The organism is Acinetobacter sp. B-6, from assembly GCF_056930735.1.
In genome coordinates this window covers 1-113,809 of sequence record NZ_JBXPBY010000008.1, presented here as the reverse complement: position 1 = coordinate 113,809, position 113,809 = coordinate 1, and the positions used below count along the sequence as shown (strand labels likewise).

The 113,809-nt window shown below is 39.1% G+C and carries 125 protein-coding genes, 4 tRNA genes and 2 pseudogenes (1 of these 131 cut by a window edge); 43 read left to right on the top strand and 88 right to left on the bottom strand.

Annotated features, from left to right (window positions below):
• Positions 1 to 719 carry the 5' portion of an energy transducer TonB gene (locus AC1Z3T_RS11540; RefSeq protein ID WP_483396667.1) on the bottom strand. The gene continues 163 nt to the left of window position 1, outside the view, so 719 of the gene's 882 nt are visible here — the first part of the coding sequence; its start codon is at positions 717 to 719; its stop codon lies off the left edge, out of view.
• 229 nt (positions 720 to 948) lie between these two features.
• Between AC1Z3T_RS11540 and AC1Z3T_RS11535 the strand changes: the two genes are divergently transcribed.
• The 5 genes from AC1Z3T_RS11535 to AC1Z3T_RS11515 all read left to right on the top strand — a co-directional run bounded on the left by AC1Z3T_RS11535 (position 949) and on the right by AC1Z3T_RS11515 (position 4,786).
• Positions 949 to 1,635 (top strand): hypothetical protein, encoded by a 687-nt coding sequence (locus AC1Z3T_RS11535; protein WP_005033958.1) that lies wholly within the window; start codon positions 949 to 951, stop codon positions 1,633 to 1,635.
• 151 nt (positions 1,636 to 1,786) lie between these two features.
• Complete coding sequence (locus AC1Z3T_RS11530) at positions 1,787 to 2,494, top strand: DUF3108 domain-containing protein (RefSeq protein ID WP_009586948.1); 708 nt, start codon at positions 1,787 to 1,789, stop codon at positions 2,492 to 2,494.
• Between the two features lie 103 nt (positions 2,495 to 2,597).
• The gene (locus AC1Z3T_RS11525; protein WP_004825120.1) at positions 2,598 to 3,173 is read left to right on the top strand and encodes a xanthine phosphoribosyltransferase; all 576 of its coding nucleotides are present in this window, start codon (positions 2,598 to 2,600) and stop codon (positions 3,171 to 3,173) included.
• A gap of 151 nt (positions 3,174 to 3,324) precedes the next feature.
• Positions 3,325 to 4,188, top strand: coding sequence for an acyl-CoA thioesterase (locus AC1Z3T_RS11520; protein ID WP_483396666.1), 864 nt, complete (start codon positions 3,325 to 3,327; stop codon positions 4,186 to 4,188).
• 232 nt (positions 4,189 to 4,420) lie between these two features.
• Positions 4,421 to 4,786 (top strand): hypothetical protein, encoded by a 366-nt coding sequence (locus AC1Z3T_RS11515; RefSeq protein WP_004825124.1) that lies wholly within the window; start codon positions 4,421 to 4,423, stop codon positions 4,784 to 4,786.
• 179 nt (positions 4,787 to 4,965) lie between these two features.
• Here AC1Z3T_RS11515 and wrbA read toward each other — a convergent pair whose 3' ends face one another.
• A complete protein-coding gene (wrbA, locus tag AC1Z3T_RS11510) occupies positions 4,966 to 5,559 on the bottom strand; it encodes an NAD(P)H:quinone oxidoreductase (protein WP_419344079.1) in 594 nt (197 codons plus the stop codon).
• Between the two features lie 118 nt (positions 5,560 to 5,677).
• On the opposite strand from wrbA, the gene AC1Z3T_RS11505 reads away from it, so the two are divergent.
• Positions 5,678 to 6,922 carry a YihY family inner membrane protein gene (locus AC1Z3T_RS11505; RefSeq protein WP_004825126.1) on the top strand — a complete coding sequence of 415 codons (1,245 nt, stop codon included), beginning with the start codon at positions 5,678 to 5,680 and terminating at the stop codon, positions 6,920 to 6,922.
• Between the two features lie 103 nt (positions 6,923 to 7,025).
• On the opposite strand, the gene AC1Z3T_RS11500 is transcribed toward AC1Z3T_RS11505, so the two are convergent.
• Positions 7,026 to 7,955 carry a DMT family transporter gene (locus AC1Z3T_RS11500; RefSeq protein WP_270958230.1) on the bottom strand — a complete coding sequence of 310 codons (930 nt, stop codon included), beginning with the start codon at positions 7,953 to 7,955 and terminating at the stop codon, positions 7,026 to 7,028.
• 146 nt (positions 7,956 to 8,101) lie between these two features.
• Here AC1Z3T_RS11500 and AC1Z3T_RS11495 point away from each other — a divergent pair, with 146 nt between their 5' ends.
• Positions 8,102 to 8,875: an AraC family transcriptional regulator gene (locus AC1Z3T_RS11495; RefSeq protein ID WP_262541393.1), complete on the top strand. Its 774-nt coding sequence runs from the start codon at positions 8,102 to 8,104 to the stop codon at positions 8,873 to 8,875.
• Between the two features lie 203 nt (positions 8,876 to 9,078).
• Here the strand turns inward: AC1Z3T_RS11495 and AC1Z3T_RS11490 are convergent, their stop codons facing one another.
• Both AC1Z3T_RS11490 and AC1Z3T_RS11485 read right to left on the bottom strand, forming a co-directional pair.
• Positions 9,079 to 9,717 (bottom strand): fumarylacetoacetate hydrolase family protein, encoded by a 639-nt coding sequence (locus AC1Z3T_RS11490; protein ID WP_262541388.1) that lies wholly within the window; start codon positions 9,715 to 9,717, stop codon positions 9,079 to 9,081.
• Positions 9,718 to 9,767: 50 nt separating this feature from the next.
• Positions 9,768 to 10,268 carry a YcxB family protein gene (locus AC1Z3T_RS11485; RefSeq protein WP_004825133.1) on the bottom strand — a complete coding sequence of 167 codons (501 nt, stop codon included), beginning with the start codon at positions 10,266 to 10,268 and terminating at the stop codon, positions 9,768 to 9,770.
• A 189-nt stretch (positions 10,269 to 10,457) separates the two neighbouring features.
• On the opposite strand from AC1Z3T_RS11485, the gene AC1Z3T_RS11480 reads away from it, so the two are divergent.
• A complete protein-coding gene (locus AC1Z3T_RS11480; protein WP_100884454.1) occupies positions 10,458 to 11,750 on the top strand; it encodes a hypothetical protein in 1,293 nt (430 codons plus the stop codon).
• A gap of 44 nt (positions 11,751 to 11,794) precedes the next feature.
• On the opposite strand, the gene AC1Z3T_RS11475 is transcribed toward AC1Z3T_RS11480, so the two are convergent.
• The 4 genes from AC1Z3T_RS11475 to AC1Z3T_RS11460 all read right to left on the bottom strand — a co-directional run bounded on the left by AC1Z3T_RS11475 (position 11,795) and on the right by AC1Z3T_RS11460 (position 14,672).
• Positions 11,795 to 12,187, bottom strand: coding sequence for a YidX family protein (locus AC1Z3T_RS11475; RefSeq protein WP_483396665.1), 393 nt, complete (start codon positions 12,185 to 12,187; stop codon positions 11,795 to 11,797).
• Positions 12,188 to 12,387: 200 nt separating this feature from the next.
• The gene (locus AC1Z3T_RS11470; protein WP_483396664.1) at positions 12,388 to 12,567 is read right to left on the bottom strand and encodes a hypothetical protein; all 180 of its coding nucleotides are present in this window, start codon (positions 12,565 to 12,567) and stop codon (positions 12,388 to 12,390) included.
• 637 nt (positions 12,568 to 13,204) lie between these two features.
• Positions 13,205 to 13,281 (bottom strand) — tRNA-Arg (locus AC1Z3T_RS11465).
• Positions 13,282 to 13,403: 122 nt separating this feature from the next.
• A complete protein-coding gene (locus AC1Z3T_RS11460) occupies positions 13,404 to 14,672 on the bottom strand; it encodes an MFS transporter (RefSeq protein ID WP_483396663.1) in 1,269 nt (422 codons plus the stop codon).
• A gap of 104 nt (positions 14,673 to 14,776) precedes the next feature.
• On the opposite strand from AC1Z3T_RS11460, the gene AC1Z3T_RS11455 reads away from it, so the two are divergent.
• Positions 14,777 to 15,214 carry a winged helix-turn-helix transcriptional regulator gene (locus tag AC1Z3T_RS11455; protein ID WP_483396662.1) on the top strand — a complete coding sequence of 146 codons (438 nt, stop codon included), beginning with the start codon at positions 14,777 to 14,779 and terminating at the stop codon, positions 15,212 to 15,214.
• Between the two features lie 65 nt (positions 15,215 to 15,279).
• Here the strand turns inward: AC1Z3T_RS11455 and AC1Z3T_RS11450 are convergent, their stop codons facing one another.
• From AC1Z3T_RS11450 to AC1Z3T_RS11425, 6 genes are all read right to left on the bottom strand, one after another.
• The gene (locus AC1Z3T_RS11450; RefSeq protein WP_100884451.1) at positions 15,280 to 16,146 is read right to left on the bottom strand and encodes a cysteine ABC transporter substrate-binding protein; all 867 of its coding nucleotides are present in this window, start codon (positions 16,144 to 16,146) and stop codon (positions 15,280 to 15,282) included.
• A 60-nt stretch (positions 16,147 to 16,206) separates the two neighbouring features.
• Complete coding sequence (locus AC1Z3T_RS11445) at positions 16,207 to 17,112, bottom strand: cysteine ABC transporter substrate-binding protein (protein ID WP_483396661.1); 906 nt, start codon at positions 17,110 to 17,112, stop codon at positions 16,207 to 16,209.
• Between the two features lie 31 nt (positions 17,113 to 17,143).
• Entirely contained in the window at positions 17,144 to 17,875 is a 732-nt protein-coding gene (locus tag AC1Z3T_RS11440; protein ID WP_151806279.1) for an amino acid ABC transporter ATP-binding protein, read from the bottom strand.
• Positions 17,872 to 18,543, bottom strand: a complete 672-nt coding sequence (locus tag AC1Z3T_RS11435; RefSeq protein ID WP_483396660.1) for an amino acid ABC transporter permease — start codon at positions 18,541 to 18,543, stop codon at positions 17,872 to 17,874. Before AC1Z3T_RS11435 ends, AC1Z3T_RS11440 begins: the two co-directional genes overlap by 4 nt.
• On the bottom strand, positions 18,533 to 19,192 hold the full coding sequence (locus tag AC1Z3T_RS11430; RefSeq protein WP_009586062.1) for an amino acid ABC transporter permease: 660 nt from the start codon (positions 19,190 to 19,192) through the stop codon (positions 18,533 to 18,535). The genes AC1Z3T_RS11435 and AC1Z3T_RS11430 overlap by 11 nt, the downstream gene beginning before the upstream one ends.
• A gap of 199 nt (positions 19,193 to 19,391) precedes the next feature.
• Complete coding sequence (locus tag AC1Z3T_RS11425) at positions 19,392 to 19,589, bottom strand: hypothetical protein (RefSeq protein ID WP_004825146.1); 198 nt, start codon at positions 19,587 to 19,589, stop codon at positions 19,392 to 19,394.
• A gap of 178 nt (positions 19,590 to 19,767) precedes the next feature.
• Here AC1Z3T_RS11425 and AC1Z3T_RS11420 point away from each other — a divergent pair, with 178 nt between their 5' ends.
• Positions 19,768 to 20,709: a hypothetical protein gene (locus tag AC1Z3T_RS11420; RefSeq protein ID WP_483396658.1), complete on the top strand. Its 942-nt coding sequence runs from the start codon at positions 19,768 to 19,770 to the stop codon at positions 20,707 to 20,709.
• A 69-nt stretch (positions 20,710 to 20,778) separates the two neighbouring features.
• Complete coding sequence (locus AC1Z3T_RS11415; RefSeq protein ID WP_100884446.1) at positions 20,779 to 21,447, top strand: hypothetical protein; 669 nt, start codon at positions 20,779 to 20,781, stop codon at positions 21,445 to 21,447.
• Between the two features lie 60 nt (positions 21,448 to 21,507).
• Here AC1Z3T_RS11415 and AC1Z3T_RS11410 read toward each other — a convergent pair.
• From AC1Z3T_RS11410 to AC1Z3T_RS11400, 3 genes are all read right to left on the bottom strand, one after another.
• Positions 21,508 to 21,584, bottom strand: a tRNA-Arg gene (locus tag AC1Z3T_RS11410).
• 47 nt (positions 21,585 to 21,631) lie between these two features.
• Positions 21,632 to 21,708, bottom strand: a tRNA-Arg gene (locus AC1Z3T_RS11405).
• Positions 21,709 to 21,723: 15 nt separating this feature from the next.
• A tRNA-Ser gene (locus tag AC1Z3T_RS11400) sits at positions 21,724 to 21,813 on the bottom strand.
• Positions 21,814 to 22,077: 264 nt separating this feature from the next.
• Here AC1Z3T_RS11400 and rnr point away from each other — a divergent pair.
• From rnr to AC1Z3T_RS11370, 6 genes are all read left to right on the top strand, one after another.
• Positions 22,078 to 24,522: a ribonuclease R gene (gene rnr, locus AC1Z3T_RS11395; RefSeq protein WP_213065034.1), complete on the top strand. Its 2,445-nt coding sequence runs from the start codon at positions 22,078 to 22,080 to the stop codon at positions 24,520 to 24,522.
• A 65-nt stretch (positions 24,523 to 24,587) separates the two neighbouring features.
• Complete coding sequence (locus AC1Z3T_RS11390) at positions 24,588 to 25,151, top strand: hypothetical protein (protein WP_005034104.1); 564 nt, start codon at positions 24,588 to 24,590, stop codon at positions 25,149 to 25,151.
• A gap of 79 nt (positions 25,152 to 25,230) precedes the next feature.
• The gene (locus AC1Z3T_RS11385; RefSeq protein WP_419319973.1) at positions 25,231 to 25,857 is read left to right on the top strand and encodes a hypothetical protein; all 627 of its coding nucleotides are present in this window, start codon (positions 25,231 to 25,233) and stop codon (positions 25,855 to 25,857) included.
• A 92-nt stretch (positions 25,858 to 25,949) separates the two neighbouring features.
• Entirely contained in the window at positions 25,950 to 27,977 is a 2,028-nt protein-coding gene (locus AC1Z3T_RS11380; RefSeq protein ID WP_419319975.1) for a M3 family metallopeptidase, read from the top strand.
• Positions 27,978 to 28,031: 54 nt separating this feature from the next.
• Positions 28,032 to 28,241 (top strand): YheV family putative zinc ribbon protein, encoded by a 210-nt coding sequence (locus AC1Z3T_RS11375; RefSeq protein ID WP_171064900.1) that lies wholly within the window; start codon positions 28,032 to 28,034, stop codon positions 28,239 to 28,241.
• Positions 28,242 to 28,256: 15 nt separating this feature from the next.
• Positions 28,257 to 28,691 carry a hypothetical protein gene (locus AC1Z3T_RS11370; RefSeq protein ID WP_005034111.1) on the top strand — a complete coding sequence of 145 codons (435 nt, stop codon included), beginning with the start codon at positions 28,257 to 28,259 and terminating at the stop codon, positions 28,689 to 28,691.
• A gap of 67 nt (positions 28,692 to 28,758) precedes the next feature.
• Here AC1Z3T_RS11370 and AC1Z3T_RS11365 read toward each other — a convergent pair whose 3' ends face one another.
• A complete protein-coding gene (locus tag AC1Z3T_RS11365; protein ID WP_005034113.1) occupies positions 28,759 to 29,679 on the bottom strand; it encodes a DMT family transporter in 921 nt (306 codons plus the stop codon).
• 162 nt (positions 29,680 to 29,841) lie between these two features.
• On the opposite strand from AC1Z3T_RS11365, the gene AC1Z3T_RS11360 reads away from it, so the two are divergent.
• Positions 29,842 to 30,621, top strand: a complete 780-nt coding sequence (locus tag AC1Z3T_RS11360) for an AraC family transcriptional regulator (protein WP_005034115.1) — start codon at positions 29,842 to 29,844, stop codon at positions 30,619 to 30,621.
• Positions 30,622 to 30,789: 168 nt separating this feature from the next.
• Here the strand turns inward: AC1Z3T_RS11360 and AC1Z3T_RS11355 are convergent, their stop codons facing one another.
• The 5 genes from AC1Z3T_RS11355 to AC1Z3T_RS11335 form a co-directional block, all read right to left on the bottom strand.
• Positions 30,790 to 32,988: a TRAP transporter large permease subunit gene (locus AC1Z3T_RS11355; RefSeq protein ID WP_004825161.1), complete on the bottom strand. Its 2,199-nt coding sequence runs from the start codon at positions 32,986 to 32,988 to the stop codon at positions 30,790 to 30,792.
• Positions 32,989 to 33,315: 327 nt separating this feature from the next.
• Positions 33,316 to 33,894 (bottom strand): rhombosortase, encoded by a 579-nt coding sequence (rrtA, locus tag AC1Z3T_RS11350; RefSeq protein ID WP_100884441.1) that lies wholly within the window; start codon positions 33,892 to 33,894, stop codon positions 33,316 to 33,318.
• Positions 33,895 to 33,969: 75 nt separating this feature from the next.
• Positions 33,970 to 35,058, bottom strand: a complete 1,089-nt coding sequence (locus AC1Z3T_RS11345) for a hypothetical protein (RefSeq protein WP_004825166.1) — start codon at positions 35,056 to 35,058, stop codon at positions 33,970 to 33,972.
• A gap of 574 nt (positions 35,059 to 35,632) precedes the next feature.
• Entirely contained in the window at positions 35,633 to 36,031 is a 399-nt protein-coding gene (locus AC1Z3T_RS11340) for a hypothetical protein (protein ID WP_009586036.1), read from the bottom strand.
• Positions 36,024 to 36,281: an FAD assembly factor SdhE gene (locus tag AC1Z3T_RS11335; RefSeq protein WP_004825172.1), complete on the bottom strand. Its 258-nt coding sequence runs from the start codon at positions 36,279 to 36,281 to the stop codon at positions 36,024 to 36,026. Before AC1Z3T_RS11335 ends, AC1Z3T_RS11340 begins: the two co-directional genes overlap by 8 nt.
• A 180-nt stretch (positions 36,282 to 36,461) precedes the next feature.
• On the opposite strand from AC1Z3T_RS11335, the gene AC1Z3T_RS11330 reads away from it, so the two are divergent.
• Entirely contained in the window at positions 36,462 to 37,634 is a 1,173-nt protein-coding gene (locus AC1Z3T_RS11330; RefSeq protein ID WP_005034122.1) for an acyl-CoA dehydrogenase family protein, read from the top strand.
• A gap of 116 nt (positions 37,635 to 37,750) precedes the next feature.
• On the opposite strand, the gene AC1Z3T_RS11325 is transcribed toward AC1Z3T_RS11330, so the two are convergent.
• The 30 genes and pseudogenes from AC1Z3T_RS11325 to AC1Z3T_RS11180 form a co-directional block, all read right to left on the bottom strand.
• Positions 37,751 to 39,244, bottom strand: coding sequence for a flavin-containing monooxygenase (locus AC1Z3T_RS11325; protein WP_100884440.1), 1,494 nt, complete (start codon positions 39,242 to 39,244; stop codon positions 37,751 to 37,753).
• 201 nt (positions 39,245 to 39,445) lie between these two features.
• Positions 39,446 to 39,811, bottom strand: coding sequence for a 50S ribosomal protein L17 (gene rplQ / locus AC1Z3T_RS11320; RefSeq protein ID WP_004281488.1), 366 nt, complete (start codon positions 39,809 to 39,811; stop codon positions 39,446 to 39,448).
• 18 nt (positions 39,812 to 39,829) lie between these two features.
• Entirely contained in the window at positions 39,830 to 40,837 is a 1,008-nt protein-coding gene (locus tag AC1Z3T_RS11315) for a DNA-directed RNA polymerase subunit alpha (protein WP_004650465.1), read from the bottom strand.
• Positions 40,838 to 40,854: 17 nt separating this feature from the next.
• Positions 40,855 to 41,478 carry a 30S ribosomal protein S4 gene (gene rpsD, locus AC1Z3T_RS11310; RefSeq protein WP_004825175.1) on the bottom strand — a complete coding sequence of 208 codons (624 nt, stop codon included), beginning with the start codon at positions 41,476 to 41,478 and terminating at the stop codon, positions 40,855 to 40,857.
• A 12-nt stretch (positions 41,479 to 41,490) separates the two neighbouring features.
• Entirely contained in the window at positions 41,491 to 41,877 is a 387-nt protein-coding gene (gene rpsK, locus AC1Z3T_RS11305) for a 30S ribosomal protein S11 (RefSeq protein WP_001040166.1), read from the bottom strand.
• A 19-nt stretch (positions 41,878 to 41,896) separates the two neighbouring features.
• A complete protein-coding gene (rpsM, locus tag AC1Z3T_RS11300) occupies positions 41,897 to 42,253 on the bottom strand; it encodes a 30S ribosomal protein S13 (protein WP_004825176.1) in 357 nt (118 codons plus the stop codon).
• 107 nt (positions 42,254 to 42,360) lie between these two features.
• Positions 42,361 to 42,477: a 50S ribosomal protein L36 gene (rpmJ, locus tag AC1Z3T_RS11295; RefSeq protein ID WP_000867907.1), complete on the bottom strand. Its 117-nt coding sequence runs from the start codon at positions 42,475 to 42,477 to the stop codon at positions 42,361 to 42,363.
• 21 nt (positions 42,478 to 42,498) lie between these two features.
• Complete coding sequence (gene secY / locus AC1Z3T_RS11290; RefSeq protein WP_171064902.1) at positions 42,499 to 43,818, bottom strand: preprotein translocase subunit SecY; 1,320 nt, start codon at positions 43,816 to 43,818, stop codon at positions 42,499 to 42,501.
• A 45-nt stretch (positions 43,819 to 43,863) separates the two neighbouring features.
• Positions 43,864 to 44,304 carry a 50S ribosomal protein L15 gene (gene rplO, locus AC1Z3T_RS11285; protein WP_004825179.1) on the bottom strand — a complete coding sequence of 147 codons (441 nt, stop codon included), beginning with the start codon at positions 44,302 to 44,304 and terminating at the stop codon, positions 43,864 to 43,866.
• A gap of 3 nt (positions 44,305 to 44,307) precedes the next feature.
• Positions 44,308 to 44,484, bottom strand: coding sequence for a 50S ribosomal protein L30 (rpmD, locus tag AC1Z3T_RS11280; protein WP_004825182.1), 177 nt, complete (start codon positions 44,482 to 44,484; stop codon positions 44,308 to 44,310).
• A gap of 6 nt (positions 44,485 to 44,490) precedes the next feature.
• A complete protein-coding gene (gene rpsE / locus AC1Z3T_RS11275) occupies positions 44,491 to 44,988 on the bottom strand; it encodes a 30S ribosomal protein S5 (RefSeq protein ID WP_004825184.1) in 498 nt (165 codons plus the stop codon).
• A gap of 2 nt (positions 44,989 to 44,990) precedes the next feature.
• Positions 44,991 to 45,341, bottom strand: a complete 351-nt coding sequence (rplR, locus tag AC1Z3T_RS11270; RefSeq protein WP_004725713.1) for a 50S ribosomal protein L18 — start codon at positions 45,339 to 45,341, stop codon at positions 44,991 to 44,993.
• A 14-nt stretch (positions 45,342 to 45,355) separates the two neighbouring features.
• Positions 45,356 to 45,889 (bottom strand): 50S ribosomal protein L6, encoded by a 534-nt coding sequence (rplF, locus tag AC1Z3T_RS11265; protein ID WP_004725711.1) that lies wholly within the window; start codon positions 45,887 to 45,889, stop codon positions 45,356 to 45,358.
• Positions 45,890 to 45,902: 13 nt separating this feature from the next.
• The gene (rpsH, locus tag AC1Z3T_RS11260; RefSeq protein WP_004725709.1) at positions 45,903 to 46,298 is read right to left on the bottom strand and encodes a 30S ribosomal protein S8; all 396 of its coding nucleotides are present in this window, start codon (positions 46,296 to 46,298) and stop codon (positions 45,903 to 45,905) included.
• A gap of 13 nt (positions 46,299 to 46,311) precedes the next feature.
• Positions 46,312 to 46,617, bottom strand: a complete 306-nt coding sequence (gene rpsN, locus AC1Z3T_RS11255) for a 30S ribosomal protein S14 (RefSeq protein WP_004825185.1) — start codon at positions 46,615 to 46,617, stop codon at positions 46,312 to 46,314.
• 9 nt (positions 46,618 to 46,626) lie between these two features.
• Positions 46,627 to 47,163, bottom strand: coding sequence for a 50S ribosomal protein L5 (gene rplE / locus AC1Z3T_RS11250; RefSeq protein ID WP_004825186.1), 537 nt, complete (start codon positions 47,161 to 47,163; stop codon positions 46,627 to 46,629).
• A gap of 16 nt (positions 47,164 to 47,179) precedes the next feature.
• Positions 47,180 to 47,497, bottom strand: a complete 318-nt coding sequence (gene rplX / locus AC1Z3T_RS11245; RefSeq protein WP_004825187.1) for a 50S ribosomal protein L24 — start codon at positions 47,495 to 47,497, stop codon at positions 47,180 to 47,182.
• A gap of 11 nt (positions 47,498 to 47,508) precedes the next feature.
• Positions 47,509 to 47,877, bottom strand: coding sequence for a 50S ribosomal protein L14 (gene rplN / locus AC1Z3T_RS11240; protein ID WP_004725701.1), 369 nt, complete (start codon positions 47,875 to 47,877; stop codon positions 47,509 to 47,511).
• A gap of 92 nt (positions 47,878 to 47,969) precedes the next feature.
• Positions 47,970 to 48,227 (bottom strand): 30S ribosomal protein S17, encoded by a 258-nt coding sequence (gene rpsQ, locus AC1Z3T_RS11235; protein WP_004725698.1) that lies wholly within the window; start codon positions 48,225 to 48,227, stop codon positions 47,970 to 47,972.
• A complete protein-coding gene (gene rpmC, locus AC1Z3T_RS11230) occupies positions 48,224 to 48,421 on the bottom strand; it encodes a 50S ribosomal protein L29 (protein ID WP_004825188.1) in 198 nt (65 codons plus the stop codon). The genes rpsQ and rpmC overlap by 4 nt, the downstream gene beginning before the upstream one ends.
• Complete coding sequence (rplP, locus tag AC1Z3T_RS11225) at positions 48,421 to 48,834, bottom strand: 50S ribosomal protein L16 (protein ID WP_004825189.1); 414 nt, start codon at positions 48,832 to 48,834, stop codon at positions 48,421 to 48,423. Before rplP ends, rpmC begins: the two co-directional genes overlap by 1 nt.
• Positions 48,774 to 49,590, bottom strand: a pseudogene (rpsC, locus tag AC1Z3T_RS11220) (30S ribosomal protein S3). Before rpsC ends, rplP begins: the two are co-directional and overlap by 61 nt.
• Position 49,591: 1 nt before the next feature.
• Positions 49,592 to 49,921 carry a 50S ribosomal protein L22 gene (gene rplV, locus AC1Z3T_RS11215; RefSeq protein WP_001982638.1) on the bottom strand — a complete coding sequence of 110 codons (330 nt, stop codon included), beginning with the start codon at positions 49,919 to 49,921 and terminating at the stop codon, positions 49,592 to 49,594.
• A gap of 11 nt (positions 49,922 to 49,932) precedes the next feature.
• The gene (gene rpsS, locus AC1Z3T_RS11210) at positions 49,933 to 50,208 is read right to left on the bottom strand and encodes a 30S ribosomal protein S19 (protein ID WP_004281508.1); all 276 of its coding nucleotides are present in this window, start codon (positions 50,206 to 50,208) and stop codon (positions 49,933 to 49,935) included.
• A 19-nt stretch (positions 50,209 to 50,227) separates the two neighbouring features.
• Positions 50,228 to 51,052 (bottom strand): 50S ribosomal protein L2, encoded by an 825-nt coding sequence (gene rplB / locus AC1Z3T_RS11205; protein ID WP_004825191.1) that lies wholly within the window; start codon positions 51,050 to 51,052, stop codon positions 50,228 to 50,230.
• A gap of 11 nt (positions 51,053 to 51,063) precedes the next feature.
• Positions 51,064 to 51,384 carry a 50S ribosomal protein L23 gene (gene rplW, locus AC1Z3T_RS11200; protein ID WP_004825192.1) on the bottom strand — a complete coding sequence of 107 codons (321 nt, stop codon included), beginning with the start codon at positions 51,382 to 51,384 and terminating at the stop codon, positions 51,064 to 51,066.
• A complete protein-coding gene (gene rplD / locus AC1Z3T_RS11195) occupies positions 51,381 to 51,983 on the bottom strand; it encodes a 50S ribosomal protein L4 (protein ID WP_004816870.1) in 603 nt (200 codons plus the stop codon). The genes rplW and rplD overlap by 4 nt, the downstream gene beginning before the upstream one ends.
• Before the next feature lie 11 nt (positions 51,984 to 51,994).
• Positions 51,995 to 52,633: a 50S ribosomal protein L3 gene (rplC, locus tag AC1Z3T_RS11190; protein WP_005034134.1), complete on the bottom strand. Its 639-nt coding sequence runs from the start codon at positions 52,631 to 52,633 to the stop codon at positions 51,995 to 51,997.
• Positions 52,634 to 52,692: 59 nt separating this feature from the next.
• Positions 52,693 to 53,004, bottom strand: a complete 312-nt coding sequence (rpsJ, locus tag AC1Z3T_RS11185; protein WP_004725677.1) for a 30S ribosomal protein S10 — start codon at positions 53,002 to 53,004, stop codon at positions 52,693 to 52,695.
• Positions 53,005 to 53,278: 274 nt separating this feature from the next.
• The gene (locus AC1Z3T_RS11180) at positions 53,279 to 54,004 is read right to left on the bottom strand and encodes a type 1 glutamine amidotransferase (protein WP_004825194.1); all 726 of its coding nucleotides are present in this window, start codon (positions 54,002 to 54,004) and stop codon (positions 53,279 to 53,281) included.
• A gap of 180 nt (positions 54,005 to 54,184) precedes the next feature.
• On the opposite strand from AC1Z3T_RS11180, the gene AC1Z3T_RS11175 reads away from it, so the two are divergent.
• The 7 genes from AC1Z3T_RS11175 (at position 54,185) to AC1Z3T_RS11145 (ending at position 61,302) form a co-directional block, all read left to right on the top strand.
• Positions 54,185 to 55,375 (top strand): PLP-dependent transferase, encoded by a 1,191-nt coding sequence (locus tag AC1Z3T_RS11175; RefSeq protein ID WP_042086969.1) that lies wholly within the window; start codon positions 54,185 to 54,187, stop codon positions 55,373 to 55,375.
• Positions 55,376 to 55,566: 191 nt separating this feature from the next.
• Positions 55,567 to 57,126, top strand: coding sequence for a helicase HerA-like domain-containing protein (locus AC1Z3T_RS11170; protein WP_483396656.1), 1,560 nt, complete (start codon positions 55,567 to 55,569; stop codon positions 57,124 to 57,126).
• A gap of 290 nt (positions 57,127 to 57,416) precedes the next feature.
• On the top strand, positions 57,417 to 58,178 hold the full coding sequence (locus AC1Z3T_RS11165; RefSeq protein ID WP_100884438.1) for a globin domain-containing protein: 762 nt from the start codon (positions 57,417 to 57,419) through the stop codon (positions 58,176 to 58,178).
• A 163-nt stretch (positions 58,179 to 58,341) separates the two neighbouring features.
• Entirely contained in the window at positions 58,342 to 58,689 is a 348-nt protein-coding gene (locus AC1Z3T_RS11160) for a hypothetical protein (RefSeq protein ID WP_009586041.1), read from the top strand.
• Positions 58,690 to 58,762: 73 nt separating this feature from the next.
• Entirely contained in the window at positions 58,763 to 59,203 is a 441-nt protein-coding gene (locus tag AC1Z3T_RS11155) for an RrF2 family transcriptional regulator (protein ID WP_004825199.1), read from the top strand.
• Between the two features lie 155 nt (positions 59,204 to 59,358).
• Positions 59,359 to 60,213, top strand: coding sequence for a ribosome biogenesis GTP-binding protein YihA/YsxC (yihA, locus tag AC1Z3T_RS11150; protein WP_004825201.1), 855 nt, complete (start codon positions 59,359 to 59,361; stop codon positions 60,211 to 60,213).
• Positions 60,214 to 60,354: 141 nt separating this feature from the next.
• The gene (locus AC1Z3T_RS11145) at positions 60,355 to 61,302 is read left to right on the top strand and encodes a metal-dependent hydrolase (RefSeq protein ID WP_004825204.1); all 948 of its coding nucleotides are present in this window, start codon (positions 60,355 to 60,357) and stop codon (positions 61,300 to 61,302) included.
• A 112-nt stretch (positions 61,303 to 61,414) separates the two neighbouring features.
• On the opposite strand, the gene AC1Z3T_RS11140 is transcribed toward AC1Z3T_RS11145, so the two are convergent.
• On the bottom strand, positions 61,415 to 62,653 hold the full coding sequence (locus AC1Z3T_RS11140; RefSeq protein ID WP_010590770.1) for a dicarboxylate/amino acid:cation symporter: 1,239 nt from the start codon (positions 62,651 to 62,653) through the stop codon (positions 61,415 to 61,417).
• 156 nt (positions 62,654 to 62,809) lie between these two features.
• The gene (locus tag AC1Z3T_RS11135) at positions 62,810 to 63,685 is read right to left on the bottom strand and encodes an acyl-CoA thioesterase (protein ID WP_005034152.1); all 876 of its coding nucleotides are present in this window, start codon (positions 63,683 to 63,685) and stop codon (positions 62,810 to 62,812) included.
• A gap of 290 nt (positions 63,686 to 63,975) precedes the next feature.
• Between AC1Z3T_RS11135 and plsB the strand changes: the two genes are divergently transcribed.
• The gene (gene plsB, locus AC1Z3T_RS11130) at positions 63,976 to 66,561 is read left to right on the top strand and encodes a glycerol-3-phosphate 1-O-acyltransferase PlsB (protein ID WP_100884437.1); all 2,586 of its coding nucleotides are present in this window, start codon (positions 63,976 to 63,978) and stop codon (positions 66,559 to 66,561) included.
• 505 nt (positions 66,562 to 67,066) lie between these two features.
• Here the strand turns inward: plsB and AC1Z3T_RS11125 are convergent.
• On the bottom strand, positions 67,067 to 67,843 hold the full coding sequence (locus AC1Z3T_RS11125) for an NAD(P)H-binding protein (protein ID WP_100884436.1): 777 nt from the start codon (positions 67,841 to 67,843) through the stop codon (positions 67,067 to 67,069).
• Positions 67,844 to 67,889: 46 nt separating this feature from the next.
• Between AC1Z3T_RS11125 and recG the strand changes: the two genes are divergently transcribed.
• Positions 67,890 to 69,935, top strand: a complete 2,046-nt coding sequence (gene recG, locus AC1Z3T_RS11120; protein ID WP_100884435.1) for an ATP-dependent DNA helicase RecG — start codon at positions 67,890 to 67,892, stop codon at positions 69,933 to 69,935.
• Positions 69,936 to 70,110: 175 nt separating this feature from the next.
• On the top strand, positions 70,111 to 70,752 hold the full coding sequence (locus AC1Z3T_RS11115) for a ComF family protein (RefSeq protein WP_100884434.1): 642 nt from the start codon (positions 70,111 to 70,113) through the stop codon (positions 70,750 to 70,752).
• A 50-nt stretch (positions 70,753 to 70,802) separates the two neighbouring features.
• On the opposite strand, the gene AC1Z3T_RS11110 is transcribed toward AC1Z3T_RS11115, so the two are convergent.
• Both AC1Z3T_RS11110 and AC1Z3T_RS11105 read right to left on the bottom strand, forming a co-directional pair.
• A complete protein-coding gene (locus AC1Z3T_RS11110; RefSeq protein ID WP_171266146.1) occupies positions 70,803 to 71,192 on the bottom strand; it encodes an NUDIX hydrolase in 390 nt (129 codons plus the stop codon).
• A 120-nt stretch (positions 71,193 to 71,312) separates the two neighbouring features.
• Positions 71,313 to 71,909 carry an LOG family protein gene (locus AC1Z3T_RS11105; protein WP_100884432.1) on the bottom strand — a complete coding sequence of 199 codons (597 nt, stop codon included), beginning with the start codon at positions 71,907 to 71,909 and terminating at the stop codon, positions 71,313 to 71,315.
• 158 nt (positions 71,910 to 72,067) lie between these two features.
• Here AC1Z3T_RS11105 and AC1Z3T_RS11100 point away from each other — a divergent pair, with 158 nt between their 5' ends.
• On the top strand, positions 72,068 to 73,081 hold the full coding sequence (locus tag AC1Z3T_RS11100; protein WP_004825220.1) for a magnesium and cobalt transport protein CorA: 1,014 nt from the start codon (positions 72,068 to 72,070) through the stop codon (positions 73,079 to 73,081).
• Positions 73,082 to 73,200: 119 nt separating this feature from the next.
• Here AC1Z3T_RS11100 and AC1Z3T_RS11095 read toward each other — a convergent pair whose 3' ends face one another.
• From AC1Z3T_RS11095 to dxs, 8 genes are all read right to left on the bottom strand, one after another.
• Positions 73,201 to 73,488, bottom strand: a complete 288-nt coding sequence (locus tag AC1Z3T_RS11095) for a hypothetical protein (protein ID WP_004825222.1) — start codon at positions 73,486 to 73,488, stop codon at positions 73,201 to 73,203.
• Positions 73,489 to 73,522: 34 nt separating this feature from the next.
• Entirely contained in the window at positions 73,523 to 74,146 is a 624-nt protein-coding gene (locus AC1Z3T_RS11090; protein WP_004825224.1) for an MlaC/ttg2D family ABC transporter substrate-binding protein, read from the bottom strand.
• Between the two features lie 20 nt (positions 74,147 to 74,166).
• Positions 74,167 to 74,844, bottom strand: coding sequence for an outer membrane lipid asymmetry maintenance protein MlaD (gene mlaD / locus AC1Z3T_RS11085; RefSeq protein WP_004825227.1), 678 nt, complete (start codon positions 74,842 to 74,844; stop codon positions 74,167 to 74,169).
• Entirely contained in the window at positions 74,844 to 75,623 is a 780-nt protein-coding gene (mlaE, locus tag AC1Z3T_RS11080) for a lipid asymmetry maintenance ABC transporter permease subunit MlaE (protein WP_004725633.1), read from the bottom strand. Before mlaE ends, mlaD begins: the two co-directional genes overlap by 1 nt.
• Entirely contained in the window at positions 75,620 to 76,438 is an 819-nt protein-coding gene (locus AC1Z3T_RS11075) for an ABC transporter ATP-binding protein (protein WP_100884431.1), read from the bottom strand. Before AC1Z3T_RS11075 ends, mlaE begins: the two co-directional genes overlap by 4 nt.
• 428 nt (positions 76,439 to 76,866) lie before the next feature.
• Complete coding sequence (locus tag AC1Z3T_RS11070) at positions 76,867 to 78,735, bottom strand: DEAD/DEAH box helicase (protein ID WP_009586057.1); 1,869 nt, start codon at positions 78,733 to 78,735, stop codon at positions 76,867 to 76,869.
• 479 nt (positions 78,736 to 79,214) lie between these two features.
• Complete coding sequence (locus tag AC1Z3T_RS11065) at positions 79,215 to 80,045, bottom strand: inositol monophosphatase family protein (protein WP_004825232.1); 831 nt, start codon at positions 80,043 to 80,045, stop codon at positions 79,215 to 79,217.
• A gap of 130 nt (positions 80,046 to 80,175) precedes the next feature.
• Positions 80,176 to 82,080, bottom strand: coding sequence for a 1-deoxy-D-xylulose-5-phosphate synthase (gene dxs / locus AC1Z3T_RS11060; RefSeq protein WP_100884430.1), 1,905 nt, complete (start codon positions 82,078 to 82,080; stop codon positions 80,176 to 80,178).
• A gap of 317 nt (positions 82,081 to 82,397) precedes the next feature.
• Here dxs and ribA point away from each other — a divergent pair, with 317 nt between their 5' ends.
• Positions 82,398 to 83,000, top strand: a complete 603-nt coding sequence (gene ribA / locus AC1Z3T_RS11055) for a GTP cyclohydrolase II (protein WP_100884429.1) — start codon at positions 82,398 to 82,400, stop codon at positions 82,998 to 83,000.
• A gap of 194 nt (positions 83,001 to 83,194) precedes the next feature.
• On the opposite strand, the gene hemN is transcribed toward ribA, so the two are convergent.
• The gene (gene hemN, locus AC1Z3T_RS11050) at positions 83,195 to 84,559 is read right to left on the bottom strand and encodes an oxygen-independent coproporphyrinogen III oxidase (RefSeq protein ID WP_100884428.1); all 1,365 of its coding nucleotides are present in this window, start codon (positions 84,557 to 84,559) and stop codon (positions 83,195 to 83,197) included.
• A 276-nt stretch (positions 84,560 to 84,835) separates the two neighbouring features.
• Here hemN and hemF point away from each other — a divergent pair, with 276 nt between their 5' ends.
• From hemF to aroE, 3 genes are all read left to right on the top strand, one after another.
• Positions 84,836 to 85,777: an oxygen-dependent coproporphyrinogen oxidase gene (hemF, locus tag AC1Z3T_RS11045; protein WP_100884427.1), complete on the top strand. Its 942-nt coding sequence runs from the start codon at positions 84,836 to 84,838 to the stop codon at positions 85,775 to 85,777.
• Between the two features lie 237 nt (positions 85,778 to 86,014).
• A complete protein-coding gene (locus tag AC1Z3T_RS11040) occupies positions 86,015 to 86,221 on the top strand; it encodes a hypothetical protein (protein ID WP_004825243.1) in 207 nt (68 codons plus the stop codon).
• Between the two features lie 155 nt (positions 86,222 to 86,376).
• Positions 86,377 to 87,165, top strand: coding sequence for a shikimate dehydrogenase (aroE, locus tag AC1Z3T_RS11035; RefSeq protein WP_100884426.1), 789 nt, complete (start codon positions 86,377 to 86,379; stop codon positions 87,163 to 87,165).
• A gap of 105 nt (positions 87,166 to 87,270) precedes the next feature.
• Here the strand turns inward: aroE and AC1Z3T_RS11030 are convergent, their stop codons facing one another.
• Positions 87,271 to 89,655, bottom strand: a complete 2,385-nt coding sequence (locus AC1Z3T_RS11030; RefSeq protein ID WP_100884425.1) for a hypothetical protein — start codon at positions 89,653 to 89,655, stop codon at positions 87,271 to 87,273.
• 232 nt (positions 89,656 to 89,887) lie between these two features.
• Between AC1Z3T_RS11030 and AC1Z3T_RS11025 the strand changes: the two genes are divergently transcribed.
• A complete protein-coding gene (locus AC1Z3T_RS11025) occupies positions 89,888 to 91,711 on the top strand; it encodes an acyl-CoA dehydrogenase C-terminal domain-containing protein (RefSeq protein WP_004825249.1) in 1,824 nt (607 codons plus the stop codon).
• A 751-nt stretch (positions 91,712 to 92,462) separates the two neighbouring features.
• On the opposite strand, the gene AC1Z3T_RS11020 is transcribed toward AC1Z3T_RS11025, so the two are convergent.
• Positions 92,463 to 92,951 (bottom strand): hypothetical protein, encoded by a 489-nt coding sequence (locus AC1Z3T_RS11020; RefSeq protein ID WP_336932738.1) that lies wholly within the window; start codon positions 92,949 to 92,951, stop codon positions 92,463 to 92,465.
• Between the two features lie 88 nt (positions 92,952 to 93,039).
• The gene (hemW, locus tag AC1Z3T_RS11015; protein WP_005034189.1) at positions 93,040 to 94,236 is read right to left on the bottom strand and encodes a radical SAM family heme chaperone HemW; all 1,197 of its coding nucleotides are present in this window, start codon (positions 94,234 to 94,236) and stop codon (positions 93,040 to 93,042) included.
• A gap of 78 nt (positions 94,237 to 94,314) precedes the next feature.
• On the opposite strand from hemW, the gene AC1Z3T_RS11010 reads away from it, so the two are divergent.
• Together AC1Z3T_RS11010 and AC1Z3T_RS11005 are read left to right on the top strand one after the other, a co-directional pair.
• Entirely contained in the window at positions 94,315 to 94,776 is a 462-nt protein-coding gene (locus AC1Z3T_RS11010) for a DMT family transporter (protein ID WP_046760855.1), read from the top strand.
• A gap of 43 nt (positions 94,777 to 94,819) precedes the next feature.
• The gene (locus AC1Z3T_RS11005; protein ID WP_004825259.1) at positions 94,820 to 96,175 is read left to right on the top strand and encodes an MATE family efflux transporter; all 1,356 of its coding nucleotides are present in this window, start codon (positions 94,820 to 94,822) and stop codon (positions 96,173 to 96,175) included.
• A gap of 163 nt (positions 96,176 to 96,338) precedes the next feature.
• Here the strand turns inward: AC1Z3T_RS11005 and AC1Z3T_RS11000 are convergent, their stop codons facing one another.
• On the bottom strand, positions 96,339 to 96,554 hold the full coding sequence (locus tag AC1Z3T_RS11000; protein ID WP_151806300.1) for a DUF1737 domain-containing protein: 216 nt from the start codon (positions 96,552 to 96,554) through the stop codon (positions 96,339 to 96,341).
• Positions 96,555 to 96,753: 199 nt separating this feature from the next.
• On the opposite strand from AC1Z3T_RS11000, the gene AC1Z3T_RS10995 reads away from it, so the two are divergent.
• Entirely contained in the window at positions 96,754 to 98,052 is a 1,299-nt protein-coding gene (locus AC1Z3T_RS10995; RefSeq protein WP_009584941.1) for an ABC1 kinase family protein, read from the top strand.
• Between the two features lie 300 nt (positions 98,053 to 98,352).
• Positions 98,353 to 98,601, top strand: coding sequence for a type B 50S ribosomal protein L31 (locus tag AC1Z3T_RS10990; RefSeq protein WP_151797185.1), 249 nt, complete (start codon positions 98,353 to 98,355; stop codon positions 98,599 to 98,601).
• 94 nt (positions 98,602 to 98,695) lie between these two features.
• On the opposite strand, the gene crcB is transcribed toward AC1Z3T_RS10990, so the two are convergent.
• Complete coding sequence (gene crcB, locus AC1Z3T_RS10985) at positions 98,696 to 99,076, bottom strand: fluoride efflux transporter CrcB (RefSeq protein ID WP_005034204.1); 381 nt, start codon at positions 99,074 to 99,076, stop codon at positions 98,696 to 98,698.
• Positions 99,077 to 99,194: 118 nt separating this feature from the next.
• Positions 99,195 to 100,034, bottom strand: a complete 840-nt coding sequence (locus AC1Z3T_RS10980; RefSeq protein ID WP_288497893.1) for a DUF2071 domain-containing protein — start codon at positions 100,032 to 100,034, stop codon at positions 99,195 to 99,197.
• A gap of 146 nt (positions 100,035 to 100,180) precedes the next feature.
• On the opposite strand from AC1Z3T_RS10980, the gene AC1Z3T_RS10975 reads away from it, so the two are divergent.
• On the top strand, positions 100,181 to 100,513 hold the full coding sequence (locus AC1Z3T_RS10975) for a HopJ type III effector protein (RefSeq protein ID WP_009584948.1): 333 nt from the start codon (positions 100,181 to 100,183) through the stop codon (positions 100,511 to 100,513).
• Between the two features lie 94 nt (positions 100,514 to 100,607).
• Here the strand turns inward: AC1Z3T_RS10975 and AC1Z3T_RS10970 are convergent, their stop codons facing one another.
• The 3 genes from AC1Z3T_RS10970 to AC1Z3T_RS10960 all read right to left on the bottom strand — a co-directional run bounded on the left by AC1Z3T_RS10970 (position 100,608) and on the right by AC1Z3T_RS10960 (position 102,967).
• Positions 100,608 to 101,018: a GFA family protein gene (locus AC1Z3T_RS10970; RefSeq protein ID WP_009584951.1), complete on the bottom strand. Its 411-nt coding sequence runs from the start codon at positions 101,016 to 101,018 to the stop codon at positions 100,608 to 100,610.
• 88 nt (positions 101,019 to 101,106) lie between these two features.
• A complete protein-coding gene (locus AC1Z3T_RS10965) occupies positions 101,107 to 102,315 on the bottom strand; it encodes a TIGR03862 family flavoprotein (RefSeq protein WP_046760851.1) in 1,209 nt (402 codons plus the stop codon).
• On the bottom strand, positions 102,305 to 102,967 hold the full coding sequence (locus AC1Z3T_RS10960) for a class I SAM-dependent methyltransferase (protein WP_171266145.1): 663 nt from the start codon (positions 102,965 to 102,967) through the stop codon (positions 102,305 to 102,307). The genes AC1Z3T_RS10965 and AC1Z3T_RS10960 overlap by 11 nt, the downstream gene beginning before the upstream one ends.
• Positions 102,968 to 103,040: 73 nt before the next feature.
• Between AC1Z3T_RS10960 and AC1Z3T_RS10955 the strand changes: the two genes are divergently transcribed.
• Positions 103,041 to 103,232 carry a DNA gyrase inhibitor YacG gene (locus tag AC1Z3T_RS10955; RefSeq protein ID WP_042089482.1) on the top strand — a complete coding sequence of 64 codons (192 nt, stop codon included), beginning with the start codon at positions 103,041 to 103,043 and terminating at the stop codon, positions 103,230 to 103,232.
• A 4-nt stretch (positions 103,233 to 103,236) separates the two neighbouring features.
• Here the strand turns inward: AC1Z3T_RS10955 and AC1Z3T_RS10950 are convergent, their stop codons facing one another.
• The 6 genes and pseudogenes from AC1Z3T_RS10950 to pqqA form a co-directional block, all read right to left on the bottom strand.
• Entirely contained in the window at positions 103,237 to 104,292 is a 1,056-nt protein-coding gene (locus AC1Z3T_RS10950) for a dipeptidase (RefSeq protein WP_100886246.1), read from the bottom strand.
• Between the two features lie 19 nt (positions 104,293 to 104,311).
• Positions 104,312 to 105,460: a pyrroloquinoline quinone biosynthesis protein PqqE gene (gene pqqE / locus AC1Z3T_RS10945; RefSeq protein ID WP_100884421.1), complete on the bottom strand. Its 1,149-nt coding sequence runs from the start codon at positions 105,458 to 105,460 to the stop codon at positions 104,312 to 104,314.
• Positions 105,457 to 105,741, bottom strand: a complete 285-nt coding sequence (pqqD, locus tag AC1Z3T_RS10940; RefSeq protein ID WP_005034218.1) for a pyrroloquinoline quinone biosynthesis peptide chaperone PqqD — start codon at positions 105,739 to 105,741, stop codon at positions 105,457 to 105,459. The genes pqqE and pqqD overlap by 4 nt, the downstream gene beginning before the upstream one ends.
• Positions 105,738 to 106,495 (bottom strand): annotated as a pseudogene (gene pqqC, locus AC1Z3T_RS10935) (pyrroloquinoline-quinone synthase PqqC). The gene pqqD and the pseudogene pqqC overlap by 4 nt, the downstream one beginning before the upstream one ends.
• Positions 106,496 to 106,506: 11 nt before the next feature.
• Positions 106,507 to 107,418, bottom strand: coding sequence for a pyrroloquinoline quinone biosynthesis protein PqqB (gene pqqB / locus AC1Z3T_RS10930; RefSeq protein WP_009584942.1), 912 nt, complete (start codon positions 107,416 to 107,418; stop codon positions 106,507 to 106,509).
• 79 nt (positions 107,419 to 107,497) lie between these two features.
• Positions 107,498 to 107,572, bottom strand: a complete 75-nt coding sequence (pqqA, locus tag AC1Z3T_RS10925; RefSeq protein ID WP_009584944.1) for a pyrroloquinoline quinone precursor peptide PqqA — start codon at positions 107,570 to 107,572, stop codon at positions 107,498 to 107,500.
• A gap of 414 nt (positions 107,573 to 107,986) precedes the next feature.
• Between pqqA and AC1Z3T_RS10920 the strand changes: the two genes are divergently transcribed.
• Positions 107,987 to 108,169, top strand: coding sequence for a hypothetical protein (locus AC1Z3T_RS10920; RefSeq protein ID WP_005034225.1), 183 nt, complete (start codon positions 107,987 to 107,989; stop codon positions 108,167 to 108,169).
• Positions 108,170 to 108,275: 106 nt separating this feature from the next.
• Here the strand turns inward: AC1Z3T_RS10920 and AC1Z3T_RS10915 are convergent, their stop codons facing one another.
• The 5 genes from AC1Z3T_RS10915 to AC1Z3T_RS10895 form a co-directional block, all read right to left on the bottom strand.
• Complete coding sequence (locus AC1Z3T_RS10915) at positions 108,276 to 108,920, bottom strand: MBL fold metallo-hydrolase (RefSeq protein WP_004825281.1); 645 nt, start codon at positions 108,918 to 108,920, stop codon at positions 108,276 to 108,278.
• A 46-nt stretch (positions 108,921 to 108,966) separates the two neighbouring features.
• On the bottom strand, positions 108,967 to 109,977 hold the full coding sequence (gene hemH / locus AC1Z3T_RS10910) for a ferrochelatase (RefSeq protein WP_100884419.1): 1,011 nt from the start codon (positions 109,975 to 109,977) through the stop codon (positions 108,967 to 108,969).
• Positions 109,978 to 110,075: 98 nt separating this feature from the next.
• A complete protein-coding gene (locus AC1Z3T_RS10905) occupies positions 110,076 to 111,092 on the bottom strand; it encodes a DUF4062 domain-containing protein (protein ID WP_004825284.1) in 1,017 nt (338 codons plus the stop codon).
• A gap of 106 nt (positions 111,093 to 111,198) precedes the next feature.
• Complete coding sequence (gene murI / locus AC1Z3T_RS10900) at positions 111,199 to 112,077, bottom strand: glutamate racemase (protein WP_005034228.1); 879 nt, start codon at positions 112,075 to 112,077, stop codon at positions 111,199 to 111,201.
• A gap of 47 nt (positions 112,078 to 112,124) precedes the next feature.
• Positions 112,125 to 112,736 (bottom strand): DUF1285 domain-containing protein, encoded by a 612-nt coding sequence (locus AC1Z3T_RS10895; RefSeq protein WP_005034231.1) that lies wholly within the window; start codon positions 112,734 to 112,736, stop codon positions 112,125 to 112,127.
• A 203-nt stretch (positions 112,737 to 112,939) separates the two neighbouring features.
• On the opposite strand from AC1Z3T_RS10895, the gene AC1Z3T_RS10890 reads away from it, so the two are divergent.
• Positions 112,940 to 113,809 (top strand): NAD(P)/FAD-dependent oxidoreductase (locus tag AC1Z3T_RS10890; protein ID WP_483396652.1); only part of this gene is annotated, 870 nt, incomplete at its 3' end.

Here is a 113,809-nt window from a genome sequence, read left to right as displayed (position 1 = left end):
ATCAAACGAATTGCCCGTATTCCCCCTTCATTATTCAGAATCACCATTAAACGAACTTCACCTGAAAGGCGCTGTTGCTTAGCAAGATCAGGATAATAGCGGTTGCCATACATTTCGACTTTTTCACGGAATTTATCCAAATAACCAGCCGATGCATCTTGTTTCGCTTGAATGCCATCTAAGGTTTTAATTTTTTGTTGTTTACTAAAATTTTGCTGCTTCTTTAAATATTGTGCTTCTAAGCTCGCCACCATCGCAGCTTTGGCTTGCATTTGGCTTTGTAATTCTTCCATTGCCTTTTTTCGATCGTTTTGTTCAGCTTGCTTTTGCCAACTTAAAACGGTCATCAGCACTTTTTCTTCAAATTTTAATTCACGTTTTTGCTGTATTTGCTCTAAAGCTTCAAGCTGTTGATCCCCTGCACTTTTATCTTCAGCTTGTGCTGGCATATCAGAGGACATCCGATGTTCTTTACGAAAGGTTCCTGAACCTTGTTGATCTGCTTGCGCAAGGAAATCAGCATCTTTGACTTTATCTTCACTTGGGCGAATACTGACAGCAATTTCTTTTGTCGCAGTATTATTTTCTTGCGGCATACCAAATTGCACAGATAAAAATAACCCGTGGACAATTACAGCAATCGAAACTGCCCCGACAAATAATGCATCTTGCCACCAGTACCCAGTATGTTGCGTATTGGCAAATAATTTTTTTATCATGACATTAATCCGACAAAATTCCCCAATTGCCAAATTTAAAATTTATTAAAATAAGTTTAGTCTTACATTATTCACAAACTTTGTGACTGACTTAATGAAAGTAAAAACGTAATTTTAAAACACTCAAAATGGTGCAATGTTTTTTGCTAAACTGCAATCTTTAGACTTGAATTTTTTAATCATCGACAAGTTTATCGCCTAAAAGTGATGATGATTTGGGACCATACTTATGCCGACGCTACTTTCTAACATTGTTAAACGTATTCGACAAGTATACCAAAAAGCCGAAGGTTTTATAGAAGAAGAGCGCGAATTTCCACTCTCTCAAGTATTTTTAAATGCAACGTTTAAACGTTATGTGACTGACAATGTCAAAATTCTTGAAGATTTACATGCCGACTTGCATGATGATTGGTTAAGACTTTATGCAACACTGAATGTTAAAGGCATGCATTTGGTATTGTCTGTCGATCTTAAATTAGTTCAAATGGAAATGAACAAAGATATGCAACTGATTGTTTTTGAACAAATCAGCAACACCCAAGTCATCGAAGCAAAGTATCCTAATATTTGGTACAAAATGGGCGTAAATTGTGCATTGTTCTTCTATCAAAAGGTACTAAAAAAAGATCCTTTGGGCATGATCTTAGAAAAATTTGATGTCATTCGCGTGAAGGATGAATTATTACATTTAGACCTTAACCGTTGGTTAGGTAAAAACCGCTCTATTATGGACACTTTAAATAAAGTTCATGTTAATCATGCCGAACTTCGTGAAACAGAGTTAGTGGTGATTGGGAATGTCAATCTCACAGCCATATTCAGTAATTTTAGAGAAGATGATGACCGCATGGTTGACTTAGAAGAAGAGGATTATATCGACGATAAGGTCACACCCATCGAGCAAAAAAGCTAAATCGTTCATTTTGGGTCAAATTTCAAGTCAAACCGAGCAAAACCAATACATAAATTCACAGGATTTGAAATAAAGTGAATATTTTCTCCCCAATTACATTGCATAATAGATGCTATAACTCACAGATACTTTTAAATGCATAGGACATTTAATGATGGCAAAAACGTTATTTAAAACATTCAGCACAGCAGCCGGTATTTCTACTGCAATGTTATTGGTTGGATTTTCAAGCAATGCTCTTGCCATGAGTCCATTCCAAGCCAGCTATCAATTTGCTTATAATGGCAAAAATCTAGGCTCTGCTACCCGTACTTTAAGTCAAAATGGCAACAATTGGACCTATGTCTTTGCTGCCAAAGCGGCTGCAATTGCATCAGCAAGCGAAACCAGTCGTTTTACTTTTAGCAATGGTCAAATTAATTCCAATAGTTTTAGTCGTACCAGTAAAGTGTTGGTACATAACGACACGATGACCATTAACTTCAATCCAAGTAATAAGACCATCAATACCAAGAAAAAAGATCAAGCACGATCTTTCCCTTGGAAAGCAGGTGCTTTGGATGAACTCAATGCTGAATTACAAGTACGTGAAGACTTAAAAGGTTCTGGTTTAAAATCGAGCTATCTGATCGCTGATGCTAAGGGGCTTGACGCTCGTCGTTTTGTAAAACAAGGTACTGAGTCAATTAAAACCCCAGCGGGAACGTACAATACCATCAAAGTAGTACTCACTCATGATAATGGGGAAAAAAGCTCAATCTTCTGGTTAGCACCACAATTGGACTATTTACCTGTAAAAATGTCGCATGTAGATGGTAAGACCTCTTATAACTTAACCCTGACCAGTTACAAAAAGTAAGAGATTTTTCACCTTTTGGTCAATTTGAGCTTGCATTTTTTTTGGTGCTTTTTAAAATACGCCTTTGCTTTAAAAAGCACCTTGCCTCTAGAGGATTCTCCCTGTGCACGCACTAGAACAGAAAATCTTAGCTGAAGGTATCGTTCTATCTGATCAAGTTCTGAAAGTCGATTCTTTCTTAAACCACCAAATTGACCCTGCCATGATGCAACTGATTGGTCAGGAATTTGCTCGCCTCTTTAAAGATGCGGGTATTACCAAAATCATTACAATTGAAGCGTCAGGTATTGCTCCTGCTGTAATGGCTGGTTTGGAGCTTGGTGTACCTGTTATTTTTGCACGCAAATATCAATCTTTAACCCTTAAAGATGATTTATATCGTTCAAAAGTATTCTCTTTTACAAAACAAATTGAAAGTACCATTGCGATTTCTAAAAAGCATATTACTAAAGGCGATAAAGCTTTAGTTATTGATGATTTCTTAGCCAATGGTCAAGCTGCTTTAGGTCTTGCTGACTTAATTCATCAGGCTGAAGCAGAGGTAGTTGGCATCGGGATCGTGATTGAGAAATCATTCCAACCCGGTCGTCAACTGTTGCTAGATAAAGGTTACCGTGTTGAATCTTTGGCACGTGTTGAATCTTTGGCAAATGGTACTGTTACTTTTGTAAAAGACTAAGACTGTTAGCTTAAGCTTTTATCTTAAAATTGAGCGCTCTATGCGCTCTTTTTTATCGCTTATAAAAAAGTGTTCAGGTCTTTTTAACCATTCTTTTCCTTGTTTTTTTATTCTATATTCTTCAAATAATGATACGCTCAGGCAATTATAGATGAGATCACTCACCCAAGAATTCATTGATCTATTGAATGTAAAACAACTGGATAGCTACTTATTTCAAGGACAAAATACACAACTCTTTGGTTCACATTTGATGGGAGGACAATTGGTTGCACAGGCTTTGATTGCTGCATCAAAAACCACTGATCGTCCTGCACACTCCTTACATGCATATTTTATTCGTAGTGGTCGTACAGATTTACCCATTTTATTTAAAGTGGAAAATTTACGAGACGGCAAAAGCTTTGCCACTCGACAAGTGAATGCATGGCAAGCTGGTCATATTATATTTTCAGCGATGATTTCATTTGCACTGATTGAAACTGGTTTAAATAATCACATTGAAGCACCAAATTATCCTCTACCCGATCATCTTTTATCAGAACAACAGCATAAGCAGTTGATCTATAAGGATGTGCCTAAAGCTGCTCAGGATATGTTTATGCGTCAGTTTTTCGTTAAAGTACATCCAGTACAACCCTTTAATCCATTTAAACCCGTCAAATCAGAAACCCGCTATGCCGAATATATGCAAACTTTTCACAGAATCCCTGCAGAGTTCGATCTTCCCATGATTCATCAAGCAATTGTTGCTTATTATTCCGACTATAATCTGTTGACCACATCACTCAGACCGCATGGTGTAAGTTATGCCAATGGCGGAGTTCGCAGTACAAGTCTAGATCACAGCATTTATTTTCATTCAGCGTTTAGGGTTGATGAATGGTTATTGTATGACATGGATGCGACTGTTTCCAGTCAATCTAGAGGGCTGAATTTTGGGCGAATCTGGCAAGCTGGAAAATTAGTAGGCAGCGTCACCCAAGAGAGTTTAATGCGTGTTAAATCACGATAAAACATCACATAGCATCATGTAAGCTTTTGATTTAATCGCTTAAACTTATATTCATATTTAAACTTTTCTCCCCAACGTCTTCACATAAAATATAAAGAATCTACATTATATTCAGATACAATCGAATCAAGTCTCATGATCAGCATTGCAAAACAGCTGTCGTGAAAATGAGTGAAATATTAACTATAACTTAGCGAAGACAAATGGACTTTGTTGAGTGAGTAAACAATCAATGACTGATGAACAAACAGTAACTTGCCCAAAATGTGGCTCGACAGACTTAACACGACGTGATCATGAACAGCTTTTAGGTAAAGCAGGAAGTGTCTTGCTGACCTCTGCAGGTGCAGCAGCAGGCACGGTAGGCGGTGCAGCGTCAGGGGCTTCTATTGGTGCTGCAATCGGTACGGTCGCTGGACCTTTGGGTGTAATTGTTGGCGGAACTGTAGGTACATTTGTGGGGGCAATCAGTGTAGGTATTACTGGTGGATTTTTAGGAAATCGCTTTGGTAAAAAAGCTGGTGTAATTGTCGATCAAAATATTTTCTTTGATTATCAATGCCAAAAATGCAAATACCGCTTTAATATCAAACAATAAAATCACAGGACTCGTCACATGATGCTTTTATCATAAAGCATCACGAACTTACAAAATGTCGAAGGTCCCAAAGTGAATCCAGATCATCTTGCATCGCGACTTTATTTTATAATCGTGGCTTTAATACGCATGGCTTTATTTTATAAAAGAATCAAAGCAGTATTAAAGCCAGTGTCTGCTTAACGATTTAACTTTTGAACGATTTCACCTAAACGCTTACCCTGCTCAGTACACAATAATTTTTCATCTGTACTCAAACTTTGGTCATGACGTGGTCCACTGACATGACTCACCCCATAAGGTGTACCACCAGATTTGGTATTTGATAATGCGGGATGAGCATTGGTCAATCCCATAATCATCATTCCGTGATGAAATAACGGCGGTAACATGGTCAGTAATGTACTTTCCTGTCCACCGTGCATTGAACCTGATGAGGTAAAGACACAAGCAGGTTTATTGTGCAAAGCACCGTTTAACCAGAGACTGGTGGTTTGGTCCCAAAAATATTTCATTTCAGAAGCCATATTTCCAAAGCGTGTTGGAGAGCCAAGCGCCAAGCCCGCACAGTTTTGTAAATCTTCCAAACTACAATAAATATCGCCTTCTTCTGGAATACTCGGTTGTGCTTGTTGAACCACCGTTGAAAGATGAGGAACTGTGCGAATTTTTACCGCCGTTCCGGTTGCTTCGATACCATTGGCAATCAAGTGTGCCATTTCTTTGGTAGATCCATATTTGCTATAGTAAAGTACGAGAACATAGGCTTGCATAAGTATGGGTTGATAATAGCTAAGACAATAAAACTATACGGTATTTTTCGGCTTTTTTGGGTAAGCTTAATAAATGAAACTGAAAGATATGCCGAAAAATAATTGAGATCAGAGATATATGTTTGAATTAATTAAAAAATTACCCTTCTATCAAAAAACTTGGTTTCAATTCATTCTTTTTGTAATACGTCGTTTTGAAGCAGATCGTTGCCGTGATCAAGCAGGATCACTGACCTATACCACTTTATTTGCGGTTGTCCCCATGTTGACAGTGTTCTTGGTCATCATTTCGTCGATTAAGGCGCTAGAACCTGCCAGACAACAACTCCAGCAGATGATTTACAGTAATTTTCTACCTAAAACCAGTATTGCTTTTGATAAAGCCTTTAATGTGTTTACAGAGAATTCAAGCAATTTAACCGTGATCGGGGTATTGTTTTTATTCATCACAACCGTGCTGATGCTGACCAGTATTGAAAGTGTGTTCAACCGTATTTGGCGCGTCAAAGAAACACGTAATGGCATCATAGGCTTTATGCGCTATTGGACGATTATTTCCTTAGGACCAATTTTGTTGGGCAGTGCCTTTGTGATTTCGTCTACATTGGCGTCAATGAATGTACTCAGTAATAACTTTGCGGGCTATGAAGTAGATGGTACAGCCTTATTTGCAGTGATCTCTTTTGCACTCACCACTTTAGGATTTTTTATTTTATATTGGACGATTCCCAATCGTAGCGTTCCAATCAAGGCAGCTGCTATCGCTGGAGTATTTGGCGCTGTTGCTTTTGAATTACTAAAAAATCTGTTTGGTTTTGTGATGACCAATTTCACCAGCTATACCTTAGTCTACGGGGCATTTGCTGCTGTACCAATTTTCCTGTTATGGATATTTTTATCTTGGAATATCGTCTTATTGGGTGTGGAAATTAGTTATGCCTTAACTGCTTTTCATACAGGCAAGATTCAGACGCGCCACCCTGTACTGATGATGTTGGACATCTTGGAATTATTCTATAAAAAGCAAAAAACAGGACAAGTGGTCACGGATACTGAAGCTCTCGATATTTTAGGTCGTGGTGAAATTGGACGCTGGCCTCTTTACGTGCAGCTTTTAGAAAAGCAGAATTTGGTTAAACGCACAGATAACAACGAGTATGTATTGGTCAGAAATTTAGATGAAATCGATTTTTGGTCTTTCTATACTTCACTGCCTTATACATTGCCACGTCGTAAAGATGTCGAACATGTTCATGATGATGATGTGTGGATGAAACATATTGGTCCAACACTGATTGAGTCTGATGAATATTTGGCAGCCAAATTATCAATTCCACTTTCAACGATTTTAGATGATAAATAATTGAAATAAGTCACTGGCGCTAAGCATTTTCCATCCCACTGATCAGTCGGTGGCAATAAAAAATGCTTAGCCTTTTGCGATTGAAATACTGTTATTCAGACCACTAATTGGTCTTTACTTGAGAATAGAATTTCTTTTCAATCCAATGATGTAAGCTGACAATCATTACGCCCAACATGACCATTGCTGCACCAAAAAGAAAATTTAATTCAATCTGTTCATTCAGAAAAAGTACACCAAATAACATTCCAAAAATCGGAGTAAGAAAAGAAAATACCCCCAAGCGATTAGCCAAGTAATTTCGAAGTAGCCAAAACCACAGCATAAAACTGATAAACGACACCACAATGGTATGGAAAATCAGACTCCCAATAGCTAAACCTGTCCAATGAATTTCAGCTTGCCCCATCAGAAAAGCCAAAGGCAATAGCAATACACAGCCACCAACCAATTGATAGAATAAAGTTTGTGTCGGATGCGCATCCGATAACTGAGTTAAACGCAAAGAAATCGTGGTCAGAGCCCAAAGTAAGCCCGCAAGCAAAGCGAGAAAATCACCAAACAAAGTATTAGAAATCATCGCTTGTGTAGCAGTGCTGTGTACTTCTTCCCGACCTAAAAAGGTCACCACGATACCTAAAAATGCAATAAAAATTCCCACCCATTGCAACATGGAGAGTCGCTCTGCAGGAAGTTTCCAATGTAAACCCAGTGCTACAAAGATAGGTGCGGTATAGAGTAAAACTACGGTATGAGATGCAGAAGTATACCTAAGTGCTTCTGCTACGAGGAAAAACTCCGCTGAAAATAAAAATGCAACCCACATGCCTGGAAATAAATATTGTTTAGACCATAGCGTTGTCCCTTTTTGTCGCTGTATTAAGGGATAGACTAAAATTGCAGAAAGTCCTGAGCGAATGGCAATTTGCATCATGGGTGAAATATCTGCTGCTGCCAATTTAAGTACGACTTGTTGTAAGCCCCAAATCATACATAATCCAACCATCAAAGCAGATGCTTTGCGATCCAGCATTTTACGCGTATCCACGATATTGCACTCGAACTCAAGAGAATAGTTACACTATATTCCTGTCTGTTTTATAGAATATAATTCAAAGTAGACAAAGCATCATCTAATTCAGGCAATTTATCGTGGTCATAAGAAAAACAGTCCATGCAATGCATTTTACTCAACTCACGACCAATGATGAGATTATTGCCCCGCTTTGGCTTATTTTTCGACATGATCCTGCACAATCTATTTATCCTCAACACGGGCATGCTTGGGGAGAATTTATTTATGCATTCAATGGTGTTATGGAAGTGAATATTCATCAGATGAATTATATTACTCCACCACCTTATGGGGTTTGGTTACCTCCAAATACCCAACATAGTGGATTAAACCGGACCCCTGTTTCACATGCCACCTTATATATACATGAGTCACTTTGTCATGCCTTACCACAACAAGCTGGGATTCTTTTAACCTCTCCGCTTGTTTCCGCCATTTTACAGCATCTCAAACAGCATTCACTTCAAGAGACAGAACCTGAATATTTAAGATTATTACAAGTCTTATTGGATCAACTTCAACATACAGAACTCATTGGCAGCTATTTACCACACACAGACCATCATGCGCTCAAGCAAATTTTAGATTTCTTACATGACCATCCCGCTGATCAAAGCACCTTGGAAAGCTTGGCTAAACGAATCAATATGACTGAGCGTACTTTAGCGCGACTCAGTCAAAAGGAACTTGCAATGTCTTTAAATGAATGGCGACAACGCCTCAAAGTCATGAAAGCCATGTCTTTGCTGAATGAAGGTCGAACTGTAGAAAGTATTGCTTTAGATCTAGGTTATGCCAATGCCTCTGCATTTATTAATATGTTTAAACGTTGGATGATGCTCACACCAGATCAGTTTAGAAAATTATTTGATCATTAGACCGTTTTAATAATAAATTGAAATGGTCAATCTACTGAATATTAAATCAAAGAAATAGGGATTTTGTAGTTTCCAATAAACCAAAAAATAAATTTATCTTAGAAATTCAAGTGTTTAAAAGAGACAAATAAGAATCACATTCAACAAAAAACCCATTGTTTGATCAGGTATAAACAATGGGTTTAATGTTGGTGATTGCTTTTTTATTTTACAAAGGTTTTCCAAATGAAATCTTGACTTTGACCATGTAACGTCATCGAAAGTTGATCCCCAGAAGCCAAGGCAGCGACCCCTGCTGGTGTTCCTGTCATGATGACATCACCTGGTTCTAAAGAGAACACTTGATTAATATCTGCAAGTAAATAAGCAATATCAAAAATCAACAGTGAGGTATCCCCTTTTTGACGAACTTGATCGTTTACTGCAAATTCAAACTTTACTGTCGACCAGTCTTTAACTTCATCTACACTGACCCAATCCGCCAACACACATGAACCATCAAATGCTTTAGCGCGCTCCCAAGGTTGACCTTTTTTCTTTAAATCATCCTGTAAATCACGCAACGTCAGATCCAAACCTAAAGTCACAGCACCTATTGCATCTAAAACTTTGTCTAGATTGGTCTCAGCTTTGAGGGGTTGATCTATACGTAAAGCCAGTTCACACTCATGATGGCAATTGCCCCATGCTTCATTCCAAGAAATACCCTCTTGTAATGAAATCAGACTACTGGGTGGTTTGATAAATAAGACTGGACGGTCTGGAATTGCATTTCCTAATTCTGCTGCATGTGCTGCATAACTACGACCTACACACACAATTTTAGATGGACGTGTACTCATATTGTTCCCTTCTTATTGATTTGATCACCGTTAAAAACTGTTCAGTCTAATTACTTCTTGAATGTATTGATAAAAATGCTTTGATCTGTGGGTGTTGCAAAAGCACGTTTTGGTACAATCACCACAGTACGATTTTTTAATTCAATCATATAAGTGAGTTTGCCTTCTGCAAATTTCTGTACATCTGAATAATGATGCACTTGTTTCGGTCGTCCACTACTGAATAATTCCATATAATCTTGGAACAGCTCAATGCCTTGCTCACTCTTACCAAATTGGTACTTTACAAACTGGCGTTTAAACATCATCGGTAAAAACCAATAGCGCATCAACATCTGTAAAATTAAGAAAAAAGCACCCAAGCAAACGTAATATTTTCCCACACCATCCAAACCAAGATAAATACCCCATACAATGATCCCAATACTGACCAAAGGAGTAAGCAATTGGCTGATTTGTTTTTTTCCAAATGTCGCCAGTTTAAAACCATCTTGAGATTCTTCTAGATTAAGATAATAACGTGCAGATAATGCAGGCTGAGTGTCTGACATAGTTGCTTCAATATAAATATTTTAGGATGCCAAGATATTACACCAGATTAGAGCCTGATAGACCGATTTTCATCACGTTTTACACAACTGTTCTACTTTTTTCAGTCAAACCCTTTTTAATAACCATAAGACAAAGATCGTCTAAATTGAATGAAGATCACCAAAAATAAAGTTTGCAAAGGAACCGCAATGAAACATGTTTATGTGAATATCAGTTTGATTATTTTGCTTGGAATAAACCAAAATAGTGTTGCAAAATTAGTAGCATGGACAGAAAACATTCCAAGTGCATTAAAACCTTTTGACCAAAATGCACAACAAATTGCTGCAATTGCACAAGATAATATTTTAATTTATCCCCATCCTGCCATTAAAACAGCGTTACCAACCTTGACCAAAAATTCACAACCGATTGCTCATTTTTCTACAGCGGCAATCGTTGTCCCTGTAAGCAGTCAAGAAGTTGCAAAAACGTTAAGCAATTACAGCCAATATGTCGGATTATTTCCCACTTTAAAATCAGCAAAAGTAATAGAATCCGTAGGTCAAGTCAGTCAACTGAAATATCGTATTTCGATCCCTACACCGATCCCTGTTTTAAATTTTAACGAAGATGTTATCTTGCAACATCAAATTGGAGCAAACAGTGTTTCAACACTGGTGATTGATGGTCCTATTCCTTATGCAGCAGGAAAATTTGAATGGTTTAGTTTAGGTGAGAATAAAACCTTAATTACCCTAACGCAGTGGGGAGATTTAAATCAGCCGCAAGGATTTTTATTTAAGAAGATTTTAAATGCATTTCCTGAAGTCAAACTTGCCATTCCGAATGGTTCAAGTGCATTTGTATTGGAAGCATTAAAAAATAAGTTTTCAACGAAAAAGATAACCGCATTAAACGCAGGTCAACTGCCTAGTCCTCAATTGAGCACAGCTCAAATCAATAAAATTGTTCAAGTGAGTGCCAATGCTCAACAACCTGTGAGCCTGATATTAAATCCTGTCACAGTTCCTTATACGCATGGTCGTGAAGTTCTTCGCTTTAGCACCACTTACCAATATATCAATGCAACACCACAACAGTTACAGCGTTGGACTCAACCGATGTCTTATAAAGAAATTTTTCCAAGACAAATCAAAAATATTAAAACAACACCTAGTACTCAACAGGGTCAAGATGCGGAATTTAAAGTCAGTGTAGGTTTAGGTGTGATCAGTATTCCTTTTGATTTTAAGATGCATTTTAGCTACCCCAAAGCGACTGAAAATAACTTCTACGCCAATGGAGGAGATTTGCGCTATCTCAAAGGTCAAATTCAGTTCTTACCTCAAGGCAATGACACTTTATTAAAGATGACCACAACCATCAAAATCGATGAAAAAGCACCATTTTTACTCAAAGCAGCACGTAGCTTACCCTATCATGAAATGTTACCTGCACTGGGGGCAAATGCTATTTTTGCTCAGAAAGTGAAGTTATAGTGACTGAATTGTTATAAGCTCAATTAATCGAGCAAACCATTGATCTAATTTCCGATATTAAATAAAAAATATAATGGAACAACGATAAGATCACCAGCTAACGTAAATGGTGTTAATGCGGCTTTTGTTAAAAAAACTTTGGGATGAACTGCATATTTGATTTTGCGATCTGCATAGACACTAATTGCATAATTTTGACTAAAATTTTGAAATTTCATATTTTTAATTTCAGTATTTAAACCCATAATACTCCCCGCCAATGTAATTTTTTTTCGATAAAATGCAGAGTATTCTTGACCATATCCGTACTGTGCTAACCTAAGTAGAACTAATTTATATCTTTCATTTTCAGTTAAATCTTCTTTAGCATAATACAATTCAATACTGCCACTAAAAGTAGCTCCTTTTGCTTTTTTTTGAAATTTATTTGCCCCCAATAAAAACAACTTAAAATGATTTTCACTCGAAGAAGCAGGTCTAACCCGCCAATATTTGGGATCTAAATCAGATTGAATGGCTTCAAGAATACTCTTACTTTCAATAGAACCAATCTTATAAGCATATTTTTGTCCAACGACGATTATAGAAGTATCTGTATTTTTTAAATCATGGCTGTTTTTTGAAACAGCTTCTTCTTTTAAATATGCAAAACCAACAATTTGATCTTGGTCAATAATTTCCGTCTCTGTAAGCGTTGAAAATACTTTCCCGTTTTGAGTTCGTAAAGACCACCACTATTGTTATTCCATAAAATAGCTGTGCATCCCATCATTTGAGTAATTACAATCATGCTAAAGAAAGCTAAGTATTTGTTCATACTAATGATTAACCTTATTTTTTATTCTCTTAATCAGTATGCCATTTTTAAGTAAAAAAGCCTTAAAAAACCAAACTATTTAAATTTACTAAACAATATTTCCTAGAGAAACCATTCCCTAAGTGAAAGAATAAGCATGTTTTATTTAGCTGAATATAGTCAAACCACCTGATTATTCATACCCGTGATTTGATTTAAATAATTCATATCCAATGAACTTTATGGTTTCTATACAAACTGTTAGAAGCTTTTATGATTCATTTATTTTGTAAGTTTGAATCATCGCTGGCTTTTCTATTGCGAAGCGACATGGATGTCACCATGTTGAGCATGGATAAGAGCAAAACAAAGCACTGCTTTATTTGCAGCGCAAGAATGTGGTTAAACAAAAAATGAGTAAGCAAAGTAAGATATCGTCTACGCAAATTATTTAAACTTTAGTTGTAAAGCGTAGCAATGAAAGCTTTAGATCATTCAATAATAGATTCATCACATTGATTTTATTGAGCAAGAGGAATTATATTTTACTGTATGAGTTTTTAAGCAATATACAAGATATAGCATTTTAAATTGAGCGTGACATTTTTTAGGCACAAAAAAACCGCAAAGAAGCGGTTTTTTCAATATTTTATCAAGTTGGTGCGCTCAGAGAGATTCGAACTCCCGACCCCTTAGTTCGTAGCCAAGTGCTCTATCCAGCTGAGCTATGAGCGCGACGTCTTGATGGGACGCATTATACGCCTTTTCAGTTTTTTGTTAAGTCCTATTTATCCCGTTATGATCTAAGTGTCTAGTATTTGGGCTATTGCTTTCTAAGTAGCTAAAAAGCAGTCGCTTTAAGCTTTAGCAATCGACCGAAGCATACTTTTTTGCCATTCAATAACGATCCTTCGGGTCAAATACCAAAATAAATATCCGATTAGACTCAATATTCCTCCAGCCAAACACACAGCTGACCATCCCCAAGAACTATATAAAGTTGTTGCTAAGATTGAACCGATAGAACTGCCCAATGCATAAAACAACATATATGCCCCCACCAAGCGCCCATGTAACTGAATATCTGCTTGAAAGATTAAACTTTGGTTAACCACATGTACTACTTGAATGGCAACATCCAACAAGACAATACCCAAAATAAATATCCAAATTGAAAAATACAAACTGCTCAACACCCACCACGAAATGATCATGAGTAAAAATGCAAATTGGGTGACCTGTTGTGCGTAACCGCGGTCTGCCAATACGCCTACACGAATCGCCATTGCTGCACCGATCGCACCAATCACACCCAACCAGCCGATTAAACGATGTGAATATTCAAACGGCGGGATAGATAAAGGAAACACTAAAGCATTCCAAAAAAGATTTAAATTGATAAAAATAATCAAAGCCAATAGACCACGAATTTGTAAAACAAGATGACGATATAGTTGTTCAAATACTGAAAATATAATCTGTAAGTAACTGGGCTTTTTAGATGATGCAATACCTTGAAAAGTCATCGGTAGAAATTTCCATAACAGCATACAGGTCATGCTCATACAGATGAGTGAAAATACATAGGTTCCTTGCCACCCGAACCAGTCGGCTAAAGTTCCAGCCACAACTCTAGATAACAGTATGCCCAACAACACGCCAGCTTGAACCGTACCCACTACTTTTCCACGTGCTTCAGCAGGTGCTAATACTGAGGCATATACAATTAACCCTTGAGTCATTGCTGTTCCCAGCATTCCCACAAACAAAATACTCGCAAATAGAGCAACAATATGCTTTGAAACAATCAATAAAATCAGTGACACACACAAGCTCAGTATTTGCAACAATATCAATCGCTTTGGTTGTAGTAAATCACCTAAAGGCACAATAAAAATCAGTGCAATGATTGAGCCTATTTGAGTCAATGAAACAATGAGACCTGCCCATGAATAAGACAATTTAAAATCTTGAGCAAACAAATCCAGTAAAGGCTGGGCATAATAAACATTTGCCACACTCAATCCAGCAGCACATGCCAATAAAATCACCAAAGCCTGTGACAGTGTTGAGAAATTTTCTTGATGGGCTTTTATTTGTTGCGCTTGGATCGTCTTATTTTTCATTTCATATTAACCTAGTTTTAATTTGCAACCAGATTAAAAATACTTAAACTTGTTTTAAATTGCAACTGGTTTTATAGTCTTAGTTTTGATGACGTGTAAATAAAATGAATCAAGAAAAATACCAAGCCTGCCCTGTGGCTCGTTCAGTACAGTTGATTGGAGATCGTTGGGTCTTACTGATTATTAGAGATGCTTTTGATGGTCTTAAGCGTTTTAGCGATTTTCAAAAAAATTTAAATGTTGCCAAAAACATTTTGTCCGATCGTTTGGCAAAATTAGTTGATGCGCAAATTCTTAAAACTCAACCTGCTTCAGATGGCTCTGCTTATTTAGAATATGCATTAACAGAACAAGGCATTGCCTTATTTCCAATTGTGGTTGCATTCAGACAATGGGGCGAACAATTTTTATTTGATCACAATCAACCCCACTCTATTTTGATAGATCAACATACTGGAGACGAGTTAGCACTTATGCAACCCATGACAAAACAAGGAAAGCAGATTCTTGCACAAGATACTTTGGTCAAAAAAATCTCTTAGTTGCAAAATGCTTCCCTTGTACTCAATGTGCTAAGCTTTTTCAGTCGTAGAACCTGATGATGGCATTACTCCACCAGCAAATCTTTTGGATTGATGCTATCGCCATAGACAGGTTTGAGTGTTTTCTCATAGGCTTGTTGGATTACACCTGCTTTAGATAATTTTTCGAGGTCTTGATTTAACCAATCTAAAAGTGCTTTGTCGCCCTTTTTCACTGCAGGTGCAATTAAATCATGCTGACCTAAGCTGGTAATACCTACTGTATAATTTGGGTTCTCTTTTGCCCAAGCCAAAACCAATAAATTATCATGAGCCAGTGCAACGCCTCGACCATCTTTCAACGCGTCAAAAGTTTCTGTATTTTGTTCATATTTCTGTAATTTAATTTCAGGATGGGATTTAGAGAAAAATGAATCTGCTGTAGTACCTTTATTGACCAACAAGGTTTGCCCTTTTAATTGAACCAGATCTGTAATCGGCTTGGCTTTAGGTGAGACCACTCCCAAAGAAACCTTTAAATAAGGTTTAGCAAAATCGACCACTTCCTGACGCTCAGGTGTCACAGTGAAATTGGCAAAAATAATATCCACTTTATTGGCTTTTAAATATTCAACACGATTGGCTGCCTCTGTTAAAACAAACTGAACTTTATTTTCATCACCCAATAAGTCTTTGGCAACATGCTTGGCAATTTCCACATCGAAGCCTTGATTTTTACCTTGTGCATCGAGATAACCAAAAGGTGGTTTATCACTAAATACACCTATACGAACCACCCCATTTTTCTTAATCTGTTCAATACTGTTTGTCGCTGTTTGCTCAAGTTCAGCCGTTTTTTCAGTGCTTGCGGTATTTTTATTACACGCCACCAAACCCAAGCTCAATACTGATGCCGCCAGTAAATGAGTGAACTGTTTAAGTGATATATTCATTTCATTATCCTCTGTTCTATTTTGATATTTAAGCGATCGTTATTGTGATGTTTCGTTCAACTATAATTTCGGTGTGACATCCAAAAAGACTTTGGAATCTACGGTTGTGCCATAAACGGGTTGTAGGGTTTGATCGTAAATTTTCTGAATTTCGCCCGTTTTTTGTAAGCTTAAAATTTCATGATTCAACCAAGCTAAAAGTTGCGTATCGCCTTTTTTTACGGCTGGCGCAATAAAGTCTTGGTTTCCAATTTGTTGAATCCCCGCAGTAAATGTTGGGTTTTCCGCTGCCCATGCCAAGGCATAAGTGCTGTCTTGCGAAATAGCATCACCACGACCATCTTTAAGGGCATTAAATGCATCAGTATTTTGTTCAAACTTCAATAATTTAATTTTTGGATAATTCTTGCTGAAATAAATATCAGAGGTTGAACCTTTATTGACGATCAAGGTTTTACCTTCAAGCTGCTGAATATCTGTAATCAGCTTAGCTTTAGGCGATACGATACCCAAAGCTGCTTTTAAATAAGGCTGAGCAAAATCGACCACTTGTTTACGCTCAGGTGTGACTGAAAAACTCGCAAATACGGCATCCACTTTACCTGATTTTAAAAATTCCACACGGTTTGCAGCCTCAGTCACCACAAGTTCAATTTTATTTTCATCCCCAAGCAGATCTTTGGTCACTCTTTTTGCTAAAGCGATATCAAAACCTTGTGGTTTACCCGCACTGTCCACATAACCAAATGGTGGATTATCTGCAAAAACGGCAACTCGAAAAATTCCTTTCTGCTTGATCTTTTCTAAAGATTGATCCTTTTGTTGATCCTGCGTGATCGATTGCTGTGATTCTGATGAGGGACTACAAGCAGTCATTACTCCCATACATAGTGCGATACCCAATGTTCGAACAGCCGTAGAAATTTTTAAAGATTTCGGAGATCGTGTTAAATAAAATAAAGCCATACTTCCTCGTTATTATTTCTAAATCGATTTGCTAATAATTCAACATATTTAAAAATGCTTTCGCACGTTCAGTTTGTGGCTGCTGAAAAAACTGTTCAGGTGTGGCTTGTTCTATAATTTTACCTTTGTCCATGAAGATAATACGATCTGCGACTTTTCGAGCAAACGACATTTCATGTGTCACGATCAACATGGTCATTCCCTCATGGGCAAGTTTCAGCACCACATCTAAAACCTCTCGCACCATTTCTGGATCTAAAGCCGCTGTAATCTCATCCAGTAAAATCACTTGGGGTTGCATGACTAAAGAGCGCACTATTGCTATACGTTGTTTTTGACCACCCGAAAGTTGTCGTGGATAATCTTGCTTGCGATCATATAATCCGACCCGCTTTAATAATTCATCCGCAACCTTTTCTGCTTCTATGCGAAGACGTTTCTGAACTTTTAAGGGTCCTAACAGAATGTTATCAATCACATTCATATGTCCAAAAAGTTCGTAGTTTTGAAACACCATACCAATTTTTTGACGTACATCAACCCATGGTAAATCCAGCCCTAACACCCCCGAACCCTCTAAATAGATCTGACCGCCTTGGATCTTTTCCAAGCCATTAATACAGCGCAACAAAGTGCTTTTTCCGCATCCAGAGGGACCCAGAACCACCACAACTTCACCTTGTTTTACGTCCAAATCTATGCCTTGTAAAATATGACTTTCTGCAAATGATTTCTGTAATTGTTGTATAGATAACAAAGTCATCGTGACTCCCAAACTTTTTCTAAATGTGTTGCCAAACGAGATAAGGGATAGCAAATCAGGAAATATAAAAAGAAGATCAAACCATAGATCCACAGCGAGGCATTGGGTACAACCAACAGCGAGTTTTCAATAATTTGTTGTCCAACTTTGATCACTTCCACCACCCCGATCAGGACAGCCAAGGAGCTGGTTTTGATCATACGGGTAAACAAATTGATTGCACCAGGCGTAACACGTTTAAGGCTCAATGGAAAAATCACAAAACTCAAAGTTTGTATTGGGCTCAAACCCAGTGCATAGGCAGCATCCTTTTGATGCTGATCAATAGAGGTGATTGCCGCTCGGACCAAATCACCCATTTCCGCAGTTCCCCACAAAACAAAAACAACAATGCAAACCAACACTGCTGACCATTGCCAGTTAAACCATGTTGCAAAACCAAAGTAGAAAACAAACAGTAAAACCAGAATCGGGATGATGCGTATCGCCTCTAAGTACAGACGACAAATTGCTTTAATCAGAATATTTTTTGAGGTCATGATCACCCCCAAAACAGTGCCAAAAATTGCCGAGAAAAATACAGAAATGAAGGCGATTTTGGCAGTAACCCATAGCCCTTCAAACAACCGAACAAGGTGGCTTGTTTGAAAGAGATAATCAAACTCCATGGCTTGCCCTCCGACTACGGTATTCCAGATAACTGGTAAGAATAGAGACAGGCAATAAAATAATCAGATAGGACAGGATCAGCAGAAACAATGCTTCTGTGGTCTTATAGTCCATACCAATCAAGTCTTTGGTGACAAATAGTAATTCAACCACGGCGATTGCACTGACGACTGAACTTTCTTTAATCAGAAATAAACAGTTTGCCCCAATTGCAGGAATCGAAACGGATAGGGCTTGGGGGAAAACAACATATTGAAAGACTTGCACTCGATTCAGACCAATACTTTCACCTGAATCAATTTGCCCTTGGGCAACTGATTGCAATCCTGCCCGAAACGCTTCCGCCATATAGCTTCCACCTAAGAAGGTCAAACCGATCACACCACAGGTAAATCCATCGATTTTGATTCCTAATTTGGGTAAACCGTAATAAAGGAAAAAAAGCTGAATTAATAAGGGGGTATTGCGAGATAGCTCAATATAGACTTTGGCTATTTTGTCGAATACACGTACTCGATAAGTCATCAAAATACTGCATATTAAACCCACCAAGATGGCAAGAATAATGCTGATGATTGAGATTTTAAGTGTCGTCAGCGTTGCCGAAACAAACTGAGGCATCACACTGTAGATATATTGCCAATTCAAAGAAATCGTCCAGAATAATTATTTTATGCAATGTGCTAAAGCAGAAAAAATGATTTTGAACCATCTTACAGCGATATTTTTTTCTAAATAAATATGATTATCAGATAAGCTTTTCGATAAATATAATGGTCCGTCGTTGATTTTTTATAGAGAATATCGGGGGGACAATCAGAACAATAAAGCACAAGATTCGAAGTGATTAATCCACGTTCACCAACTCCAATTGCTCCATACATGCTGTACAAAAAATCACAGACTCATTGTCCAAGCTTTGAATTTGCAGTTCATAGACAAAGCCTGTCAAGGTTCGATTACAGCCATCACATTGCTGTAAATTAAAATGGCAAATGAAATCCACATGCTCATAGATATAGTATCCGTCTGTATATGCTGTCATGTGATCCCTTCAAAGCCAATATTCTGGTTGTCATTTTAAAGTTTTTAGCTCGAAAATTGGGCTTAGACAACTTGCTTCGCGACAAGAATAGACGCGTATAAATTCATAAATTATTTTGGATTAGCACACAATTTTCTGAGTATAATCATAAATTAATACTTAAATAAAAATGTAAAAAATGGGACATTATTCAACACTTTGGATTTCATCCGATCTCGATAGAATCACGGGTGAAATGGATGAAAATGAAACCTATCAAGAAGTTAAATACTCGATTCCATTATTTTGGTTAGCTTTATTTAAAGCTGAAGACATTCAACCTCTTCAAGATGAAGAAGGCTTAACCTACTATGTCTTTCGTGCAACAATCTTAAAAAGTTGTGAAACATTTAAATCTAGACTCAATATATGGTCAGCACTCTATAATGACGAAAAAGTCGAAATTTTAGCTCAAGCATTTTTACGATATTTACAACGCACTCCAACATTCTCAGTCGAACTTAACGTGACTGATATTATGGGAATGATGATTGATCCGTTTAGCATAGAGCCTAAAAATGAAATGCTGGATATGATCAATTTCATCGAAGAAAAACATCGTGATCCCACAAGCCCATCACCATCGAAATATTGGCTTCCAAAATCTTTTAAGCTAAAAACACCACAACATCGATATTCAGATATAGACGGTTTTGGTGAGTCTTTACTGCCTTGTGTTGAAGTGGATATATGGTTAAATAGAAACGTAAAATTAAATAATTCTATTGAAAATAAATTAAACAAATCTTTTGATGAAGCACATTTTTATCAAATACTCTTATCCAAAGAGGAAATATCATCAGACATCCCATTGAATTATAAACATCGGTTCTTATTTCTCACTCGAATCAAAAATAGGCAATTACGCAAATGGCTCTTTCAAGTATTCTTGGTGAATGAAATCCTATTTTTCTTTTTTTTGTGGCTTAGTCTATGTTTAAGTAGCATTTTTATGCTTTTTAACATTAAAACTTTTTCCTATTTTGAGATAACTGGCATTGTTATTGGGTTTATTGCATTTAGCTATTTTATTTTCCGAAAAATAGTGAAGAGAATTAAGATATTCAAAGACTCAAATTAACATCAATTTTGCCTGAGCAATTTACTATAGAACTCACTCTTATCAATTTAAACTGATCAAATAACGACTATGCTTAAAGATAATCAAAATTTTTTGGGAAAGATTGGAACTACGCTTGCCTTCTCTGTATTTTTATTCACTATAATTACTAACAACCATCAATTTTTTTATCAAAATCTTAGGAATATTATTGCATTACAAAATTTAAAATGGAAGGTCATCCATATCGATGTTGGAAATGACCTAAACTATAATATCGTTAACTATCGTAATAATACCGCTTCTTTAGTAATTACTCTAAATTCAAACACCATTATTGAGGAACCATGCGCAGATTACATCTCAACATTTTGTACAAAAGTAAAAGAAGACGTATACACCCCAAACAGTTTTAACTTTTATGTCAGTTATGACCCAAAAGATCAGCCTATTTTCTTCTACCATTACATATTAAAAGACATTCACTTTACAAATGATAAAAATGAGCAACAAACTTTACCTTACTTAGAAGAAATGCCAAACAGTCAAGCTAACATTCTAAAAGCTAAAAAGCATTTACTAAGTTCAATAATTTATACAGGTATTGGTTACTTTCTTTTAATTTTTATTTTATGGGCTGTTTTCAAACACATTGCCCTCAGATATAAAAAGATAACTCTGTTTTTGACCATAGTATTAACCGCCACTTTAATCATTCACTTTGTACATTTTATTATTCAATTTATGATTATTATCTAAACTCCAGACACAAAAAAACCGCAATGAAGCGGTTGATTTACCATCCGAAGATGTTCAAGTTGGTGCGCTCAGAGAGATTCGAACTCCCGACCCCTTAGTTCGTAGCCAAGTGCTCTATCCAGCTGAGCTATGAGCGCAATACTTGTGTTGCCTAAAGGCATTCGTTACTTGTTGATTAACTTATTGGTGCGCTCAGAGAGATTCGAACTCCCGACCCCTTAGTTCGTAGCCAAGTGCTCTATCCAGCTGAGCTATGAGCGCGTCATAAGTAATCGTTGGCGGTGAGAGAGGGATTCGAACCCTCGATACAGTTACCCGTATGCATCCTTAGCAGGGATGTGGTTTCAGCCACTCACCCATCTCACCGTAACGAGCCGCCATAATACAAAGTTAAACCCGATTCGGCAAGTGATGATATTAAAAAAAATAGAGAAATTTACTCAATTAAATACTTTTTAAGCGTTTTTCATCATTTTGTTGTTTTTTTATGCTGCAAAATATTCATCATCTTAAAAAACATGCCCAATTTCTAAAAAAACCAAATTAAAAACACAATATTGCAATCAATTACGTGCAGTATTGCACGGTATGTCTTATGCTAATCCTATCTTCTGACTAGAAACCAAATACATCATGAAAAATTGGGTCGATCCTGAAGCCAAAGCTGAAGCTGAGCGTTACGACAATCCCATTCCAAGTCGTACACTGATCTTAGAAATCATTGAGCAAAAACAAGAAGCATTGTCACATGCCGATCTTGTAGAACTGTTTGAAATTGTCGATCAGAAAAGTATAGATGCTTTAAGCCATCGTTTAAGTGCAATGGTACGTGATGGTCAGTTGATGAAAGATGGTTTTAAGTATCAACTCATGGCAGATCAACCGACCCTTGATGCCACAGTTTATGTCAATGCAAAAGGCTTAGGGGTTGCCAGTCTGGATGGTAAAAAAGATGAATACTTGCTACCTGAGCGTGAATTACGCCAAGTCTTTCATGGCGATCGTGTAAAAGTTCAGCAAACCTCTGTCGACCGTAAAGGGAAAGCGTGGGGATATATCACCGAAGTGACTCAACGCCGAGTGAAGCAATTGATTGGTAAAGTTGCAGAATTTGATGGTGAGTACTTTATACAACCTGCCAATCCTAATGCACATCAACCTATTACCTTAGAAAAAGAACTCATTGAGCATGCCAAAGCCAAAGTGGGTGATGCTTTACGTGTAGAAATTGATGACTATCCTACTCGGGACGAATTTGCGACAGGTCATGTGATTCAGTCCATGGCGGATAAAGCAGATACTGAAATTATCATCCCTCAAACCATTTTAGAATATGGTTTACCTTATGAATTCCCAGAAGAAGTCATCAAAGAGGCTGAGGCTTATAAAGAACCTTCAGCAAAAGATCGACAAGGACGTATAGATTTACGTGATTTACCTTTAGTCACCATTGATGGTGAAGATGCTCGCGATTTTGATGATGCTGTTTATGCTGAAAAGCGTGCAGGTGGTGGTTATCGTGTAGTTGTGGCTATTGCCGATGTCAGCCATTATGTGCGAATCGGTCAACCTTTAGATGATGAAGCACAAGAGCGCGGTACATCCGTGTATTTCCCTCACTATGTATTGCCCATGTTGCCTGAAGCGTTATCAAATGGATTATGTTCTTTAAATCCACATGTTGACCGTTTATGTATGGTCTGTGATTTAAATCTCAGCCGTGCAGGTCGGGTAACTAAATTTGAATTCTACCCATCGGTGATGCATTCAAAAGCAAGATTGACATACACTCAAGTTGCACAATACTTAGATGGCGACAGCAATGCGATTCCTGAAGATCGTGATGTGCGTAAATCTGTCAATACACTTTACCAATTATATGAAACATTAAAAGGTTTACGTGCACAGCGTCATGCAATGGAATTTGAAACCGTTGAAACGTATATGACCTTTGATGAATTAGGTGGAATTAAAGAGATTTTACCGCGCACTCGAAATGTTGCACATAAATTGATTGAAGAATGTATGTTGCTCGCCAACGTTGCAGCAGCAGAATATTGTTTAAAAAATGAAGTCCCTATGCTGTACCGTGTGCATGAAGCACCAGAGTTTTCACGCATTCAAAAAGTCAAAGACTTTGTCAAATTACTTGGTCTTAAATTCCCTGATCAGCCGACACAGGCGGACTATCAAGCTGTTATTGAAGCGACCAAAGATCGTATTGATGCGCCAAGTATCCATGCAGTGTTGTTACGTTCAATGATGCAAGCTTATTATGGACCAAAAAATGTAGGTCACTATGGTTTGGCTTATGAAGCATATACTCATTTTACCTCACCAATTCGTCGCTACCCTGACCTGCTCTTACATCGTGCGATTAAAGCCAGTTTAACCAACAAAAAGTATCCACTTTCAGGTGCGGCGTTAGAAGATGCAGGTGAACATTTCTCTGCAACTGAACGTCGTGCAGATGAAGCTTCTCGTTCTGTCACCTCATGGTTGAAATGCCACTATATGCAACAACATTTAGGTGAAGAGTTTGTCGGTGTAATCAGTGCAACGGCTGAGTTTGGATTATTCATCACCTTAAAAGACTTGTATGTCGATGGTATGGTGCATGTGAGTCAGTTAGGCGATGATTATTTTGTTTACGATCAAATGAGCCAAACTTTAATTGGACAAAATCGTGGACAAGTTTTTGGTCTAGGTGATGAAGTGAAGATTAAGGTTGCTGGCGTCAATCTGGATGAGCGCAAGATTGATTTTGAGTTGTTGCAACAACTGTCTCATGCAGGTCGTGCGATTCGCAGTCGTGCTCCACGTGTTGCCAAACCAACAGCAAAAGAAGAAGTTTTCTCTGAGCGTCCTAACAAGGCTAAATCTGAATCTGATCGTTCAAATGTCAGTGAAGATGGAGAACGCCCCATTCGAAAGAAAAAAGCCAAAGGAAAACCCAGCTCTTACAGTAAAAAATCTGGAAAAAGTACTTCAACAAAGTCTGAAGCAAAGACTAAAGATAAAGTGAAGAAAAAGGTAAAAAAGAAAAAGTCGAATGCGAAAGCAAAAGATGAATAATTTTTTAGGAAGCCTTACTTTGTAAGGCTTCTTTTGATTAATTGAGTCACTTTATCATTCAAAACATGCAAAATAAAAATATAAAATCTATTGTTTGTTTGATCTATATTTATATGCTCGTCAGTGCGATCTGGGTTAAATCAAATGCAAGCTTTTTACTTAACCCTAAGTTAGATATTGCATTATTGGTGCTTTGTGCAGTACTCACGATAATTGCTACAATTTTAATTTATGTTTTTAGAAAAAATATCAAACAAATTGATCCTTTAAATATAATTTATGATCCAGAAAAAGCTTTTAATTTATTATGGTTACCCCTACTTATTTTCTTTTTTATTGATTGCCAAGTTTCTGGAATTGTTCCTATAGCATATACCTCACTTTTGGGAGAACAGAAACTGATAAATGTTCAAACACATACCATTTATAAATCAAATCGCCGTAATTTTTTCACGTGTAATTATCAATTGGGTATCAATGATCATTCTAATGAATTTCTAAATCTCTGCATTTCAGAAGATTTCTATAACAAATTTAAGGATCAGCAAGAAATTCCGACTCAACTTATTGTCGTTGAGTCACCATTAGGCTCTTTAATTACTCACATTAAAGTATTTAGTCACGGATGATTCCATTCGTTAAAATTGAAATGTCCAATATGCGTTTACTCTATAATTATTAAATAAGAATAGCCCAAGAAGCAAAGTTATGAAAATTAAAACCACCATGTCACTTGCAACACTGTTACTCAGCTGTGTAGCTTCTGCTGATAAAATCACTTTTAAAACTCAAACTATTCCTCAAAAATATACAAACTTTTCAGGAGACATCCCTTTTATCCAAGGCAATGGCTTTGAAAAAATCAATCAAAAGATCCAGCAAGAACTTTTAGCAGATGAAACGTCTCGAATTGATTTTAGTTCAGAGCAGGTTTATCAAAATCACGATTATTTAAGTATTCATATCCATTTAGAAATTGAAGGTGGTCGAAGTTATTATCGTGAAAAATACTATGTGATCGATTTAAAAAAGAAACAATTCGTGACTTTGCCACAAATACTCAAAAAACATCAATTGTCCGCAAGCCAAATTTCAAGCGAAATTGCCAAACAACTTGATCCATGTATTGAGCAACAAAAATCAGCAATCGCTGAGAATTGTGACAGCGCAGATCTGCAATATCTATATCGAGACTATGCAGAAGATCGAAAGATCATTGATCTAAAAAAAGCAGATGGTTTTTATCTGAACAAGGATATCTTAGGCATTAGTTTCGATGCTGGACCGTTTTCTATACCTTTTGAATACAATATCAAAACCAAACAGTTAGACTAAGCACTGTGTTAATTTTATTGTTATACCTTGATTTTGCCACTTAAAAGCCCTACATCTATCTATAACTTTAGAATTGATATGGCATAAAGCATATGACATTAAAAAAGGCAACTTTGCCTGTCCCCCAATTTGATCAAATCACCCTAGATCAACTTCAACACAATATTGAACAAGCCATTCAAAATGGTCAAAACTTTTTAAATGAATTGACTAAAGTTCCTGAAACGATTCAGCAACAACTTACCGTGATTGAAACGGTAGATACACTTGAAAACAATATGAGTGAATCTTGGGGAATTTTGTCACACCTCAATGCGGTCATGAACAATGCCGAAACACGCGAAGTGTATCAAGCCTTATTACCAAGCCTCAGCGAATACTACACTCAGCTTGGTCAACATGTTGCTTTGTTCCAGACTTATCAAAATGTCTATGACAACTCAATTTTTGCTGACTTATCAGCAGCTCAACAGAGTGCAATTAAACTCGCGCTTCGAGACTTTAAGCTTTCAGGTGTCGCTTTAGAAGGTCAAGCCAAAAAACGCTATGCTGAAATTTCAGCACGTCTATCACAACTCTCGTCAGACTTTTCAAATCATGTTTTAGACTCGACCCAAGCATATAGTAAAGTTTTAACGACAGAACAGTTAAAAGGTTTACCGCAAAGTAGCATCGAATTGCTCAAACAATATGGACAGCAACGTGAGTTAGACCAACCTGTTGCTACTTTAGATATTCCATCCTATTTGGCGATCATGACCTATGCTGATGATCGGGCTTTACGTGAAGAGCTTTACCATGCCTACGTAACACGTGCATCTGATCAAGCAATTGACACACAGTTTGACAATGCGCCGGTCATGGTTGAAATCCTGAGCTTACGTCAGGAAATGGCAAAGCTTTTAGGTTTTGACAATTATGCTGAATATTCACTTGCATCAAAAATGGCACCCGATGTTGCCACTGTAGATCAATTTCTTGTGGATTTAGCAGAACATGCGCGCACTCCAGCATTAAAAGAAGTTGATGAACTCAAAGCCATCGCCCAACAAGATGGTATCGATGAACTGAAAGCCTGGGACAGTACCTATTATTCTGAGAAACTTAAAGTTCAACAGTTCAATCTTTCTCAAGAAGATTTAAAACCTTACTTTCCTGCACCTAAAGTCATTCAAGGCTTATTCAATATTGTAAAACGCTTGTATGGTATCCAAGTGATTGAGCGTGAAGCTCCACTTTGGCATAAAGATGCACACTACTATGAGCTAGAAGATCAAGGGACTGTAATAGGTGGATTCTATTTTGACCTTTATGCCCGCAATGGTAAACGTGGTGGTGCATGGATGAGTGGCTTCCGGTCACGTATGCAAACCGAAACAGGTTTACAAAAACCAATTTGCTATATGGTTGGAAATTTCACCCCTCCTGTAGGTAATCAACCTGCGTTATTAACACATGATGAAGTGAATACCTTATTCCATGAGTTTGGTCATGGCTTACATCACATGTTAACCGAAGTGGATAATATCGCAGTTGCAGGAACACACGGTGTGGCTTGGGATGCAGTTGAATTACCAAGTCAATTTATGGAGTTTTGGACTTGGGACCGTGAAAGTTTAGCTTTAATCAGTGAACATATCGAATCTAAAGATACACTGCCCGATCACCTGCTTAAAGCATTGTTGGATGCACGTTTCTTCCAATCAGGTATGCAAACGTTACGTCAAATCGAATTTGCTTTATTTGACTTAACCATTCACAAGCTCACTCCTGCACTGAATGCAGAACAGATCCAAGCGACTTTAGATGATATTCGACATAAATATGCAGTGTTAGCGACTGCACCTTATAACCGTTTCCAAAATGGGTTCAGTCATATTTTTGCAGGAGGTTATGCTGCAGGCTATTATTCCTACAAATGGGCTGAAGTTTTAGCCAGTGATGCTTTTGACCGTTTTGAAAATGAAGGTGTTTTTAACACCCAGACTGGTCAAGAATTTCGTAAGGCAATTCTTGCAGTTGGCGGAAAAGATACAGCACTTGACGCATTTATCAATTTCCGTGGTCGTGAGCCAAAAATAGATGCATTATTGCGTCATCAAGGTTGGACGAATAGCTAAAAAAACGCTTAAACTAACGGTCAAAATTGTTTAAAGTGTGGTGGGTGTATGAATATTAAACGTCGTTTCATTGCTGGTGCAAAATGTCCGAAATGTGAAGCGATGGATCGTATTGTAATGCTCACCCAAGGCGATGCTGAATGGATTGAATGCATCGAGTGTGGTTACTCTGAAAATCGCCCTACTCATGTAGATGCGCCTGAAGAGCCAGCCATACCTGATGAAATTGGGGTGATTCAATTCAAGCCTCGCTCTTCAAAATAAATTGGATCTTATAAAATGTATGTAGAAGAAAGAAATAATTCAAAATTAATGTGGATCATTGCAGGTGGCTTAATAGCGGTTATTTTATTAATTGCAGGTTTTTTCTGGTTGAATCATTCATCTGAAACGGCACAAAATAATGAGCAAATTCATCAAACTGCACCTACCAAAAAAGTACCAGAAACTGCTCCAGTTACCGCACAGCCCGCTGAGCAAAGCGCTTCTGCAGCCAATGTGGAATTAGTCAATGAAACGATTTTAAAAGATAAAGTCCCAGAGAATGCCAGTTTGGCAAAAGAGGAAGTTGCCAAGTTAGAAGACATTCAAAAACAATTGGATGATCAACAGCAGAACCTCACCTCTCAACATGCGGATGCAGATCAATTGATTAAGTTGAAAGAAGAGCAAATTAAAATATTAGAACAACAACTTGCTACTCAAAAGCAATAAAGCGGTGGATTCATAAAAACCTAAACAAACACACTGTTTAGGCTTTTTTATGGTCAATAAAATACATTTAAAGTGAGTCGAGTGACTGTTTATTTCGTTTGCCCCATTGAATCGGTTTTTGCATCATTTGTGCCAATAAAATTCCACACAATGTCAGACCACCACCAACCAAATGGAAAACTTGCAGCTGTTCTCCGAGCAACGCCACTGCAATTAAAGCAGTAAAAATCGGCAATAAATTCATAAAAATACTATTCTTATTCGGTCCTAAATGCCTTACCCCCTCAATCCATAAATAAGACAACAAAATAGACGAGAAAATGCTGGCATATAAAATTAAAGGAATGGTGTGTTGATTCAACTGCATTTGAGAAGCAGGTAAAAAAATGGAAAAAGGTAAAACATATAGGATTGCAAAAGTAGACATCACAAAATTTGCTTGCCAAGCAGGGATCGGCATTTTCCAACGCTTTAACAGAACACCATATAGCGCATAACCGATTGATGCAATAAGCATCAAGGCATCACCAAGATGCATACGTTGAGTAAACACCTGAGCAATATGTCCATGACTCAATAAGTACAAAATACCATAAAAAGATAATAAGCCCCCGATCACCAAACCATAACTCATCTGATCTTTTAAAATCCAAGTACTTAAAATAATTGTCAATAAGGGAATCAGCGCTGTGACAATCGACATATTGGTTGCAGTCGTGGTAGCAGCAGCCTGATAAGATAAAAACTGAAATAATGAGACTGATAGAAAGCCACCTAAAGCCAAGTGCTTCCAGTATTGAGCAATGACTTTACGATTTTTCCATGTCGGAATCAGAACAAAAGTACTCATCACAGCCAATGCAAAGACCAATCGATAAAATGTAATCGCTATCGGTGAAATCGCATGACTCGCCATTTTGGACACAATGACATTTCCAGCCCAAAACAAAATGGCAAACAAGGGATAGAAATATGCTTTTTGGAACATAAGCTTCTGCCTATACAGAAAGAAGCAATCATGTTAAAAAATATTGATTTCGGGCTTGTACGACAAAATGACAAAAATTATCGAGAAAAGGACATTTTATTTATGATAGGCACAGGGTCATGTTGAAAATAAAACCAAACATTCAAATATGGGGGTAGGTCGTTGGGCAATAATTACGATCATGGATTTTTAGATTATCCTGTATATGCATTTACAGAAAACTATAGTCACGGTCATGTAGAAGATTGGCACAGCCATGATCGAGTTCAGCTCATTCATACGCTTACGGGTGTAATTCGAGTACAAACCACAGAGGGAACTTGGGTTACACCTCCTGGACGTGGTGTATGGATTCCTGCCTATCAGCTTCATGCCTTACACATCAGTGGTGATGTACAAGCCTATGGCGTATTTATCGAGCCTGATGCACGTGATCAATTGGTGAATCATTGTCGTGTCGTGAGTATTTCTCCCCTGCTCAAAGAGTTGATTCGTCATGCCATGCAGATTCAAAGCCCAATTCAGCCACACAGTCGAGAGCAGCGATTACTTGAGTTGATTTTAGATGAAGTGGCTCTACTAAATGTACTGCCTTTTAATTTGCCCGAACCGCAAAATATTAAACTACAAAAACTCTGCGTTGCTATTAAAAATGATCTGGCTCAGGATTGGAGCTTAGCACATGCCGCAGCACTTTTGCATATCAGCCCCAAAACCCTTACACGACATTTTCAAAAAGAAACCCAAATGCATTTTAGTCATTGGGTTCGCCAAGCCCGCTTGATGCAAGCAATGATTGATCTCGCAATGAATAAGTCAATTTTCAATGTTGCTTTAGATTTAGGTTATGACAGTGCAAGTGCTTTTAGTGCCATGTTTAAACGAGAGACCAGTTTAACGCCCAGTGAATATATTCAACAATTTCAGTCTGACTCACTCTAAACACGGTCATCAAGTTTTAGCACAATCATCGACATATCGACTACAGCTATTTATAAATGTTCGCTTTAACTTTTTTGCTCAAATATATCAGCACTTAAAAGCTGTAATTTCTCCACATAATACATACCATCAAAAAAAGCGCCCTAAGGCGCTTTTTAATTGTGGTCATTACTTCGCACTATACCAATCAAATAGATTAAATAAGTAAGGTGCATAGGTCACGATCATTAAGGCAGAGAACAAGACCACGATTGGTAAGATCCAACGCTCATAACGATAATAGAAGCTGGTATATTTTGCTTTCGCTTCAGCGTCAGCGGCGGCGACTTCAGCATCGCCCACAGAGAGCCTCGTCAGCAAATGATTCAGTGCAACTGGTGGCGTCACATAACCGAACTCGAATGCAACCAATACAATCATCCAGAAGTGGATTGGATGGATACCATTATCAAATGCAACTGGCGCAATCGTTGCAGCAACAAGAATCACCGCACCGAATGGATCTGTTGTCATCCCGATCATTGCAAGCAATAACGCCATAAAGCCAAGCGTTACCAAGATACTGCCCAGATGCGTTGGAACCATGGTCACGATTTCGCTACGCTCAATCAAACCACCCACACTTGCAGACAATGCCATCAGGATAATCAGTGCACCAATATGTCCTACACTCTCAGAGGTCGCAAAACGAATCGCACTGCGGAAACCACGCTTAGTTTCTGCGGTATCTCCATGCTCACGTAAGTACTCTGAATTCTTTTCATGTTCCAGTGCAAGTGCTTTATTTGGATTTTCCGGAATTGGTAATTTATTGCCAAATAATTTATCAAACAAAATAAATGCCAACAGCATGATTGGAAGAATAACAGGTGCAGTAAACTCATCCATTTGCGTGTCTAAACCGAACTTATAGAAGCCGATCACAACTGCAACAATCAAAATATATGGGATCACAGGTAAAAATGCGCGCAACATACCTGGAACTGCAACTTTTGGTGAGTTAATGCGGAATTTATTCTCTGCAAGGAACAATGACACCCCGAGGAAAATAAATGCAGTTAACCAGAATACATAGATACCGTGATCAAATAATTCATCAGAAGTGACATGGCGGCTATCAAGCATCGAAATTAAAATCACCAACAGACATGGACGTAATACCACACCCAATGAACCTGACATTGCTGAAACAGCCAATGCATATTGACGGCGTGCACCAGAATTCCATACTTCTTTATAGATGATCGCACCCGCGGCAACAACGAAGATACCCGATGCGCCAGTATAGGCTGTAGGAATTGCAGCACCAATCAAAATGATCCAAGTCAATGTTTCTGGCGCCAAGTTCCAAGGGCGTAAAATCGCCAAGAACAAGTCCATGACTCGGGTTTGAGTCAGTAACATCCCCGCCCAAATGAACAGCGCTAAGTTCAGGAAGATATTAGAGAACTCAGTCAATAAGCCAAGGTAAATCCCTTGTCCCATTGGATAGTCCATAAAGAATGTAAAGGCAATACCCGTTACAATCGCCATGAAGGCATATAAAGGAATGCTGAGCAGTGCTAGTCCAAAATTCCCACCTTCTTCGGCTGTTTCAGGTGTGCGGAATAATTTATACAGGCTAATCACGGTGAGGACGGTAAATAGAATCATCCACAACCAGTAGACACCGATGGTTTCCAGTGTAGATTCTACACCTGAGTTTTGTACGGAACGATACTGGCTAATTACCGAGAAACTGAGCAATGCATTACCAAGCACCATTGCAACGTTATAAACTTTAAAATCAAGTTTGGTTCGTGCAGGGCGTAAACCAATATGATGCATTTTTAATGATGCTGTGATTGCAGCAATCACCACCATCAAAATTAAAATCAGGACGCGATGTTCAGAGCCCCATTTCAATATCCAGAAAAAGCCCGTTTCCATTGAACGATAAGTACGAATGGATGGATGATCTTCCATATGCTTCATTGACTTATCATAGAACGCATATTTTTGTTCACAATCAGTCTGGGCTGAAACAAATGACGCTCGGACATCTGCCTCAGGTGTTAACCCGAAAAACGCAGCATCAGGATCACTGGCTTCCTGTTGCATTTTTTCTTTTACCAGCTTATCGATGTCTAGATTGCGATCACATGAAGGTTGTTTTGGTTCGGCACGTAAAAAGGAATATTGCATTCCTATTTTTTCGTCTCCATACAGGCGTTCGCCTAAACGGAGCATTTGCCCATGGATCATATCCCCTGTCCCAATAATCAAGGTCAGCAGGAGTAGAATAAGGATGGAAAAGGTTGAGAACCACTCATTCCAGAGATAACTGAGTAGACCTAATCCCGATCTATTATTTACAGGTTCTTGCATTGTTATTCCAGTTTTAAAACCACTATGCAATTGCTTGCATAACTTATCTTTATTATTAGGTCAGAGGTAAAATCCTTTACCAATACCCATTCCTATCGGTACATCTTAAATTTGCCGTAATTTTCCTAGAAAAAACATGACAAAGATTAATTTTTTTGGCGACCTTTTTGTCAACTCACCTCTAAATTTATAATTTAATATGAGAAAAAATCAGTGTTTATCTATTATTCTTACTAAAATACGCTGAATGCCTGAAGAATCAAGAACAAAAGCAGATCAAAATTAATCAATTGTAAGAAGTTAATATTTTTGTCTCCCCTTATAATATTACTTATTCTTTAAAACATTAAAATGAAAAACCAAAGTTAAAATTGAACAAATACTGCCAAAAATGACACCTAGTAAATGAGCCTGCGTCAATACAGGATGACCAATCAATTGTTCTGTTTGTAGAGCGCCAAAGCGATATTCCCAAGCTATTTTTCCAAGGATGAGTAAGAGTAGCAATACAGCAAATTTACGTTCATGCGGTTGTTGCAAACTTACAATTGCACCAAAAATAAATAAACCATGCAAAACACCTGACAAGCCTGCATAAGCGAAAATCTGAGGATAAAACAGGTAAAAACAAAGACTGAGTAAAGGTGATAAAACCAGCAATAATAAGATTAAGACTTTTTGTTGAATGTTGGGAAATAGCAAAGGGAGACATGCCAAAGCCAACACATTTAAGCCATAATGAATCCATCCCACATGTACCCAATGCCCTGTCCACCAACGCCAAGGTTGAGTCAGAAATAAGTCTGATTGATAAATCAAGGCATTTTGAAAAAGCTGAAGAACTGCAAAAAAAGTGATGCTTAAACCAATAAACCAAAAATTCTCATTATGCTTCTGTTGGACCATGCGACACCATAAAAAAGAAGAGCTATTGCTCTTCTTTGATTCTAACCAATCTATTCATTAGAAAGAAAATGAATATTATGGATTATTTGCGGGTTCTTCTGTAGATGGAGCAGGATCTTCTGTTGGCGCAGGTAAGTCATTGAATAACTCGTCATCACCAGAAGAAGCTTGTTCATCCCAGAAAGTAGACATACCATCATCTGGCGCACGTACACCTGTATTTTCAGTCCAGTAACGATCTGCGATACCTTGGATCATCTGACCTGCCATACCATCTAACAATCTAAATTCAGGGTTAACAGGCTTATCATCAGCACGAGATGCAGCATAAGCTTTTAACGCAGATCGCAATTTTGCGTCATCACCGCTGGCTTGAGCAGCCACAGCATTCATTGCAAATGCCAAACGAACGCCTTTTTGTTCTGCAATTTGCATAGATTGTTGTAAGGTTTGTGTCGGATCTGGCTTACCATCTCCTGCACCTGGTAACAATATCCAAATTACAGCACGGGTCGCCATTGGCGCACCCCAGAATTTGTTATTGTCTAAACAAGTCATACCACGTTCAACAATTGCAGCAATATCTTTAGGCACATTCACTGCACCGCCAGAGTTAATATCATTGGTCATAGCCTGCAAGCCACTCAATAAACCAATGAGATAGATTGTTTGATCTAAGTCCTTACGCATGGTTGGACAAGAGTCACCCAAGGTATATTTATATTTGGCTTGCCAACGTTCTGCAAATAACTGATAACCCGTGTATTGGCGTTCTGCTGCCAATGCTGCCCAGCGCTTTTGTTCTACACGCGCATCTTGCGCTTCTGTGACTTTACCGTCTTTGGAAGCACGTAAATATCTGAGTTCAGCATCCAAGGCGCGATTTTCTGCACACATTCCCGCAGCGGAATAGAGTAATACTGCCATACGGGTTGGATCTGCCCCCATATCTTTAGTTGCCATGATTGCTGGAGTTAATGCATTGCCAGAATTACAAGCCATATCAGTATCATTTCCCGCCAAAATTGGTGGAACGATATGCTTTTCACTAAATCCAAGTGCAACATTGGCACCTGATTTAACGACATATGAGCATCCTGATAATACAGACGAAGCAATCACAGCGGTCAGCATCAATTGACCAAATTTACGGGCCTTAGACATACTCCTGTCCTCTATATAATTGTGTTTATATCCTTTTTAAATAACAATATCAGATGCATTCTCTGAATAAAAGAGTAATTGCTCTAATTCTATCTGAACAATTTGACAGACTTCGTTGTGTATTCAATTGACCTGATCTTTTTTTTATAGAAATTTTAGGCAAAAAAAAGTAGCATTGCGACGGTTCAGCACATGCTACTTATTAAAAGGTAAACTCTATTGAGAGAGCTTATTGGTTTTAAACTTACTCGCGTTAACTTTGTTATCGTGAGCCTTTTCAATCTGTTCCCTCAGCATAGTTCCTAGTCTTCCAAATATAATTGCAAGCATGATTGCAACCACTAAGAACCAAAACGTATGAATTTCACCCATTTGGAAATTCCTCCTCGCTGTTGGTTTTTTTAATTTACAGGTAGAAGTATGTTTTTGAAGAGATAATTGTCAGACAATTGCTGAATTGCACAATTTTTTATCCTTTTGGTCTAACAATGTGAACTAGATTGCCATTTTTTTAATTAAGAAATTGTTTTATCAGGATTAAATTTAACTTTAAAAATTTATATTTGTTAGACAATTATTGAAGTTTGACCCTAGATTTCAAAGATTTCCACGCCAAAATACTCATTTGATCCTGCCAAATAATCAAATTCGCATGTTTTTTTTCATTAAAATACACCACAACATAAAAACTATGATCAATCATGTGTTTGATCTGCACATGCTGTGCTTGTTGTAAATCCGTATATTGAATCACCCATTCAGCTAAATCCAATTGTGCCAAACTTTTTACCTGCCGATGTTTTCTCAACCATTTTAAACTGAGTAATCCCAACAACAGTAACAACAAACACAACCAAATATTCAAAATTTTCAGCCACAGAATAAACATCAATGCTAGGCATAAAAGCTGAAAACCCAGTGCAATCCGACTGGGTCTTAATTCATATCGCTGATGTTGACTTGATTCAGCCATGAACATAATGTTTTAACTTATTGATCAATACTCTTAACTCTGGACGTGGTGGTTCAGAAACCTCCATAAACCAATCAAGTAGGTCTGGATCTTCTTGATCAACCAATTCTTTAAATAAGGCTTTTTCTTGTGCATCCGCTTGTAAGTAATATTGTTTTACATAAGGGTCAAAATAAACATCAATCTCTTTTAGACCACGACGTGCGCGATAAATCACCTTACGCTCTTCTAAACTCATTTCTTCTGACATTTTTTACCCCAATGATTCAGTTCTGGCTTAGTTTACCTTATTCAACATTATTTTCGCGCTAAATTCTTTGAAATGACCAAATTCATCATTTAAAAATAAGTTTTGAGCATTCATCTCATTGCGGCAATTCGACATTTCACCTAATTTCAACTCACTAAAACTCATATGGATATTATAAAAATGCAATCAGGTGCAATTCGACCTCTAAGCAATATGTTGCCACGCCAATTATTTAATTCAGATCACGAGGCTTTTCGTGAAACTGTACGAAAATTTTATGAAAAAGAAGTTGTACCGAATATTGCAAAGTATGAGCAACAACAACATGTCGACCGTGACTTGTGGAATAAGGCTGGTGAGCTGGGTTTACTTTGTGCAACCATGCCTGAAGAATATGGTGGTTATGGAGTAGATCGCCTATACAGCATGATCTTAATTGAAGAACAAGCCTATGCGATGGATTCTTCAACTGGCTTTTCTCTACATTCAGATATCGTTGCCAACTATATCAATAATTTTGGTAATGAAGCACAAAAGAAACATTGGTTGCCTAAAATGGCATCTGGTGAAACCGTCACTGCAATTGCAATGACTGAACCGGGTACTGGATCTGACTTGCAAGGTGTTCGCACTACAGCCGTTCTGGATGGTGATGAATATGTCATCAATGGTTCTAAGATATTTATTACCAATGGCTATCTTTGTGATATGGCAATTGTGGTCTGTAAAACAGGCAATTCTGATAAAGGTTCAGCAAACCTATCCTTAATTATCGTTGAAGCAGACCGTGCTGGATTTACCAAAGGCAAACCCCTCAATAAAATTGGGATGAAAGGTCAAGACACTTGTGAATTGTTCTTTGAAGATGTACGAGTCCCGAAAGAAAACCTTTTGGGTATGGAAGGTATGGGCTTCATCATGCTAATGAAAGAGTTGGCTTGGGAACGTATGTTGGTGGCAATTATTTGTCAGGCGGGTGCAGAAGCCGCACTGGCGCATACCGTTCAATATACCAAAGATCGTAAAGCCTTTGGTAAACCGATTGGTGCATTTCAGAATACCCGTTTCAAACTTGCAGAAATGCGCACAGAAATTGATTTCTGCCGTGCTTATCTTGATCGTTGTATGGAATTACAACTTCAAGGAAGCTTAGGGGTCGATGCTGCAGCAGCGGCAAAATATAAAATTTCTGAACTATTTTCAAATGTTGTCGATGAATGTCTACAATTGCATGGTGGCTATGGCTATATGATGGAATATCCAATTGCTCGTGCATATATTGATAATCGTGCAAATCGGATTTATGCAGGCACCAATGAAATTATGAAAGAACTCATTTCACGCTCCTTATAATTGAAATGTTCTGATCAAGGAGCTTCGGCTCCTTTTTCTATAGCCAAGCTTTTTATAATTAAATTTTATCATCACATAAAAAAGGAGCTTACGCTCCTTTTTATTTCCAAATTAAATTAGGAAACCAGTTTAGGCTTTTTTGCTGCTTGCGCTTCACGTTTGTGAAACTTTAAGACCCCATCATCAAACTTAGCATTTTTAAGCTCTTTACGATCTGCAAGATAATTATTGGTCACTTTCCAAGGCGCATGCTTACCTTGTTTTGGCATAACATCCGCAGCACGTGCGATATAGCCCGAGCTTAAGCTACCCATCACAGTATCTTCCATCAACTCTGTTGCATCACCTTGAGGAATCACTTCATCATAGCCTTTCTTGTCCATATAATTGACCAGACGACAGATATATTCTGCTGCAATATCAACTTTCAATGTCCATGATGCGTTGATATAACCAATAATCATCGCCATATTTGGCACATCGCTGACCATTACACCCTGATACAACATGTGCTGAGAAGTATTCATTGGCTTATTATCAATAGTAGCTTTGATACCACCTAAAATTTGAATTTCTAAACCTGTTGCCGAAACAATGATGTCTGCATCTAAATGCTTACCAGACTTGAGCTGAATACCTGTTTCAGTGATTCTTTCTATATGATCGGTTTCCACACTAGCTTTACCTGAACGTAAGGTTTTAAATAAATCACTGTCTGGAACAACACATAGACGTTGATCCCAAGGATTATAACTAGGCGTAAAGTGCTTAATATCTGTTGTTGAGCCTTTTAACTGACGTTCAATTCGATTCAGTAAAAAACTTCTAACAATTTTTGGTTGGCTCTGTGCCAAAGCATATAAACCACGTTGAATGCCAATGTTACGTGCGCGAGTCAATTTATAGGCAATATCTTCTGGTAAAACTTTACGCATCTTGTCATAAACAAAATCAACAGATGGAATAGAGGCAATATAAGTCGGTGATCGTTGTAACATGGTCACATGACCTGCTCCACCTTTAGCCATTGCAGGAACTAAAGTGATGGCAGTTGCACCACTACCAATAATCACTACTTTTTTACCTGTATAATCTAAGTTTTCTGGCCAAAATTGTGGATTAACGAATTCACCTTTAAAATCATTTTTACCTGGATAGTCGGGTTGATACCCTTGATCGTAATTATAATAACCCGTACAGCCAACTACGAAGTTTGCGACCCAAGTTTGTAATTTTTGATTTTCATCTTCGATTTCTACAATCCATTTTTTGATTGAAGAATCATAATTTGCAGTACGCACACGATGATTATAATGAATTTTATCTTTTAACTTAAACTCTTCAACAACTTCTGCAACATAGCCTTTGATTGATGCGCCATCAGCTAATACATTGGCTTTTTGCCATGGTTTAAAATTAAAACCAAATGTAGACATATCTGAGTCAGAGCGAATACCAGGATATTTAAATAAATCCCACGTACCACCGAAGCTTGCACGACGTTCAATAATTTCAAATGAACGTTGTGGCGAGTTTTTAGAAAGATGTGCAGCAACACCGATACCAGAGATACCTGCGCCAACGATAAGAATATCAACTTGCTTTTCCATGTTCTTTTTATAACCTTTTTAAGAGTACATTTTTATTAAAGCATAAATTTGACAATACGCAATGTCAAGTTTGAATTTTTCTGACGAAATTCATGTCAATTGAGGACAAATTTAAAAAATTGTCTAACAATACAGGCACAAAAAAAGGTCGGTGAAATACCGACCTTTTTCGAACAACCGATTGTTCTATGACGTAAGTAATTAGTTTACTTCACGATCCACAAGCTCTACATAAGCCATCGGCGCAGCATCACCTGCACGGAAACCAGCTTTAAGAACACGTAGATAACCGCCGTTACGTTCTTTGTAACGAGGGCCAAGAACGGTAAATAATTTACCAACTGTTGCTGCTGAACGAGTACGAGCAAACGCTAAACGACGGTTTGCTACAGTATCGTTTTTAGCTAAAGTGATTAAAGGCTCAGCTACACGACGTAACTCTTTTGCTTTAGGCACAGTTGTTTTGATTAACTCGTGCTCAAACAAAGAATTCGCCATGTTTTGGAACATCGCTTTACGATGGCTGCTGGTACGGCCTAATTTCACACCACTATTACGATGACGCATGGTGATAGTCCTACTTAATTAACGGCTACGATAGGCGAAACGATCGTCCATACGGAGACTAGCTGGTGGCCAGTTCTCTAAACGCATGCCGAGCTGTAAGCCCTTAGAAGCCAGAACATCTTTGATCTCAGTAAGCGATTTTTTACCAAGGTTAGGAGTTTTAAGCAACTCAACCTCAGTACGCTGTACTAGATCACCAATGTAGTAAATATTTTCTGCTTTCAAACAGTTAGCAGAACGAACAGTAAGCTCTAGATCATCAACTGGACGAAGCAAGATTGGATCAACTTCTTCACGTGGCTCTTGAGCAACTGGAGCTTGATCTTTCTGAAGATCAACAAAAATTGCAATTTGTTGTTGCAAGATTGTTGCCGCTTTGCGGATCGCTTCTTCAGGATCTACTGTTCCATTTGTTTCAAGATCAATGATCAGCTTATCAAGGTCAGTACGTTGTTCTACACGAGCGTTTTCAACTGTGTAAGACACACGTTTGATTGGGCTATAAGAAGCATCTAACTGTAGACGACCTACAGGACGCGTTTCACCTTCAGGGAAACGTGAGTCAGAAGTTTCATAACCACGACCTTGAGAAACTTTCAAGCGCATTTTTAATGAGCCTGAAGCACTTAAAGTACCGATCAAATGTTCAGGGTTAACCACTTCAACATTATGCGGTAAGCGAAGATCAGCAGCAGTTACATCGCCAGGACCTTGCTTTTCCAATGTTAAATATGCTTCGTTTTGATCGAACAGCTTAATAGACAATCCTTTTAGGTTCAGCAAGAGCTCGACGATGTCCTGCTGCAAGCCTTCTAAAGTACTGTACTCGTGCTCGACACCCTCTATTTCAACTTCTACCACAGCAGCGCCAGGTAAAGAAGACAATAGGATGCGACGTAAAGCATTACCAAGAGTATGACCGAAGCCACGCTCTAATGGTTCAAGAATCACTTTTGCCGAGGTCCCGCTTGCCGCTTCGACCTTGATCGCTTGCGGAGTTAGAAACTCGTTTGCAGTACGCGTCATTATTGCTACCTCAAGGATTATTTAGAATACAATTCTACAATCAAGCTTTCGTTGATTTCAGCAGGTAAATCAGAACGATCAGGTGCAGCTTTAAATGTACCTTCAAGTTTTGAATGATCTACGTCAATCCAAGCAGCTGTGCCACGTTGAGCAGCTAATTCAATTGCGTTTTTGATACGTAATTGTTGTTTAGCGCTTTCGTGAACTGCAATCACGTCACCCGCTTTAACTTGGATAGACGCGATGTTAACACGACGACCATTTAAAGTGATTGAACGGTGAGATACCAGCTGACGAGCTTCTGCACGTGTAGAACCAAAACCCATGCGATAAACAACGTTATCGAGGCGGCTTTCAAGCAATTTCAACAAGTTTTCACCAGTTGCGCCTTTAACACGAGCAGCTTCTTTGTAGTAATTACTAAATTGACGCTCTAAAACACCGTACATACGACGTACTTTTTGTTTTTCACGTAATTGTAGTGAATACTCAGATTGTTTAGCACGGCTTTGGCCATGTTGACCAGGAGCTTTAGCAGATTTTTTTGTTTTGACGTCAAAAGGTTTAACGCCAGATTTTAATTGCAGGTCTGTCCCTTCGCGGCGAGAGAGTTTGCATTTTGGACCAATATAACGAGCCATGAATGTTTCTCCTTACACGCGACGTTTTTTAGGTGGACGGCAACCGTTGTGCGGAATCGGAGTCACATCGGTAATGCTGTTAATTTTATAACCCACTGCACCTAATGCACGAACCGCAGATTCACGACCTGGACCAGGACCTTTAACAAGGACGTCCAAGTTTTTCAAACCGTAATCTAAAGCAGCTTTACCAGCAACTTCAGCAGCTACCTGAGCAGCAAACGGAGTTGATTTACGTGATCCACGGAAGCCTTGTCCACCTGAAGTAGCCCAAGCCAATGCATTACCTTGACGATCAGTAATCGTAACAATGGTGTTATTAAAAGAAGCGTGAATGTGTGCAACACCTTCAGAGACGGTACGAGTGACCTTCTTGCGTGTGCGAGTATCTTTAGCCATCTTTTAGCTTCCAGAAATCTTATTTCTTAATAGGTTTGCGCGGACCTTTACGGGTACGTGCGTTAGTTTTGGTGCGTTGTCCACGAACAGGCAAGCTGCGACGATGACGAAGACCGCGGTAGCAGCCTAAATCCATTAAACGTTTAATGTTCATGGAAATTTCGCGACGTAAGTCACCTTCGGTAGGAACCTTAGCAACTTCAGCACGAATCGCATCAAGCTGAGCGTCATCTAATTCACGGATTTTAGTCGTAGTTGCAATACCAGCAGCAGCTAAGATGCTCTTAGCAGTGTGGCGACCAATACCAAAAATATACGTGAGAGAGATAACAGCATGCTTGTTATCCGGAATGTTTACACCGGCAATACGAGCCATTCAAATTTCTCCAAAAAGGCAGTAGAGATAATCAACCGCCCCACAAAAATCTTGAGGGGCGGATAATAACCTAATTAGCCTACTGAAATCAACAGGTCTTAATTAAATTAACCTTGACGCTGCTTATGACGAGGTTCTGCGCTGCAAATTACGCGAATAACCCCATTACGACGGATAACTTTACAGCTACCACAAATTTTCTTTACAGAAGCTTGTACTTTCATGATGAAACCTTCTAAGTGCGCTTATCCCTTAGGATGAGCAGTCGTTTTTCTCATTAACGATTGATTGTCATATTGATGCGAAGTGAGATGGGCTTGAAGCTGAGCCATAAAGTCCATCACAACCACAACCACGATAAGCAATGAGGTACCACCCAAATGGAATGGAATACCGAAAGAGCTTTGTAAAATCATCGGCATTAAACAGATGACCGTGATATAGATTGCACCAATAAACGTCAAACGATTAAGAATATGATCTAAGTAACGAGCAGTTTGCTCACCTGGGCGAATACCAGGTACGTAAGCTCCACTGCGTTTCAAGTTCTCTGATACTTCTTTCGGGCTAAATACAAGCGCCGTATAGAAATAACAGAAAAAGATAATTAACGCACCGAAGAGCACTAAATACAACGGTTGTCCAGGCGATAATACCAATGCCAAATCTTGTAGGCTACGTTTTACAATTCCTGCATTTGGATCAGCACTGCCTAACCATTGTCCTAAACTTGCAGGGAACAACAATAACGAACTTGCGAAAATTGCTGGAATTACCCCTGCCATGTTGATTTTCAATGGCAAATGCGTTTGCTGTGCAGTAAATACACGACGACCTTGCTGTTTTTGTGCATAGTTTACAGGTATGCGACGTTGAGCTTTCTCAATAAACACAATTGCGGCTAAAACAGCAACTGATAGCAATCCAAATACAGCCAAACCAATAAGACTGGATTGACCATTATCTACCGAAGTAAATGCTTGAATCACTAAGTTCGGTAAACCAGCAACAATACCTGCAAAGATAATCATTGAGATACCATTACCGACACCACGTTCAGTAATCTGCTCACCTAACCACATCAGGAACATAGTACCTGCAACCAACGATGTTAGTGCTGGAACGTAAAAAGCCAGTCCTGAAGTCAAAGTAATCCCTTGACTAATCAGACCAGCACACATCCCGATACCTTGAACCAATGCAAGCAATAGAGTGCCGTAACGCGTATATTGATTGATCTTACGCTTACCTTGCTCGCCTTCTTTCTTCAATGCTTCTAACGAAGGAACCACTGTAGACATTAACTGCACAATAATGGATGCAGAAATGTATGGCATGATCCCCAACGCAAGAATGGACATTCGTTCTAATGCTCCACCCGAGAACATATTAAACAAACCTAAGAAAGTACCTTCATTAGCTTTGAAAAAACGTTCTAGAGCAACATTATCAATACCTGGCAGCGGAATATGCGCTCCTAGTCGAAAGACCACCAATGCGCCAATCAAGAACATTAATCGGCGAATAATTTCACGGTATTTCACGTGAAATGGCTGACCTTTCATCATGTTAACATGACCTGTAGAACTAGGAGACATAGTCACTCGCGATTACTCCTCGACTTTACCGCCAGCAGCTTCAACAGCAGCTTTAGCGCCTTTAGTCAATGCAACACCTTGAACAGTGAATGCACGAGTGATTTCACCAGAAAGAACGACACGAGCACGTATCATATCTTTACGTACTACATTCGCAGCTTTCAAAGTTTCAAGTGAAACGATATCACCTTCAACTTTAGCAAGTTCAGACAAACGTACTTCAGCAGTTTTCAAAGCCAATTGGCTTGTGAAACCGAATTTAGGTAAACGACGATATAACGCAGTTTGACCACCTTCAAAGCCTGGACGAACGCCACCGCTTTTACGTGATTTTTGACCTTTGACACCACGGCCACCAGTCTTACCAACGCCAGAACCGATACCACGGCCTAAACGACGGTTTTCACGTTTTGCACCTTCAGCAGGTGCAAGCTCATTTAAACGCAGAGTCATGGCTTATTCCTCTACACTAACCATATAGTAGACTTTGTTGATCATACCACGGTTAGAAGGAGTATCTACCACTTCTACTGTATGACCAATACGACGCAGACCTAAACCTTGTAGGCAAAGTTTGTGATTTTTCAAACGATGCGAAGAAGATTTAGTCTGGGTAACTTTAATCGTTTTCATGATTGATTACCCTAAAATTTGTTCTACTGAAAGACCACGTTTCGCAGCAACTTTCTCAGGAGAAGTCATATCACGCAAACCGTTAAAAGTCGCGTTTACAACGTTAGCTGCGTTAGTAGAACCATAGCACTTCGTCAATACGTTACGTACACCAGCAGCTTCTAAAACCGCACGCATAGAACCACCAGCGATTACGCCAGTACCTTCTGATGCAGGTTGCATGTAAACACGGCTAGCGCCATGACGAGCATTAATAGGATGTTGTACAGTACCATCAACAAGATCAACAGTGATCATGTTGCGGCGTGCAGCTTCAAGTGCTTTAGAAATAGCAGCTGGAACTTCACGCGCTTTACCGCGACCAAAACCTACACGACCATTACCATCACCCACAACAGTTAATGCTGTGAAAGAGAAGATACGACCACCCTTAACAACTTTGGCTACACGATCAACGGCAACCAGCTTTTCAACAAGACCTTCGTTTTGTTCAACTTTAGCCATGATTAGAACTCCAAGCCGTTTTCACGAGCAGCATCAGCCAAGGCTTTGATACGACCATGATATTTAAAACCAGAACGGTCAAATGCAACTTTAGTTACACCAGCAGCTTTTGCACGTTCTGCGATTAAAGCACCTACTTTAGTAGCTGAATCTACATTACCAGTAGTTCCGCTACGTAAAGATGCATCCAAAGTAGAAGCTTGCGCTAATACTTTGCCACCATCTGCAGAAATAACTTGAGCATAGATGTGACGCGGCGTGCGGTTTACACACAAACGAGTCGCACCCAATGCACGAATGTGCAAGCGTGTGCTTTTCGCACGACGCAAACGGGATTGTTTCTTTTCGTTCATAAGAACCTCGCGCCTTATTTCTTCTTAGCTTCTTTACGAAGTACAACTTCGTCAGAATAACGAACACCTTTACCTTTATAAGGCTCTGGCGGACGATAACCACGGATTTCTGCAGCAACTTGACCTAACAATTGCTTGTTAGCTGATTTCAAAATGATTTCAGTAGCAGTCGGAGTTTCAGCAGTTACACCTTCTGGAAGAGCGTAATCGATTGGATGAGAATAACCAAGGTTAAGGTTTACAACAGTACCTTTAACCGCAGCTTTATAACCAACACCGATCAGTTGTAACTTACGTTCGAAGCCTTCGTTAACACCTTTAACAAGGTTATTAAGAACAGCGCGAGCAGTACCAGCTTGCATCCAAGAATCACGAGATTCTTTAACTGGAGCAATATGAAGTTGACCTTCTTCCTGTTTAAGCTCGACCAGCGCATGCAGGTTGAAAGACAACGTACCTTTGCTGCCTTTCACTTCGACCTGCCGGCCGTTCTGAGTAACTGCTACACCGTTAGGTACAGTTACTGGGGCTTTAGCCACACGAGACATGAGGAATCACCTATTAAGAAACAAAAGCAATAACTTCACCACCAACGCCCGCAGCACGTGCAGCGCGATCAGTCATGATGCCTTTGCTTGTAGAAACAATTGCAATACCTAAACCTTGCTTAACGCTCGGAAGTGCATCTTTACCGCGATACTGACGTAGACCTGGACGGCTTACGCGCTTCACAGTTTCGATAACTGGTTTGCCTTCAAAATATTTTAAAGTAATTGTCAAAGTAGCTTTGCCTTCAAGATCAGCAACTTCTACATTTGAAATGTAACCTTCTTGTTGAAGTACGTTTGCAATTGCAACTTTCAACTTAGAATTAGGCATAGAAACAGTTTGTTTCTTTGCCATTTGTGCGTTACGAACACGAGTTAACATGTCGGCAACGGTATCTTGCATACTCATTTATAGTCGCTCCTTACCAGCTTGCCTTAACAACGCCCGGTACATCACCTTGCATTACTGTGTCACGTAATTTGTTACGGCTTAAACCGAACTTACGGAAGTAACCATGAGGACGACCAGTTAAACCACAACGGTTACGAAGACGTACTGGAGACGCATTACGTGGTAATGCTTGTAACTTCATCATCGCTTCGAAACGTTCTTCATCAGAAGCATTTACGTTTGCAATTGTTGCTTTTAATTCAGCACGTTTTGCAGCGTATTTAGCAACTGTAGCTTCGCGTTTCAATTCGCGATTAATCATACCTTTCTTAGCCATATCGACCTCTTATTTGAACGGGAAGCCGAATGCACGGATTAGCGCACGGCCTTCGTCATCGGTGCGAGCAGTCGTAGTGATAGTAATATCCATACCACGAATACGATCGATCTTATCAAAATCGATTTCAGGGAACATGATTTGTTCCTTGAGACCCATTGAGTAGTTACCACGACCATCGAATGATTTCGCAGAAAAACCGCGGAAGTCACGAATACGAGGAATCGCAATAGAGATCAAACGATCTAAGAATTCGTACATTTGTTCGCCGCGTAAAGTTACTTTACAACCAATCGGCCAACCATCACGGATTTTAAAACCAGCGATTGATTTACGCGCTAATGTAAGAACTGGTTTTTGACCAGCAATAGCTTGCATATCCGCCAAAGCGCCATCTAACAATTTCTTGTCAGCTGAAGCCGCACCAACACCCATGTTGATGGTGATTTTAGTGATGCGAGGAATCTCCATCACATTAGCCAAACCAAGTTCTTCTTTTAACTTAGCTCGGATTTCGTCGTTATAACGTGTTTTAAGTCTGGCCATAGCCTATTTCAACCTATTACTTCGCTACCGCCACTGATTCACCATTTGATTTGTAAACGCGAGTTTTCACGCCTTCAATCACTTGGTAACCAACACGGTCAGCCTTTTGGGTTGTAGCATTTAAAATTGCCACGTTTGAAATATGAAGCGAAGCTTCTTGTGTAACGATAGCGCCTTCAGCACCTGTTGCACGGTTCGGCTTTTGATGCTTCTTAACTAAATTAAGGCCTTCAACCTTAACTTGGTCATTTGAAACAGACAAAACAGTACCCTGTTTGCCTTTTTCTTTACCTGCGATCACAATTACTTGATCGCCTTTTCTAATCTTAGCCATGATTGCCTCTATTATAGAACTTCAGGAGCCAATGAAATGATTTTCATGAACTGTTCAGTACGAAGTTCACGAGTCACTGGTCCGAAAATACGAGTGGCAATCGGAGCCTTGTTGTTGTTCAAGATAACTGCAGCATTATCATCGAAACGGATCACAGAACCGTCTGGACGACGAATACCGAATTTAGTACGAACTACAACTGCATTCATCACGTCGCCTTTTTTAACACGACCACGCGGAATTGCTTCTTTTACAGTAACTTTAATAATGTCGCCAACAGAAGCATAACGACGATGTGAACCACCAAGTACTTTAATACATTGTACGCGGCGAGCACCACTGTTGTCTGCTACGTCTAGCATACTTTCGGTCTGAATCATTGCCCTACTCCAAAACCGAGCATCACCGGTCGCAATTTCGAAAGGCTCAAAGAGTACTCGAAATTGACCGATGATGCAACAAGAACGTCTAATTACTCAGCAGCTGCTTCAATAACTTCCACTAAAGTCCAAGCTTTAGTTTTTGAAATTGGGCGGCTTTCTTTAATGGTTACAACATCACCAGTTTTAGCAGTGTTGTTCTCATCATGAGCGTGTAATTTTGTTGAACGGCGGATTGATTTGCCATACAACGGGTGTTGAACGCGGCGTTCGATAAGTACAACAATAGACTTGTCCATTTTGTCACTTACTACTTTGCCTGTTAACGTGCGAACTGTTTGCTCACTCATTGTGCGTTCCCCTGTTTTTCGGTAAGGAGGGTCTTGATACGAGCAATAGTCTTACGAGTTAACGCAACTTCATGCGATTTACCCAATTGACCTGTTGCTTTCGCCATACGAAGACGGAATTGGTTCAACTGTTGCTCATCAAGCAAAGCTGTCAACTCTTCTACCGACTTTTCACGTAGATCTTTAGTTTTCATTACATCACCGTCTTAGTAACGATAGTGGTTTTAAATGGAAGCTTAGCAGCTGCAAGCGTAAACGCTTCGCGTGCCAATTCTTCACTAACACCATCCATTTCGTACAAGATCTTACCTGGTTTGATTTGGCAAACCCAGTATTCCACAGAACCTTTACCTTTACCCATACGAACTTCTAATGGTTTTTCAGTAATTGGTTTGTCTGGGAAAACACGGATAAAGATCTTACCACCACGTTTAACACGACGGCTAATTGTACGACGCGCAGCTTCAATTTGACGTGCAGTCATTTGACCACGTTCAATAGATTTAAGTGCGATTGTACCGAAAGATACTGTGCTACCACGATGCGCTAGACCAGTGTTACGGCCTTTTTGCACCTTACGGAATTTAGTACGTTTAGGTTGCAACATGGATTATTCTCCTTTTTCAGCAGAACGATCATTGCGACGACCACGACGCTCTTGACCTTCACCACGACCGCGACCGCGTTTAGCTGGACGTTCTTCAGCAGGAGCAGGGTTCATGACTTGTTTCATGCCACCTAAGATCTCACCACGGAAAATCCAAACTTTAACACCAATCGTACCGTAAGTAGTTTCAGCACGCATAGTTGCATAGTCGATATCAGCACGAAGTGTATGCAAAGGTACACGACCTTCACGATACCATTCAGTACGTGCAATCTCTGCACCGCCTAAACGACCAGAAACTTCAACTTTGATACCTTTAGCACCAGCACGCATCGTATTTTGAACCGCACGCTTCATAGCACGACGGAACATTACACGTTTCTCTAATTGAGAAGCGATTGCTTCAGCAACTAAACGAGCGTCTAAATCTGGGCGATCGATTTCGTTGATGCTTACTTGCGCTGGAACACCCATAATAGTGGTGAGTTCACGCTGTAATTTTTCAATGTCTTCGCCTTTTTTACCGATCACGATACCTGGACGAGCAGTGCTAATTGTTACTTTAGCAGCGCCTGTAGGACGTTCGATAAGAATATTGCTGATCATCGCGCTTTTAAGTTTTTTAGTTAAAAACTCACGAACTTGAAGATCTTTAAGCAAATATTCAGCGTATTGTTTCGGACTCGCATACCAGTTGGCGTTATGACGTTTTACAACACCAAGGCGGATACCGATTGGATGAACCTTCTGACCCATATCAAACCCCTACCTTAACGGTAATGTGACAAGTACGCTTAGTAATACGATCTGCACGGCCTTTAGCACGTGGCATAATACGTTTAAGGCTCATGCCTTCATCAACGTAAATCGTAGATACTTTAAGATCGTCAACATCTAAACTGTTATTGTGTTCAGCGTTTGCAATCGCAGATTCCAAAGCTTTTTTAACTAAAACTGCAGCTTTTTTGTTGCTGAAGTTCAAGATATTTAAAGCATGCGCAACAGATTTGCCGCGAATTAGGTCTGCAACCAAACGTGCTTTTTGTGCCGAGATAGCGGCACCGCGTAATTTAGCAGTTACTTCCATCATAGCACCTATTAACGTTTAGACTTCTTGTCAACACCGTGACCACGATAGGTACGAGTTGGCGCGAATTCACCTAATTTATGACCAACCATATGTTCAGATACGATCACTGGAACATGGTTACGGCCATTGTGTACAGAAATTGTTAAACCAACAAAATCCGGGAGGATCATCGAACGACGCGACCAAGTTTTGATCGGCTTACGGTTATTAGCCGCGATTGCCGCTTCAACCTTAGCGAACAAGTGCGCATCGACGAATGGGCCTTTTTTCAGAGAACGAGGCATTGTCAGATTCCTTTACTTGTTACTTAACGCGACGGTCGCGAATGATCATCTTAGTCGTACGCTTATTGGTACGAGTCTTGTACCCTTTAGCTTTTTGACCCCATGGGCTTACAGGTTGAATACCTTTGTTACGCCCTTCACCACCACCATGTGGATGGTCTACTGGGTTCATCGCCATACCACGAACGGTAGGACGAACGCCACGCCAGCGTGCAGCACCTGCTTTACCAAGTGAACGAAGGTTGCTTTCTGAGTTAGATACTTCACCTAACACAGCACGACATTCAACGTGTACTTTACGCATTTCGCCTGAACGAAGACGAATGATTGCGTAAGAACCGTCACGACCTAACAACTGAGCAGAAGTACCAGCTGAACGCACTAATTGTGCACCTTTACCGATTTTAAGCTCGATGTTATGTAGTGTAGAACCGATAGGCATGTTACGAAGTGGTAAGCAGTTACCTGGACGAATTGGAGCATCGTTACCAGACTGTACTTTATCACCAGCACGTAAACCTTTAGCAGCGATAATATAACGACGCTCACCGTCAGCATATTTCAATAAAGCAATATGAGATGTACGGTTAGGATCGTATTCAATACGCTCAACTACAGCAGGAATGCCATCTTTGTTACGTTTAAAGTCAACGATACGGTAGTGTTGTTTATGACCACCACCAACGTGACGAGTAGTAATGTGACCGTTGTTATTACGACCACCAGTACGTTTTTTAGCTTCAACCAACGGTGCATAAGGCGCGCCTTTGTGAAGGTGATCATGAACCACTTTCTCTACAAAGCGACGTCCTGGAGACGTTGGCTTACATTTTTGAATCGGCATAATTTTCGTCCTTATTCCGCTGCGCTTTCAGCGGTATCGCCCAAGTCAGCCATTTCAACATCTTGGCCAGCTTTCAGGGTGACGTATGCTTTCTTAACATCAGAACGACGTCCTAATGTACGACCAAAGCGCTTAGTCTTACCTTTAGTGATAGTCGTGTTAACTTTAACAACTTCCACACCAAATAATTGTTCTACTGCTTTTTTGATTTCAAGCTTGTTTGCATCAAGTGCAACTTTAAATACTTGAACACCAGCAGTTTCACCTAAAACTTGTGCTTTTTCTGAGAATACAGGTCCTTTTAGGACTTGATAGATACGTTCGTTGTTCATCCGAGTTCTACCTCAATTTTCTTAGCAGCAGCAACAGACATAACAACTTTATCGAACGCAATCAAACCAACAGGATCGATCCCAGCAGCATCAACCACATCAACGTGTGGAAGGTTACGTGCAGCTAAGTATAGATTTTCATCTACAGCTTCAGTAACGATTAATGCGCGAGTAGCGTTCAAGCCGTTTAGTTTTGCAAGCAATTCTTTAGTTTTTGGAGCTTCAACTGCAAACTCTTCAACCAATACAAGACGATCTTGGCGAACAAGTTCAGCTAAGATACATTGCATTGCACCGCGGTACATTTTACGGTTAACTTTTTGAGACCAATCTTGTGGACGAGCAGCAAAAGTTTTACCACCACCAACCCAGATTGGGCTACGAATAGAACCAGCACGAGCGCGGCCAGTACCTTTTTGACGGAATGGTTTTTTACCACCGCCAGAAACGTCTGCACGTGACTTCTGAGCTTTAGAACCTTGACGACCACCAGCTAAATAAGCTGTAACAACTTGGTGTACAAGAGCTTCATTAAATTCACGTCCGAAAGCAACTTCAGACAATTCAACAGCAGAGCCGGAAACAGTTTTTAAATTCACGTTATTTCCCCTCAGGCCTTGATCGTAGGACGAACGATAACGTCGCCACCAGTAGCACCAGGAACCGCACCTTTAACAACAAGAACTGAACGTTCTGCGTCAATAGATACAATCTCAAGACCTTGTACAGTTACGCGATCATCACCTAAGTGACCAGGCATTTTTTTACCTTTGAACACGCGACCAGGAGTCTGGTTTTGACCTGTAGAACCGATTACACGGTGAGATACAGAGTTACCATGTGTAGCATCTTGCGTACGGAAGTTCCAACGCTTAACACCACCTTGGAAACCTTTACCTTTTGATTGACCAGTAACATCAACAACTTGACCTACTGTGAACAAATCAACACCGATAGTTCCACCAACTTCACGACCTTCAAGATCAGCTTCTGCAACGCGGAATTCTTTAACCAAACGACCAGCAGCAACACCAGCTTTCGCAAAGTGACCTTTTTGAGCGTTAGTTACGCGAGATTCGCGACGTTCACCAGTAGTGATTTGAATCGCTTGATAACCATCAGTTTCAAGCGTTTTGATTTGAGTGATACGGTTAGGATCAACCTCAATCACTGTTACAGGCACAGAAACACCAGCATCTGTAAAGATACGTGTCATACCGCACTTGCGACCGACTAAACCAATAGCCATGTGCATAAACCTCTAAAAAAGCGGCTTAATTAACTTAGAGCGTTAATTAACCGAAAGCCTTAACCCAATGCGATCTGAACATCAACACCAGCTGCAAGATCCAACTTCATCAATGCATCTACAGTTTTGTCTGTAGGTTGAACGATGTCGATCAAACGTTTATATGTGCGGATTTCATATTGGTCACGCGCATCTTTGTTCACGTGTGGTGATGTCAAAACGTTAAAACGTTCGATGCGAGTAGGCATCGGAATTGGACCACAAACTTGTGCGCCAGTACGTTTTGCTGTTTCTACGATCTCTTGAGAAGATTGATCAATTAAACGATGATCAAAAGACTTAAGACGGATACGAATTCTCTGGTTAGACATACCAGTTAACTCCAAGCCAAATATATAAAGAATCACCCTTGACGCATCTCACCCCACTAAATAAGGCAAGTGTCAAAGGCAGTGAAAATCACTAAGGTCGTGATCGATGCCACGACTGTAACGATCTGAATGACTTTCTTCGCCATTCATCCCTTCATATCGAAGGGTCGCCCATTATAACGATTGTTTAACGCTTAAGCAAATAAATTTAGATTTTTTTCGCAGTATTCCAATATTGGTAAAGAAATAAAATGTTTAAGATTTAAACAAAGGTTTAAACCCTTAAAACATAGTCAATTGCATGATTCAGCAACTGGTTTCCAATGACATAATCTGCGTTTGGCGTTTTTTTCAAATTGGAGAGTGACTGATTATGTATATCGCTAAATACCATTCCTTCCTCTTCATGCTCGATAAATATGTTTAAGCTATGCGGTGTAATTTCTGGATGAAACTGGAAACCCAAAACATTTTTACCAATTTGATAGAGTTGATTTGGACATGCTTGATTTTCTGCCAAACGAATCGCACCTTTAGGAATATCAAAAGTCTCACTATGCCACTGCATGACACTGATTTGCTCAGGAAGTTGAAAGTATTCTGCTGGCACATGATCACTTTTGTTGACAAAAGTCCAGCCTAACTCTTGCACATTATTACGGCGCACATTTGCACCAAGTGCATTAGCAATTAACTGCCCACCCAAGCACAAGCCAATTGCCGGTTTCTCAGATGCCAAATAACGTCTAATCCAGCGTTTTTCCACTTTTAACCAAGGAAAGTTTGCTTCATCATTTACACTCATTTCCCCACCCATAATAATGAGCAAATCCACATCATTGACATGAGGTAATGCATCTATATCTAATGCTGAATCTGTCGGTAAAGCAAAAAACTCTGTTGCAGTAATTTCGGCACCCATTGCCTTTAAATATTCATAGCAACTACCAAAGCCTTCACCTGCAATATGTTGAAAATAATGCACTTTAAGTTTTTTCATGTTATCACCTATTCTTGTTGTATCGACTACGCTACAAATCAAAAAACACAGTTCAACAAATGCAAAAATGAAGCCAATATCAGTTTTATTTATTATTTTTCACAAATTATTGCTTTTCGTCACCGAGTGATTATGTTTTCCTTATTTTAGTCCTGATATTTACAAAATTTGAGTATTCTTGTGAAACTAAAACCACAAACAGCTTTAATTCATTCTCCAAGACAAGCGCCACAGTACATCCATACAGTTCAACCTCCCTTATTTCGTGCATCGACAATCATATTCGAAAATACCGATGCACTATTTAATCGCCATTGGACTGATGATTATGACTATAGTTATGGTACCCACGGCACTCCAACAACTTTCACGCTGGGTGACAACATTGCAAAAATAGAAGGTGGTCAATATTGCTTGCTTACTCCAAGTGGGTTATCAGCCATCAACCTTGTGAACTCATGTTTTTTAAGCCATGGTGATGAAGTTTGGGTTGCAGACAATATCTATGGTCCAAATATGGAACATTTGCGCAATCTTGAACAACGCTATGGGATCATCGTCAAAGTTTATGACCCTATTTGTGCTGACTCATTTCAACCGTCTGAACAAGCAAAATTAATCTGGCTCGAAGCCGCAGGTTCAGTCACGCTTGAATTCCCAGATTTGATTAATTTAGTGAAAAAAGCAAAAGCCAAAAATATACTGGTCGCTTTGGATAATACTTGGGGCGCAGGACTGGCATTTAATGCTTTTGATTTTAGCCAAGAACATTTAGCCGTTGATATCAGCATACATGCACTCACCAAATACCCTAGTGGTGGGGGCGATATTTTGATGGGTTCTGTGGTTACACAAGATCGGGCTTTACATCATCAGTTGTATCGTATGCATGCAATACAAGGAATCTCCATATCAGGTGATGATGCTGCCCAAGTACAACGTAGTCTAGCGTCAATGCAATTGCGTTATCAGCATCAATCTCAAAGTACCTTAAAACTCTTAAACTGGTTAAAACAACAAGCGGTCTTTGCACAGGTTTTACATCCAGCGGACCCAGACAATGTGAGTCATGCTTATTGGAAAGAAACTTGTGAAACTCAGCAAAGTGCAGGACTCGTCAGCGTGATCTTCAAATCCGAATTCGATCTCGCGGCAGTTCGTAAATTTTGCGATCAGCTTCAACTATTTAAGCTCGGATTTAGCTGGGGCGGTCCAGTAAGCCTTGTGATGTTGTATCAACTTGACCAGATGCGCCAGTTAGCACATCCACATTTACAACAAGGAATCTTGGTGCGTTTTTGTATTGGATTAGAGGATCCAGAAGATTTAATCCATGATATTCAAACAGCTCTTCAAGCGATTTCAATTTAATTTATATCTGATATTTTTTTAATATAGCGCTTTAATAACTTCACGTATCGCTTTTGATACGTGAAAACTTTTTATCATTGAACACAGATTTACAACATCATCATTTTATGCAATTTTGTATAACAATAAGCATATAAATACCGAGTCAAATGAATAAGATTCGAACTTAGATCAAAGCTATAGGAATAACAATGGGCACACCAATCGTCATTGCAAAAAAGACCTCAGATTCCACTCAAGATACTGTTCTACACTCACAATTTGCCAATCGTCACGGACTCATTGCAGGTGCGACAGGTACTGGTAAAACCGTAACCCTAAAAGTGCTCGCTGAAAGTTTTTCCAGAATTGGTGTACCTGTATTTTTGGCAGATGCCAAAGGTGATGTATCAAGTATTGCCAAAGCTGGCTCAAGCAATCCTAAATTCGATGAACGCATTAAAAGCTTAGGTATAGACAGTATCCCTTTTGCCGCATCACCAACCATTTTTTGGGATTTATTTGGTGAACAAGGACATCCAATTCGCACCACCATTTCAGAAATTGGTCCCTTATTGTTGGCACAAATGTTGAATTTAAATGATACCCAAGAAGGTGTGCTTTCAGCTGTGTTCCGTGTTGCAGACGATCAAGGTTTATTATTGATTGATTTTAAAGATTTAAAAGCCATGTTGACTTATGTCAGCGAAAATGCTGCTGACTTAAAAGCTGAATATGGCAATCTCTCTCCTGCCAGCTTAGGTGCAATCCAACGTAATTTATTGGCTTTAGGAGATCAAGGCGGACAGCGTTTTTTTGGTGAACCAAGCCTAGACATTATGGATTTTATTCAAACTGATTCAAATGGGCATGGCTACATCAACCTATTGGCTGCGGATAAGTTGATGAATACGCCAAAGCTTTATGCAACCTTTTTGCTGTGGATGCTTTCAGAGTTATTTGAGAAATTGCCTGAAGTCGGTGATTTAGACAAACCTAAATTGGTATTCTTTTTCGATGAAGCTCATTTATTGTTCAATAATGCCAGTCCAACATTGCAAGAAAAAATCCAACAAGTGGTTCGTCTGATTCGTTCCAAAGGCGTGGGTATTTATTTCATCACTCAAAGCCCACTAGATATTCCTGAAAATGTATTAGGGCAATTGGGAAATCGGGTACAACATGCCTTACGTGCATTCACCCCCAAGGATCAAAAAGCAGTAAAAACAGCTGCAGATACTTTCCGCACCAATCCTGAATTCAAAGTTGATCAAGCCATTACAGAATTAGCAGTTGGTGAGGCATTGATTAGTTTTCTGGATGAGCAAGGCACCCCCCAAATTGTAGAGCGTGGTATGGTTATGCCACCCTACTCCTCTTTTAGCCCAATCCCCCCTGAAGAACGTAAAGCTCTGATGGCACAAAGTATTGTGGCGGGTGTTTATGATAATGAAGTGGATCGTGACAGTGCCTATGAAATGCTTCAACGTAAAGTGACCGACAACACACAGCAACAAGTTGCCTTTGAAGCTGCTGCACAACAAGCCAAACAATTGGAAGAACTCGCAAAACAGCAACAAGTCCTAGACAAACAACAAGCCAAAGAGCAAGAACGTTTACAAAAAGAGGAAGCCAAAGCCGCTGCTGCTCGTGCCAAACTGACGCAGGATGTCATTGGTACTTTTGCCAAGAGTGCAGCCAGAACACTTGGCGGTCCAACAGGACAAAAACTGGTACGTGGCTTATTAGGTTCGTTATTTGGTGGACGTTAATTCTTTTAAACACATCTATGAGGAGCGTTAACGCTCCTTTTTATTTCCCATGCTTTAACCACATATATTACTTATTTTGATATTTGCTTTTTTCTTATCATTTGCTCCGAACTTATATGAGAACTTTCATGAAAATCTAAAAATAAATTCATTTATTTCAAGCAATAAGGCTTAATCTTAAAATAAACCATAATTATTTTATGTCTTTTTCAAATAGATGTATTGCAAATATTTTTAATAAAATGTATTTTAAATACATCTTATAAAGCCAGATAAAAAAGGTCTAGCCAATGACTCCACAGCATATTGAACTTGTAAAATCTACAGTCCCTGTACTTCGTGAAAATGGTGTTGCATTAACCAGCTATTTTTATAAAAGAATGTTGGGTAATAATCCTGAGCTGAACAATATTTTCAACTTAGATAGTCAAAACTCAGGTCGCCAACCTCGTGCACTTGCAGCAGCAGTTTTGGCTTATGCTGAGAATATTGAAAATCCTGCTGTTTTAGCAAAAGCAGTTCAGCATATTGCGACCAAGCATGTTAGCTTAGATATTCAACCCGACCAGTATTCAATTGTCGGTGAAAATCTACTGCATTCTATTAGTGAAGTTTTAGATGTGCCGATGGACTCTGAATTGATTGCTGCATGGAAAGTGGCTTATCTACAATTGGCAGATATTTTGATTGGTGTTGAAAAGCAAAAATATGAAAACCTGGTTGCTCAAAATGGCGGTTGGGCAGGTTGGAGAGCTTTTAAAATTATCGCGATTGAAGTATCTGAAAACGGTAAAACCTTTACAGTAGAAGCAGTAGATCAACAGACAGTTGCCCAGATTCATGGAGGCGAATTCATTTCAGTGAAAGTAAAAGTACCGCAAAAAGATATTGAGCAACCACATCAATACACTGTCCTTCAGGCGACTGAAAACACTTATCAATTTGCTGTAAAGCCTGAAGAAAATCACACTGAATATTCGGTATCCAATATATTATTGAATCACTATCAAGTGGGTGATCAAGTCAAATTGACTGCACCACAGGTAAAATAATACTCAATGATATTCTCCGTAATGTATGGTGCCTGATTAATCCATACATTACGATGCTTTGAATAGCTCAAAATCTCTACACTATCGTTGATCTTTTTGCGCTTTAACTTTTAAATCAATATTTATACACTGATACTTATATTGATGAAGCAGAGTTCAGATCATGCAACGTATCATATTGATTCTCAGTCTAAGCATTAGTTTGTTATCTTTTTCAGTGGCTAGCCATGCAACTGAAATAAAATCTTCTACGCAATGTAAAGATCAAGCAATCAAACAAGCCGCCAAACTTTTAGAGTTTCATTTTGGTCCAGATGATCGTATTGAAATTCAACCAGAGGTCAAAGCGCTTCCATCTATCGTCAACCCACGTAATAAAAAGCAAAGATTCGATGTATTAGAAGTCTGGGGCTACATATATAAAGGTCAGTATCGTATGCGCTTTGAGTATTATAGCCAAAGTGATTGCATACTCATGGGACAAGAGATCCTCGAATATGCCAATTTGTAGACAACATATCTTTCATTGTCTATTCACGCTAAGATAAACATGCAATCTGTTCATGTCCAATTAATTTAAATCTATGCAACTTAATAAATTTACCGACTATGCCTTACGTATTTTGATGTACATCTCTCTTCCAAGAGATACACCTTATACGATTGCCGAAATTGCACAAGACTTGAATGTTTCACAGAATCATTTGGTTAAAATTGTGCATTTTATGGGAAAACAGGACTGGTTAATTACCACGCGTGGTAAAGGTGGAGGTTTACGCTTAAACCCTGTAATTCTTGAGTTTCGATTAGGGCATATCGTGCGCATCCTGCAAGGTGATGCACAAATCGTAGAATGTAATACCCCACCATGCGTCCTTCGCCCTCGTTGCGGTTTAAAAGGTATTCTAGATCAGGCAGTTGAACAGTTTTATCAGAGTTTAGACCAATATACGGTTGCCGATGTTTTAAATGCCCCACCACAAACTACCATTGTTAACTCTCCTATTCCAAACTTGAATGTTTAAGCATTTGGATCTCAATTGAACTGTTTTAAAATTATTTTAATGTCTTCATTTAAATAAGCGCCTCAATCCCGTTTGAATTATCTGTGTCAAAATTCGCTTGAATCTTCGACTTCCTTTATAATGTCCCTTGTTTATCCATTTATTGAAGTTGAAGTATGCATCGCAGCAGTGGAAAGTCTAAAAATAGTAAGGCATCACATGCCCCTAAACAGAAAATCAGTTATGAAAAAAAGGCTGATCCTGCGATTTCGGAATATTCAACCTCATCTTTAAACTGGTTACGTAAAGCTGAATTCTTGATGAGTGCGCCAAAACTAAATCTTTGTGTAGAAGATACAGGCTATGAAATCGCCTTTGCGGGTCGCTCAAATGCTGGGAAATCCAGCGCCATCAATGCACTAACCAATCAAAAACAATTGGCACGCGCATCTAAGAAACCTGGTCGTACCCAAATGATTAACTTCTTTAGCTTGGGAAATCCAGACCAACGTTTAGTCGACTTACCGGGTTATGGTTATGCCGCTGTCCCTGAAGCAATGAAAATCGTTTGGCAAAAAGAACTTGAAAATTATTTGATTCATCGGAAAAGTTTACAAGGCTTAGTTTTATTGATGGATATTCGCCATCCTCTGCAACATTTTGATGTCATGATGTTGGAATGGGCATATTCTCGTCATTTGTTTGTACACGTTCTACTCACTAAAGCAGATAAGCTGAATCGTGGTCCTGCCAATAAAGCCTTGTTAGAAGTACAGCAACAACTGAAAAAGATGAAGCTGAACTTTTCGATTCAACTGTTCTCATCACTGAATAAACAAGGTTTAGAAGAACTCGCTTCTGTGATGGCAGGTCGTCTAAATTACACCTTAGATAAAACTTTAGGCTTTGATCTCGATGCGATTCCAGAACTCAGTGCTGACGACATCGAAGATGAGTTTATCGATCAAGATGCTGAAGCAGACCTTGATGTTGAAAATATTGATGGAAATATAAATGAAAAACCAGAGTAACAACTAAAAATCGTCTTGTCTGACAAAATTCATCACATATTGATACTTCAATGTCCTAAATTGCTAATAACTATTTAGGACATTTTTTTATACTTGAATAAATAAAGTGTGAAATCACCAAAGAAAAATTAGGACACTGTGATGAAGTTACTCGCTAAATTTAAAAACAGTCGGATTGGATCGTCTATTCAGTACCACATCAAACCACGTAAAGTGAAGTTTGAATGGCAAGACACACCAGTCGATTGGATTCCAAATCAGCCTTTTGTCAGCTACTTTATCAATGAGATCAACAATATTCTTCCTGCGGGTGAGTTTTGGTTTTGCCGTTTATACAACCGCGTTTTACCCAAAGTCACAGATGAAAAACTTGCAGAAGATGTTCGTGCTTTTATCCGCCAAGAAGCCATGCATGCACAAGCACATGTGTCAGCAAATAAAGAATACTTAACCGTTCGCCATATTGATATTCAAAGAAATCTTGAAATTATGGATTTCTTGTTTGGAAAGTTACTGGCAGATCAACCTCTTGGTTTCAAAGTTCCTAAAGTTCTTGATCATCAATGGGATTTGTTCCGTTTAGGTATTGTGGCAACTGTTGAACATATGACCTGTGTATTGGGTAAATATGCACTTTATAATAAAAAGTGGGCTGAATTAGGCGCAGATCCAAACATGCTCGATTTGGTCAAATGGCATGGTGCAGAAGAGATTGAACATCGCACAGTTGCATTTGATCTATATCGTCACTTAGGTGGTGGTTATATTTCACGTTATTATCAAAGTGTGATCGTGATTGCTGCCGTATTAGGTTTATGGGTAGATGGTGCTGCACATATCATGGGACAAGACCCACGTTTTGCAGACAAAAAGCCAGCATTCTATAAACCTTGGATTTGGCGTGAATGGGCAAGTATTGCACAATCTGACAATCGTTTAATGCCACACCCTCTTTGGTTGGTTTCACAGCAGTTGGGCTACTTAATGCCATGGTACGACCCTGTACATGAAGCCAAAACTGAAGATGCAATTGCGTATTTAGATCAATCGCCTGCTGCAAAACGCGCTTTGCCTAGAGTTGCAGCATAGGGACTGCTCAAGCCTAAATAGTACTGAAATCAAAAAAGCAGGATTTAAAGTCCTGCTTTTTTATACTTAACACTTTAAAATAAGTGCATTACGCTTCTGTCTACACCCTGTACTAAGATGAACTTTCCATATCTCGAGTATGTCGATCAACCACAACACTGATCATCATATCCCCTTGCACATTCACTACAGTACGCACCGTATCGAGAATTCGATCAATTGGTAATAAAATCGCAATCGCCTCAGCAGGCAAGCCCACAGACTGTAAGACCATAATCATGGTGACCATACCTGCGCTTGGGATTCCTGGGGCACCTAATGATGCAATCATCGCTGTCAAACACACAATAATTTGTTGGGTAATCGATAACTCCAATCCCATGAGGTTTGCAATAAATAATGCTGCTGCTGCTTCATAAAGTGCGGTCCCATCCATGTTTAACTGCGAACCGAATGGAACGACAAAACCTGCAATTTGTGGACGTACCCCTAAATTTTCTTGGGTACATTTCAGACTTAAAGGCATTGTTGCTGAACTTGAACTGGTCGCAAAAGCCGTGATTAATGCCGCACGCGTTCCTTTGAAAAAAGTGATGGGATCCATTTTCCCAAAAATCCATAACAACAGCGGTAGAACCACCACGCCATGAAATATGGTTGTCCCAGTAACCACAATCGCAAACTCAGCAAGACGGCTCAAAATAGAGATGTCTTCTGTTGCAATCAGCTTTGCCATTAAGGCAAAAATACCAATTGGCGCAACTTTCATTACCCAACCAACCAACATCATCATAATGTCAAAAAATTGACGTGCCAGTTGTTTGATTGAATTAAAACGTTCTCCGCCCTGCACCAATGCTAAACCCAATAACAATGCAAACAGCACAACCGCCAAAACATTGCCATCGCTAAAAGCTTTAAAAGGGTTAATTAAGGTATTTTGAATAAAATTGGTCAGAAATGAACTAGGCGTTAATGAATCAGGGCTTTTATGCTGACTCATAGCATCTTTAAACAAGTCAATATCCACACCCTGCCCGACATGGAAAAAGTGAGTGGAGGCCAAACCAAGAATCAGTGCCAAAGTGGTTGTAGTTACACAGCAAGCTAAGGTAATTTTCCAGACACGGCTTAACTGGCTACCTGCTTCTAAATTAGAAACCCCAACTAAAATTGAACTGAAAATTAGCGGTACCAACAGCATTTTGAGTAAACCAATAAAAATACTGCTGGCGATACTCAAAGTATAAATACTGCCGTCTAAAAACTGAGTATCAGGGAATTGGTTTAACAGAAATCCAAATGCCACACCAAGAATGGCGGCAATTAAAATTTGGGTATTTAAGCTCATCGTCATTGACTGTTATATATTTTCACATTTTAAACTATGCCATTGAAGTTATTTAGAATCGAGCATTTTTTTGTCACAAGCTCTGCTAAAAAATAGAAAAGCCATCAATGGTGATGGCTTAATTCTTTATGGTTTAATCCTGAATGGTTTATTGGTTTATTGTGTTTCGATTTCACGTACACGCATCAGACCTTCCTGAACAGTACTACACACCAATTCACCATTTTGCCACATCCGCCCAAAGTTTAGACCGCGTGAATTTGCACTGACCGTTGCATCCATGTCATACAGCATCCAATCATCTGCTTTGACAGGCTTATGAAAGTAGATCGCATGATCAATACTCGCACACTGCAAACTTGGCGAGAGATAGTTTAAACCGTGTGGACGCAATGCAGTCATCATCAAGGTATAATCTGAATAGAAGGCAACAATCGCCTGATTTAATGAAATATCATCTACCAATTCCGCGGCTAATGGCTCATGTGTACGCAAATAATGCGCATAGGATGGCGCTTCTGGCTGCGGTTGAAAAGGATTGGTTACGTTAATCGGACGAATTTCTACCTGACGTGGACGCATAAATGCAGCACGAATGTTTTCAGGAATAAAACTGATTAAATTTTCTTTTAATTCCTGTTCAGATTTTAATGATTCTGGATCTGGATATTCAGGTTCAGCAATTTGATAATTCAACCCCTCTTCAGGTGTTGCAAATGAAACCATTGCTGAAAAAATAGTACGCCCATGTTGAATGGCACGCACTTGACGACTTAAAAAGCTTTTACCATCACGCAAACGATCCACTTCATAAATAATCGGGGCATTAATATCCCCACCATATAAGAAGTAGGCATGCAATGAATGTACAGGACGGTCCGCAGTATATGATGCTGCTCGTAGCGCTTGCCCTAAAACCTGTCCACCAAAAACACGTTTGCCCACTAAGTTTCGGCTTTGACCACGGAAAATATGTTCTTCAAGTTTTTCTAGCGTTAAAAGCTCTACAAGCTCTTGGGTTAAAGCATTCATAAGTGACCTATCTATATACTGACTTTATTCAAATGGATAGAATAAAGTATTCATATTTTAGAGATTTAACTCTATTTTGCCATAAATCCAGAGTGATAAACTAAACTTTCATAAACTATGCTGTCACTTCTCTTGTCTAGCTGGATTGTTTAAAATACGATTTTTAACGATAAAATCTGACAAGAAATAGTGAATTTGTCAGAAAATGACATCCTGTTCTGTGCTTCAATTACAGAAACTTTTATTTTTATACGCTGTATTGCGTGATTCACCATTGGCTAGGAGTATTTATGTCCAAGAGTGGCTTTGGTCAAATGTATCGTCGACTTTCGAGTAAAATACTTGACCTTGTGGTAACCCCACATGTTCTTGGAGAGGTTCCTACAGAAACTCCAACGCTAGACCAGTCAACAGATCGCCCTGAAAATAATACATCAACACCTCAGAAAGTAGTGTGTTATGTATTACAGAATTACTCTAGAAGTAATGCTTTGGTCGTTGATGGTGAAACACGTCGTTTACAACTTGCGCCAGCCCTTGATCCACTAGTGATTGGTGCGAACCGTGAAAAAGCGGCGATTCTGTTTTTACAGCATCAGGATGAAAATAATTATTTTAACCCTCCTGAGCATGCATTTCCGCCACGTTTACTCAGATTGATTGAGTCTCTGGATCAAGATTCGAACTTAGACATTGAGCTGATTCCTGTGACAGTATTATGGGGACGTTCACCTGATAAAGAAGATTCTTGGTTTAAACTTTTGTTTACCGACACTTGGGCGACACCAAGTAAAGTCAAACAATTGATGAATATCGGCTTACATGGTCGTCAGTCCTTCTTAGAATTTCATGAAGCACAATCACTGCGTGGCTTAGTTGAACATGCAAAAATCCATCATCCCAACATTTCTCCAGCAACCTATATTGTCAATCAACTCAATGACTTTCTAGATCGCCAGCGAGAAGTTATCCTTGGACCAGATTTATCTGATCGCCGTAATGTGATGCAATCTTTGATCAAAGCACCAGATGTCCAAGATGCGATTCGCAAAGAAAGTGTTCGCTCTAAAATCAGTATGATTGATGCTGAACGTCGTGCCATCGGTTTTGTCAACGAAATTGCATCGGATTATTCCGCTTCGGCTGTACGCTTTGCCGATATGGCATTAACCCGTCTATGGACGCAACTTTACGATGGTGTTGAAGTACATAACTTCAATACAGTACGTGAATTGGTCAAAGACTATGAAGTGATTTATACCCCATGTCATCGCAGTCATATTGACTACTTGCTGTTGTCTTATGTGATTTATAAACGTGGTTTGATGGTGCCGTATATTGCCGCTGGTGATAACCTGAATATGCCATTTGTGGGGCAATTGCTTCGTGGTGGTGGTGCATTCTTTATTCGTCGCTCTTTCCGTGGTAATGCTTTATATACATCAGTGTTTAAAGAATATTTATTCAGCATTCTTTCTCGTAATACGCCACTTGAATACTTTATTGAAGGTGGGCGCTCTCGCACAGGACGCTTATTACCTCCTAAAACTGGGATGTTGGCAATGACGGTACATGGTCACTTACGTGGTCGTGCCAAACCGATTGTTTTCATTCCAACCTATGTGGGATATGAACGCTTGATGGAAGGCGCAACCTATGTGGGTGAAATGAATGGTAAACCCAAAGAGGCTGAATCCATTTGGGGGATTGTACAAACCCTGAAAAAAATTGAGCGTATTTTTGGTAAAGTACATGTTAACTTCGGCGAACCTGTGTTTTTAGACGACTTATTGAAACAGCATGGTGCAGATCAAATCCGCATTGAACACAATGATGCACCGATCCCTCAAGAAGTATCCAATGCAGTCAACAGTTCTGCCAATGCCATTTTAGAAAATATTAACCGCGCTGTAGTGATCAATCCTGTTTCGCTGTTATCACTTATTTTATTGGCGACACCAAAACACACTTTGGATGAAGAAATCTGCATCAAACAACTGGATACTTATCGTAAGTTATTGACGGCAATTCCTTATGATCAACGCACTCAGGTGACACCACTTTCAGGTAAAGAAATCATTGCTTATGGCATGAAACTGAAATTGATTAAACGGGTTCAGCATGTACTGGGTGATATTATTGCGATTGAAGATAATCAAGCTATTTTACTGACCTACTTCCGCAATAATATTTTACATGCCTTTGTACTTCCATCATTGATTGCTGCTTTGGTCGAGCATAATGGTAAAATCAGCCAGATCGATCTGCTCAATGTGATTCGCACACTATACCCATTCTTAAAAGCTGAATTGTTTTTAAAATGGAAAGATCATGAAATCAAAGCTCAAGTGACTGAATATGTCGATGCTTTGGCACAAGCAAATTTAATTTTTGTCGATAATGAAGGCTTTATCTTTAGCCCTGCGCCAAACTCTGAAGACCACAATCAACTTGCTGTTTTAGCTGCACCTGTTCGTCAAAGTCTTGAACGTTATTACATGACGCTTGCGCTTATTACTCAGCGTGGCTCTGGAAATATCTCAATTCGCCAAGTTGAAGAATTAAGTCATTTGGTTGGACAACGTTTATCCGTATTGTATGAGTTCAATTCGCCTGAATTCTTTGATAAAGCTTTATTCCAAAGTTTTATGAAAGTGTTAATTGAACAAGGTTATATTAAAACCAACGAAGATCATGCAATCGTTTTTGATGAGCAGTTCAGAAATGTTGCGCAATATGCCAATTTGGTACTGGATGATGTGACCTTACAAATGCTTCACCACATTACCTCGTTTACCGATGAGGAGCTAAAAGAGGCGTTAGATGCTTTAGCCGCACAACAAGCCAAGAAGCGTTTAAAACGCAAGAAGAAATAAATATCACCCCCCTTCTTCCTTTGGGGGGAAGGGGGATGATTAGCTACTTCTCTCCGATTAGGAAATGGGAAATTATAAAAATGTGAATATTTCTATCAAAGAATCTCTCTTTGTTCGGGTTACATTTATATTCATCACCTGCTGATCATCTTTATTCTTAGGCTTTATAGCTATAGTCAAACCGCCTGATTATTCATACAAGTGATTTGGATGATTCATTTATTTTGTACTTTTGAATCATAAACAGTCTTGCTATCACGAGGCGACATGGATGTCGCCATGTTGAGCGGGGGTATTAGGATGTACCCCTCGCTCAACGGAAGATTTTTGTTACTTTTCATCTCTGAAAAGTAAAGTATCGCCTACGCAAAACAATTTAAACTTTAGAGCTAAAGCGTGGCTGTGCAAGCTTTAGATCATCAAACAATATATTGATCGCTTTAATTTTATTGATCAAGAGAAATGATATTCTACTGTATGAATTTTTCAACAGATTGACTATATCTTAATGCATTAATTTAAACCCACTTGCCAACACCCTCTCCGCAAAAATTTTCTTTCCCGACTCCCGATCACTTTCTAAAGCCAACTCGGATAAATTCAATTCGCGCTGAAGATTTAAAATTTTTTCATGCAAAGGTTGCGGCTTATTATTTGTACAAATATATGATTTTTCAGGATGTTCCACGTGAAGCAAATACGCTAAGAAATTGGCAAGATCATCAATATGGATTCGATTTGACCAATGAATATTTGGATAACTTCGAGTCGTTTCTGCAAGTTTTGCCATTCTCATTGTAGACATGCCATAAATTCCTGTCGGTCGAACAATCACACATTCAACAGGGTAAGCCTGTCTCCACAATTGTTCCATTTCTAGCAGTAAATGACCTTGTTCATCACTCGGAATAATTACAGAATCATCGGTGATTACTTCACCCTGATTTTCTCCATACACCCGTGTAGATGACACCACGATGATACGTTTCACTGGATGATTTCTCAGTGCCTTGACCATGGGTTGCACAGAATCTACATAGGTATGCTGATACATGTCTAGGGCATTGAGCGAAGTATTTCGAGAAGGTGCGAGTGCGACATAGACCGCATCCACAGCTTGAATATGTGACAAGTCGAGTGCATGAATATCCTGCATCAAGTGCTGAGCAAAATCATCCGCTTTCGGGCTACGGCTAACTGTGGTAATTTGGTGATCTTGCTGAAATAATTGTTTAGCAACACGTTGTGATGTTTTACCATAACCTACAAATAGAATATGCATGACACGACCTATTCTTCAAAATCAATCAAACTTAAGCTGAGGGGACATGGCAGCAGTTCATCAATTACAAGGGGTTGGCAATGCTGCAGCTGCCTTACTTGAAAAACTGAATATTTTTACAACAGATGACTTGCTGTTTCATTTGCCACGGGATTATGAGGATCGTAGCACGATTATTGCCATGAACCAATTACAGGTAGGTCGGAGTTACTTGTTAGAAGGTGTTGTTAAATCTATCGACATGCCACCTGGTAAACGTAAATCCATGGCGATTTTATTACAAGATGACTTTGGCAAAGTCACGCTACGCTTTTACCATATTTATAAAGCTTTAACTGATCGAGCGAAAGCAGGCAATCGCTTAAGAATATTTGGTGAAGTGCGAGTAGGTGCTCGTGGCTTAGAACTTTATCACCCAGAAATACAACTGATTACCGAACATACACCGCTTCCTAAAACACAATTAACGGCAATCTATCCCGCTACAGAAGGTTTAACCCAGCCAAAATTACGTGAATATGTCAAACAGGCACTGAATCAACATGCAGATGAGCTTCCTGAATTATTGCCAGAAAAATTCACCAATGGTTTTGCGCTCAAAGAAGCACTGGAATATATCCATCACCCTCCCGTGAATGCCAACATGCTACAGCTTGCGCAAGGTGCTCATCCTGCTCAACAACGTCTGATTTTTGAAGAACTGGTTGCACACCAAATTAGTTTGCTCACTCGACGGGCATATATTCAACAAATTGCGGCCCCATCTTTTTCGCCAAGCAAAAAATTTGCCAAAGCCCTGTTGGCAAGTTTGCCCTTTGAAATGACCGATGCGCAAAAACGTGTATCGAATGAAATCGCCAAAGACCTGAAACAAAATAAACCGATGTTACGCCTTGTACAGGGTGATGTGGGTGCAGGTAAAACATTGGTTGCAGGTGTTGCTGCTTGTCATGCTTTGGAAGAAGGTTGGCAAGTTGCACTGATGGCACCGACTGAAATCCTAGCAGAACAGCATTATTTAAACTTTAAAAAGTGGTTTGAACCTTTAGGCTTAAATGTTTCTTGGCTCTCAGGCAAACAAAAAGGTAAAGCACGTACAGCAGCTGAGCAGACGATTAAGGATGGAACAGCCAATGTTATTGTAGGTACCCATGCTTTATTTCAGGACAATGTTGAATTTTCTAAACTTGGTCTAGTGATTATTGATGAGCAACATCGTTTTGGTGTAGATCAACGTCTGGCGCTACGCAATAAGGGCGTGGATAACACCACTCCTCATCAACTGGTCATGACAGCCACCCCGATCCCTCGCACACTGGCAATGTCTGCCTATGGTGATTTAGATACCTCTGTCATTGATGAACTTCCACCAGGACGAACACCGATTCAGACCGTCACGATTCCACTTGATCGACGTGAAGAAGTATTAACAAGAATTGCCACCAATTGTGCTGAGGGTAAACAGGCGTACTGGGTCTGTACACTGGTTGAACAATCTGAAACCTTGGATGCACAAGCAGCAGAAGCAACTTATCAAGAAATTAAACAACGCTTTCCAAACCTCAATATCGGTTTAGTGCATGGCAAAATGAAAGCTGACGACAAACAAACCGTAATGCAGCAATTCAAAGACAATGAATTACAACTTTTAATTGCCACTACAGTGATTGAAGTGGGTGTCGATGTGCCCAATGCATCGATTATGGTGATTGAAAATGCTGAACGGCTTGGGCTTTCACAACTCCATCAATTACGTGGACGTGTAGGACGTGGTGCAACAGCAAGTTTCTGTGCACTGCTTTATAAAAACCCACTGTCTCAAAATGGACAAGAACGGTTAAGAATTATGCGTGAAACCAATGATGGATTCATCATTGCCGAAAAAGATTTAGAAATCAGAGGTCCTGGAGAATTACTGGGAACAAAACAGACTGGAGATATGGGATTTAGGGTTGCCAAACTTGAACGAGATGACCATTTGCTCAATCAAGCGCATTATGTGGCCGCCCAAGTACTTAAAGATTTTCCAGAAAGCGCAGAAGCATTACTCAAACGTTGGCTCCCTGAAGCACCGCGATATGCTTATGTTTAACATAACGAAAATAGAATGATTTAGGATTTCGACTACACTAGGATTTTGCAATACAATTTTCACAATCGTGATGATTTATCGTCTTCATGGATGTCGTCGAATGAAAAGTTTTTATTTGAAATTGCTGATATGAATGGATCATCGCTGAAGCTTGATCAAATAAAGATTAGAAAATATGCTCCAATTTATCCATCAACTGCTCCATAAAGGCATTCAATGTATTTCTCCATGCTTACTGTGCGGCATTGACCAACAACAAGCTCACTCCTTATGTCAAGACTGTTGGAATCAACTCCCTTGGTACAAACAATCCATAGAGCGACATGAACAACAAATACTTTGCGCACATCACTATGATTTCCCAATTGATCGCATCATTCAAACGTATAAATATGAGCAACAATTACAATATCAAAACGTGCTTGCACATAGTTTATTGAACTTAAGATTTTCCAGAGTTCAAGCGATTGTTCCTATGCCCATTTCAACCGAGCGCCTTAAAGAACGGGGTTATAACCAAATGTTGATTGTGGCTAAAATTATGGCAAAACAATTAAAAATTCCTGTTTGGCAACCCGTGGTTCGACAAGCTCAACATTCACAAAAAGGCTTAAGTCGAGTTGAACGACTGGAAAACATTGAGCATCAATTTCGAACCATTCAATCCGAAAAGAGAAAATATAAAAAAGTATTGATTGTGGATGATGTGGTCACAACGGGAAGTTCAATTCATGCCCTCACCCAAGCTTTACAACGTTTGGGCTGTCAGCAGATTTCTAGTCTTTGTATTGCAGCAGCACATCCATCTATGAAATGATCATTGCAATAATTTAAAGAATAATGCTTGTTAAATTCATTTGACTTAGCTTAAAAATTTTCCTTACACCAAGGGATCACCACTTCTCTTGTTAAGGGTGCCAATAACGTCTGTTGATCGTCTAAATCAATCCACTTCATTTCAGCAATTTCTGCATCAATTTTCGGTGCATCAGGTAAATTAACTTGATAGACATAACTCACCAACTGATGCCCTACCTCATTCGCAGCTGAAGTTTCAAATCTACCAATATAGTGTTTAATCTCAGCTTGAACACCTATTTCCTCTGCGATTTCACGTAACATGGTCTGTTCAGGTGCTTCATTTGGTTCCAACTTCCCACCAACTTGCATAAAAAACTGTGTATTCTTTTTTCGTACCAGTAATAATTGATTTTGATTATTTAAAATCACAGCGGCAGCTACAGTAATTACATTCATCATTCTAAGGAACATTAAAAAACACAATATATTGTGACATTAATAAAATTAAAAACAATATGTTGTGTTTTAAAAATTAGCGAAACAAACTGAATAAAGCACTAACCAGTAAATTAAGTTTTAATCTAATTTTACCAATTCCTCACGCTCTTTAACGCCCCACTTTGGTTCTGGTGCTTGATAGGCTTTAAACTGAGCCAAAATATCCTCAATTGATGCAGAATGAATCAATTGATCTGTAAATCTTGCCTTAGAAAATCCTTTGTCTGTGGTCAACTGTATAAATTTCAACAAATCATCATAAAACCCTTCAACATTTAAAAATGCACATGGTTTTAAATGAATGCCGAGTTGCGCCCAAGTCCATTGTTCAAAAATTTCCTCAATCGTCCCTGCACCACCCGGTAATGCAATAAAGCCATCAGACAATTCAGACATTTTTGTTTTACGTTCATGCATATTTTTCACAATATGAAGTTCAGTGAGCCCGGGATGTGCCAGCTCACGATCCACAAGACCTTGAGGAATCACACCAATTACCTGACCACCTGCCACCAATGCGCTGTCAGCGACGATCCCCATTAAGCCTGAACGCCCACCACCATAAACCAATGTTTGACCATGCTTGGCGATAGTTTCACCAGTCAGTTGTGCAACATCAGCAAAAATCTGATCTGTACCTAAGGATGAACCACAAAAAATAGCAATAGAATTCATAAATTTAACCTAATTTTAATTTAGTCATGCTAAAAATATAGACGAACAATAAAGATTTTTTTTACAAAAGAGCGTTGTAAGCAGTGTTTTTCCTAAAATCCTTGTCTAAAATACACACATCAAATTGACACCACACTGCGCAAGGGAGAAAAGACACAATGCTTGAAGCCTTTTACGCCACTGAGCGCGGTAGCTTAGAAGATGCAACCATTAATGGTGGATTCGACCTACATCCTGAATTGGTTTGGGTTGATCTTATTGCACCTTCACAAGAAGAACAAGAATGGGTTTTAGATGCCTATGAGCAAAACTTACCAACCCTCAAATCTTTAGAAGACATTTCATCTTCTGCACGATTTTACCGTGATGATGATGGTATTCTACATATCAGTACGTATTTTTTAACAAAAAATAAAAATTACCAAGTTGAGGGTGATCCAGAAGACACCTCGAATATGCTGGCGAATGTACAAACCGTTGCTTTTATCTTGCATAAAGAGCGTTTATTTACTTTGCGCGGAGAGAAACTGGTTGCCTTTCGCGCCTTCCGTGCACGTGCTCGACGTAATGATTATGAAATCGACTATAAAGATCCAACTTGGATTCTTCTCGGTTTACTCGAAGCGAAACTTGATGAGCTTGCGGATATCTTGGAAGATATCCACAGAGATTTAGAACTGTACTCTACTGAAGTCCTCAACGTACGTCATCGTGAGATGATTCTCGACCTTGATGATATGATTACACGTCTTGCACAAAAAGAGGACATGCTTGGAAAGGCACAGCTCTGTTTAATTGATTTACGCCGTGTTCTCACCTTCTTATCGCGTCCTCGTGCATTGGGTAGTCATATTTATGATGCTGATATCCGAGAGTTAAGCGAAGACGTACGTTCTCTTGTTGAACATGATGCCTTCCTATTTCAAAAAGTCCGCTTCTTACTCGACACGACTTCTGGATTCATTAACACTGAACAGAACGATACGATTCGTCGATTCTCGATTTTACCCAGCATGCTTGCACCCCCCATGTTGATCGCCAGCATCTATGGAATGAACACTGAAATTCTTCCTTTTGCTCATGGGCATTGGAGTTTTTACGTTGTTATTTCATTGTTGATCGCATTTTTTGTTGGTCCATTGGCTTACTTTAGATGGAAAAAATGGATCTAAAACTAGTGGGTTATATGGCTTTTTCAGCATAAGCGATGAATATTTTAATCAGTATTTTAGGACACAAAGTTCAATTCAATAAAAAAGCACCTGATGGTGCTTTTTTATTGAGAAGTGATTTAAATCAATTTCAAATCATCTTGCAAATGACAAGCCTGAATGATTTTCATCATTTTTTCTGGCACTGCTTTAAATTGTAACCCTTGTAAATCAGGGGTTTGACGCAGCCATTGTACAAAGACAGACAGTGCAAGCGTACTACCATGTTCAAGCTGAGACAGATTTACCGTCAATGGAAAGTTTTTCTCACTTTGAATAACTTTCAAGCCATTTAAATAATAACTTTCCGCATTTTCATAAGCAATTTTACCACTGACATATAATTCCTGATTCTTAAATTCAATCACTTGCTTACACCTATCTTAGCTCAATGAGATACGCTTATTTTTTTACAGCAGCATCTGCATCTGGTTTAAATGTTGCAATGGCTTTATCGATATTACCGCCATTACGTTGCACATTTGCCGCAAATTGATTACGGAATTGCAAACCTAGATCAATACCAGACACATTTAAATTACGCACTTTCCATTGGCTACCTGCATCAGATAATTGGAAAGAAACTGGAATTTTTTCACCGTTGTTATTGAAATCAATCGTCACAACAGGGAATTTGCTATTGGTCGCTTTATAAGGACGCATTGTATAGGTCTGGTTTGAATACTTCGCAAAAGCACTACCATAGTTTTCAATCAAGGTATTACGGAAGTTTTGTTCAAATTGAGCACGTTGCGCTGGCGTACTGCTATTGGCATAAGTCCCCATCACGATACGTGTAAAAGCTTGACCATCTACAAACGGATCAAGATTCTGACGGACAATCGCTTTAACCGCAGCTGGATTATTTTGTAATTTACCATGCTCTGCTTTTAGGCGTGAAATCAAACCATCAGCAACACGTTTAACAAAGGCAGGCGGTGCTTCCGCTGGCGCAGCTTGAACAGCTGTAGCGACCATCGTAGCCAAAACACTTGCAGTCAAAGTTTGTTTTAATAACATATTCATTTCAATAACTCCTCTAATGCTTATTCAACGAATGAAGTTTGAGCATCAGTTGTTTCAGTGGATGCAGATGTGTCTTTAGCATCTGATGCGCCAGTCGATGTCTTTCCAGCACCACCCGTAATAAATTTGGTAATCAAATCTTCTAGATCCATCGTACCTTGTGTATTGGCAATACTTTCACCGCGTTTAATATAGTTAATGCCGCCACCAGGAACGATTTTCAAATATTTTTCGCCTAAAAGACCATTGGTTGCGACCATTATGTAAGCATCTTCATCAATATTTGTGATGGATTTCATGTTACTTAAAAGTTGCGTTTCCATTTCTTTTTGTTTCTCAGGCGTAGCTGCCTGATAATCTGCACTGTAATGCAAATCACCTAAAGCATTTTCTTTGACTTTTTTCAGCTGCTCAGCATTAAACGTCGTCAATGAACCATCTAAATCAAATTTAACTGTCGCTTGACGGGTCACTGGATCAAGTGTAATTGCATCAACTTGACCAATTTTAACACCACTCATTGTAACTTTTGCACGTGGTTTTAAACCATTCACATTGTCAAATGTTGCAGTCATTTCATAACTGTCTTTTAAGTTTGTGCCGACCAAGCCACTCACTTTCATTGCTAAAAAGAATAGAGCGATACCAAAGATGATGACAAAAACACCTACGGTCAACTCACTAGTACGTGATTTCATTAAACACCTCCGAACATGACCGCAGTCAACACGAAATCAAAACCTAAAACACATAGTGATGAATACACAACAGTACGTGTTGTAGATGTTGCGATTCCCTCAGATGTTGGTTCACAGGCATAGCCTTGATACACCGCAATCCAAGTACAAATTAAAGCAAAGACTAAACTTTTGATGATGGTGCCGTTAAAGACATCTTTCATAAACTGGGTGCTGCTTAAAATGCCACTCCAATACGAACCTTCGTCTGCACCTAGAAAATCCACTCCAACCATTTTCCCGCCCATAATGCCGATTGCGGCGAAAATGACAGAAAGCATTGGTAAACTCACAATACCTGCCCATAAACGTGGTGAAATTACACGTTTCAAAGGATCAACACCGATCATTTCCATACTGGATAATTGTTCTGTGGCTTTCATCAAGCCTATTTCAGCAGTCAAAGCAGAACCTGCACGACCTGCAAAAAGTAAGGCAGCGACCACGGGTGCAAGCTCACGCAACAACGTCAAAGCTACAGCAGCGCCTAGCATCGCCTCACTACCAAAAGTCACCAAAATGTTATACATCTGTAGACCTAGAACTGCACCGATAAATAAACCAGATACAGCAATAATCAACAAAGATAAAACACCGACACGATACATTTGATAAATGAACAGCTTTACACCCAGTATTGTGGGAAGCGAAAATAAGATTCGCAACAACATCAGCATTGCTACACCAATGCCTTGAACACGTTCTAGAACGCGTCTACCTAATAAGGCAATAGCATTCATGAACTCACCTCATTGCTTAAATAAGCTTGATGGCTAAATTGATAATCCACAGGTCCTTCAACAGATCCTGTTAAAAATTGCTGCACAAATGGAGAAGCATGTTGTTTTAATTGCTCAGGCGCGCCTTCACCTTGTACTTTGCCTTCTGCCACCACATAAATATAGTCAGCGATAGACAATGTTTCATCCACATCATGTGAAACAATAATCGTGGTGAGATCTAGTGCTTCTCGTAATGAACGAATTAAACGCGTTAAAACGCCCATCACAATCGGATCTTGTCCGGCAAAAGGTTCATCATACATGATCAAATCTGGATCAAGCGCAATGGCGCGTGCCAGAGCAACACGTCGATTCATCCCACCTGAAAGCTCAGCAGGCATAAGTTTTTCAGCACCACGCAAACCGACTGACTCTAGTTTAAGCGCGACTAATTCTGCAATTAAATTTTCGGGTAAATGTGTATGTGCGCGAATTGGAAATGCGACATTTTCATAGACCGTCATATCTGTAAATAATGCACCACTTTGGAAAAGCATCCCCATACGTGCGCGAGCAGAAAAAAGCTCACTACGTGACATTGACGCAATGTTTTTTCCATCAAGTAATACTTGCCCCTCATCAGGGCTTAGCTGACCACCAATCAAACGCAATAAGGTCGTCTTACCCGTACCTGATGGACCCATGATTGCAGTAATTTGCCCACGACGAATTTTTAAATCCACGTTGTCGTAAATTACACGCTCACCACGGTTAAAACTTAAATTTTTGACTTCAATTAAAGCTTCAGCTTCGGAATGGCTTTGCTTATTCATAGCTGAACATTTTCCTGCATTTACCAGCTCAGATACTATACTCTGAAATATCTGTATTTTTTGTAATTAAAAGATAAAACTACGGCTTTAAACTCATATGTATTGTTTAAATAATATCATTTAAATCAAATGCATTGTTTTTTTACTTCTAAATTGCAGTGTTTTAATTGTACAACGCCAGCTTATTTGAAAATGAAGCTATAAAAGAAATAACCTACATTGGAAATCAATAAAGCTGAAAACATGTATAACATAATTGCCTCAAAAAAACTCATCGCCTTCATTTCAGACTCAATATCTCACAGAATAGAACAACCTAACTGTTTCATTAAATAAATTGAACTGCATCACATTTTATTTTACCAAATACTTTTCAACTTGCAATAAAAAACCAGCCGAATGGCTGGTTTTTTATTGCAAAGGCTTAATTAGTCATTGAATTTACGACGTGGACGGTCTGAGTTAAATTCACGCTTTGGACGATCTTCACCGCCAAAAGAACGTTTAGGACGGTCTGAATTAAACTCACGTTTTGGACGATCTTCACCACCAAAAGAACGTTTAGGACGGTCTTCAAAACCACCTTCACGGCGTGGACGATCTGAGTTAAATTCACGACGTGGACGATCTTCACCAAAAGAACGTTTAGGACGGTCACCGAAGCTACCTTCACGACGTGGTTTATAATCTACACTGTTGCCACGGTTGTCATCATTGAAACGTGGTTTATCATTAAAACCACCTTCACGACGTGGACGATCTCCGAAGCCACCTTCACGGCGTGGACGATCTGAATTAAATTCGCGACGTGGACGATCTTCACCACCGAAAGAACGCTTAGGACGGTCTTCAAAACCACCTTCACGACGTGGGCGATCCGAATTAAATTCGCGACGTGGACGGTCTTCACCACCGAAAGAACGCTTAGGACGATCTTCGCCATAAGATGGACGATCACCACGAGGTTTGTCATCGAAGCTACGACGTGGACGATCATCACCGCCTTCACGACGTTTGAAGTTTGATTCACCTTCAAAACGACGTCCGCCACCGAAACCACCACGACCGCCATCACGACGACCACCGCCGTTACGACCACGACCACCATCACGACCACCACGTGCAGGAGGTGGAGATGGCTCTAAACCTTCAATTTCAGAAACACTTAAACGCGCTTCCAAATAATCTTCTAAAGCACGAATTTTTCCGCGCTCACGGTAAGTCGCTAAAGTGATTGCTTTACCAGTACGACCTGCACGACCTGTACGACCGATACGGTGTACATAATCTTCGTTCTTCATTGGAAGACCAAAGTTAATTACGTGTGAGATTGTTGGTACGTCAAGACCACGTGCTGCTACATCTGTAGCAACAAGGATTTTTGCACGACCTTCACGGATACTGCGTAAACGACGGTTACGTACAGTTTGTGGCATAGCACCATGAAGCGCAACAACAGAAAGACCCGCTTCTGCAAGCTCTTCAGCCAACATATCTGTATCTTCTTGAGTTGATGCGAATACAACTGCTTGATCGACGTCTTCTTCATTTAACCAATGGGTAAGCAATTTTTTCTTATGCTCAAAACCATCAGTCCAATGTAAGGTTTGGGTAATGTCGGTATTGGTAGAATGACCTGTTTCAATTGCAATACGTTCTGGATCATTCATCATGCGTTCAGCAAGGTTAATGATACGTGGTGCAAATGTTGCAGAGAACATTAATGTTTGTTTACGATTTAAAGCCAAATCACTAATTGCTTCTAGGTCTTCAGAGAAACCTAAATCAAGCATACGGTCAGCTTCATCTACAATCAAAGCATCAACTGAATCAAGTTTGATTTGACGACGGTTCACAAGGTCAAGTAAACGACCTGGAGTTGCAACAACAACTTGTGCACCTTTTAATTGTTGGATTTGCTTACCAAAAGGCATACCACCCATAATCGCAGCAACACGTACACCTTTCATGTGACGTACAAATGCAATCGCATCTTGACATACTTGTTGTGCAAGTTCGCGAGTAGGTGAAATCACCAAAATATTCGGTTGAGTGACTGCTTTCATACGTTCTTTAAATGGTACAAATGTATCTTGACCAGCTAAAGCATTTAACGTTGGGAGTAAGAATGCAGCAGTTTTACCAGAACCAGTTTGGCTTGATACTAAAAGGTCTTTGCCTTCTAAAGCCGCTGGGATAGATAATTCTTGAACAGGAGTCGGTGTAGTAAAACCAAGACTCTCGAGTGCTTTCTGTAGCGACTCGTCTAATGAAAATTCAGCAAAAGTTTTGCTCATAGAGATATTCACCCTAATGTGGGTGCTCCATTAATATATGGTCTGATGGACATCGGCAAAAAGCGGCACAGCAATAATCGCTGAAAATATAGAATCAGCGGCGATCCGAGAACGACGATGCGTATAACGCACATTTGATAACAGCCGCAACCTGAAGGAATCGCTTAAGCGATTGGGTGGGGCGCGAAATATTGTCCTCTCTTTGGACCGGACGCGCATACACAATATAGAAGAGAATGTTCAGGTAATGAACGAAATTTAGTGCGTGCGCGGAGTATAGCAGAATTTATAATAATGTCACGAAGTTTTATTGTTTTTTCCTGTATCATTCACTTATTGTTGCCTTATTAGAATGAAATCAAAAAAACTATTTTACTTGCATTGTTCTAAATGAGCATTTTTTATTAAGTTAACATCATAAAAAAGCCTTCATTCACATGAAGGCTTTTTAAAACTCAATCTACACAAATAATTAAAAATTATTTCGCAGCTTCGCCCCATGCTGGAACAACTTGTTGCATCAATGGTTTTAACAACTTCATAGAACAAGCGATAACTTGACCATTTTCCATTGATTCTGAACCACCACGAGCATCAACAACTGTACCGCCCGCTTCTTTCACAATCAATTCACCTGCCGCAATATCCCAAGGCTTTAAACCAAGTTCAAAATAAGCATCTAAACGACCAGCAGCAACATAAGCCAAATCTAGTGCAGCAGAACCTGCACGACGATATTGTGCGCCAGCTTCAGTCACATTTAACAAAGATTCAAAGTGATTTTTTGCATAAGAAACAATTTCACCGTTACGTTTTGCACGATAAGCATGTCCTACACCAACAAAAGTATTTTCAAGGCTGTCTTTAACATTTACGCGAATACGGCGTTGGTTCAACATAGCACCGCGACCACGGCTTGCTGAGAATAACTCATCTTTTACAGGGTCATAAATAACACCGTGTTGAGTTACACCTTTATGTTGAACTGCAATAGATACACAGAAATGTGGAAAACCATTGATAAAGTTTAAAGTGCCATCAAGTGGATCGATCACCCAACACCAATCGGCATCGTGACCTTTACCTTCTTGTAGACCAAATTCTTCACCAAGGAAGCTGTGATTTTTATAACTTTTACGAAGTGTATCAATGGTAAGTTGCTCAATGTAACGGTCTACACGAGTCACTGGACCATCAATCCCTTTTTCTTCGACTTGTAGATCGAGTTTATGACGATTTTGATGCGCTTTTAAAAGCTCTTGACCAACTAATTGAGCCGCACGCGCAGCCATCACCACCATAGGTTCCATTGAACACCCACTACAAATTTGAAGATACTGATAAAGAATAATGCATAAAAGCGCAGGCATTTTAACAAATATCTGCGCTTTTTGGGAAATTTTGTTTCTAAAATTTTACATATTGAGTTTTTACAGTCATTTAAACATGTTGAACAAGTTTCAACCATGTCTGCTGAATTGAGTTTTTGATGCCATCCGCATCTAGACCACAGTCTTGAAGCATTTCAGTATGAGTTGCTTGAGCCAGAAACTCATCAGGTAAACCTAAGTTTAAAATCGGTTTTATGATTTGAGAATGTGCTAAAAATTCATTCACCGCACTTCCCGCACCTGCCATGACAGCGTGTTCTTCCACGGTAACAAATAAACTGGTTTTATCCACCAAGTCACGAATAATCTGCTCATCTAGTGGTTTAACAAAACGCATATTCACCACACGAACGGCAATATCCAGTTGTTGAGCAAGCTGTTTAGCTGCCTCCAAGGCAGGCTGGACACGACTACCAAATGCTAAAATACTCATACCTTCATCATGTTCAGTATTGAGTTCTAATAATAATTCGGCTTGACCAATTTCAAGCTCAGTCAGTTGTTGCTGGATTTCAACCCCTAAACCATTTCCTCGTGGATAACGCACAGCCGTAGGACCTGGATATAAATAGGCAGTGTGCAACATCTGACGACATTCGTTTTCGTCTTTTGGTGCCATGATCACCATATTCGGTACTGTACGCATATAAGCATAATCATAAGCGCCAGCATGAGTCGGTCCATCTTCTCCAACCAATCCCGCACGATCAATACCAAAGGTTACATCGAGATTTTGCAAAGCAACATCATGTATCAATTGATCATAACCACGTTGCAAGAAGGTCGAATAAATTGCAACAACAGGTTTTAAGCCTTCACAAGCCATACCTGCTGCTAAAGTGACTGCATGTTGCTCTGCAATCGCGACATCAAAGTAGCGTTCTGGGAATTGTTTGGCAAACTGCACCATCCCCGAACCTTCACACATCGCTGGTGTGATCGCTAACAATCGTTGATCTTGTTTGGCTTCATCACATAACCATTGCCCAAATACATCTGAATATTTCGGCGCTGAATTTTTAGCAGGCGAAGCATGCGTTTTACCGATCGCATGATATTTGATTTGATCAGCTTCGGCAGGTGCAAAACCTTTACCTTTTACCGTATATACATGGATTAAACGTGGACCTTTACGTTTTTTCAATGCATTGAATACTTGTACCAACTGCTCAACATCGTGACCATCAAATGGACCAAAATAATCAAAGCCAATTGCTTTAAATAAATTATCGGCTGCATCTGTTGCTGACTGGTGTAAACGAGAATTGTAGTCCCACTCTGGACAGTCTTGAACAAAAGCTTGCCCCTCTTCATCAATATTGATGAATTGCCCTTGTTCCCAAATTGCAGCCAAATGCTTTGCAAAACCACCTGTGCTACACGAAATAGACATATCATTGTCATTCAGTACCACAATCAAATCAGCATTGTGTGCAACAGCATCATTCATGGCTTCAAAAGCCATACCTGCTGTCATCGCACCATCCCCCACAATCGCCACGACTTCACAAGGATCTTTTTGATAACGTCGTGCTAACGCCATACCTAAGCCCGCTGAAATCGCGGTTGAAGAGTGACCAACACCAAAAGTGTCAAACTCTGATTCTTCTCGTGCAGGGAAAGCAGCCAAACCATTTTTGGAACGAATCGTGGTTAATTGTTCACGACGACCAGTCAATGCCTTGTGTGGGTAAGCTTGATGCCCCACATCCCAAACTAGACGATCTTTAGGTGTTTCAAAGCAATAATGTAAAGCGACAGTGAGTTCAATAACGCCGAGGTTTGCCCCAAAATGCCCGCCACTTTGTCCAGCAGCATACAAAATGAATTGACGCAATTCGTCTGCGACCTGCACCAATTGGCTTTGCTCAAGCTGACGTAATTGTTGAGGATGGTCTACTTCATCCAACAATGGCGTAACAGGACGTTGATTAGGTATTTCGGTATACAACATATGTGGCAAAGCCTTCTAAAGCCTGGCAAATCTAAGCTAGGTACACGGGTTAGCATGATTGTGAAAACAAATCATATCACATTCGATCAGCCACATTTATAATGATGCGTCATTGGAGACTTCCAAGTCAGCAAGTGTGCTCTTGGTGTCAATTATCATGAATAATCTATCTATATATCAACTATTATCGTGCGCTTTATACAAAAAAGAATTTTTTATCGCAAAGTTATCTATAAAAACATGCTTTTCAATTCTACCAATGTCCAAGCATTACGCTATACTTTAGCTAATTTCTAAACAAATAGATGGAAGATTCTGTGTCAATAGAGTTTGTTGCCACTTCAAAATTACCCACCGCTTATGGTGATTTTAAAATTTCTGTATTTCAAGATCCGTTGACAGGTGAAGAGCATGTTGCTCTTTCTAAGGGTTTAGAAATCGCTCCCACAGATCCTGTTTTAGTTCGCATTCATTCCGAATGCTTAACTGGTGATGCATTTGGCTCATTGAAATGTGACTGTGGTCCACAGTTACATAACACCATGAAAATGATGAATGAGGCAGGTCAAGGTGTAATTTTATATTTACGCCAAGAAGGTCGCGGAATTGGTTTAACCAATAAAATTCGTGCATATGCTTTACAAGACCAAGGTCATGATACTGTAGATGCCAATTTATTGTTAAACCTCCCTGCTGATGCTCGCCAATATGACATGTGTAGCATCATGTTGGATCATTTACAGGTTAAACAAGTCAAGTTAGTCACCAATAATCCGTTAAAACTAAAAGCGCTAACAGATTTGGGTATAGACGTTGTTGATCGTGTTCCTTTAACTGTTGGCTTAAATAAATTCAATGAAGATTATTTAAAAACCAAACACGATCGTATGTCTCATATGTATGAGAAAGATGATTTTTAATCACTGATTCGTTGCGAGTATGTTTTTGAAAAATTGCTAAACGCAGTGATAAAAACCATCGTCTGCTTGATAGTCGTAGGTATGCACTATACCTCCTCTAACGTTTAAAGCCGTTTTAGCTCAGGATGTTTTAGCTCAGAATAGAGCCCTCATAAAGATTGAGAATGATTAAAAACAACGGCATGAAGTTTTCATCAAATTGTCATTGAGAAAATCTGTGTTTCAGGCTTTCTTCGTTTTAAATGCAAATCAAAAGCCATACAAATATTACGAACAAAAGGCTTGCCTTGTTCAGTAATCACAATTCGATCTGTTTCAATTGTCAGCAAACCATCCTGTTGCATCTCGATAAGTTGCTCGATAACCTGAGCTCGTTCTGTGAAATCCATAGACGGCTCAGCCCATGAGGTCTGGAAAGCACACATTAAATTTAAAATATGCTGACGAATTTTCAAGTCTTCAGCACTCAGTACATGACCTTTCACGACAGGAATTTCATCACGGTCTAGACACGCATAGTATGCTTCCAGGTCTTTTTCATTCTGAGCAAAGCTATACCAACTATCACTGATCGAAGATATTCCAAGACCAATCATGAGTTGTGTTTTTGAAGAGGTATAGCCCATAAAGTTGCGATGCAACGTGCCAGCCTGAAAAGATTGATACATACCATCTTGTGCTAAGGCAAAATGATCCATACCAATTTCATGATAACCATGCGCTAAAAGCTGTTTTTTACCCGCTTCATACAAGGTTCGCTTCACATCATCTTTAGGAACATCATGATCTTTAAAACCACGCTGTCCATTCCCCTTGATCCAAGGTACATGCGCATAGCTATAAAAAGCCAAACGATCTGGCATAAGACTGTTGGTTAAATCAATTGTTTTCAAAACATCATTTAGATTTTGAAAAGGCAAACCAAAAACCAGATCATGTGAAATTGAGCTATAACCGATCTCACGCGCCCACTGTGTGACATTGGCCACCTGCTCAAAAGGTTGAATACGGTGAATAGCTTTTTGAACAGTATCGTTATAGTCTTGCACACCATAGCTTACGCGGCGGAATCCGAGATCATACAATGCTTGCAAATGCGCACGTGTTGTATTATTTGGGTGTCCCTCAAAACTAAATTCATAGTCTTTCGCAATATCAGCTTTGGCTAAGACACCTTGAATAAGCTGTTGTAAATGCTCTATTGAAAAAAAAGTCGGTGTACCACCACCCAAATGAATTTCTTTAATCATGGGTTTTTCTTGAAGTAATTGACAATACAAATCCCACTCTTTTAAAACGGCTTGGATATAAGGTTGCTCCATTTCATGCCGTTTGGTCACTTTCTTATGACATCCACAGAAAGTACATAAACTCTCACAAAACGGTAAATGGATATATAAGCTAATGCCCTCACTTTGATTAGACTCGTCAAAAGAACGCTTTAGGGTCTGTTTCCATTGTTGCAATGAAAAAGAACTTTCATCCCAATACGGAACTGTTGGATAACTGGTATAACGTGGACCAGCCACATTATATTTCTGAATTAAAGAACAACTCATATTTACTGCTCAGTACCATATTAAGATTTACAAACCGATAAATGCACACGAGTGCCTCTATCCTCAATCCATTGTGCTGAGCTTAAACATAGATTTCAACCTAGCGAATTGCTCGGGATTTTTTGTAAAAGACTTGAAACAGTCAATAATATTCTTATGCATTGAATCCAGTAGCAAAAGTATTCAAAAAAACATCTTCTTTTTTCAATGGTTTTCTTTTTTAATGGTTTTATGCTTTGATGTATAAAATCATTTTGTGCGCCTTTGAGGATCGTCATGCAAAACCCAACCTCTGAAGATATTCAACGTGTTCGTACGTTTCTTGTCGACTTACAAGCGCGAATTTGTTCAGCTTTGGAACAACAAGAACAATTAGGTCAAGGGACTGCAAAATTTGAAGTGGATGATTGGCAACGACCTGAGGGTGGCGGTGGTCGTTCCCGCGTTTTACAAAACGGCACAGTGATTGAAAAAGGTGGTGTGATGTTCTCGCACATCAATATTTCAAAACTACCTGCTTCTGCGACGGAGCGACATCCCGCTATAGCAGGAGCCAAAGCTCAAGCATTAGGCGTATCATTGGTGATTCATCCCAAAAATCCAAATGTGCCGACCTCTCATGCCAATGTTCGCTTATTCGTCGCTGAACCCGAAGGTCAAGAGCCAATTTGGTGGTTTGGGGGTGGTTTCGATCTGACACCATTTTATCCCAATCAAGAAGACGTATTGAGTTGGCATCAAAGCGCATTTGATTTATGCAAACCCTTTGGAGAAGAAGTCTATGCAGAACATAAGCAATGGTGTGATGACTATTTCTATTTAAAACATCGAGATGAACAACGTGGTATTGGTGGCTTGTTTTTTGATGATTTAAATCAGTGGAATTTTGAAAAATGCTTTGAATATATGCAAGCTGTAGGTAACGGTTATTTAAAAGCCATCTTGCCTATTTTTCAACGCAATCAAGATAAACCCTATACCGAAGCCCAACGAGATTTCCAGTTGTATCGTCGTGGTCGTTATGTTGAGTACAACCTCGTCTATGACAGAGGCACTTTATTTGGTTTACAAACGGGGGGGCGCATTGAATCTATTTTGGTGAGTATGCCACCGCTTGCGGCATGGTCTTATCGTCCTGAATGGGACGAACAGAGCCCAGAAAAACAATTAACCGAATATTATTTAAAACCTCATGATTGGTTATCTATACTCAAATGACCTAAAACAATTAAAAAAAGCTACCCAGTCACATGAGGTAGCTTTTTTATGCTTCATCAAAATAAGTTTTGAAAGATTTACTCACAATTAAGATGAGAATTATTCACAATAACGCAGCTTTTTAATTTAAATTAACCTTAAACTCGGCTACTATAGCAGACTTAAAATTTCCTTAATTTTTTCGATAAATTTATATTGAATATCAGAAGATTATAGCAGTTAACGCGAGAGGTTGATATGAGGAATTTATTAGAAAATCATAAACTTACACTTTCAGTAGGCATTCTGTTTTTACTGGTGTGTTCTGTTTCAACCACAATCATCTCTACCAATGATTTATCGGATAGCATTTCAATTACTTCCAGTGTTGTTTTATCGATTGGTTTTGTTGTCGTTTTTGCGATGATTTTTCTTGATTTTCTAGAATCTGTATGTAATCCATAATTCAAAAATAATTTCTCTTTTTTTAAATCTTAACAATCAAAATATAACGATTTAATCCCAAAGTACGCCAAGATACTTTTTGTTGTCTTCAACGTTTTCCCGTATATTGTTGCCACGCCTTAAAAATCAATATTATCAATACTTGGACATTGGACATGAGCAAACAATTCGCAGTCATTGGCAATCCGATTGAACATTCTCGTTCTCCTGAGTTACATCATGCTTTTGCAAAGAAAACAGGTATTGATCTGAATTACAGCAGACGTCTAGCCCCACTGGATGGTTTTGAAAGCAGTGTGCATGAGTTTTTCTCTCAAAATGGCGTAGGAATGAATGTCACAGTTCCTTTTAAAGAACAAGCTTTTGCCATGTGCACGCAACTTACTGAACGCGCAAAAATTGCCAAAGCTGTAAACACGCTATGGATGGAAAATGGTGAGCTACATGGAGACAATACAGATGGTCAAGGTCTGGTCGATGCCATTAAAGCTTTGGATTGGGACTTAAAGGATGCAGACTTGCTGATTATTGGTGCAGGTGGTGCAACTCGAGGTGTGATCTATCCGTTGGTAAAAGCAGGGGTAAAAAAAATCGTGATCGCCAACCGTACACTTGCTCGTGCTGAACAATTGGTTGCAGACTTAGCAGACAGCGTGCCTGAAGCACAGCTGATGGCTTGTAGCTTAACAGCATTACAGGGACAATTTGATCTTGTTATCAATGCGACCTCAGCAAGCCTAAGTGGTGATGCCCTTATACTCCCTGAAACATTAACATTTAATCATGCATATGAAATGGCATATGGCAAAGCATCAAGTTTTATTGAACAAGCCAAAGCACGTCAAGTTCCAAGCTCGGAAGGTTTTGGTATGTTGGTTGGGCAAGCAATAGAGGCATTTTATATCTGGAATGGTGTCCGTCCAAATCTAAAAGATTTTCTCTGAATGTATACTGATGTATAAGCTCTGTAGAATGCTTATCTAGGACAGAATAAGCATCAAAAAAAGAACCTCTATTGAGGTTCTTTTTTATCACTCGCTACAAGACAATTACTTTAACTTGGCATCACTCAATGCCTGATAAGCTTGCTTGAATAAGTCATAATCAATAAATTCAGTAGAATCAACATTCAATGTCGATACGACTTGATCATTAAACTTATTATTTTTAAATGCAACATAAGATTTTGCTAAAACTTTTGCTGTTTTTATAAACTCTCCACGCTGAGACTTTTCAATCTCATTTTCTGCTTCAAACTTCTGCATGTAATATTGTGCAAACACAGCTTCGGTTGTTTTATATTTTTTAACTAAACCCTGCACCTCTAAAGTACTTTGTTTAGCTTTCCAGATTTTAGCAACAATCTCATCTACATCATTTCCAAGTTCATCATCGTACTGATGATCATCTTCTAAATGATGCTTTTTCTGTAGGGCTTGAATTTGTTTCAAAGCCTGCCCTTTTGGATTGTAGATTTCTTCATCTGAGTAAGAATAAGCATAAATTGCTGCGATTTCTTGTAAATCTTGAGCAGAATATTGTTTGATCAATTCAGGCTTTTGTGCAGTCAATTTTGCGATAAACACTGCTTTATAGGTTTTTTCATAAGAGCCAGTTTGTGCAAATACTTGTTCTGCCAGTTGCTCTAAACGTTCATCTAAACTTAAGTATTTTTGCTCATCACTACGTTCTGAACCTGAAATGCCTCCTACAGCTTGTTGCATAATGCTGCCTTTAAAGATCTCTTTAAAAGGTTTCGCCTGTTTGAGAACATTTTGATCAATCTTGCTTGCATTGCCATAATTAAGGAATTGCATGTCCATCTTAATGTTTAACTTACGATTTAAGGTATCTAAATCTAAGCCCATATCATAATCTGCTTTAACTGCTCGTCCTTTATTGTCCAATGACAAATCAACGATCAGTGGATTACGTTTGTCTGGAGCTGGCAAACTGCTTTCAATCTCAGTGAGATGTTGATTCCACAATTGTTTAAATTGTTGCGCATCGACCAACTGATCTTTCGCATAGCCATTAAATGTGCTGACCAATGCAGTCTTATTTTTCTCTCTCAACGCAGTATCTGATGAGGATTCTTTTTGTTGCTCACCTTTTAAGACATCTATTTCGTAATGATATTGACAATACTCCACATCACCAAAACGAGGATTTGCTTTAGCTTTGGTCAAATCTTCACATTGTTGCTCAGTTAAGATTTTTGTCGTATTGCCGTCTGCTGCAGCTTCAACAGCCTCATCGTCAGAATCACGCTCTTGATCTTGATCAGCAGTCGCATCGTCTCCGTCATCTTCTACAGCAGCACGTGCTGCTTGTGCTGCATCCCCTGCTTCAACTTCTTCCTCTAAATCTTCATGAGACTTACGATTGACGGCATTGTAAAGTTCATACATTGCGCTTGATGCATCATTGGCACTATCATCACTCGATGTGATGCCTGCTAGCGCTTCATCTGCAGCTTTCATCGCTTCCTGAGCAGCTTCATAAGCCTCATCACTTGCCTGACTGTCGCTACTCGGTCCTAGGATTTTTGCAATATTAGATTGATTCAATCCAAACACTGAATTCATCAAATATTGACGATTCACTGTAGAGTATAATTGCCCTTGTAAGAACATTTCTTCTACTGATGTATTTAAGCGAATTTTTTCAACGATTCCTGCTTGCTTGTCCGCAGAACTCACTGCAAGATTTTGAATTTGATGAGGCGCGGCAATTAAATATGAAGTTGCACCCGACTGTTTAAGCAACTCGATCAAGGCTTTGCCATTCACCTTGTTAATATCATCTTTATATTTTGAAAAATCATAATACGCATATTTGTCTTGATCTTGAGAATTTGCCAAATAAGGCATTATCGAAAAAATATGGGTATAGAATTTATAATTATTCATATCCAAAACTGTAGGAATACGCATTTCCACAGATAAATTTGGCTTTTTGTATTGTGTTTCTAAATTAAACGATGCCATTTTTTGGCGATAATTCACTGTTCCGTCGTATCGAATTTGCAAATCATTGACAATATTTTGAACAACATCTGCTCCCATGCCGACAAAACGACTGATATAGTTTGAATCCTGTTTCGCAATCGCTTGATAAAGTTCTTTTTTCTGTATATCTGTCAGTTTAATTTTTTGATCTTTTAAATACTGATTGACCTTTTTTTCAATGGCAGGATCTAGTTGCTTTGAATCCGTAGACTTCAGATTTTGATCTTTCTGTGGGCGATCTAAATGAACTTGAAATTGCCCACGATAATCAAAATTAGGATATTCATACAGCGCATTAAACCCTTGAATTGCACGTTGAGGAGCGTCTTGATCTGCATTTAAAGCATTACTTTTAATCACATGTGTTGAACATGCCGACAAACTCAAACCTAAAAGACATAATGTTAATTTTTTTAAATGCATGAGAGATTGACTCACTTCAATATTATAAAGATACTAAAAATAGCAATGAAACTACAAAAACAAACTGTTCAATACTATCAAAAAACCAACAGATTCGCATGTACTTTTTCTACCAAATTCGCATTTCTGACAATTCTTTTAGAGAGTCTTATCAATGTATTTCTCATATGATTATGAATAATGAAACTATCGATTGAATATCCAAAACTATTTCTAAATTAGGATTAAATACATGCCAGCATATAAAGCGCCTCTCCGTGATATTCGTTTTTTAATCAACGAAGTTTTTGACTATTCTGGGCACTATAAAACATTATCAATTGGCGAAAATGCCGATGCTGATACGATTGATATGATTTTAGAAGGTGCAGCAGATTTTTGTGAAAATGTGCTCTCTCCTTTGAATCAGTCTGGCGATGAAGAAGGTTGCCATTTTAAAGAAGGTGAAGTCACTACGCCAAAAGGATTTAAAGAAGCTTACGATCAATTCGTTCAAGGTGGTTGGCAAGGTTTGTCGTACCCAGAAGAGTTTGGTGGTCAGGGCTTACCAATGTCTTTAAATCTGATTAAATCGGAAATGATGGGAACTGCAAACTGGTCATTCACGATGTACCCAGGTTTAAGCATGGGCTGTATGAACACCATCATGCAATTTGGTACAGATGAGCAAAAAGCAACCTACATGCCACATCTTACTGCTGGTACTTGGTCAGGTACGATGTGTTTGACTGAACCACAATGTGGTACAGACTTAGGACAAGTTAAAACCAAAGCAGAGCCAAAAGAAGATGGAACTTATGCCATCACTGGTACAAAAATCTTTATCTCTGCGGGTGAACATGATCTGACTGAAAATATCATTCATATCGTACTTGCGCGCTTACCAGATGCACCTGCTGGCACAAAAGGAATTTCATTATTTATCGTACCAAAATTTATCCCAACGGTAGATGGCGGTATTGGTGAACGTAACCCAGTGACTTGTGGTTCAATCGAACACAAAATGGGGATTCGTGCGTCAGCAACTGCGGTATTGAACTTTGATGCTGCAACAGGTTACTTGATCGGTGAAGTAAACAGAGGCTTACATGCCATGTTTACCTTCATGAACACTGCACGTATTGGTACTGCAGTTCAAGGTCTTGCACATGCTGAGTTAGCATTCCAAGGTGCACTGCCTTATGCAAAAGATCGTATGTCTATGCGTGCACTTTCAGGTAAAAAAGATCCAGAGAAAGTTGCCGATGCAATTATTCACCATGCTGATGTTCGTCGCATGTTATTGACCCAAAAGGCAATTGCTGAAGGTGGTCGTTCAATGATCTATCATGCTGCTCAATTGGCTGATAAGATGACTGATGCTTTGGCGCAAGGTGATCAAGCAAAATTTGATGAATATGACGATAAACTTGGTTTTTATACGCCAATTCTCAAGGGCTTCTTAACAGAAATGGGCTTAGAGGCTGCAAATCACGGGATGCAAGTCTTTGGTGGTCATGGTTATATTAAAGAACATGGCATGGAACAAATTGCACGTGATGCACGTATTTCAACCTTGTATGAAGGTACAACTGGCGTACAGGCACTTGATTTGATTGGGCGTAAAGTATTGCTTTCTTCTAAAGGTAAAGTGGTTCGCGAATACACCGCTGAAATTTTGAAGTTCTGTGGTCAACATGCACGTAATAAATATATGCGTCGCTTTGCATGGGATTTAACTAAAATCTGTGCACAATGGAATGCTTTAACTGTTCGTATCATGCTTGCAGCACGTAAAGACCGTGACATCGTTTCTTCTGCTTCTGTAGATTTCTTGATGTTCTCTGGTTATGCAATGATGGCTTATTACTGGGCACAACAAGCAGCCGTGGCTTCTGAAAAATTGGCGTCAGGAAATGGTGCTGAAGTTCCTGAGTTCTATAAAGCAAAAATCAAAGTTGCTGATTTCTACTTTGAGCAATTGTTACCGCGTGCACAAGGACATGCTGAGTCGATGGTCAACCCATCTAAGACCATGATGTCACTTGAAGCTGAACATTTTAGTTTTGACTACTAATATGTAGGTTTTCGCTAAGAAAAATAGAAAGAGCGCTTCGGCGCTCTTTTGTATTTTTAAGGAAAGTTAATTGAAATTCTGCCGGAATATACGATAACTCATCCTCTTTTCTATTTGTTTATAACAATAGAAAGCTGATTTTTCCGCATTTTTAGTCACCCACCATGCACTAAAACATACTAAATAACGTGAATTCGATGCAATTAAATCTTCAACTCATTGAAAGATAATAAATCTATGTGGATTTTTGCTGGATTTTCATCCGATTTTGGATGAGGAGCGGAGCTCCGCAAGGGCTCGCCATACTTGTTTTGGCATGAGGAGCGAAGTTCCGTAAGCGCAACCATCAATATAGTTTCATTTCTCTGATCAATAAAATGAAGGCGATCAATAGATTGTTTGATGATCTAAAGCTTGCACTGCCACGCTTTACTTCTAAAGTTTAAATTGTTTTGCGTAGGCGATGCCTCACTTTTCAGAGATGAAAAGTGACAAAAATCTTTCGTTGAGCGAGGGGTACATCCTTTACCCCCGCTCAACATGGAGACATCCATGTCGCCTCAAGATCGAAAGACCATCAATGATTCAAAAAGTACAAAATAAATGAATCATCCAAATCACGTGTATGAATAATCAGGCGGTTTGACTGTATCATCTTTCATCAAGGATTTTTATCGAACTCAGGTTAAATAAATGCTAAGTTTTTAAAAATTTCTGTGCATAAATCCAAAAAATCATCTCTTGTTTTGCCTTATTTTTGATTTTTTGACACAGGTTCAACGATGGTTTTCAGCAGCTTAAATCGGCTTTTTTCGAGTACATAAAAACGAGTAGTGACTTGATCAACTTCATAGTTTTGATCCATATGTTCTTCTTGTGTGACCAATAAACGACTATTCACACGTGTTGCGATGACATCTTCTGTTCGTGCCTCGCCCCCAAAACCATCAGCTAACAGCTGCCCTGTACGTTTATTGACGAAAGAATACATTCTACAACTTGCACCACATCCCCACATGGTGGTGACATATTCACCAGCAAAATCTGGTTTTTCTTTCAAAGCATCTCTCAGTCGAGTACGAAACATATTGGCACTTGGATCAGAAATATCCAGTTTGGCGGTCTTACCCGTATATACCGATTTCACAGGATAATCACGAAACTGGGGAACTGCACTTTTCGCGTGAGCAATTGAGATTGCTGTTAGGGCAAAAAACAGACTGATGAGATATTTATTCATTGTTATAACCTAAAGATTTAAAATATTTATTTTCAGTCACAGCATAACAAAACTGGATATCTCTTGCTGTTTATTTTGAGCAATATATTTATAAAAATGCCTCTAAAACAGAGTTTAAAAATATATGCCCTTGCGCCGTACAGGACAAGCGTGTTGCATCATTGACCATTAAATGACGCTGTTTTAATGGGCTGATTCGCTCATTTAAATCCTCAAGATTCAAACCTGTACGTTCAGTATAGAGTTCAGCAACGACACCATCATTTAAACGCAAAGCATTCATCATAAATTCAAACGGCATCTCAACATCTTCAATACGTTTAAACTGCAAATGTTCAGCAGGCACTTTGGCTAAATAGTCTTTAGGCAAACGGGTCTTTTGATAGCGGTAAACACCATCAGTTTGAGTAACTTTGCCATGTGCTCCTGCACCAATTGCCAGATAATCACCAAATTGCCAGTAATTCAAATTATGCGCTGATGGTTGCTCTTTACGCCAAGCAGATACCTCATAATTGATAAAACCACTGGCTTTTAAATATTGCTCACCTTGTTCCTGTATCGCCTCTAAAACATCATCGACTGGCAAAATCGGTTGTGTACGGAAAAAAACTGTATTGGGTTCAATGGTTAATTGATACCAGGAAATATGTGTCGCACCATTTTCAACAGCCAGTTTTAAGTCGTATAACGCCTGTTCCAAGGTCTGTTCTGGTAATCCATGCATCAAGTCAACATTCACTCGTTGAAAGCCTGCTTCTCGAGCATTTCGAATCGCTGAAACAGCATCATCATTGGAATGAATACGCCCTAATTTCTTTAAATGTTCGGTATTAAAACTTTGCACGCCTATGGATAATCGATTAATACCTGCAGCTAAATAACTTGCAAAAGGATCATGTTCAACTGTTCCCGGATTGGCTTCTAAAGTAATTTCACAATCCTGCTCAAAAGGCAGTAAGGCTTTTAATTGAGAAAATAACCATTGATAACCTTGAGCTGAAATAAGTGACGGCGTCCCCCCACCAATAAACACACTATGAATTTCTCGCCCTTGGGCAAATTCAATTTGCGTTTTAAAGTCTTCAACCAATGCCTGTAAATATTCCTGTTCCAAATCTAAAGATAATTTTCCGTCGGGTACTGCATGCGAATTAAAATCACAATACGGACACTTACGCACACACCACGGCATATGGATATAAAGCGATAATGGAATATTTTGAGGGATTAAAGCAGTCAAAGAAAAGCTCAAAGCAACTAACAGAATAATTAATTTTAACATGACTTCTAGCTTCTGATTAGAACAACTCATCAAATTGCTTTAGACTGGATATGCGCAATAAAAAGTAGATGAACAAGAATGATGAAATTATCCAGTCAATTGTTATTTCTTTTACCACTCACCATGGGCATTGGTATTGCTATGGCGTTTCAAACAGCCATCAATACGCAACTGCGTGAATATCTTTACTCCCCTTTACAAGCCGCGCTTTTATCTTTTTTGGTGGGTACACTATTGCTCGTAGTTTTGGTAATCTTCCAGTCTGAACAAAAACCAACACTACACAGTTTAGCTGTGATTCCTTGGTATCTCTGGCTAGGTGGTTGTCTTGGGGTTTATGCCATTAGTATTAGTATTTATACTGCCCCCAAACTTGGTTTCTTAACCCTTTCAGGGTTGATTATCTTCGGGCAGATCGCCACATCAATGATCATTGATCACTTTGGTGTATTGGGTACAGATAAAGTGCCAGTCAACTGGCAACGTCTTTTAGGTGGCGTGGTGATTTTTATAGGTGTGCTTCTCACTCTACAACGCTAACCAGTTTATTTTTTCTTAAGCACATTTAAAACGAGTATTACCTGTGTCTGTATCAGTAAAAGCCACGACTACCCGCTTTGAATTAAAGCAACTTTTTCATTTGATGCTGCCGATTTTGATCACCCAATTTGCTGCCGCAGGTTTTGGATTGATTGATACCATTATGGCTGGGCATATGTCTGCCGAAGATCTCGCCGCAATTGCTGTTGGGGTTGGATTATGGATTCCAGTGATGTTGCTGTTCAGCGGTATCATGATTGCCACAACACCTTTAGTTGCCGAAGCCAACGGTGCACGTACACCTGAAAAAATACCATCCATCGTACGTCAATCATTATGGGTTGCTTTCTTACTTGGCTTGATTGGAATGATGGTTTTACAAATCATTCCATTATTATTGCCCCTTGTCGGTGTCCCTGAGTCCCTGCTTCCGAAAGCCAGTTTGTTTTTACATGCGATTGCATTTGGTATGCCTGCATTTACCATGTATTCAACTTTACGAGGTTATTCTGAAGCCTTGGGCTATCCACGTCCTGTCACTGTGATCAGCCTTGTAGCGCTGGTGGTGCAAATTCCACTCAACTTTATTTTTATGTATGGTATTGGACCGATTCCACATCTAGGGAGCGCGGGGTGCGGTTTCGCCACAGCATTATTGCAATGGCTCATGTTCATTACAATCAGTACTTATATTTTCAAAGCAAAGCGTTATCAGTCGACTCAACCCTTGAGTAAATTTGAGAAAATGGACAGTGTACTCATCAAGCGTATTCTTAAACTGGGTTTACCGATTGGCTTAGCGATTTTCTTTGAAGTGAGTATTTTTAGTACGGGTGCAATTGTGCTCAGTCCATTGGGAGAAATTACGGTTGCCGCACATCAAATTGCCTTATCCGTCACCTCTCAGCTGTTTATGATCCCAATGTCACTCGCTTTGGCGCTGACGATTCGTACAGGAACCTATTTTGGTGAAAAAAATTGGTTCGCCATGCGTAAAGTGCAAAAAGTTGGATTAATGACCAGTACCTTATTTGCCTGTACCACCATGTTATTACTGTTGCTATTACGTCCAGAAATCGTTTCTGTTTATACGCGTGATTATGATGTATCTCAAGCTGCCATTTATTTGATTCTATTTGCAATTGGCTATCAGCTCATGGATGCTTGGCAAGTAAGTGCTGCTGGTTGTTTACGTGGAATGCAGGATACCAAAGGACCCATGTGGATCACGATGCTGGCTTATTGGATCATCGCCTTTCCAATTGGAATCTATTTAGCACGTTATACTGATATGGGTGCGGCGGGTGTCTGGACAGGTTTAATTATTGGATTAACGGTTGCTTGCGTCTTATTGCTTATGCGCTTATATAACAATAACAAACGCTTAGCACAAAACTAATAATTAAAATTTTAAATAATGCTGTTTTATTAACAGCATTATTTTTTCTAAATCAAGTCAACTCAAACTGAGTTATATCATCTAAACAATACATCAACTGTCTAAATCCTCGGGTGACTTGACCAGATCATATAAAGTTCATGATGAACTTAAATTTTTCTATCTATTCAGATTGAAGTTGATAGGCATGTTGAAATTTCTCAGACATTTCCAATACATCTGCAACCTCTTTGATGATTGCTTGCCCAACAATCACATCCGTACCATTAAACGTCATGGTTGGCGCGCCGTATAACGCATAACCTTCGTTAAGCGCTTTGCTCACCCTTGCACAAAAGTGAACATCATCTTTGCCCGTTAAATAACGATAAACTTTCATCCAACTACAACTATATGAATATGTGAAAACATTTTAATCCAAAATACACAAAAACAGGCTTATACTGTCCAACGAGTTTAAATATCAAAAATAGCCAAGCAGAAACAAACGCTTAACAAATTAGAGTAGGCAGTTTAACAATAGTCGCCTATGATCAAAATAAATGAAACATCTAATCTAAACTGAAGGATGATTACGAATGTCGAAAAGTACCAGTACACCCGGTCGCCGCTTTATGAAACTTGCCAGTATGACTGCAAGTATTGCGACAAAAACGGTATCAAATTCAATTCGTAACTTCAATGCAGATGAAGAGCAGAAAAATGAAGCGCGCAGCAAGCTGTTTCAAGATATTGGCGTACAAATCGCAGACACCTTAGGTGAAATGAAAGGTGCTGTAATGAAAGTTGGGCAAATCGCCTCTCAGTACAAAGATATTTTTCCGCCAGAAGTTGCTCGTGCCATTGCCAAATTACAACGCCAAGCACCTGCAATGCCCTTTATTGAAATTAAGCAGCAAGTCGAACGAGAGCTTGGCAAACCCATTGATCAAGCCTTTTTATATTTTGATGAGCAACCTTTTGCCGCAGCCTCAATTGGTCAGGTACATAAAGCAACTTTGAAAAATGGCACAGAAGTGGTGGTTAAAGTTCAGTACCCAGGTGTGGATGAAGCCTGTGAAAGTGATTTAAAACAAGTTCGCCTAGCATTACGTCTTATGGGGGTACTTAAAGTTGATAAGAAATTACAAGACCGCTTATTTAAAGAAATTCAAGACAGCCTGCATGAAGAATTGAATTACGAAATCGAAGCACAAAATTTACAAGTATTTCGAACTTTCCATCAGGCTTTGGATAGCAAAATTATTATTCCAAAAGTTTTTACTGAATACTCAAGTCGTCGAATCCTGACCTTAAGCCTTGAAAAAGGTGAAAGTATTGAAACTGCAAGCACTTGGGACTTAGATATTCGCAATGAAATTGGTCGTCGTTTGATTCTAGCACTGGGTCAACAGATCTTTTTCTTAAAACGCTTCCATTGCGATCCACACCCAGGCAATTTTGCTTTCCGTGAAGATGGTAGTGTGATTATTTATGATTTTGGTGGAGTAAAAACCTTATCCAATGAAATCATTACCCATTTTAAAGCTTTAGTCAGAGCTGCGAGAAAACAAGATATTGCTAGCATTGAAGAGCATTTAACCGCATTGGATGCATTGGCTGAAAAAGGCGAGTTCCCTGAAGAGCTTTATCAAGCATGGCTCGAAGTTTTATTACGCCCACTGACGACACATTATGATTTTGCTGAAAACTCAGCCCATCATGATGGTATTAAATTGGTGAAAAAATCTCTGAAATACTGGGATGTATTTAAGCCATCTCCAGATACTTTAATGGTAAATCGTACCATTTCAGGGCAATACTGGAATCTGATTCAACTGAAAGTTCATGATAATTTGAATGATCTTTTCGAAGAATTGGTTCCACTGCAAGATTAAGAAAAGGTTGATAACTAAGGTCATTTTTACAGTGAGTGAATCAGGGGATGTATCGTTAAAACTCGAATTGAATAATCATTATCTCTCACGGTAGTGATTAATTTTATTTTAAGGCAATCATCTTAAATTAAAACCATATTTGAAACCTAAGCACCCTCCTCCTGCTTAGGTTTCTTTTTTATTTTCAGCAATATGAAATCATTTTTATCTGACAGATTGAACTCAAATTTAAATAGACTTTACAAATTATATGTTATGTTATAATATTTCATTGAGTCAAAATAATGAGAGGATCAAATCATGCGTGCAGGTATCCATCCAGAGTATCGTGAAGTGTTGTTCCATGACACCAATGCAAATGCATTCTTCGTAATTGGCAGTACGATCAAGACTGCAAATACTAAAGAACATGAAGGTAAAATATATCCTTATGTAACATTAGATATATCGAGTGCTTCTCATCCTTTCTATACGGGTGAAATCCGTCAAGCAAGCAATGAAGGTCGTATTGCCAACTTTAATAAACGTTTTGCACGTTTTAAACGTTAAGTTTAAAACTGTTGTTCAAGCCTAAGTTACCCCTCTAAACTTAGGCTTTTTTTTTATTCTTAGATTCTTTGATGAAGTGCAACAGAGATTTATATTATTTTGTTGATAAAATCATTTGCACAATATAAAAACCAATCGCTAAAAAGACGACACCGACAATAACACTGGAAACTGTATAAGCCAGCGCAATGGGAAAGTGTCCTTGGCGAATGAGTTGAAAGGTTTCTAAGCCAAAACTGGAAAAAGTCGTAAATCCACCGAGGATTCCCACCATGAAAAACAAGCGTGTTTCTTGTTGTAGAATTGGATAACGTAGGGTAAAAGCAAAGAAAATTCCTGCCAAAAAACACCCTAAAATATTAATTGACCATGTTGCCCAAGGAAAAAGGCTGAGAGGTTTAGAAATCAAAAAACCAGCCCCATAACGTAAGCTTGCACCAATTGCTCCACCACATGCGACCAATAGCCAATTCATGTTCTAACGTCCTTCAATCTTCTTTAAATCAATTCTTTTAACACTAACGACGCAATGCCACTTTGTTTGTGTATAACCCAATAGTTATCCACAATTTTACATAACAATAGTAAGCAATCTAATCGAGTGGTGTCTCATTCTTTACATAAAAGTTCAATGCAGGAACCACAAATGCAAAGACATCTTGTTCCCGAACTTCCCACTGTTGTAGTAATGGACAATCAATATTTAGCACCTGTGCTGCTTGAATTTGATTAAAATCAAAAGGCATTTCAATATCACCTTGTGACAAACGTTCAGGCTGATCAACCCATTCCACCCAAGCATGATCTTGATCTACAAGATAGGCAATAGCGTCTTTCCATGAAGGAAACAAAGGGTGCCAAGCTTGAGGGAGTTGCTGATCTGTTTTGATCTTAACTGCGCTGGAAAGTCGATAAAGTGCATCTAGCTCAATCTGTGTCTGAATAATATCATCTTGTCTTTCATGGACAAATTGCAAGGCATATTGTGCAGGCATCGCATCACTTGTTAAACGCCCACTGAGTACATAAAGTTTCTGATCAATCATGACCTGTTCAAAAATCACCGTTTTGTCTTGTTGCTCAGGTGCAATATAAAAACGCCAATTGCTTTGTCGAGGTGATGGCATGAGCTGACGTAAACGACCTAAAAAAGAAAAGCCAAAATGCTGGTGTTGGTAAGTCAAAATACTAAAAATCGTTTTACCTTGTTTTTCCCACAATTGAACATGACTCGGATAGCATGAACGGACTTTTTCTATATCCACCAACCACGACAAATAAACAATATTTTTTACCTGACTTTGTAACTGCAAAAAGGGAATAAAACGCATCAAGATACGGCGTAAACGAAGTAAAAATGAGCATTGCGCAAAAAATGCAATGAGTTTTAAAGTAACACCTGCAGTTTGTTTTTTAAGACGATGTCGGTTCATAAGACACGATGACTGTTCCCTTCAAGCATTTGATTCTAACAAATAACTTTAAAAAATAATTTATCTGGCAAAACACATAAGAACATTACTGATTTATAAACGATAGGTTATGCTATGTGCACGACTGAATATGGAATTCTCAAATCATGGTTCAAGATTTATTGAAACAACTTCAAGCTGGCGAAGCAAAATTTGCCGATGTTATTCAACATATTGAAGCGCGTTATACACATACCCCAACCGCATTTCAAAATGGTCAACAACATAATGCAGCAACAGAAAACCAAGGCAGTGCTAAAGTTTTTTCTTTTGCTCAGCTAAATCAACTCGACCAACAGCAAACCTTGAACTTGTTTGCAGAACACTATGCTTCTGTTTTGGCGACTCCAGATGCGTCAGATCATCAAAATATTCGTCAATTTATGCAAAATGGTTGGGATGGCATTCAATTTGAGGGTGTAGCTTTAACTGCGAAATAAGATCTATCATCATTGTAAACATCAATGAATTGGCTCAAGCTACATATCGCAATTAAAACAATAAAGGGATCAAATTGATCCCTTTATTCTGCGCTTATGGTCGCTCATCATATTGTGGCAAACCATCACAAATATGATCCCACTCTGCTTTATAGGCTGCATAAATATGCATGGTGGGTTGATGTTCCAATGCCGTGTCGAGTGTTCCAATTCTTAAACGATAGGTCTCTGGAGCTTCAGCTTTGATGCTCATAATCGGCGAGCCACACTCCTGACAAAAACATCGCGTCGTAGTCTCGGTTGATGCAAACTGTTTTAGCAACGACTCACCCTTTACGATTTTAAAGTCTGCTTTTTGAATGGGTGCATTGGTCGCAAATGCCGTACCATTTGCTTTTCGGCAACGTTTACAATGACATTGGATAACTGGACCTATTTCACCATGAACCTCATAATGAATCCCACCACACAAACAACTTCCTGTATATAATTTTTCAGCAGACATTTTTGAAAATCTCACCATGTGCAAAAATGATTAGTTACTCCATCAAATTAGCACAAAATATCTACTTTTAGAGAAAATAAATCCTTTTTTATAACAGGTCAGAAAGATATTGATGCACGCCTTCACCTGCCGCTCGACCAGTAGCAAAACAAGCCGTCAATAAATATCCACCTGTCGGTGCATCCCAATCCAGCATTTCACCACAACAAAACACAGAAGGATGAGATTTAAGTTGTAAATCCTGAGTCAATGCTTGTTCTTTGACACCACCTGCACAACTAATCGCCTCTTCGATAGGGCGGAATCCCTGTAATTCGATTTTGAGGTGTTTAATCTGTTGTGCCAACTGTTCTGGATCACTCCAGAGTGCTTTATTAACGAATTCACGCAGCAAACTTGATTTTGCTGTGTCTAAGCCTGCTTTACGCCAAATATTGGCAGTCGACTGCTTTTTAGATGGCTGTAATTTTTGTACCAATTGCTGAATAGATTGATCGGGTAATAAATCCAGATACATGACCAGTGGTTGACTTTGTTGAATCAGTTGACGCAATGAGCGTCCTTGCTTATAGATGAGCCCACTTTCCAAGCCATAATGGGTAATAACGATATCACCTTGAGTTTTAACCGAAGGCTCAACCCAAGCATCTACTCGCTTTAAAGGCTGACCAAAAACAGACTGCATATAGTCTGACCATGGATAAACTACACCCGCATTACTGGGTTGAAAAGTTTCAATTTCAGATGAGGACAACCATTTTTGCCATGCGCCATCACTGCCTAAACGAGACCATGACACAGCACCACAAGCCAAAATAATCGCATCAAATTTCTGCTCATTGATTTGATTACTTTTTAAATCAATCATCTTGAGTTGCTGATGTTTCAGGTCAGTAACTTGATGACGATAATGAAACTTAACCTGTTGCTCAACTAAATGCTTCAACCATGCTCTTAACAGTGGTGCAGCTTTCATTTCTACAGGAAAAATCCGCCCAGAACTGCCTACATAAGATTCAATGCCTAAACTTTGCATCCACTTTTGAATCCAAGCAGCATCCCACTTTTCAATCCAAGGTCTCAACCATTCCACTTGATCATAACGTTGAATAAATTGCTCAAAGGTTTCAGCATGTGAGATATTCAGTCCCGTTTTTCCCGCCATCAAAAACTTACGTGCTGCCGATGGCTTTTGTTCAAAAACATGAATCTCATAATTTTTATATTGGCTTAAAACATCTGCCGCCATTAAACCTGCAGGACCTGCACCAACAATTGCAACTCTCTTAATCGACATGTGCTTGCTCGGATGATGTCTCGGCTGCCTGCCCATGACGAGGTTGCATATCATCAAAACGAGTTAAATAATGCTCAGGCTTACGAATAATCAATTGCTGACACAACTCACCACGTTCTAAGTATTTAATTTCAAAATGTGTTCGTGCTGAATCTGATGCAATAATTTGTTTCTCGTAAGGAAGTTTCCAAACGTCTTGTAACTGTTGCTCTGCTTCCGCGATATATTCGGGAATATTACTGGCCAATGTAATGCTGCCATTTGGCTGTAGCCTAGAAATCAAAAACTCAAAAAAAGGCATATTTAACCAGCGTTGTGCTGGATTATGCGGTTCAGGATTTGGATAGAGAATAAACAACTGTTGCACCTGTGCTGGGTACAATGCATGTACAAACCATGGCAATGCATCGGCATGAATTGGTGTTAAATTGGTTTGCCCTTCTAATTGATGCTGTTTTTGCATCGCCACAAATTTTTCACGTGTGCGCTCGATTGCAATCAGACTCAAGTCTGGATGTTGTCCTGAAAACAACAATGCATGTTTGCCTTTCCCCGCCCCAATTTCCACACAAATAGGAGTATTTTCAATACATTGAAAATCACGGGGAGCATGCATACGCTGTGCTTGAAATTGACGAATCGGCATAATCAGATCAAACTAAGAAAAATCGCTGCAAGTTTAACAATTCTTTGCAGGTTTTGCTTTTCTAAATGAGAGTTTCTGTATGGCTAAAACATTTCCTTGTCCACGATGTGGTGTACCTTCAACATGGGAAGCAAATGAATTTCGCCCATTTTGTTCTGACCGATGTAAATTGATTGACCTCGGTGCCTGGGCGAATGATGAATATAAACTTCCTACTCAAGATGCGCCTCAAATGGATCAAAAACGACATGAAGATGATTATGAAGATTAATCAATCATATGGCTGCCCAAATTCGTTTAAGTACCTTAAGCCAATTTTTAAAGCATATTTGTTCAATCAATTGATCTGAATAACTGCGTTGTCGCATTGCGCTGATGAGTTTCGAAACTCCCATAATATCTTTGAGTTCATTACTAATCAGTGCACCATCAAAATCAGAACCAAAGCCTACATGTTCTTCACCTAAGTAGCGCATCATATATTCCAAATGATCTAAAATAATATTGATGGTCGTATCGGCATTGCGTTGTCCGTCTGGGCGTAAAAATGCCACATCAAAATTTACTCCAACCATACCTTGACTATCGCGTATTGCCTTTAATTGAGTATCCGTTAAATTTCGTGCTTGTGGACACAATCCATAAGCATTGGAGTGAGTTGCAACAATCGGTTGCGCTAAAATCTCTGCTGTATCCCAAAAAGCACGCTCATTCATATGTGAGACATCAACGAGCATCTTTTTATCCGCACAACGTGCAATTAAAGCTTTACCCTCAACTGTAAGACCGGGACCTGTATTTGGAGAATGAGGAAATTTAGCATTTAAACCATGTCCAAACTGACTTGGTCTATTCCATAGTGGTCCTATACTACGCAGCCCTGCATCATATAAGACATCCAATAGTTTAGGATCTTGTTGTAAAGCTTCTGCCCCCTCCATATGAAGGACAATACTCAACTTTTTTTCAGTGATACAAAATTCAATGTCTTCAACAGATGTACAGATTTGAATATTGTGCGAACGTCTAGTCAACTGTTGAGCTAAATCAAGCTGCTGCAAACAAATCTCTTCAATCTGTTGTTGGGTAAACTCATCAATGCTTTGATCGAATAGTTTATTCGGATGATGTTGCTTTACATAATCAAATGGCGGTAGAAAAATAGCAAAAAAACCACCTGCAAAACCTGCTTTCTGACAGCGTTTGAAATCAAGATGCCCAGGCAATCCTTGGTGGATAAAAGCATCGACAGGATCATGATCATCAGATAACCACAGCCTTGTTAAAACATCATTATGACCATCGAAAATTGGAATTATATCGTGGCGCATACTGCACATCTCGCTAAAATCATCCATTTGAAATGTTTAGAACAGAAATGTGATTATTCATTCGTTTAGAATTTTTACTATTGCGAAAAATCAAATTACTGAGGGAAACAGCTTGTTCAGTTTCTGCTCGTGCTTGTTCAATCAAATGATGATATGGCGATTTAGCGCAGACTGGATCAGCATTAGATGCATTGCCCGTTAACATATAAGCTTGGCAGCGACAGCCACCAAAGTCACGGTCTTTATCAGGACATGTACGACAACCTTCAGGCATCCAAGCATCTCCACGATATTGGTTAAAAGCCTTAGATTCATACCAAATTTTTGCTAAAGATTGTTGACGGACATTCGGAAAAGTCATCGGTAATTGACGAGCCGCATGACATGGTAGTGCCATGCCATCAGGCGCTATCGTTAAGAATATTTTTCCCCAACTATTCATACATGCCTTTGGACGCTCTTCATAATAGTCAGGTACCACAAAAATAAGCTTACAAGGACGCTTTTGCAGACGTAATTTTTCTCGATAAGCATTGGTAATGTGCTCAGCACGTATTAACTGGGTTTGAGTAGGTAATAAATACTGACGATTTAAAAAAGCCCATCCATAAAACTGACAAATTGCTAACTCGACAGTGTCCGCATTCAATTCAAGACAAAGCTCAATGATCTGTTCAATCTGATCAATATTATGTCGATGAATGACAAAATTAAGCACCATTGGATATTCATATTTTTTAATAATACGGCACATATTGTATTTTTGTTCAAAGGCATATTTCGAACCCGCCAATGCATCATTTACCAACGGATCGCTTGCCTGAAAACTCACTTGTATATGATCAAGACCTGCTTGTTTTAAACAGCTTACTCTTTGTTCCGTCAACCCCATACCCGAAGTGATAAGATTGGTATAAAAACCTTGTTGATGTGCATGTGCGACTAACTGCTCTAAATCTTGACGAACCAAAGGCTCTCCACCAGAAAAGCCTAACTGCACAGCACCAAGCTGGCGAGCTTGATCAAAAACATCACACCACTGTTGGGTCGTTAACTCATTTTTATGTTGTGTATAGTCTAAAGGATTGGAACAATATGGACATTGTAATGGACAACGATAGGTTAACTCTGCAAGTAACCATAACGGTAGTCCAATATCGGTTGTCATTTAAAATCAATCCAATATTGTTGTTGAGCAACTAACATGTAATCAAAAACATCATTGTCTATTTCAGCAATATCTCCAAATTGTTGTTTTAAATAAGTAATAATATCTAAAATACTATTTATCCCATCAATACATTGCCCAATCGCACCAGCGCTTTCATTTAACTTGATCATGCCTTCAGGATATAAAATAACAAAACTATTTTGCGCAGGTTCAAACTGAAAACGGTAGCCAGGTCGCCAAATAGGAATAAGATTTTGATCAAGTGCTTTATTGTTCATCTAAATAATCCTTTATGCCAAACTCGTTGTTTAGTCACAGTATGATAAGGCGCTTCATGATGTATATAAGCCAAAGTTAAAGCATCTAAAATGCTCCATAAAACATCAAGTTTAAACTGTAGTATTTCTAACATTCGTTGCTGTTGCTCATAACTGGTGAAGGAATCCAGTGTAATCGTCAAACCATGCTCAACATCTCGTCGAGCTTGACTTAATCGAGAGCGAAAATATTGATACCCCTGATCATCAATCCAGGGATAATGTTTTGGCCATGAGTCTAACCGCGATTGGTGGATTTTAGGTGCAAATAATTCAGTTAATGAACTACTTGCAGCTTCCCGCCATGACGCTCTGCGTGCAAAGTTGACATAAGCATCTACAGCAAAACGTACCCCTGGGAGGACGAGCTCTTCAGAAATTACCTGTTCACGTCGAAGACCTACAGCTTCTGCCAAACATAACCAAGCCTCTCGCCCCCACCATCGGGATACGTACCATCTTGATCAATCATTCGTTGAATCCACTCCTGACGTACCCGTTGATCTGGACAATTTGCCATGATCGCAGCATCTTTAAGTGGAATATTAATTTGATAATAGAAACGATTTGCAACCCACGCCTGAATTTGCTGTTGGCTTGCCTTTCCTTCCGACATCATGACATGAAACGGATGATAAATATGGTAATACTGTCCTTTGTCTATAATCGCTTGTTTAAATTCTTCTAGTGTCAACGCTTTTGGTATTTGATTCATAGGGCATCTTATTAAAGTTCAATGTGCATTCCGTCATAAGCAACCTCTACCCCATTTGCTTGAAGTTCAGCAAATTGGATGGAGTTCTCATTTAAAATTGGATTGGTATTATTAATATGAATCAGTATTTTTTTTACATCTGAGAGCTGATTCAAATAAGACAATGATCCACCTTCACCACTAATGTACAGATGTCCCATTTCTCTTCCAGTTTTTACGCCTACACCACATTTTTGCATCTCATCATCTGTCCATAGTGTCCCATCAATCATCACACAATCTGAGTTCCTCATCGTCGCCATAATCATGTCATCAACTTTTCCAAGACCAGGCGCATAAAACAACTGCTTTTGTGTTTTTTGGTCTTTAATAATTAAAGCAATATTGTCACCCTCATGCGGATCATGGCGATGAGGTGAATATGGCGGAGCCGCACTTTGAATCAGCAAAGGAATGAATTCCAAATGCTTAAAACCATCTATTCGAAAAGCATGATTTGGGTCAATCTGGCGATATTGCAGTCCACCATTCCAGTGCTTCAATATATTAAATACAGGAAAACCTGTACTGAGGTCTTGATAGACCATTTCAGTACACCATACAGAGATTGGACATCCTTCGCGTAAACTAAGAAGCCCTGAGGTATGGTCAAGTTGACTGTCCATCAGAATGACATTCGTAATGCCAGTATCACGTAATTTACGCGCTGGTTGAGCTGCCCTAAAATCAAATAACTGTTGGCGAATATCTGGCGAAGCGTTTAACAAAATCCAGTCCGTGCCATTTTCAGAAATGGCAATCGAGGACTGTGTTCGAGCTGTAGCTTGGATCGTGCCTTTACGGATACCATCACAATTAACACAATTGCAATTCCATTGTGGAAATCCACCACCTGCGGCTGAACCCAATACATAAATATACATAGCAGTAAGATCTGATGATGATAAAGATCAAAGCCCCAGATCAAGGCTAGGGCTTATTTGGGTTTGAAAGTAAAAATAATTAACGGGCTTCGAAGTACATGGTAACTTCAAAACCAATTCGTAAGTCAGTAAAAGCTGGTTTTATCCATTGCATAAAATTTTTCTCCAAATTCAATTCTTATTTAAAAAATTAACACCTAATCAGTACCACAACAGTGTTCAAATTTTATTCTAAATAAAAATACTATCCTTGTAGACCCTGTTTAGTTAATATTTTGTTCGATAGTCGTTATCGTTAAAAATGAGTAAAAATTATTCGCCATGTCCGACAAGGTAGATCAAAATCCAAAATTAAGACAATTTTTGTTCCATATTTTAATTCAGTGTAACTTTCTTACTCTGATTAAACAGTTTCTTTATAATTTAAACACAATAGACATATATATTTCACAATAAACGCCTATTTTTTAACACACGCTTAGCTATATGATCATTGCGTGCTAAATGTCACACTTTTCCATATAAAAAATTAAAAAAAGTTTCATTGAAACTAAATTGGAGTATCAAAATGTATATAGGCTTAAAAGTTTTTACTGCTATTTTAGCCATTTTATGTGTATTTTTTACCACGATAGGCATTTATGCACTTGATGCATCACTGATTATTATTGGTATTCTCTTTGCAGCTTCAATTCTCTTGATTGTTTTAGAGGCGCAAAATCGATCAACCAATCCGTTTATAAAACGCTAACACTACCATCGAATAAATAATTGAGAATGAACGATCATTAGCTCACTCATTGCATTATCCAATACTGACTGAGCTGTATTTTATTAGATGGCAAGTTTCGAAAAAATTACCCTGCTTTACTTGCCACGAATGGATTATGCTGTTTCTCAAACCCAATCGTACTCATAGGACCATGCCCTGAAATAAATTGGGTTTCATCAGGCAAGCTAAAACATTCACGCTGAATAGAATCGAGTAATTGTTGATGATTGCCTTTTGGAAAATCTGTGCGCCCAATTGAACCTTTAAACAATACATCACCCGTCCACAGCACAGCGTATTTAGCATTGTAAAAGATGACATGACCAGGGGTATGTCCAGGCGCAAAACGAACTTCAAATTCCTCCTGCCCTAATTTCAAAGTTTCACCACCTTCAAGCCATTGATCAACTTTAACTGGCTCGGGAATAGGAAAGCCATAACGAGCAGACACTTCTTGAATCATATCTAACCAAAATTGGTCTTCTTTATGTGGACCAATCACAGGTACATTCCATGCTTTCACCAATGCACCCACAGCACCAGCATGATCCAAATGCCCATGCGTTAACCATAACGCTTTTACCGTTAAGCCAAGCGCTTCAACTTCTTGTTTTAATTTTTCAGGCTCACCACCTGCATCAATCAGTACCGCTTCTTTAGTTTCCGAGTCCCAAACAATCGAACAGTTTTGAGCAAACGCCGTTACGGGTACAATTTTGACTTGTAACATAATAATTTTCCTAAAAGAATAGCGTCTGTTGACATTGCAAAAAACGCTAAGCCTGTAACTGTGACTTGAGTGCCTCTAATTGAGTCTGTAACAGCAGTCCCAATAGATCAATATGGTCGTCTCGATCATTCAATGCAGGGATATAAGCATAATCTTTACCCCCTGCTTTCAAAAATAATTCAGCATTCTGAATTGCCAACTCTTCTAAAGTTTCTAAACAATCTGCTGAAAATGCAGGACTCAGGATTTGCACAGATGCTACACCTTGTTCTGCCCATGCTTGCAATAATTGATCCGTATAAGGCTTGACCCATTCCTGTTTCCCAAAACGTGACTGGAAACTTATCGCCCATTGGTCATCACTTAACTGTAGTGCCTGAGCAACCTTTTGCGCAGTCACACGACAACGATCTGCGTACGGATCACCCTTATCTGCATAAGGTTGCGGAATACCATGAAAAGACATTAATAACTTTTCCGCTTGACCGTGCTGTTGTTGATAATCACGGACACTATTGGCTAAAGCCTGTATATATAACGGGTGTTGATAATAATCACGAATAAAGCTTAGACCTGGAATATTTCGTTGTTTCAGCAGCCATTTTGCCACTGCATCATATAAGGGTGCGGTAGATGTTGCCGAGTACTGAGGAAATAGCGGAAAAAGAATAATGTGATCATAAAGCTGTGATTCAGCTTCATCTAACACACGATCAATACCAGGTCGACCATAGGTCATTGCAGGAACAATGGTTAAATCAAAATCAGTATTGAATACGCTCAATTTCTTTTGAAGTTGTTGAACCTGTTTAAATAAAATTTCTCGCATTGGAGAGTCATTCGACCATACCTGCGCATAGGCTTCCGCTACACGCTTAGGTCGGAACGGCAGAACAAAAGCATTTAAGATAATTGCCCACAAAATTTTGGGAATTTCAATAACCCGCTGATCCGATAAAAACTGCTTTAAAAAAGCCCGAACCGCTGGAGCTGTTGGTGCGTCTGGTGTGCCAAGATTGGCAATAATAATCAGGACTTTAGGTTTGGATAAAGACATTTTTACTCTGTTTGCACAATATCATGATCTCTAAATATCAGCTTAACAGAGTCAATCTATAAACAGAATTTTTATCTGTATATTCACACTGTATACCCTTAAAAAATAGAGGAACGATGACTGATACGTTGTGAATTTTCCAGCAATTTGACACATTTATCGGTCATTTGCCATAACATACGCTGACGATCATCACGCCCAACAGGGACAATCCATTCATTTTGACGAACTTGTTGTTTAATCGTATGTAAAGAACGTATATTGATCTGTGCTCTAGATACAGCATGCGCACGAGGCATGACTACTTGTGCATCTGTCAGACCTGTATTATTTAAATAGTCATTCAGCACTTTAGAGAAAAAATCCTCAGGTGTTGGCTTCCTGAATTCAACAGACAATATTTTTAATAACTCTGCCCAAGTCATTTCACGTGCTGGAGAAAGCTCCCTAAAATTACCATCTTGATAAGCATGCATACGGTAATCGAAGTTAAATACTTCATGCAGTGAAACTTTTGGTAAGGTTAAAAATGGATCTGCTTCTTTACGCCCTTGTTCAACTGAGACCTGTGCTAATTTTGCTTTTAAACGATCAATTTCGTCTTGCAAGACCTGAATATTTTGTGGTCTTACCCAACCAACAACAGGATAACGCTCAAGCATTTGTGGCATGTAAGAGCGTACAGCGAGCTCTAAATCTCGCAAGGTGCGATAGGTTACAACCTGCTCAACTTCTTTTTGTAGCTGATGACGAAATTCATTGAATTTGCCTTTTAATATCGCGCTTTCTTCTTTTAAATGTGGCTCACGAGAATCTGGATTTTCATGCATAAACACAATAATTGGCTTTTGTTTGGTCACTGCATAAATATATTCAAGATGTAAATAACTCACCCCTGAAACAGACTGCTCACCATATTGGCTCCCCAACAGCAATAACACATAATCACAATCATCAATCTGACGACGTGCAAAAGCGGTACTTAACGGTGTACGCTGTTCTAATCCCCAAGAAAAGAACCCCATCCCAATCAATGTTTGAGACACAACCATACGTTCTGGCTGCATTTCTTTGCCAGATGTTGTAATAAAAACTTGATAACGTTTATCGAGCATAGGTTAACCCATTCTTGTCATACTCAACTTAAATCCATCCTTGAGCTTTAAGTAGAATATGCCCTACACTTATTAAAAATATTAAATCTTTCCAATATTGAAAGAATTAGCCGAGTTTTTCAACAATATTTTCGATAGACCATGTAATTTCAGGTTGTATGAGATGCTTGAGGACGCTTTCTAATTCTTTTGCATTTTGCCCGCTCACAAAACATCGCAACCGCACGCCACTCTCTTGCGAATCAGTCGATATTAACTCATTTTTCAATAATATACGCGCCGTTTGTCGTGCAACTGCCAGACCTGAATCAATTAAGCTCAATTTAGCACCATAAAGCTCTTGAATACTTTGCTTTAAATACGGGTAATGTGTACATCCCAGAACCAAGTAATCTGCACCTTTTGCAACAGCAGGATCCAAAACCTTCTGCAAACTTTGTTTACACTCCAGCGTGTTATAGCGTCCAGATTCGACCAATGGAACTAGGTCTAAATTGGTAATGGTGAGTACTTCGACTTGGGCAGGCTCTGCAAAGCGTTGGATAACATCTTTAATCAGTTGCCCACGAAAAGTTGCAGGAGTTGCCAACACTGAAACCACTTTAGACTGGCTTTGTAAAACCGCAGGTTTTAATGCAGGAACCAAACCGACAATAGGAAAGTTTTCACCATAATGCTCACGCAAATAATCCAGACTAAAAGCAGATGCAGTATTACAAGCGACAACAGCAATCTTACAGCCTTGGCGATACAGCCACTCAATCGCTTGTGCTGTTAATTCTCGAATATTCTGATCTGTTCGTGGACCGTATGGAACATGTGCGGTATCTGCATAATAAACAATACGTTCATTTGGCAAATAATGGGCAATTTCTTGTGCAATTGAAAGCCCGCCAATTCCTGAATCAAAAATCCCAATAGGCGCATTTGCCAAAGCTTTTGGCATGGGATTTTCTAAAGGATACAGGGGAAGAATAGCGCTCATTTGATCCACTATGGATAGGTATTGAAAATAATTAACTAGCTTAAACCTCAAGTGCCTAATTGCAAGTGCAAATCACCACTTTGTAAAGACAAAATGGTATCTCCTTGCTCATTTTCAAGTAAGCTTCCGTATTCAATTAAATGAAAAAAAGCATTGCGTTGAATTAACGCATTTATCCCAAAACGGATATGCACGTATGGTCTTAACTCACCTTGATATTCGCGCATAAAAATAGCATGTTCTTTATCCACCAAACAGATGTCTTGATTGGTGGTAGTGACCTGTAAATAAGTCTGTCCGTCGATCTCGACTTGATCAACCTGATTAACCAATAAAGGCTCATCTTCAACCTCGATTTCAATCTGCTCAACAGGTGTTTTTAAGTAGAATTTCCCTTGTTCTTTCCAAAGTACTTTTGTAAACAGGTCTAATAGTGCTTGACGCTTAATTAATTGACCTTCGTGCCACCATTCTCCATTGGCTTTTACCTTCAAATCCATTTTGCCACAATGCTTTGGCTGCCATTGCTCTAAAGGGGGTATTGACCTTTTGTGACCCGCCTGTACACCTTTTAAGTATTGTGTAATAGACATTAAGTTTTTATTATCAGAATCAGGCTGATTTTGAGCCGCTGATGTTGAATTATTTTGATTTACCATGGTTTATGCCTTGCTGACTAAAAAATAATACGACTCAGCCAATTGGCTAGATTGAGGTTTATAACTATACTAGCGCAAAATATATTATTGGTACGAGCGTTAATTCGTATCTCGGAATTTTTAGAACACTCATGGCAGCACCGATTTATTAATTCCCAATAAATGCTCACGGTTGCCACCCTTAGAAATATGAGGAGTCCTACATGGAACACATCGAACGCGAATCGATGGAGTTTGACGTAGTGATCGTAGGCGCAGGTCCTGCGGGTCTTTCTGCTGCGATTAAAATTCGTCAATTGGCTATTGAAAACAACCTTTCAGACCTTTCTGTCTGTGTGGTTGAAAAAGGCTCTGAAGTTGGTGCGCATATCCTTTCTGGTGCTGTACTTGAACCTCGTGCAATCAATGAACTTTTCCCTGACTGGAAAGAACAAGGTGCACCTTTAAATGTGCCTGTGACTGAGGACAAGACTTATTTCCTCATGTCTGCTGAAAAGTCTCAAGAAGCACCGCATTGGATGGTTCCTAAAACCATGCACAACGATGGCAACTATGTCATTTCACTGGGTAATGTTGTTCGTTGGTTGGGTCAAAAGGCTGAGGAATTAGAAGTTTCTATTTTTCCAGGCTTTGCTGCTTCAGAAATTCTTTATCATGAAGATGGTTCTGTAAAAGGGATTCAAACTGGTGATATGGGCGTTGGTAAAGATGGTGAACCGACGCATAACTTCACGCCTGGTTATGAACTTCATGCCAAATATACAATTTTTGCAGAAGGTTGCCGCGGACATCTCGGTAAACGTTTAATTGCAAAATACAACTTAGATCAAGATGCTGATCCGCAACATTATGGTATCGGGATTAAAGAGCTTTGGGAAATCGACCCTGCAAAACATAAACCAGGTTTGGTGATGCATGGTTCAGGTTGGCCACTTGCTGAAACTGGTTCTTCAGGTGGTTGGTGGTTATATCACGCTGAAAACAACCAAGTGACTTTGGGTATGATTGTCGATTTATCTTATGAAAATCCACATATGTATCCATTTGCTGAAATGCAACGTTGGAAAACACAC

Coding starts and splice junctions, on each gene's coding strand:
- plsB (WP_100884437.1), top strand. CDS start 63,976: ATGTCCAAGAGTGGCTTTGGTCAAATGTATCGTCGACTTTCGAGTAAA.
- AC1Z3T_RS11380 (WP_419319975.1), top strand. CDS start 25,950: ATGACATTAAAAAAGGCAACTTTGCCTGTCCCCCAATTTGATCAAATC.
- AC1Z3T_RS11325 (WP_100884440.1), bottom strand. CDS start 39,244: ATGGAAAAGCAAGTTGATATTCTTATCGTTGGCGCAGGTATCTCTGGT.
- rpsN (WP_004825185.1), bottom strand. CDS start 46,617: ATGGCTAAGAAAGGTATGATTAATCGCGAATTGAAACGCGAAGCTACA.
- AC1Z3T_RS11415 (WP_100884446.1), top strand. CDS start 20,779: ATGCTTAAAGATAATCAAAATTTTTTGGGAAAGATTGGAACTACGCTT.
- AC1Z3T_RS11030 (WP_100884425.1), bottom strand. CDS start 89,655: ATGCATTTAAAAAAATTAACATTATGTCTTTTAGGTTTGAGTTTGTCG.
- rpmJ (WP_000867907.1), bottom strand. CDS start 42,477: ATGAAAGTACAAGCTTCTGTAAAGAAAATTTGTGGTAGCTGTAAAGTT.
- rplO (WP_004825179.1), bottom strand. CDS start 44,304: ATGACTCTGCGTTTAAATGAGCTTGCACCTGCTGAAGGTGCAAAACGT.
- AC1Z3T_RS11140 (WP_010590770.1), bottom strand. CDS start 62,653: ATGAGCTTAAATACCCAAATTTTAATTGCCGCCATTCTTGGTGTGGCA.
- AC1Z3T_RS11490 (WP_262541388.1), bottom strand. CDS start 9,717: ATGAGTACACGTCCATCTAAAATTGTGTGTGTAGGTCGTAGTTATGCA.
- AC1Z3T_RS10950 (WP_100886246.1), bottom strand. CDS start 104,292: ATGCGCCACGATATAATTCCAATTTTCGATGGTCATAATGATGTTTTA.
- AC1Z3T_RS11115 (WP_100884434.1), top strand. CDS start 70,111: ATGCTCCAATTTATCCATCAACTGCTCCATAAAGGCATTCAATGTATT.
- AC1Z3T_RS11385 (WP_419319973.1), top strand. CDS start 25,231: ATGAAAATTAAAACCACCATGTCACTTGCAACACTGTTACTCAGCTGT.
- hemN (WP_100884428.1), bottom strand. CDS start 84,559: ATGAGTTGTTCTTTAATTCAGAAATATAATGTGGCTGGTCCACGTTAT.
- AC1Z3T_RS11065 (WP_004825232.1), bottom strand. CDS start 80,045: ATGGAACCTATGGTGGTGATGGCTGCGCGTGCGGCTCAATTAGTTGGT.
- pqqD (WP_005034218.1), bottom strand. CDS start 105,741: ATGAACAATAAAGCACTTGATCAAAATCTTATTCCTATTTGGCGACCT.
- murI (WP_005034228.1), bottom strand. CDS start 112,077: ATGAGCGCTATTCTTCCCCTGTATCCTTTAGAAAATCCCATGCCAAAA.
- AC1Z3T_RS10970 (WP_009584951.1), bottom strand. CDS start 101,018: ATGTCTGCTGAAAAATTATATACAGGAAGTTGTTTGTGTGGTGGGATT.
- AC1Z3T_RS11515 (WP_004825124.1), top strand. CDS start 4,421: ATGACTGATGAACAAACAGTAACTTGCCCAAAATGTGGCTCGACAGAC.
- AC1Z3T_RS10905 (WP_004825284.1), bottom strand. CDS start 111,092: ATGCTCGATAAACGTTATCAAGTTTTTATTACAACATCTGGCAAAGAA.
- AC1Z3T_RS10975 (WP_009584948.1), top strand. CDS start 100,181: ATGGTTCAAGATTTATTGAAACAACTTCAAGCTGGCGAAGCAAAATTT.
- AC1Z3T_RS11450 (WP_100884451.1), bottom strand. CDS start 16,146: ATGAATATATCACTTAAACAGTTCACTCATTTACTGGCGGCATCAGTA.
- AC1Z3T_RS10990 (WP_151797185.1), top strand. CDS start 98,353: ATGCGTGCAGGTATCCATCCAGAGTATCGTGAAGTGTTGTTCCATGAC.
- AC1Z3T_RS11440 (WP_151806279.1), bottom strand. CDS start 17,875: ATGACTTTGTTATCTATACAACAATTACAGAAATCATTTGCAGAAAGT.
- rpsK (WP_001040166.1), bottom strand. CDS start 41,877: ATGGCTAAAGATACTCGCACACGCAAGAAGGTCACTCGTACCGTCTCT.
- rpsH (WP_004725709.1), bottom strand. CDS start 46,298: ATGAGTATGCAAGATACCGTTGCCGACATGTTAACTCGTGTTCGTAAC.
- rplQ (WP_004281488.1), bottom strand. CDS start 39,811: ATGCGTCATCGTAATAGTGGTGTGAAATTAGGCCGTACCAGCAGCCAT.
- mlaD (WP_004825227.1), bottom strand. CDS start 74,844: ATGAAATCACGTACTAGTGAGTTGACCGTAGGTGTTTTTGTCATCATC.
- AC1Z3T_RS11090 (WP_004825224.1), bottom strand. CDS start 74,146: ATGAATATGTTATTAAAACAAACTTTGACTGCAAGTGTTTTGGCTACG.
- rrtA (WP_100884441.1), bottom strand. CDS start 33,894: ATGGTCCAACAGAAGCATAATGAGAATTTTTGGTTTATTGGTTTAAGC.
- rpsM (WP_004825176.1), bottom strand. CDS start 42,253: ATGGCTCGTATTGCCGGTGTAAACATTCCGGATAACAAGCATGCTGTT.
- rpmD (WP_004825182.1), bottom strand. CDS start 44,484: ATGAAAACGATTAAAGTTACCCAGACTAAATCTTCTTCGCATCGTTTG.
- rplV (WP_001982638.1), bottom strand. CDS start 49,921: ATGGAAGTAACTGCTAAATTACGCGGTGCCGCTATCTCGGCACAAAAA.
- AC1Z3T_RS11520 (WP_483396666.1), top strand. CDS start 3,325: ATGAGATCACTCACCCAAGAATTCATTGATCTATTGAATGTAAAACAA.
- hemF (WP_100884427.1), top strand. CDS start 84,836: ATGCAAAACCCAACCTCTGAAGATATTCAACGTGTTCGTACGTTTCTT.
- secY (WP_171064902.1), bottom strand. CDS start 43,818: ATGAAAGGTCAGCCATTTCACGTGAAATACCGTGAAATTATTCGCCGA.
- AC1Z3T_RS11340 (WP_009586036.1), bottom strand. CDS start 36,031: ATGGCTGAATCAAGTCAACATCAGCGATATGAATTAAGACCCAGTCGG.
- aroE (WP_100884426.1), top strand. CDS start 86,377: ATGAGCAAACAATTCGCAGTCATTGGCAATCCGATTGAACATTCTCGT.
- AC1Z3T_RS11165 (WP_100884438.1), top strand. CDS start 57,417: ATGACTCCACAGCATATTGAACTTGTAAAATCTACAGTCCCTGTACTT.
- AC1Z3T_RS11500 (WP_270958230.1), bottom strand. CDS start 7,955: ATGCTGGATCGCAAAGCATCTGCTTTGATGGTTGGATTATGTATGATT.
- wrbA (WP_419344079.1), bottom strand. CDS start 5,559: ATGCAAGCCTATGTTCTCGTACTTTACTATAGCAAATATGGATCTACC.
- AC1Z3T_RS10980 (WP_288497893.1), bottom strand. CDS start 100,034: ATGAACCGACATCGTCTTAAAAAACAAACTGCAGGTGTTACTTTAAAA.
- AC1Z3T_RS11345 (WP_004825166.1), bottom strand. CDS start 35,058: ATGTCTAAGGCCCGTAAATTTGGTCAATTGATGCTGACCGCTGTGATT.
- AC1Z3T_RS11460 (WP_483396663.1), bottom strand. CDS start 14,672: ATGAAAAATAAGACGATCCAAGCGCAACAAATAAAAGCCCATCAAGAA.
- AC1Z3T_RS10955 (WP_042089482.1), top strand. CDS start 103,041: ATGGCTAAAACATTTCCTTGTCCACGATGTGGTGTACCTTCAACATGG.
- AC1Z3T_RS10895 (WP_005034231.1), bottom strand. CDS start 112,736: ATGGTAAATCAAAATAATTCAACATCAGCGGCTCAAAATCAGCCTGAT.
- AC1Z3T_RS11330 (WP_005034122.1), top strand. CDS start 36,462: ATGCAATCAGGTGCAATTCGACCTCTAAGCAATATGTTGCCACGCCAA.
- AC1Z3T_RS11485 (WP_004825133.1), bottom strand. CDS start 10,268: ATGTCAGACACTCAGCCTGCATTATCTGCACGTTATTATCTTAATCTA.
- AC1Z3T_RS11420 (WP_483396658.1), top strand. CDS start 19,768: ATGGGACATTATTCAACACTTTGGATTTCATCCGATCTCGATAGAATC.
- AC1Z3T_RS11370 (WP_005034111.1), top strand. CDS start 28,257: ATGTATGTAGAAGAAAGAAATAATTCAAAATTAATGTGGATCATTGCA.
- AC1Z3T_RS10920 (WP_005034225.1), top strand. CDS start 107,987: ATGTATATAGGCTTAAAAGTTTTTACTGCTATTTTAGCCATTTTATGT.
- AC1Z3T_RS11070 (WP_009586057.1), bottom strand. CDS start 78,735: ATGAGCAAAACTTTTGCTGAATTTTCATTAGACGAGTCGCTACAGAAA.
- AC1Z3T_RS11125 (WP_100884436.1), bottom strand. CDS start 67,843: ATGCATATTCTATTTGTAGGTTATGGTAAAACATCACAACGTGTTGCT.
- rpsS (WP_004281508.1), bottom strand. CDS start 50,208: ATGCCTCGTTCTCTGAAAAAAGGCCCATTCGTCGATGCGCACTTGTTC.
- AC1Z3T_RS11390 (WP_005034104.1), top strand. CDS start 24,588: ATGCAAAATAAAAATATAAAATCTATTGTTTGTTTGATCTATATTTAT.
- rplW (WP_004825192.1), bottom strand. CDS start 51,384: ATGAACAACGAACGTATCTATCAAGTCCTAAAAGGACCTGTATTCTCA.
- AC1Z3T_RS11425 (WP_004825146.1), bottom strand. CDS start 19,589: ATGACAGCATATACAGACGGATACTATATCTATGAGCATGTGGATTTC.
- rplP (WP_004825189.1), bottom strand. CDS start 48,834: ATGTTGCAACCTAAACGTACTAAATTCCGTAAGGTGCAAAAAGGCCGT.
- pqqE (WP_100884421.1), bottom strand. CDS start 105,460: ATGACAACCGATATTGGACTACCGTTATGGTTACTTGCAGAGTTAACC.
- AC1Z3T_RS11355 (WP_004825161.1), bottom strand. CDS start 32,988: ATGCAAGAACCTGTAAATAATAGATCGGGATTAGGTCTACTCAGTTAT.
- rplR (WP_004725713.1), bottom strand. CDS start 45,341: ATGAACGAAAAGAAACAATCCCGTTTGCGTCGTGCGAAAAGCACACGC.
- AC1Z3T_RS11145 (WP_004825204.1), top strand. CDS start 60,355: ATGAAGTTACTCGCTAAATTTAAAAACAGTCGGATTGGATCGTCTATT.
- AC1Z3T_RS11470 (WP_483396664.1), bottom strand. CDS start 12,567: ATGAACAAATACTTAGCTTTCTTTAGCATGATTGTAATTACTCAAATG.
- rplC (WP_005034134.1), bottom strand. CDS start 52,633: ATGGCTATTGGTTTAGTCGGTCGCAAGTGCGGTATGACACGTATCTTT.
- AC1Z3T_RS11335 (WP_004825172.1), bottom strand. CDS start 36,281: ATGTCAGAAGAAATGAGTTTAGAAGAGCGTAAGGTGATTTATCGCGCA.
- pqqB (WP_009584942.1), bottom strand. CDS start 107,418: ATGTATATTTATGTATTGGGTTCAGCCGCAGGTGGTGGATTTCCACAA.
- rpsJ (WP_004725677.1), bottom strand. CDS start 53,004: ATGTCTAACCAGAGAATTCGTATCCGTCTTAAGTCTTTTGATCATCGT.
- rpsE (WP_004825184.1), bottom strand. CDS start 44,988: ATGGCTAAAGTTGAACAAAACGAAGGTCTTGTTGAAAAGCTGGTTGCC.
- rpmC (WP_004825188.1), bottom strand. CDS start 48,421: ATGAAAACTAAAGATCTACGTGAAAAGTCGGTAGAAGAGTTGACAGCT.
- AC1Z3T_RS11480 (WP_100884454.1), top strand. CDS start 10,458: ATGAAACATGTTTATGTGAATATCAGTTTGATTATTTTGCTTGGAATA.
- AC1Z3T_RS11025 (WP_004825249.1), top strand. CDS start 89,888: ATGCCAGCATATAAAGCGCCTCTCCGTGATATTCGTTTTTTAATCAAC.
- AC1Z3T_RS11315 (WP_004650465.1), bottom strand. CDS start 40,837: ATGACGCGTACTGCAAACGAGTTTCTAACTCCGCAAGCGATCAAGGTC.
- AC1Z3T_RS11075 (WP_100884431.1), bottom strand. CDS start 76,438: ATGAATAAGCAAAGCCATTCCGAAGCTGAAGCTTTAATTGAAGTCAAA.
- rplE (WP_004825186.1), bottom strand. CDS start 47,163: ATGGCCAGACTTAAAACACGTTATAACGACGAAATCCGAGCTAAGTTA.
- AC1Z3T_RS11180 (WP_004825194.1), bottom strand. CDS start 54,004: ATGAAAAAACTTAAAGTGCATTATTTTCAACATATTGCAGGTGAAGGC.
- AC1Z3T_RS11100 (WP_004825220.1), top strand. CDS start 72,068: ATGCTTGAAGCCTTTTACGCCACTGAGCGCGGTAGCTTAGAAGATGCA.
- AC1Z3T_RS11160 (WP_009586041.1), top strand. CDS start 58,342: ATGCAACGTATCATATTGATTCTCAGTCTAAGCATTAGTTTGTTATCT.
- AC1Z3T_RS11445 (WP_483396661.1), bottom strand. CDS start 17,112: ATGGCTTTATTTTATTTAACACGATCTCCGAAATCTTTAAAAATTTCT.
- AC1Z3T_RS10965 (WP_046760851.1), bottom strand. CDS start 102,315: ATGTCGATTAAGAGAGTTGCAATTGTTGGTGCAGGTCCTGCAGGTTTA.
- dxs (WP_100884430.1), bottom strand. CDS start 82,080: ATGTTGTATACCGAAATACCTAATCAACGTCCTGTTACGCCATTGTTG.
- mlaE (WP_004725633.1), bottom strand. CDS start 75,623: ATGAATGCTATTGCCTTATTAGGTAGACGCGTTCTAGAACGTGTTCAA.
- AC1Z3T_RS11000 (WP_151806300.1), bottom strand. CDS start 96,554: ATGAAAGTTTATCGTTATTTAACGGGCAAAGATGATGTTCACTTTTGT.
- rplB (WP_004825191.1), bottom strand. CDS start 51,052: ATGCCGATTCAAAAATGTAAGCCAACGTCTCCAGGACGTCGCTTTGTA.
- yihA (WP_004825201.1), top strand. CDS start 59,359: ATGCATCGCAGCAGTGGAAAGTCTAAAAATAGTAAGGCATCACATGCC.
- AC1Z3T_RS11170 (WP_483396656.1), top strand. CDS start 55,567: ATGGGCACACCAATCGTCATTGCAAAAAAGACCTCAGATTCCACTCAA.
- AC1Z3T_RS11365 (WP_005034113.1), bottom strand. CDS start 29,679: ATGTTCCAAAAAGCATATTTCTATCCCTTGTTTGCCATTTTGTTTTGG.
- rplF (WP_004725711.1), bottom strand. CDS start 45,889: ATGTCTCGTGTGGCTAAAGCCCCAGTAACTGTACCTAACGGTGTAGCA.
- AC1Z3T_RS11040 (WP_004825243.1), top strand. CDS start 86,015: ATGAGGAATTTATTAGAAAATCATAAACTTACACTTTCAGTAGGCATT.
- rplX (WP_004825187.1), bottom strand. CDS start 47,497: ATGGCTAAGATTAGAAAAGGCGATCAAGTAATTGTGATCGCAGGTAAA.
- rpsQ (WP_004725698.1), bottom strand. CDS start 48,227: ATGAGTGAGCAAACAGTTCGCACGTTAACAGGCAAAGTAGTAAGTGAC.
- hemH (WP_100884419.1), bottom strand. CDS start 109,977: ATGTCTTTATCCAAACCTAAAGTCCTGATTATTATTGCCAATCTTGGC.
- AC1Z3T_RS11010 (WP_046760855.1), top strand. CDS start 94,315: ATGATGAAATTATCCAGTCAATTGTTATTTCTTTTACCACTCACCATG.
- AC1Z3T_RS11530 (WP_009586948.1), top strand. CDS start 1,787: ATGATGGCAAAAACGTTATTTAAAACATTCAGCACAGCAGCCGGTATT.
- AC1Z3T_RS11435 (WP_483396660.1), bottom strand. CDS start 18,543: ATGGAGTTTGATTATCTCTTTCAAACAAGCCACCTTGTTCGGTTGTTT.
- hemW (WP_005034189.1), bottom strand. CDS start 94,236: ATGTTAAAATTAATTATTCTGTTAGTTGCTTTGAGCTTTTCTTTGACT.
- AC1Z3T_RS11110 (WP_171266146.1), bottom strand. CDS start 71,192: ATGAATGTAATTACTGTAGCTGCCGCTGTGATTTTAAATAATCAAAAT.
- rplN (WP_004725701.1), bottom strand. CDS start 47,877: ATGATTCAGACCGAAAGTATGCTAGACGTAGCAGACAACAGTGGTGCT.
- AC1Z3T_RS11135 (WP_005034152.1), bottom strand. CDS start 63,685: ATGAATGCTTTAACCCAAGAGCTTGTAGAGCTTTTAACGCTAGAAAAA.
- AC1Z3T_RS11020 (WP_336932738.1), bottom strand. CDS start 92,951: ATGAATAAATATCTCATCAGTCTGTTTTTTGCCCTAACAGCAATCTCA.
- AC1Z3T_RS10915 (WP_004825281.1), bottom strand. CDS start 108,920: ATGTTACAAGTCAAAATTGTACCCGTAACGGCGTTTGCTCAAAACTGT.
- recG (WP_100884435.1), top strand. CDS start 67,890: ATGGCAGCAGTTCATCAATTACAAGGGGTTGGCAATGCTGCAGCTGCC.
- crcB (WP_005034204.1), bottom strand. CDS start 99,076: ATGAATTGGCTATTGGTCGCATGTGGTGGAGCAATTGGTGCAAGCTTA.
- rpsD (WP_004825175.1), bottom strand. CDS start 41,478: ATGGCTCGTTATATTGGTCCAAAATGCAAACTCTCTCGCCGCGAAGGG.
- AC1Z3T_RS11495 (WP_262541393.1), top strand. CDS start 8,102: ATGCATTTTACTCAACTCACGACCAATGATGAGATTATTGCCCCGCTT.
- AC1Z3T_RS11505 (WP_004825126.1), top strand. CDS start 5,678: ATGTTTGAATTAATTAAAAAATTACCCTTCTATCAAAAAACTTGGTTT.
- AC1Z3T_RS11105 (WP_100884432.1), bottom strand. CDS start 71,909: ATGAATTCTATTGCTATTTTTTGTGGTTCATCCTTAGGTACAGATCAG.
- AC1Z3T_RS11155 (WP_004825199.1), top strand. CDS start 58,763: ATGCAACTTAATAAATTTACCGACTATGCCTTACGTATTTTGATGTAC.
- AC1Z3T_RS11455 (WP_483396662.1), top strand. CDS start 14,777: ATGAATCAAGAAAAATACCAAGCCTGCCCTGTGGCTCGTTCAGTACAG.
- AC1Z3T_RS10995 (WP_009584941.1), top strand. CDS start 96,754: ATGTCGAAAAGTACCAGTACACCCGGTCGCCGCTTTATGAAACTTGCC.
- AC1Z3T_RS11535 (WP_005033958.1), top strand. CDS start 949: ATGCCGACGCTACTTTCTAACATTGTTAAACGTATTCGACAAGTATAC.